Below are 110,919 nucleotides of genomic sequence, written 5' to 3'. Positions count from 1 at the left end.
ATTCAGGTTCTGCTACTGGGTAAAAAGTCGAGAGCGTGATAAAGTGTTAGTTCGGATATAACGCCACTGTAAGCCCCGTTTGAACTGTTTTAGGTTTCACACGATCATGAAAAAGACCAACTCCCTTGCGTGTGCAAGCCAGGCAACCAATCACATGATTTACAAACGTACTATAGTACGGGCCTGCTGGGGCAGGGGCCGGTCAGAACCCGCTGTTACTGAGGACACCCGCGGCGGACGAGAGTTCACCACTGAACTTCACGGTGACGTAGAGGCCAGTAAACAGCGTGGCGTTGTACGCGCCGTGGATGAGTGACGGAACGACGATGTTGTCTGTGTACTCGTAGGTTGCACCGAGGATGAGCGACGGAATGAGGAGGGCACACACCCCGACAAGTTTGCCCGTGACCGACCCGCCACTGAGGGCGGGGTAATGAATGCCGGCGAAGATGACGCTCGCGATGGCGACGCCCGAAATCGGGCCGAAGTAGTCCCGAATGCGGCCCTGAACGACCCCGCGGAACAGCAGTTCCTCGCCCGGACCGATGAGGAGGAACGAGGCGGGAATCAACAGGAGGAGGACATCGGGGTTCTCCATGCCGATCTCCGCGGCCTGATTGGTTGCCGTTTCGATGCCGAACATCGAGACGAGCGTTGTGATGATGACGGCTACTACCACGAGTCCGACCATCGCGCTGGCGTAGCCCAGCACGACGATGACGGCCTCGCGGAAACTCGGTACAGAAACACCGATAGTGAACGTCCCGGTGTCTGGCGGATACGAGATGAGTTCGCGGAGCTTCGACCTGATTACCGGCCTGAGCTTGATGTATGCGTACGCAATAGCCGGGAAGGCGATGCCCTGAATCGTTACCAGTCCAAGGACCAGCCTCTGTACTTGCGTTATCTGAACACCTGTGCCGAGTGACAGCGAAAAAGCGATGGTGAGGAGCAGGACCGAGCCGAACACAAGTCCTGTCCCACCCAGCCAGAGCGCCGACAAAAGCGTAAACCCGTACTGGAAGGCCTTCAGGGCCATTTGAAAGACTGGATCTTCCCGGGAATCCGTTGCCATACACTGCTTTGGTCGTGGCGATGTGTAAACAATTCGTTTGGTGTTGGTGTCGTGACTGCCGGCAGAGCCTCAGTCGATCCGCTCTCCGGCCGTCACCGCGGTGTCGAGCCAGTTCGACTCCGGCGGGAGCGGACAGGAGAAGGTGTCGCTATAGGCACAGAACGGCGAGTACGCGAGGTTGAAATCCAGCGTAATCTCGTCGCCGTCGCTCAGGTCGCGGTCGGGTTCCAGTTCCATGTATCGGCCGCCGTCGTAGCTCTGCTGTCCGGTGGTCTTGTCCCGGAACGGAACAAAGAGCGTCCGGGACTCGTCGGCGGCCTGCCGGAACGCGTGGAGTTCGCGGGACTCGCCGTCGAGGTCGAACGACAGCGTCGCGACGTGGAGATAGCGCACCGTTCGGTCGTCGCTCGTCTCCAGATCGACTGACTCCGGCGTCTCGTGGACCGTAACCGTCGCCTCGACCCGATAGTCGTGGTCCGGGTCGAAGTAGCTGAGTCCGTCGAAGTCGTCGCGGTCTTCCGGCGGAATCGGGGATTGGCGGTGCTCCGCGAAGAACCGGTCTTTCTCGTCCCGATTCGCTTGCAACTGTGTCTCCCAGTCTTTGGTGTCTTCGTCCATACAGAGACGGTGGCGGCCACGCAGTTTCAGTCCGGCGACTCGGCGACAGACGAGCGATATCGCAGCGTGAGGGAGTGGGTACCTTATTATACGCCTGGTCCAACTGGATAAATACACAGGGGTGTGTATGGAAGCGACGTTCTACGGTATTCTGGGGGTGGACCCAGATGCCACCGAGGAGACGATAGTCCGCGCCTACCGGGAACAGACGAAAGCGCATCACCCGGACGTGAGTGACGACCCCGCCGCGGGAGAACGGTTCAAGCGACTCACGCAGGCGAAGAACGTGCTCACGGACGAGGCCGAGCGAGCGCGATACGACCGGCTCGGTCACGACGCATACGTCAACAGGCACGTCGACAGCGGCGCGGACGGCGGAACAGCCACGGGCGGTGTCAGTGACATCGCACAGCAGTACGTCGACCAGCGGGTCGACACAGGGACGACGGGCGGGGCAACGGCGAAAGCGACACAGCGGCCCACCCAGACTCGTGGCGGAAGCACGGGCTACGGGACTGCCACAGAGTACTACAAGCCCGGCCAGCGAGTCCGGCCGACACAGCCGTCGGGAGTCGAGACGCTGCTCGATTCACTGCGACGTATCGGTCCGTGGCTATTCGTCCATCTGGCCCTGCTGGTCTGTACGATCATTGCCGCCGTGCTGCTCGCAGTCGGTGGCCTCACCGGGGACCTCTCGCCGGTTGTCGCCAGCGTCATGGCCGTCTCGATGGTGACGATATCGCTGGTCGTCTCAGCGACCCACATGCTCACACACATTTCAGGCTGACCGACGAGGTGTGGTTCGAGCGAGTGCAGTTGCGGCTAGCTGCGAGGCGAGCGACTTGCAGAACAGCCACACTCACGCTAGCGGTCGGAACCAGACAGCAGTGACGAGGACGGCCAACAGGAGATACGACCCGCGAATCAGCAGCATCGTCGCGGTTTCGGGGTCGCCTCGTTGGGCGATAGCCGCAACCGTCCCGAAGACGAGCGCAGCCGCCGCGGCGCTTGGCGGAACCCCGGGCAATGCCACGGACAGCCCGACAATTCCGAGGAGGCCCGCGCCGAACAGGCCGAACGCGAGCCGCCGAGCGCGTTGGTGGCCCAGGACGACGGCGACGGTCCGTTTCTGTATCGACCGGTCGTAGTCGTAGTCCTGCTCGTCGTCGATAATCTTGATGCCGGTCAACAGCAGGAGGAACACGGCCGCGAGACCGAGTGCTCGCGGTGTCAGCGTCGTCACCTGAGCGTAGTAGCCGCCTAGCAACGCCAGCGCGATGCCCGTCGGGTAGCCCATCGTCGCGCCGACGGGGTTCATGTCCAACTGCGGCGCGTGGGTGTACCCGATGACCCAGGTCGGAAGCGTCAACAGCGCCGCGCCGGGACCGACCAGCAGCCAGATGGCCGCCGTACAGAGCGCGAAGCCGAGGGCTGCGCCGATCAGCGCCATGCGACAGCCCGAACCAGTGAGCGGGTGGTCGTCGTCCTCGCCGCGGACGTGGAAATCGACGTAACCGTCCTTGACGTGAGCCGTGTAGACGGCGAAGAACATCGCACCCGCGTGGAGCGCGGCCACCGGCGGCCAGAACCCACCGGAGAGCAACCCACCGAACAGCGAGGTCGCGAGTGGTGGCAGCATAAACACCGGATGGACCTGCGAAGCAAGGGCACTCACGGCCGCGAACGGACCGGTTTCGTGTCGGGCGACTGCCATACGAACTCAAGGCACGGCTGTGGGAAAAATCCCCATCCGCGTTGTTTCGGTACTACCGCCAGTTCGACCGGTCCAGCACGAACCCCGAGATGTGCGAGGCCAATTCTCTGGCAGCCTGTTCGGTATCCGCGTGGAGTTCGCCGGACACCGGGCCGGCCTCGCCACCGACGCCCTCCGTCTCCGATATCGGGTCCGTGGTCGTCGGGTACGGTCGGCGGGACCGGACACGGTCACGAAGCGCCTGCACGGTGGCGTCCGAGAGCTCATACGACAGGTGCTGGAGGTCGTACCGGACGATGAACCCCCGCGTCGCGTCCCTGACGGCGAGGACCGGCTGCCCCCGGTCCCGACAGCGCTCCCAGATCTCGCGCTGGTGTTCCCGCGTGGCGTACACCGGCACGTTCGACGGGGCGAGGTGTTCCATTGCTCATTTGTAGGGACTGGAGGTGTATTATCTTTCGGCAGTGCCCGGCCAGCCGGTTTACCCGCGGTAGCCCGGTGCCACGCTGGTGAGTCACTGCGTTTCGCGTCCGCAGGCAGAAATGCCACGCAGGAAATGTTTAGGGGGAGGGCTGTGTCCACAGGAGTGCTATGGCAGATATCGAAGTCGAGAGTACGTGCGAGGAAGGATACACAGTAGAAAGCGTCATCAACGGCGAATGGGAGCTTATCGTCGACGCGCTGAGCGAGAACGGTCCGTCGCCGAACGAGGTGCTTGCCGCCGACTACGCCTCCTGTTACATCCCGGCGCTACGCGTCGCGGCTGACAAGTACGGGCACGAGGACATCGGCAGCGTCGACGTCGAGGTCGCCGCAGGTCTCGACGAGGACGACGACCTGGAGTACATCGACTTCCACGTCGAGGTCGAAGAGTCACTTGCCGACGAAGAGCAGGACATCGTGGAACTCGCTGAGGACATCTGCCACGTCCATTCGGCGCTGCAGGACGAACTGCACGCCGAAATCACCATCGAGTCCGGCGTCTGAGCAGGCAGGAACAGGGGCTGGCGTTTATTTTTCGCTGATAGTAGGCTTGTCGTCGTCACTCCGGGAACAGCAGTATGACTGAGGACGTGTTGTGATAGCCAGTGTAATCCTCGTCGGCCGAGCAGACTTCGCCGTAGGTTTCGAAGCCGGCGAAGGGCGCGTCGATAGCGCTGTGAATCGTGTCGACAGCGTCGTCGAAGTCGTCGCCGAGTATCATCGCACGGCAGGCACAGTCGTAGACGAACCCACCCGCGACGCTTCCGCCGCGGAGTTCATTGACAGCGTTGTTGGCGGCGTTCCGGACCGCATACACCTGGTCGGATTTATTGCTATGTGTCACCACCACTTCCGTTCCTTCGGAGACAGTGACAGCGAAGTCCAGCGGCCCCTCGGTGTCGGTTGTATGGCCCGGCCATCGGATGTTGTATCCCGTCGTCGAGATGAGTTTACTCTCGATGAAGGTCTTGATTCGGGAAGCGAGTCCGTCCGCGTCAGATTCTGGCTCCGACTCGATACCGAGCTCGTAGCGACCGAGCAACATGACAAGGTCTTCCGACCCTGCTTCCAACTCGTCGACATCGATATCGTACGTCTCCATCGCATCCTCCCGAATCGCGTCTCGCCAGGCCTCGAACGCAGGCCTGCCGTCGAGTTCGTACACGGTGCTTCCCTCTGCTCGGGTTACCGTCATCGCCTCGGAGATCGGTTCGTGGCCGTGGTTGACTGTCACCGGGAGCGGGTCCTCTGAGGCAATGAGCGCGAGGACGACGGCGTCCGTCTCCACGCGGTCGTTCCGGAAGACGTGGGTCTGCTGTAACTGGAGGTCGTCGCCCGCAGACCCCCCGACGACAGGCGTCTCCTCGTCGTCGAGGTACTGCTCGGTGAGTCGAGTGACTTTGTTTCCGATTCCGGCCATGCCGTCGTGAAGGTTGATGAGCGTTCGATGCGGGTACCCATCGACAGCAGGGTCCTCGCTCGCGGGGAGGTCGTGAACGGCTTCGAACAGACAGCGCTCGGGATCAGCGCTGAGTTCGGTCGAGAGGCTGGAGAAGAACCGCATCGAGTCCGACGAAACGACGCCGACTGTGACAGTTCCGTTCCCCGAACCGGCTTCAGTGAACTCTCCAGAGGACGAACAGCCCACGATTTCGGTATCTGAACCGACAACACTCCGAGCGCCCCACAGCACCGCCTCGTAATCGTATGTCGGGGAGCAGAAAATCTGACAGAAGTCCGGTTCGCTGGCCGAGATGGCGTCCATGGCTTCCCGTATGGCGTCCATAGCTGCGGCATCGCCAGAGTCCCCCGTCGCCTGCCCTGTCCCAAACTCAGTAGTCATTGAGATGCAAGTATATCGTGAGCTAACTTAACATATTGGAACCGTTTTGAAGACAATAAGACGTGGCAGTGGGTCGGCCGGAGACGTAACAGTCTGCCCAGAAACGGTGCTTTTTACCGTAGAACACCGCACGGAGCGGGAAACGCTCATACCGCCGGCCCGCAAACACCAGTCCATGAGCGATTCAAACTGGACCGACCGCATCGCCGGCGAACGGATGGCGGTCGACCAGCGGTTCAACGAACAGGTCAAAGCGTCGTCGTTCTCCAGCCAGCAGTGGGGGCTGGTGATGACTGCCGTCGAATTCGAGATCGAGAACCCGGGTGATCCGGACACCGCTCGAATCGTCGCCGATACCTCGAAGCTCTCCAGCGTCATGCCCGAGATGGAGCGGGTCGCCAACCAGGGTCCGATGGGCGGACCGGGCGGTGACCAGTCCGGGAGCTCGGGCGGCCTCCTCTCGGGCGTCAAGGACGCACTTGGACTGGGTGGGTCCAGTGGCGGTGACAAACAACAGGAAGAAGAAGCGGCACGCCTCGCACAGGCGTACGCCGAGCAGTTACAGGAGAAACTGGAGTCGAACGGGCGCTGGAAGTCCGTCTGCGAGCAGGCCCAGGGTTAGTACTCGTCGCCGCCGTGGAACAGCGTTAGCTCCTCGGCCTCGTAGATGTTGATGAGTTCCGTCACGATGTCGTCGTACGATTCGTCCTCGACGCGGAGGTCGTCGAGGCGGTCCACTGTCTCGGCGTCCAGTTCCACGGATGGCATACCCGAACCTTTCACTGGAACACACTTAATTCCCGCCCTCGCTCAAAAACGAACGCGAACAGTAGTAACAAATCAGAACCGAAAACTGTTAATGGTCGTTCTCGGTAGAAACACGACACATGCGACCACTGGGTGACTCACCGCTCGTACGGAACGACAAGACGCTCGTGCTGGCCCACGACCACGGGCTGGAACACGGTCCCAAGCAGTTCAGCGGCGTCGAGGAGCGCCTCGACCCGCGTGAGGTGTTCGAGATGGCGACCCACGACGCCGTGACGGCGCTGGCCGTCGGCAAGGGCCTCGCCGAGACGTACTACCCGAGCTACGAGGACGATGTGAACCTGCTGGCGAAGCTCAACGGCGGGTCGGACCTCTGGATGGGCGACCCGTACTCGCCACAGAACTGGTCGGTCGACTACGCCGCCGAACTCGGTGCCGACGCCATCGGGTACACTGTCTATCCGGGCGTCAACCGCGAGACCGACATGTTCGAGGACTTCCGCCCGGTGCAGGAGAACGCCCGCGACCACGACCTGCCGATTGCGATGTGGTCGTACCCGCGCGGACAGGCCATCAAGGAGCACCGCAGTCCGTCGACCATCGCCTACGCGGCCCGCATCGGCCTCGAACTCGGCGCGGACTTCACGAAGGTCAAGTATCCGCGTGACAAGGAGGCGATGGCCCACGCCGTCCGCTCGGCGGCCGACAACCGCGTCCTGCTCTCCGGTGGCTCGAAGACCTCCGACCGGGACTTCCTCGAACTCGTCGAGGACTGTATGGACGTCGGCGTCGCCGGCCTCGCCGTCGGCCGCAACGTCTGGCAGCGCGACGACCCCTACGACATCCTGGACAAGCTCGAAGGCGTCATCTTCGAGGACGCGACAGCTGACGACGTCCTGTAGGCCATGGACGAGGAGACGCGCCGAGCCGTCGCCGCGGCAGACGAAGCGTTGCCCGATAGCGACGCGCTTCCCGACGCTATCGACGCCGGTCGGGTCGTCTTCGGCTTCGACGGCTACCTCGACCGCGTCCGGGAGGTCGTCGCGGACCGCATCGACCCAGAGAGCCACGAGCGCCTCGCCACGCTGGAGGGGTTCGGCGACCGCATCGACCGCTCCGTCGCCGCCGACAGCTCGCTCTCCTTCGAGTGGCTCCAGCAGGGGAGCCGGACCGGCGGCCACACCAGCCACCTCGCGCGGGCCTTCGGCGGCTGGTCGTTCGACCCCGTGATGGTCGGGATGTACGGTGACCCGGTCCACGACGCCTTCGAGGCGGAGTTCGGCGAGTACGACCTCCACTCAATCGGCGAGCCCGGCGTCACCGACGCCGTCGAGTTCGACGACGGGAAGCTCATGCTCACCGAGATCGGCGACACGATGTCGCTGGACTGGGCCGAACTCGACGCGGCCTTCGGCCACGACCGACTGGCCGGGAAGCTCGACGGCGCGAGTCTGTTAGGGACTGGCTACTGGTCCGAGACGCCGGACTTGCCGACGGTCTTCGACGGGCTCCGTGACCTGTGGGGCGATATCGACGACCCGCCCGAAACAGTGCTTGTCGACCCCGGCGACGTGCGAAAGCTCGACGCCGACCGGCTGCGCGCCGGCCGGGAGGCCATCGGGCGGCTGGACGAGGTGACTGATGTGGTGATCTCCTCGAACCGTGCCGAAACGGGTGTCCTCGCGGACGCCTACGCCGGCGACGCCGAGCGGTCGTTCGCCGGCGACGCCGAGCGGTCGTTCGCCGACGACGCCGAGGCAGTGTTCGAGGCGCTGGAACCGACCTGGTTCGTCGGCCACGGCGTCGAGCGGTCGGTCGCCGTCTCCGGGGACGGTACCGATAGCGTCGCCGTCCCGGCCGTCCCGGACCCGAAACTGACGACCAGTTCCGGCGACCACTTCAACGCCGGGCTGGGGCTCGCGCTCATCGCCGGCCTCCCGCCGGCGGCCGCCGTCGTCGTCGGCAACGCCGTCGCCGGCTACTTCGTCCGGACCGCGGACCAGCCGTCGCTGGCCGACGTGCGTGCGTTCGTCGACGACTACCTCAAAAAGTTCTGAGTTGCTGTCTCCGCGTTCTACGAATCTTTTGTGCCCGCTACAGCCCTCGGACCGTCACGCCATCCCGGAGCGAGTCGATATCGCCCAGGTCGGGAACGGCCGTGCCGGCCTGCTGGACGACCTGCGAGGAGACGGCCACGCCGGTCCGGAGCGCCGTCTCGTCGTCCGCGCCGGCTTCCCAGGCGCTCAGGACGCCCGAAAGGAGCGCGTCGCCGGCCCCGACGGTGTCGACGACGTCGATGTCCAGCGCTTCGGCGTACAGGTTGCCCGCGTCGCCGACGAGGACAGCGCCGTCCGCGCCGAGAGAGGCCAGCACGCGGTCGAAGCCCCGCTCCCGGAACTTCTCCGCCGCGTCCGCACACCCCTCGACCGTGGAGACATCGGCCCCGGTTGCATCGCCGAGCTCGTCGCGGTTCGGCTTACAGAGTCCGTACTGGGCGTCGAGTTCCCGGAGGACGTCGCCACCGGTGTCGACGATTGTCTCCCAGTCGCCGCCGGTCGCGATGCGGTCGATAGCGTCGGGGGACAGCCCCGGCGGCAGGCTCCCACCGACGAGCACGCGGTCGGGGGACTGCGCTCGCACCCGTTCGAGCAGCGAGTCGACGACCGACTCGCCGACGGTCGGCCCGGCCTGGTTCAGTTTGTACTCCTCCGCGGCCGCGATAGCGGTGGTGTTGAGACGCGTCGTTCCGTCCACGTCGACGAAGGCCGTCTCGACGCCGTCGCCCTGCAGGGTCTCTCTGATGAACGACCCGGTGAACCCGCCCAGCAGTCCCGTCGCGACGCAGGGGCGGTCCATGGCCGTGAGCAACTGCGCGGCGTTGATGCCCTTCCCGCCCGCGTCGAACTGCGCCTCGTCGGCCCGCATCACACGGTCGGGAGCCATCTGCTCGTCGAACTGAATCGTCTGGTCGACGGCGGGGTTGTAGGTGACGGTGACGATCATGTGCTGACCTCCTCGACGGTCACGTCGGCGTCCGCGAGTGCCGTGGCGAGCGCCCCTGACGGGCTGGCGTCAGTGACCAGCAGGTCGACCTGGTCCAGATCGGCGAAGCTGACGAAGCTCCGGTCGCCGAACTTCGACGCGTCGGCGACCAGCACGACCCGGCGGGCGCGCTCGACCATGATCTCCTTGACGGCCGCCTCGTCTTCATTTGGCGTCGACAGCCCGGCGGCGCTGTCGAGGGCGTTCGTCCCCAGAAACAACAGGTCGAAGTTCATTCGCCCGATGGCTCGCTCGGCCATCGGGCCGACGAGCGCCCGGGTCCGCGGTCGGAGACTTCCACCGGTGAGTTTCGCATCGACGTCTCGCTCGGCCACTTCGGTGGCGAGTTCCGGCATATTCGTCGCCGCGACGTAGTCGGTGTCCGGAATCGCACGAGCGACTTCCATCGTCGTCGAGCCCGCATCGAAACAGACCACATGGCCCTCACGGACTTCCTGTGCGGCTCGCTCGCCGATGGCCTGTTTCTCCGCGTAGTGGTCAACCTCGCGCTGGCCGTACGGTCGTTCTGTCCCGGCGGAGGACGCCGGTACTGCGCCGCCGTGGGACCGCTTGATGCGGCCTTGCGACTCCAGGTCCCGGAGGTCACGGCGGATCGTCGCCTTCGAAAACTCGAGTTCCGCGGCCAATTCCGACACTGAACAGCCGTCTCGCTCTGTCACCAACTGGACGATAGTGCGCTTTCGCTCGGCCGGGAGCATTCTCTCTGCTGTGATTGTTTCGCTTCGGTTTTACCTCTTTCTATCGGACCGTGCTTGTTTCTGCCCGGATAGAACGCGAGAAAACTGCCTACAGCTCGTCGATTACCGCGGCGGTCACGTCCTCAGTGGATGCGTCGCCGCCCAGATCCGGCGTTCGGGGACCCGAGTCGAGCACGGACTCGACGGCCGACCGGACAGCATCGCCCTGCTCGTCGTATCCGAGGTGGTCGAGCAGCATCGCGGCGGAGAGAATCATCGCCGAGGGGTTTGCGATACCCTCGCCGGCGATGTCCGGCGCGGAGCCGTGGACCGGCTCGAACAGCGCGTTCTCCTCGCCGATGTTGGCCGACGGCAGCAGACCGAGGCCGCCGACGAGGCCAGCGGCGAGGTCCGACAGCATGTCGCCGGCGAGGTTCGGACAGATGACGACGCCGTAGTCCTGCGGGTTCATCACGAGGTGCATCGCGAGCGCGTCCATCAGCGCGGTGTCGTAGGACGCGTCCCGGTCCTCGCCGACCGCCGAGGCCGTATCGAGGAACAGGCCGTCCGTGGTGCGCATGACGTTGGCTTTGTGGGCAATCGTCACATCGTCGTACCCGTTCCCCTTCGCGTAGCTGAAGCCGTACTCGGCGATTTTCTCGGAAGCGTCCTCGGTGATGACCCGGGTGCAGGTGGTGACGCCCTCGGAGATTTCGCTCTCGATGCCCTTGTAGACGCCCTCGGTGTTCTCCCGGATGAACACGATATCGGTGTCGGGCTGGACGGCGTCGAGCCCCGGATACGAGCGGGCCGGGCGGACGTTGGCAAAGGAGCCGACGACCTGCCGGAGGGGCAAGATGACGTCGGCCGCCGTCTCGCCGGCCGCGCCGAACAGCGTCGCGTCGGCGTCGGCCGCCAGATCGCGCGTTTCTTCGGGCAGCGCCTCGCCGGTTTCTGCCTTCACTGCGTCGCCGGCCGCACCTTCGACGAAGTCGAAGTCGACGGCGTCGATGGCCTCAAGCACTTCGACCGCGGCGGGTGTGACCTCCTGTCCGATCCCGTCGCCGGGAATAACGGCTATCTCGTGTGTCATAGCAGGAGGCACGTAGTCGGCCGGTGAAAGTGGTTCGGTTCGCCGTCTCACACGTAGCGCTCGGGCGGTGGCAGCGTCCGTCGAGCGGGAGTTTCCGGAGCGGATCCGAAGCGGTTGACTCCGGGGTCCGCCATACTCGTGGAACGCGTCAGCGGTGGACCGTCTCGACACGGCGAGCCAGAGGGTGACTCTGGGTCGAGACAGGGATGGCAGCGCGGTGGCACGGCTCCCCAGCGAGCGCATCGAACTGGTGGAGGGCCGAAGCGACGGGAACAGCGCGTCGCCAGGGACCGTGCGCACCCGAGTATTGTGGTGGTTAATATGTATTTACTACCACAATACTATGGAAACTACTGATACCATAGATACTACAGATACAAAAAATACAATCAATACTATCGGTCCAGCAGGGACCACTGCTGTCGAAGCAACGATACCAAGCGCCGGTCACGGCAGAGGGTGGCTTAGCTCAGAGTTTGTGTCGGAAGGCGTGGAGGACGTTCTGCCCGGTTTCGGTCAGTTCGACCTGTTTCGTCCGGCCGACATCGCTGACCGCGATGTACCCGTCTTCGACCAGCGGGTCGACGATGTTGGCGTTCAACAGCGCGAACTTCGCCTTCTCGTTTGCCGGGTCCGCGTCGTCGATGAACGAAAGCCCGGCGTCCTCGGCGAACCCGATGAGGTCTGACTTCTTGGCGGTGTAGGTGTCCGTGTTCGTCCGCTTGAGATAGTCCAGTACTGCGACCTGATCGCGGGAGATGGCTTCGATGGGGTACGACGGGAGGACCTCCGCGCGCTCCATCCCGCGAGTGAGTGGCTCCGCTGAAATCGGCGGGACGTGTTCCTCGGGATGGACGTAGTAGGCCGTCGCCGCCGTCGCCATACACGCGATGGCGCTTCCGATGGCCGCTACTTTCGGCCCGCTGGAGACGTTGACGCGCACGATATCTTCCGGATGGTCGGCGGTCAGCGTCGTCACGACCGCCAGCACGTCGTAGAGGTCATGTAGATCCGCGCAGTGCAGGTCGACACTGACGCCGTTGGCGTCCAGTTCTTCGACGAGCGCCTGCTGGTACGGCGTCAGCCGTGACGGCTCCGTCGTCGCTGTGAGGAGGTACACGTCGTCAGCGTTGTGCTGGTGAATCGGTTCGGCGATCCGGTCGCGTTCGTGCCCCAGCGGCGCGATGTGTATCTCCCGAATCTGGTCCATGCAGGAAGAACGCGCCCCGCACAGCTATTGGTCTTGCCATCTCCGGGACAGACCTCTCCTGTGGCACGACCGTCGGATTACCGACCTGGCCGTGAACGGAAAATGATCGCGCTGCGCTCACGGCACTGCCGTTCGCGCGTTCGAGGTCGCAAGCGACCTCGCTAGTCGTCCGCTTCGATATCCGACCGCGTCTGGTCGAGGTACGGCAACTGCGAGGCCGTCTCCTCGATAGCGTTCCGGTTGGCCTTCATCAGCGCCGTCGTGTCCCAGTTGCCCTCGACGAGGGCCTCACGCTGGGCGCGGTCGACGCTGACGTTGATCTCGTTGTCGCCGTAGGTGACTGTCTCCGCCCGCACGTCGACCTCAATCTCGCCGTCGGGGTTGTCATCAACCCATTGCTGGAGCGCGTTGATCGTCTCGTGGTCGGCAGTGACCGTCGGGATGCCAAGCGCCAGACAGTTCCCGGCGAAAATCTCGGCGAAGCCCTCACCGATGATCGCGTCGATGCCCCATCGCATCAGGGCCTGGGGCGCGTGTTCGCGCGAGGAGCCACAGCCGAAGTTGTTGTTGACGACCATCACGTTCGAGTCCTGAAACCGCTCCTCGTTGAACGGGTGGTCCTTCTCGTTGTCCTCGTCGTCGAACCGCAGGTCGAAGAAGGCGAACTCGCCCAGCCCGTCGAAGGTGACGACCTTCATGAACCGCGCCGGGATGATCTGGTCCGTGTCGATGTCGTTCCCGCGAATCGGGATGCCAGACCCCTCGACGTAATCGACCGACGGGATGTCTTCAGTGGGGTCACTCATGCCAGAGCCACCTCCTCTAGGTCGCGCACGTCAGACACCTCGCCGGTGATGGCCGCAGCGGCCACCATCCGTGGGTTCATCAGGACGGTCCGGCCGTCCTTGCTGCCCTGCCGGCCGACGAAGTTCCGGTTGGAGGAGGAGGCACAGGCCTCGTCGCCCTCCAGTTGGTCCTCGTTCATGCCCAGACACATCGAACAGCCGGCGTTTCGCCACTCGAAGCCGGCTTCCTCGAAGATGTCCTTCAGGCCTTCTTCCTCGGCGGCGCGCTGGACGCGCTGGCTGCCGGGGACGACGAACGCTCGCACGTCGTCGGCGACTTCGCGGCCCTTGACGATGCGGGCCGCCCGTCGCAGGTCAGGCAGCCGAGCGTTGGTACAGGAGCCAAGGAAGGCAACGTCGATGTCGTAGCCCTCCATCGTCTCGCCGGGCTCGACGCGCATGTGTTCCTGAGCGCGACGGGCGGTGTCGACCTTGTCGTCGGCCAAGTCCTCGGGCTCTGGAATCGGATCGTCGATGCCGATGCCCTGACCGGGCGTGGTTCCCCATGTGACGACGGGGTCCAGTTCGCTCGCGTCGATCTCGACGACGTCGTCGTATTCGGCGTCGTCGTCCGAGCGGATGGACTCCCAGTACGGCTTGAGTTCCTCGAACTTCTCGGGGTGCTCCTGGAAGTAGTCCGTGCCTTCGAGCCACTCGTAGGTGGTCTCGTCGGGGTTGACGTAGCCCGCGCGAGCGCCGCCCTCGATGGACATGTTACAGATGGACATCCGGCCTTCCATGTCGAGGTTCTCGATGGTCTCGCCGGCGTACTCGTACACGTAACCGACGCCCCCCTCGGTCCCGAGCCGGCGGATAATTTCGAGGATGATGTCCTTTGCCTCGACGCCCTCGTCGAGTTCGCCGGTGACCTCGATCTTGCGGACCTTCTGTTTCTCCATCGCGATGGTCTGGGTCGCCAGTACGTCGCGGATCTGGCTCGTCCCGATACCGAACGCGAGCGCGCCGAACGCGCCGTGGGTCGAGGTGTGGCTGTCACCACAGACGATGGTCTTGCCGGGCTGGGTGATACCCTGCTCCGGGCCGATGACGTGGACGATACCCTGGTCGCCCGTCGTTGGGTCAGAGAACTGGATACCGGCGTCCCGGACGTTCTCTTCGAGTTCGGCCATCATCGTCTCGGCCGCGTCGTCGCTGTAGGGCCGGTCCTGATTGGCGGTCGGCACGATGTGGTCGACCGTCGCGTGAGTCAGGTCCGGGCGTGCGACCTCAAGCCCGCGCTCTTTGAGCATCCCGAAGGCCTGCGGGCTGGTAACCTCGTGGATGAGGTGCAGCCCGACGAACAGCTGGTCCTGGCCGTTCGGCAGGGTCGTGACCTTGTGCTGGTCCCATACCTTGTCGTACAGCGTTCCCTGGCTCATACTGTCTCGTCCCGTCCTTCCGTTCCGCGCTCGTACGCCCGAGTGACACCCTCGTCGGGTGCTTCGTGGTCGATGTCCTCCATCGTCTCGTCAGTCTCCTCCTCCGCGTCGCGTTCGCCGCCGTCGGCGGCCACGACCGGGCCGCGGCGAAACACCGCGCCGAAGGTCCCGTTCGTCTCGGGGTGGGTGTGCTCGATGCTGCCCATCGTCGTACGCGATTCGCTCTGTTCGCCGTCCATCGTATCCGTGTGTTCCTTAGTCATCTGCTGGGGCTTCTGTCTTCTCTGCGTCGGCGTCCTCTCCCCACGCGAACAGGTCGCGCAGGTTCTCGCCGACGGCTTCGATCTGGTGGTTCTGTTCTGCGTCGCGGTACTGCTTGTAGGCGGGCCGGTTGGCCTGGTTCTCGTTGATCCACTCGCGAGCGAACTCGCCGTTCTGGATCTCTTCGAGGATTTTCTCCATCCCTTCGCGGTCGATGACCTCTTCACCGCGGGTGAGACCGCCGTACTCGGCGGTATCGGAGACGGAGTTCCACATGCCCATGTGGCCGCCCTCGTACATGAGGTCGACAATGAGCTTCAGCTCGTTCAGACACTCGAAGTAGGCCATCTCCGGCGCGTAGCCGGCGTCGACCAGCGTCTCGAAGCCGGCCTTGACCATCTCGGTGACGCCGCCACAGAGGACAGCCTGCTCGCCGAAGAGGTCCGTCTCGACCTCTTCCTGGAAGGAGGTCTCGATGACGCCAGCGCGGGTACAGCCGATGCCCTTCGCGTAGGCCAGCGACTCTTGCTTGGCGTTGCCGGTCGCGTCCTGATAGACCGCGATGAGACCGGGCGTCCCCTCGCCGCGCTCGTAGGTCCGGCGCACGAGGTGGCCGGGCGACTTCGGCGCGACCATCGTCACGTCGACATCCTCCGGCGGTTCGATCTGGCCGTAGTGGATGTTGAAGCCGTGTGCGAACTGGAGCGTGTCTCCGGCGTCCAGTTCGTCCTCGATGGCCTCGTAGACGGCCGGCTGAATCGTGTCCGGGACGAGCATCACGACGCGGTCCGCCTCGGCAGCGGCCACGTCGGGCGTCTCGACGCGGAGACCCGCGTCCTCGGCGTCCGCCCAAGACGACGAGTCCTCGCGGAGGCCGACAATTACGTCGACGCCGGACTCGTGGAGGTTCAGCGCGTGGGCATGGCCCTGTGAGCCGTAGCCCAGCACGGCTACGGTCTCATTGTCGATAGTCGATACGTCAGCGTCCTCGTCGTAGTAGACTGTTGTGGTAAGTTCGTCAGACATCTTTCTCTAGTGTTTTCGGGCCGCGTTCCAGTGCGGCGGCCCCGGTTCGCACGATCTCCTGCACATCGAACTGCTTGAACGCCTCGATGGCGGCGTCGATCTTCTGCTTGCTGCCCGTGATCTCGACGGTGACCGAGTCGGTCGACGCGTCGACGGCCTGGCCGTCGTACATGTCGGCAACGGCGTTGACGTCGTCTGGCTTCTCGCCGCTGACTTTCACCAGTGCGAGCTCCCGACGGACGGCCTCGCCTTCGAGTTCCCTGACCGAGACGACGGGCACGAGCTTCCGCAGTTGCTTTTTCGCCTGATCGATTCCCGGTTCCGGCTCCTCGATGAGAATCGTCATCCGGGCTGTGTCGTCGTCGACTGTTGGCCCGACGGTCAGGCTTTCGATGTTGAACTGCCGTCGGCTGAACAGCGCCGACACCTCCGAAAGCACGCCCGGCCGGTGTTTGACCAGCGCGGACAGCACCGCCTGTCGCGGCTCGTGTGTCACTTCGGCCTCGGGGTCGACGCGGATGCCCTGCGTGTTGCGTCGGCCCTTCGGGCGCATCCGTTCGTCCGGCGCGGGGCCTGGCATTCCTCCAGTCATTGTTAGATCATGTCCAGATGGTCTTCGTTGAGCGCGAACAGGCCGTTGTCACCGCCGCTGGGGACCATCGGGAAGACGTTCTCCCCGGGGTCGATGTGAGCGTCGATGACGCTCGGGCCGTCGTAGTCGCGTGCTTCCTGTATCGTCTCCTCGACGTTCTCGTAGGATTCGAGCGTGAACCCGCGTGCGCCGAAGGCTTCGGCGAGTTTGTCGAACTGCGGGATCCACGGGTACTCGGAGGCCATCCGGCGGCCTTCGTAGAAGCCGTCCTGCCACTGGCGGACCATCCCGACCGCCTCGTTGTTGAGGACGACGTAGGTGATGTCCAGTTGCTCGCGCACCGCAACAGAGAGCCCCTGCACGGTCATCAGGAACGAGCCGTCGCCGTCAAAGCAGACGACTTCCTGATCCGGCGCAGCGAGTTTCGCGCCGATGGCGGCGGGCACGCCGTAGCCCATCGTGCCAAGGCCGTGGGAAGACACCCACGTCCGGGGCTCGGTGTACTCCCAGAACTGGGAGGCCCACATCTGGTGCTGGCCGACGCCGGTACAGACAATAGTGTCGTCCGGCGTCATCTCCGAGAACTGCTCGACGACGTACTGCGGCTTCAGCGGCTCGTCGTCGGGCGTGTCGTAGTCCATCGGGTACTCATCTTTCCAGGTCTGGCACTGGTCGCGCCACTCGTCGGCGTCCGGCGCACGCGGCATCGCGTCGAACAGCTGCCGGAGCACGTTCCGGGCGTCTCCGATGAGTGGGTAGTCAGCGTAGACGTTCTTGCTGATTTCGGCCGGGTCGATGTCGACGTGGATGACCTCCGCGTCGGGGGCGAAGGAGTCGACGCCGCCGGTCAGGCGGTCGTCGAAGCGCGTCCCGATGGCCAGCATGCAGTCGGTGTTGCTAATCGCCATGTTGGCGTAGCCGGTGCCGTGCATCCCGGCCCACTCAAGCGAGAGTTCGTGGTCCTCGGGGAAGCTCCCGATGCCGGGCATCGTCGTGATAACCGGGATCTCGTACTCCTTGGCGAACTCCCGGAGCGCGCTCGACGCGTTCGCCTTGATGACGCCGCCGCCCGAGAGGATGACCGGACGGTCGGCCTCGGCCAGCGCCTCGACGGCCTCCTGGACGTCCTCGTCGTCGGCTTCCTCGGGCACCTCGTAGGTATCCGGCGTCTCCGGCCTGCCGGGTTCGACCTCGGTTTCGCCCTGGGTCACGTCCTTTGGCAGGTCGACCAGCGTCGGTCCCTGCCGGCCGGCGTCAGCGAGCGCGAACGCTTCGCTGACGTCGTCGCCGACGGTGTCGGAGTCGGCGGCGAAGTAGCTCTCCTTCGTGATCGGCTGGGTGATGCCGACCGTGTCCGTCTCCTGGAAGGCGTCGTTGCCGACGAACTCCGTCGGGACCTGGCCGGTTAGTGCGATGACGGGGTCCGAGTCCATGTTGGCGTCGGCGATGCCGGTCACGAGGTTCGTCGCACCGGGGCCGGAGGTGGCGAAACAGACGCCGGGGTCGCCGGTGACGATTCCGTACGCGTCCGCCGCGTGTGAGGCCCCCTGTTCGTGGGCCATCGTGACGTGGTTGATGTCGGAGTCGTACAGCGCGTCGTAGACGGGCATGATCGCGCCGCCCTGGACGCCGAAGACGTAGTCTGTCCCGGCGTTTTCAAGCGCACGGATGACCGATTGCGCGCCCGTCGTGACCGGCTCCTGTTCTGTTTCTGACTCCGTTTCTTCCGCTTCCTTGGGGACGGATGCACGTTCGCTCATCGTGTCATCCCTCCGTCTGTTCGTGTTCGGGGTCGATACCGCGGTGATGTGTATGCTGCGTGCATGACTGGTGACTCTGTGGTGTTCAGGCGAATCGATTCGGCCGGGGGTGAAAATGTGAAATGAGGGGCTATAGTGCCCCTACAATACGCACGCCGAGAATAGCGGTCGCGGTGCTGGCGGGTGGTCGAACCTGACGCCCAGCAGCCGCGGTCATCACATCCAAATGCAGTTCGTCCCGAATAATAAACGTTCTGTGATAGCTGTTGGCGGACAGCCACTCGGAACCGGGTACTCACCGGTAGCTGCTCACTCGTAGTGACGGCCGGAAGCGAGGTCATCGGCCTACGCCCGGACCTCCTCGCTTTCCTCGGTCACGCCGATCTCCTCGGCGAACCGTTCGAGCACCGACATGGTGACCTGTTCCTCCGCGCCGTACTCCTTGACGCGGCGGGTCACTTCTCTGACCTCCGCCTCGGTCGGGTCGTAGCCCGCGTCGACGAGCCGTTCCCGGACCGAGTGGGCCCCGGTGTGCTTGCCGAGCACGAGTTCGCGGGTGGCCCCGACCATCTCGGGGGTCATGACGCCCGGCTCGAACGTGTCGGAGTTCTCGATGACACCGGCGGCGTGGATACCGCTCTCGTGGGAGAAGGCGTTGCGCCCGACGACGGGCTTGTTCGCCGGCACCCCGATGTCGGACTTCTCCTCGACGATCCGCGACAGCTCCGTGATGCGGGTGGTGTCGATTCCGGTGTCGACGTCGTACAGCGACTCCAGCGCCATCACGACCTCTTCGTAGGCCGCGTTGCCGGCGCGTTCGCCGATGCCGTTGACCGACACCTGCGCCTGACTGGCTCCGGCCTCGAAGCCGGAGATGGCGTTGGCTGACGCCAGTCCGAAGTCGTCGTGCGTGTGCACGTCGATGTAGGCGTCGGTGCAGTCGTCGACGATCTCGATAAGGTCGTAGAACCGCCGCGGCGTGGCGACCCCACAAGTGTCCGGAATGTTGATCCAGTCCGCCCCCGCCGCGGACGTGGCCTCGATGACTTCGACGAGGAAGTCCTCGTCAGTCCGAGTCGCGTCCATCGGGGAGAACATGCACTCGACGCCCGCGTCTTTGATCATCTCGACACAGTCGACTGCAGTGTCGAGTGCCTCCTGACGGGTCGCATGCATGGAATCCTGCAACTGTACGTCCGACGTCGAGACGAAGGTGTGGACCATGTCCACACCAGAATCCAGAGCCGCCTCGATGTCTTTCTCGACCACACGCGCCAGTCCGCAGGTCGTCACTCGCGTGGACTCGGCGATGTCGCGCACTGCCTCGAACTCTGCATCGGAGTTGACGGGGAACCCGGCCTCGATGACGTGGGTGCCCATCTCGTCGAGCAGCGCAGCTATCTCGCGTTTGTCCTCGTAGTTGAACGACGTACGTGGTGACTGCTCACCATCGCGCAGCGTGGTGTCGAAAATCCGTGCGTCTGTTATCTCAGACGTGGAATCCAGTGTGCCCTGGAAGAACTCGATCCGCCGGAGATTCCGACGTGCCCTCGTTGTTGGACATAAGCACCCGTAACTGGATGCTTCCACTATTTATACTTGTCCATAGGGCGGTGATATGTGCACACGACACACGGTCACGACCGCCGCCGGTGCGACTGCCGCGCGTCAGACGGTTTGGGGAGGATTTTTGCTCCGTCCGCGCATGGATGTGGCTATGAGCGATTTCGAGGGGCTGGACCTGCAGGCCGTGGAGGACCAGATGGACGAGGACCGTGACGGGGCCGGCAGCAACCGCGTCGTGCTGGGCGTCCTCGACGGGTCGGAACCGCCCGAGCAGTGGATCAACACCATCGAAAACGGGTCGGTCCTGGTTCTCAACGTCGAAGGCGACCTGAACGAACTCGCCGCCGGGTTCGCCCGGCCGGTCCGGGAGGCCGGCGGCGAACTGATGCACTTCCGCGGCTTTCTGATTGTGACGCCGCCGGGCGTCAGTATCGACTCCGAGCGGCTGGATTGAGCCGCAGAACGCGCTGTGGCCTCTGGACAGCCCTATTCTGGGCGATACGGTTCTATGGGAAATAGCGGGAGGAACGGTTTTCCTGACGCCGCAATATCTGGCCAGGCCGCTCACGGAGGGAGAAATCGCTGCAGCAGTCCATGCCACACGCGGATACCCCGGTCCCACGCTTGCCAGTAGGTGTCGAAGAACCGGGGCGAACCCCTGTCAGTGTGGCTCGGTCGGGTCGTGATCTGGGCGTGGCAGTCCGGACAGCGGTAGTGCGTGCCGCCGTGGTGCTCGACCACCATCCAGTCGCCGTCGTACCTGCTCCGGTGCCCACAGTCCGGACAGAACAGCGTCGCCTTCGCAGGGGCTTCCTGTTCGGCCCGGGAGTCAGTCGGGGACATCCTCGGGTGAAACGTGGCCGCCGACACGAAAAGAACCTGCCTATGAGGTGTCTATACAGCTACTAATACGGGGGTAGTCATTATATTCGCTTCCGGCGGATTCACCCCCGGTACCACTGGTCCGCTACGCCGACACCGGCGGTTGTCTACGCCGACACCAGCGTCAGGTAGTGGCCGTCCCGGTCCCTGATTCGGACGCCGTCCTCGACCGAGGTGACCGAAAGCGCGTCGTCAGCGACTTCTCTGGCCGTCGATTTCGGGTCTTCGACGACGACGCCGAAGTCGACGTGAACCCCGCCACGGGCGTCGGCGATACCGAGCCGTGGCGACCACAGTTCCAGGTCGAGCTCGCCCGTCGAGAGCCTGACCCGGCCCTCTTCGCGGCCGTCATCGACCAGTTCGAACCCCAATGTGGTGTAAAATTCTACTGCCGAGGACAGGTCCTCGACTTCGAGGACGAGTTCGAACAGTCCAGTAACGCCAGTCCCATCAACCGCCCGCTCACCAAGTTCCACGCAGTTGCCCTGTGGGTCGTAGAAGTACAGCGAGCGCGCGTCTCCGAAGGTGTGTTCGACCAGATCGAAGCGCTCGTCGAGTCGGTCGTACCAGTCATCGTACTCCCGCTCGGGAATTGTGAGCGCGTAATGTGTGTGGAGCCCGCCGCGCGGAACCGTCCCCGGCGCGCGGAGCCTGAGTTCGGTGTCGCCGGCCGCGAGCACGGCCTCGTCGGGAGCCTCTGAGAGTACGTCGAGTTCCAGAAAGGCCTCGTAGAACGCTGTTGCACGGTCCGGATACTTCACCTCCAGTGTGAGCCAGGCGGGCGAGGAGAGCATATCGGTGCTTCGGCCGCCACCGACAAAGCCGCTGTGGACGACGTTTCGAAGGCGAAACAACCCCAGCACGCGAGTTTCCCGTTCTCGACCATTTATTCACGTCAGGCCCGTACAGAGGCGTATGCCAACCAACACGCAGGACGAAACGGCGGCGTGGCTGGAGACGAACCGCTGGGAGCGCGGCGTGAGCTACATTCCGTATCCCGACGAAATGATGGTCCGGGCGAGTCACGTCCTCAAGACGGATGCCGGCGTGTTCGTCGTCGACCCGATAGACGTCGACGGTATCGACGACCTGTTCGCCGAGTTCGGCGACGTGGCCGGCGTCGTCATCCTGTTAGACCGGCACAAACGCGACAGCGCCGCCGTTGCGAACCGACACGACGTGTCGGTGTACATCCCCGAGTGGATGTCGGGTGTCGAGGAAGACATCGACGCGCCGGTCGAACGCATGCACCGACAACTGCCGGGCACGGACTACGGCGTCCACAAGATTATCAAGAACACGTTCTGGCAAGAGGCCGCGCTGTATGGCGACGAGGACGATACGCTGGTCGTCCCCGAGGCAGTCGGGGCGGCGGACTACTTCCTCGCCGGTGACGAGCGACTCGGTGTCCACCCAATGTTGCGCCTGTTCCCTCCGAAGAAACTCTCCCGGCTGGACCCCGAGCGGGTCCTGGTCGGTCACGGAGAGGGTGTGATGGAAGGTGCCGCCGAGGACATCGCGTACGCGCTCCGCGGGTCGCGAGGCCGGACGCCGGGCCTGTACGCGAAGAACCTCAAGTCGCTCGTGCTCGGCTAAACCGACGGAAGCGACGCTGTTTTACCCGACCCGTGCGAAGGTGTGGCGTGGTCTACGTCACACGCGGACTCGTCGAGACGCTGTTACGGCTCGCCAGCGAGGCCGAACCTGACGACGTGACGATTTCGCTGGCCGTCACGCCGGCCGGAGAACTCCCGGATGCTGACTTACCGGACGAGACACCGGTGTTCACTGACTTCTATCTCCCCTCAGCCGGGGCCTCGGTGAAGGCGGTGTTCGGCGTCGACCTTGGAACGCCGGCCGGCCAGACACAGGGCCGATTCGTTTCCCACCCCGACGGGTACATGGGCGTCAGCAAGACCGACGACCTGCACGAGGTGATCTTCGTCGGCATCCCGCCGTGGGATATCGACGCCTTCGGAGCCTTCGACAGATCCGGGCAGGAACAGGAGGTCACGGTTCTCGACGTCGAGCCTCCGGAAAAGTATCCGCAGTAGCGTTCCGTCTCCGGAGCGGTTACTCCAAGTAGCCCAGGTCCCGCAACTGGTCGGTGATATCCTGGAACTGCGCTTCGGTCAGTTCGCCTTCCCGCTGGTGCTGGACGACGATACTCCGGAGCAGGAACCGAACGAGATCAGAGGTGCTGGAGAAACTCGTCCCCTCGATGGTCTCTTCGACGCGCTCCGCGAGGTCCTTCGGAATCGATACTGTGGTGTAATCGGACATATCGGCACGGAAGCGTGCCGGCGGGATATGCGTTGTGTCCCAGCTTACCGCGGGTCCGTGGCCTCAGTGTCGAACTGGCCCATCGTGGCGTGATTGGTCGGCGAGAACATCTTCGGCGCGCGGCGGGACTTGCTCTCCGCGTCGTCGAAGGGCAGCGTGGTTGTCGGGTACGAGTCGTCGTTTCGGGGGGTCGTGATTCGTGTTGTCATCCTGGGGGTCGTGTCGGCCGGCGTCTGTGGTTTGTGGGCAGTGCAGTGTGAGGGTCGCGTGAGGGGCGTACATCGGATACAAGCATTGAGTATCACCACCTTTTGCCCCATCCATAATAAATGTTCATGATGGAGCCGCGGAATATAATGTGTCATGGTAACGAACATCTTGATAGAAGATAACGCAGTCACCAACGGAGGCCAGGATAAAACTGCTTCCCAGACTGGAGACGCTAACGTGGCCTGTCTGTCCTGTGGCGGCCAGATGGAACGGCGCTGAAACGACCGGCTCAGACGACGAACTGAATCTCGTACTCAGTCAGGTTCTCGTAGCCATCGGCAGTGACGACGGCGATATCTTCGATTCTGACCCCGCCGACATCGGGGTCATAGAGGCCGGGCTCGATAGTGACGATGTGTCCCGGTTCGAGTTCGCCGCCATTCGGTGCCAGCCGTGGAAGCTCGTGGACGTCCAGCCCGACGCCGTGGCCCGTGCTGTGGATGAACCCTGTCTCCGTTCGGTCGTCGTCACGCAACGTCGGCTCGCCGGCGTCCTCGTACACGTCACAGACAGCGTCGTGTACGTCTTTGCCGGTCGCACCGGGTTCCAGCGCATCGAACGCCGCTTCCATCGCCCGCTCGGTGAGGTCGTACCACTCCCGCACCGTCTCGCTTGGCTCGCCTTTGACGAACGTCCGCGTCATGTCGGCGTGGTACTTCGTCGCCTTGTCCTGCGGGAAGATGTCGATGATAACCGGCACGTGGGCGACGAGCGGCCCGCTCCCAGAGTCGTGAGGGTCCGCAGCGTCCGCGCCGCAGGCGACGATAGTCTCGTCCAGTGAACAGCCGTGTCGGAGCAGCGTCACCTCGATCTCCTCCTTCACGCGCTCGCTCGTCAACGTCTCGCCGTCAATTTCGAGCGTGTCGTCCTCGGCAATCTCTGACGCCTCAAGCAGCGATTCGGCCGCCTGCATCGCCGCCTCGTTGGCCCGCTGTGCCGTCCGGATGTGGTCGACTTCGGTCTCGGTCTTCGTCGCGCGGATCTCCGTGACGATGCCGTCGGTGTCGGCCGTCACGTCGACACCACGTTCGCGCAGGCCGTCCGCAGTCCGGAGCGGGAACCGCGGGGGTACGGCCACGCTGTCCACATCGTAGGACGCGAGGAAATCCGCGAGGACGTGTGAAACGGCCTCGTCAGGGCCGTACTCCTCGACTTTGCTCTGATGGTCGAAATCGACGTAGCGTTCGACGGTCTCGGCCCGCGACTCGCGCTTGGCGCGACCGAACTCCAGACTCCGCGGGAAGAGGAGATGTGTGTCGCCGTCGTACAGCGTGATGAACGGGTCCGGCGCGTCGAAGCCAGAGAGGTAGTACTGGTCTGACACCTCGGAATCCGCATCGAGGAGGTAGCCGTCGACGCCGGCGTCATCGAGATATGCGTCCAGTGCTGCGAGGTCAGGTTCCATACGTGTCAGTCTGGCCCCCATCCCCATATACGTCTCCCACTGAGCCGCTCGGCGGCCCGACATATGGCCACGAATGGCATACCGATGCAGTTTGGCCGCTCATTTATTGACGGTCCAGCCCCTCAATACTAGTAATGAGTGACTTGTCCGGTGAAGACGTAACTGTCGTCGGTGGCGGCATCGGTGGCCTCTCCGCCGCGTGCTATCTGGCGGACGCAGGCGCGGACGTCTCGCTACTGGAGAAAAACGAGCAACTCGGGGGCCGCGCCTCCCGGCTGGAGGTGGACGGGTTCCGGTTCGACATGGGTCCGTCGTGGTATCTGATGCCCGACGTGTTCGAGCGGTTCTTCGCGTACTTCGGCAAGGAGCCGCGCGACTACTACGACCTCCAGGGGCTCGACCCGCACTACCGGGTCTTCTTCAAGGACGGCGACCAGATCGACGTGACCGGCGACAACGACCAGATGGCCCAGAAATTCGAGGAGTACGAACCCGGTGCGGGCGAGGCCTTCCGGGACTACCTCGCGACGAGCGAACGTCACTACGAGACGGCGATGAACAAGTTCGTCTACGAGGACCGCTCGGAGCTGCGCGACTGGATTGACCTCGATGTGATGACTGCCGCGCCGGTCGGCCTCCAGCTCATCGGCACGATGCAGAGCCACGTCGAGGACTACTTCGAGCACCCGAAGCTCCAGCAAATAATGCAGTACACGCTCGTCTTCCTCGGCGGTTCGCCCCGGACGACGCCAGCGCTGTACAACATGATGAGCCACGTCGATTTCAACCTCGGCGTCTACTACCCCGACGGCGGCGTCGGCGCGGTCGTCGACGGCCTCGTCGAACTCGGCGAGGAACTCGGCGTCACCTACGAGACCGACGCCGAAGTCGACGAGATCTCCCGGCGGAAGGATGGATTCCTCGTGGAGACAGTCCACGGCGACACGACCCACCCCGACGAAGTGGTCGTCAACGCCGACTACGGCCACGCCGAACGGGAACTCCTGCCCGACCACGAGCGCCAGTACGACGACGATTACTGGGACGACAAAACGTACGCACCGTCCGCCTTCCTCATGTACATGGGTGTCGAGGGCGACGTGGAGCCCCTGAAGCACCACACGCTCGTCCTGCCGACGGACTGGGACCCCCACTTCGACGACATCTTCGACGAGCCCGCGTGGCCCGATGACCCGGCGTACTACCTCTGTGTGCCCTCGAAAACCGACGACACCGTCGCCCCAGACGGGCACTCGAACCTGTTCGTTCTGGTCCCAATCGCGCCGGGCCTGCACGACGGCGACGAGATCCGCGAGGAGTACCGCGAGAAGGTGCTTGCCGACATCGCTGACAACACCGGCGTCGACCTGCGCGACCGCATCGTCTACGAGAAGCAGTTCGCCGTCTCCGACTTCGGCGAGCGGTACAACGCCACGGAGGGCACAGCTCTCGGGCTGGCACACACACTCCGCCAGACCGCCCTGCTGCGACCCAACAACCGCTCGTCGGCCGTCGACGGCCTCTACTTCACGGGGTCGTTCACGACGCCCGGCATCGGCGTGCCGATGTGTCTCATCAGCGGCGAACACACCGCAGAGGCGCTCATCGAGGATATCGCCTGAGTAATGCCCGAACTCCCGACCGACCGCATTACCGCCGTCATTCCGCCGGAGGAGACGCTTGTGGGCTACCTGTTGCGGCTCTCCCGGCCGCGGTTCTGGCTGTACCTCAGCGGCCCGGTTATCGTCGGCGTCAGCTACGCGGCCGACGGCCCGGGCGAACTGTTCTCGCCGCTGGCTATCGCGCTGTTTCTGTACTTCACCATTCCCGGGAACGTGTTTCTCTACGGGGTCAACGACATCTTCGATGCCGACATCGACGAGCACAATCCCAAGAAAGACGAGGGCCGAGAGGTCAGCTACCGCGGGGACAGCGCCGTCACAGCCATCGTCGTCGCCAGCGGCGCGCTCGCGTTACTGTTCGTCCTCGGGCTTCCGATGCTCGGGGTCGTGGCCCTGCTCGCCTGGGTTGCGCTCTCTGTCGAGTACTCGGCCCCGCCGCTGCGGTTCAAGACGACGCCGTTCCTTGATTCCATCTCGAACGGCCTGTACATCCTGCCGGGCGTCATCGGCTACGCCGCCATCGAAGGGGCGGCCCCGCCGGCGACGGCCGTGGCCGGCGCGTGGCTCTGGGCGATGGGGATGCACACCTTCTCGGCGATTCCGGACATCGAACCCGACCGCGAGGCAGGCATCCGGACGACGGCGACGTTCCTGGGCGAGTCAAACACCTACTACTACTGCGTGATGTGCTGGCTCACGGCCGCGTTCGTGTTCACCTACACCCACTGGGTGTTCGGCCTGATACTGCTCGTCTACCCCGGCCTCGTGTTCGGGATTCTCGGCATCGGCGTCGACATCGACGAAGCCTACTGGTGGTACCCCGCCATCAACACCGTCGTCGGCATGGTGTTCACACTCATCGCGCTGTGGGTGATGCTGTATGGGTAGCGGCGAGGACCGGACCATAGCGGGCTGGACGCTCCCCGAGACAAGGACCGACGCGACCGCGCAGTTCGACCAGTTCGTCACCGAGAACCGCTTTACCATCGCCGTCGTTTTCCCGCTCGTCGGCGCTGTCACCCTGCTTGCCAGCGCCGAGGGACTGTTGCCCGACCCGCTCGCGTTCAACCCCTACTTCGTCCTGTTCGGAACGTTCGTGATGCGGTTGCCTCTCGTGGCCGGTGTCTTTCCGCTCGTGGACCGCCGGGCCGGGCTGGCGCTGGTCGCGCTGACGCTCTACTCCTACGGCATCGAACTCGTCGGTGTCCGGACCGGCTGGCCCTACGGCGAGTTCACGTACGGCGTCGACCTTGGCCCGATGCTGCTGGGCGAGGTGCCGTTCGGGCTCCCGGTCTTCTTCTTCCCGCTGGTCCTGAACGCCTACCTGCTCGTCCTGCTGTTGCTCGGCAACAGGGCGGCGTCAACCGCGGTTCGGCTGCTGGCGACGCTGGCGACGGTCATGCTCGTCGACCTCGTGCTCGATCCTGGCGCCGTGGCAATCGGTTTCTGGACCTACGAGATGCCCCAGTTCTACGGCGTCCCGTGGCAGAACTACACCGGCTGGCTCCTCTCTGGATCGGTCGCCGTCCTGCTGTTCGACCTCGGGTTCGACCGTGCGGGGCTCCGACAGCGACTCCGGGATTGCCCGTTCATGCTCGACGACCTGGTGAGCTTCGTCCTGCTGTGGGGCGGTATCAACCTCTTTTATGCGAACTGGGTGCCTGTCGGCCTGGCCGCGCTGCTGGGGGCCGGCCTGCTGTGGACGGACCGCTTCGACTTCGACCTCTCGGAGACGCGGCTCGGTCGGGCCGTCTGGCGGTAACCTCCGGGCTCGCTGTCGCTCTCCCGACCACGACAGTGAGACAGGCCAAGCGTTTAAGCGACCGCGTAGGTAGGTGGACGTATGGAGCGAATCCCGTTCGGAATCCGGCAGCTCGACTCCATCATCAACGGTGGAGCGCCCGCCGGGAGCGTCGTCCTGCTGTCCGGCGAGGCCGGCGCTGGCTCCCGGGAGTTCATGCATACGAGCGCACTCATCAACGGGCTCGAACAGGTGGACGGGGAGTTGCACGACCTCTACTACGGCGACCGCTCGGCCGACGCTGTTGCCCCGGACGAAGTCCACTACATCTCCTTTACAACAAGCGAGTCGCAACTGGTCAGCGAGATGCGGCTGGCGATGGACGACGACGTGGTCGACAAGGGAAGCCAGGCGGTCGAGTTTCACGACCTCTCGGAGCGGTACTTCCACATCAGTCCGGTGCCGCGAGAGTGGTACGCCAGGGAGACCGCGTCAATCACCGACCTCCGGGCGCGCCACGAGCGGGATGACCTGCTCGGCACGCTCGGGATGGTATTGAACGACGTGGCGGCGAGCAATCTCGTCGTCATCGACTCGCTGTCTGACCTCGTTAGCGCGACGGACGAGGAAGTCAGCTGGTCGGACGTCAGCTCGCTCGTCCAGGGAATCCAGAAGGCAGCCCACCAGTGGGGGGGCCTTATCCTCTTGCACGTCAATCCGGAGACGATATCGTCGACCCGACACGGGCAGCTCGTCGACGCATCCCACGGCACGATGGAGTTCGCGTGGGAGTCCGGCGGTTCCACCCGGGCCCGGACCCTCGTCGTCCAGCAGTTCCGCGGCGTTCTCTCGCAGATAGAGGACGAGGACATCGTGCAGTTCGAGACCGAACTGGGCGATGCCGGCTTCGATATCAGCGACGTGCGCAAGATTCGGTAGCGATAGTCGGCAGCAGAGATGCCCGTAACTGTCGGAAAAGGACAACGAGCCGCGTGCTGACGGTTCGCTCCCGCTCTCGGTATCTGAAATCGGCGACAAACCCTTATCAGTCTTGTTCGTCAAGGGTGTCGTAATGTCCTCCGAGTCGACTGATGACGGAGGAGTGTACGTCGAGCTATCTGCAGATCTAGACGAGTGGCTGACCGAGCAGGCCGAGACGCTCGGCGTGCCTCGCGACGCCGTCATGGAGCAACTGCTGGCCGCATATATGACAGCGGCCGACTCGGACGATGGGATAGACGACCTCATTCAGCCATCGGCGGACGAGTTGGATGCCGTCGTCGCCGCGACCGTGGACGAGAAGCTGAACGGCTCAGTCGAAGCAGCGACCGAGAGCGCTGTCAGTTCCCAGCTCCCCGATATCGTCGACACGGTGGAACGCCAACTCGCAGAGCGGTTCGACGCGCTCGAAGCGGACTTTCAGACGAAGATCGAAGACGTCCGCGAGCGCGTCGTGCAGGTCAAACGGGAGGCCGACGCGAAAGCGCCGGCCGACCACGGCCACGAAGAGTTCGACCGCATCGATGCACTCACACAAGAGATCGAAGATATCGAGGCGGAACTCGCCGCGCTTCGGGGCGACGTGACCGAGTCGCTCGAAACAGAGAACGAGCGAGTCGCTGACATCGACAGCCGACTCGACGATGTCGAAGACAAACTCACCCGCGTCGCCTGGGTCGTCAGCGACCTCCGCGACGACCAGGGCGGCCGGGACCAGAATCAGAAAGCGGTCGACCGGCTGAAACGCGCCGCGGCCCAGGAGAACATCTCGACGGCACGCTGTTCGAACTGTGACGAGCAGGTCGAGATCGGACTGTTGACCGAACCCCAGTGTCCACACTGCAACACGACGGTGTCGGACGTCCGGCCCGAGGGCGGCATTATCCGCTCGAAGGCGCGGCTAGTGGCCGCAGCACAGCTTGAACCGGGAGAGACCAATGAGTGACGACGAGCGAGACCCCTTCGAAGAGCTCGACCCGGATGACGACCGCGAGGGCGACCCGTTCGAGCGCCTCGGTGCGGGGCCTGACGACGCGGACGGCTCGGCAGACGCACGCCAGCCACCCGACGACGGTTGGCCGGGCAGCGAATCGAGCGACGAACCGGCCGACGGTGCGTCCGAGGCGGAACCCGATGCAACCGATGCTGACGACCTGCTCTCGGCTGTCGACACGGAAGAGTTCCGTTCAGATTCGGCACCTGAATCGGACAGTCACCTTTCGGGGTCATCACCCGACCCGGACGACCCCTTCTCGGGAATGGACGAGCGCGGCGAGGACCCCTTCGGGAGCGGCGAGAGCGCGTTCGAGCGGGTCGACGTCGATCACATCGACGCGGACAAGGTGTGGGCGGAAATCGCCGGGGACGGCGACGACAAGACTACACCCGAGAGCCGCTACGCGGAGGTATCGAAACACCGCTACTGCGAGCAGTGTGAACACTTCTCCGCACCGCCGAACGCGCACTGCACGAACGAGGGGACCGAGATCATGGAGTTCCTCGACATGGAGACGGTCCGGCTACTGGACTGTCCGGTCGTCGCCGAGCAACACGAGATCGAGGACGAGCAGTAACGGCTTTTTGCCTCGGTGTCCGACGGGCGTGTATGCAGTTCTGCGACGACTGTGGTTCGATGATGCACGCCGACGGTGACGAGATGGTCTGTCAGTCCTGTGGTGCGCGAGTTACCAAAGACGAGGACCGCGCGGCCGAGTTCGTCAGCACGGACGAACAGAGCGGCGACGAACTGATAGAGACCGAGGAGGGCTCGAACTTCGAAGGGAAGCCCACGGCTGACGACGTGACCTGTGAGGAATGCGGACACGGGAAAGCGTGGTACACCATCAAACAGACCGGGTCGGCCGACGAACCGCCGACGCGCTTTTTCAAATGCCAGGAGTGTGGCCACCGGTGGCGGGAGTACAACTAGAGCAGCGAATCCAGAATCCGGAGCTCTTCCTCCTCGGATATCTTGTCGGAGTCCATACACGCGTGGACGACCTTGTGAACGAGTTCGGGCTCCTGAAACGGCTCTGGCGAGCCGCCGCCGTCCGTGACGGTTTCGACCTGTCCTTCGAGTTCAGCCAACTGTGCGGAGAGGTCCTCGACGGTTGACTGGAACGTAGTCAGCGTGGTGTTCACCTCGCCGGCCGCTGTCTCGACTTCCGTTGGCGAGCGGTCGCCGTCGTCGGGCGCAGTATCAGGGCCTGACGCTTGATTGTCGGCTCCGTCGGGGTTGTCTGTTGACTCCGGCGATTGGGTATCGGGTGTCTGGGTTTCTGCCTCGTCCGAGATCGTCGCTGATTCGGCTTCTCCGTCGCTGAACACGGCGTTTGCGAACGCTTCTCGGTTCGCCCAGTCGAACCCGTCGATCCCGTTGACGCGGTTGCTCACCGTCGAGGCAGTGACGCCGAGCTTCTCCGCGAGGTCCCGCTGGGACGCGGTGGGGTGTTTCTGGATTGCTCGGATCGTCTCACGTTCTGTCGACGAGAGGTCCGCAGGGGCTGGATATGACTGTGACTCCGTCGACGGTTCACTCTCTGACTGGGCGGCCGTTTCCGTCTCGTCGGCCTCAGCCGGGTCGCCGTGTTCCTCAAGAACTCGCTCGACCAGTTCCGCTGTCGCACTCGGTACTTCGGCCGCAAGCTCTGCGATGGATGCCTCGGGGTTCTCAGCCGCTACATCGAGTATTTGCTTGTGACGCATCGATTTAGGGGCCGTTCGGCCATTCGTTGATTTGCTCATTGATATCACCACGTAGGGATGGTACCGCCACCCGATCCCCCAACCTGATACACATTTGACTGAAACCAATGGAATTGTCAAAAGCTTTTGGTTAGTCACAAACATTAATTAAGATGTTATTTAATCTGACATCGCCTGCCTCATCAGCGACACAGACTACCCAGATCGAGGAGACAGGTCTATTCCGGGCCGAACTGGAATCAGTCGGTCAAAACTGAACCCGTACCTTCTGAAAGCATTTATCCGGGGCAGGGCAACGCAGAGCCATGTACCGCCGTCGCGTTCTGGCACTCTGCGGACTGGCTATCACCGGTGCAGGATGTCAGGGTGAAACCGAGGACACCGGGACAGTGACGCCGGTGCCGTCACCAGGCGTCAGCGAAACCGACATTGGGTCGCCGCCCAGTGTGACCGTCACGGACGCCGTGGTGGCGCCAGGCGTCGTGATTCCTCGCACTGACTCTATCAGCGTTGAACCGACAGGCGGCCAGTTTCTCGTGCTCACGACGACCATCGAGGGCTCGGGAGTGGACCGGGGCGCGTTCTCGCTCAGATTCGATGGGTCGACGTACAGCCCCGAGACGTTCAGGAACGGTCTGTATCGCGACGGCGAGTGGGGCCGACAGTTCACCGAGGCCGGTGGGCCGCTGGTCTTCGACCTGCCCGAAACCGGCTCAGCTAGCGACGCCCGACTGTCTTGGCCCGGCGGGGAGTGGACGATGCCGAAGACAGTTCAGAACAGACTCGAAGCACCGTTGCCGTCGTTCGACGTTACTCTCGACGGACCGGAGCGTGTCACTGAGCCAGCCATGCCGACGCTTGAGATAACAGTCACGAACACGGGCGACACCGCAGGTCGGTACGTCCTCGCACTCAACCGAACCGGCCCACGCGTCGCCTACGCGCCTGTCGGCCGATTTGATAGGGTACTGGAGCCAGGAGAAACAGCGGGTATCACGCACGACGCTAAGACACCGTACGTCGACGATACGGAGCCGCGTGAAGTCACGTATCATCTGCGGGCCCCGGACGATAACAACGACGCGACACACCGGATCAAGCCGGTCGACGAGGAAACCGCGACCGAGTCGTAGCGACTCATCGGTTCGAAAGCCGTCTTTCCGTCGCAGAAAGTCACCGGACAGCCGTGTGTTGGCGCAGGAGCGCCGCCTCAGACCCCTTCGAGGTCGGACCGGTACTCGTTGATCTGGTCGTCGGCGTCGTCGATGGCTTCGGTCACGTCTTCCGCGTCGCCACTGCTGAGGTCGTTGAGCGCCGACTGGATGCGGGCGAGTCGGCCGTGGTCCGGGCCGCGTTCGTCGGTCGCGAGGGAGTCGAGCTGGGCAGCGAGTTCGGCGAGGCGCTCGCTCGCCTCGTCGCTGTCAGTGTCTTCGGCCGCTGATTCGAGCAGTTCACTCGCGGACGCGAGTTCGTCGCGTGTCATACGTGGGGATTTACAGATGGGGACTAAAACGGTTCGGCTTACGGAAGTGGGCTTATTTAAATAGATCAGTGGGCATCGAGCAACCGGGCATGACTGGCCGGTTCGCTGCCATCGCGATAGCGATGACCTGTGGTCGACAGGACAGGAAACGTTTACCCCGCACCCGCCCGCAGACGCGCCATGGCGAATTTCCTCTTTTGTTCGTTGGACGCGGCGCTCATCGGTGACATCGCCTGGCAGGTCAGCCGGGAGGGACACGACGTCCGGTACTACATCGAAGCCGACAGCGATCAGGAGATCGCCGACGGGTTCGTACCGAAGACCGACGACTGGCGGGGCGACCTCGGCTGGGCCGATGTCGTCGTCTTCGACGACATCTGGGTCGGCGGCGACATCGGCACCGGCGAACTCGCACAGGAACTCCGGGCCGAAGGCCACGCCGTCGTTGGCGGGACACCCAACACAGATGCGCTCGAAGAGGACCGCGGCTACGCGATGGAGGTCCTCGAAGACCACGGTGTCAACACTATCGAGCATCACGTCTTCGAGGACTTCGACGCCGGCATCAAGCACGTCCAGGAGAACCCTGCGCCGTACGTCATCAAACCGCTCGGGGAAGTCCAGAACGTCAAGCGACTGCTCTACGTCGGGAACGAGGACGACGGCAGCGACATCGTCGATGTGCTTCGAGCGTACAAGAAGGCGTGGGGTCACCGGATGAAAGGGTTCCAGCTCCAGCGGAAGGTCGAGGGCGTCGAAATCGCCGTCTGTGGTTTCTTCAACGGCGAGTCGTTCGTCGAACCGATCAACTTCAACTTCGAGCACAAGAAGCTGTTTCCGGGCAACATCGGTCCCTCGACCGGCGAGATGGGTACTTCGATGTTCTGGGCCGGCCGGAACGAACTGTTCGCGGAGACACTCGGCAAGGTGGAAGGCTGGCTCGCCGACGAGGGGTACGTCGGCAGCATCGACATCAACTGCATCGTCAACGAGGACGGTATCTATCCGCTGGAGTTCACGCCGCGGTTCGGGTACCCCACAATCACGCTCCAAGAGGAGTCGTTCGAATCAGAAACAGGCCAGTTCTTCCTCGATCTGGCGAACGGGCGCGACCCCGAACTGGAGGTCCACCGCGGGTATCAGGTCGCGGTTCGGGTCGTCCTCCCGCCGTTCCCGTTCGACGACCAGAAGACGTACGACGAGAACTCCCGCAACGCCGCGGTCGTCTTCGGATCCGACAGCCGCGAGGGCATCCACATCGAGGACGCGAAGCGCGTGCCCGTCGAGGGCACGGACCGCGCGACCGGCGAGAGAAGCGAGTCAGGAGCGGCGGTCGACGGGCAGTGGCGCGTGGCTGGCGAGAGCGGGATGCCGCTGGTCGTCACGGGCAAAGGCGATACGATGCAGGGGGCGCGGGAGCAGGCTTACGGGCGCGTCGACGATATCCTCATTCCGAACTGTTACTACCGCGACGACATCGGCGAGCGGTGGATAGAGGGCGACGGGGACCGCCTGCAGGCATGGGGCTATCTCGGCCCTGCTGTGTAGCGACGTGCAGGATAGCGTTCCTGTCTGACCGAGCTTTGGCACGCGCCGAACGTGGACCTTTATGTGTGTAACACATACCCATGATTGACGAATGGACGCACAAACTGAACGGTCGCCGCTACACGTCTCGCACACCGACCACGACGACGGCTGGACGGTCGCCGTCGACCTCGACTCGCTTCAGGTCAGCGACGACCATGTGACAGTCGATATCATCGGGACGGAAGCCATCGTTGCCGTCGACGCCCCGCACCTCCAGACGGAGTTCGACGTCGACCTGCCGGCCGCCGGCGCGGTCCAGACACTCAGGAACGGCGTGCTCACGCTATCGAAGCGGAGCTAGCGCTGTCGCGGGCCACTTGTTCAGCCGCAGTCTCGCAGTTGTGACAGCAGCACAATACGACGTGACTCCACAAGGAATTTGAGCGTGATGCTGGAAGCGTTCAGTGATGACCACCCCTCCCGACCAGGACCCGCCGACGGTTCTGGGCTCGGTGCCACCGCTTCGTGCGTGGATTCGAACGTTTCTCATCGGCCTCTGTATGGGCAGCGCGGACGGGGTCCCCGGTGTTTCCGGGGGCACAATCGCGCTCATCGCCGGGGTCTACGAGCGACTCATCGCCGCGATTACCGCCGTTACGCCGGGCCGCGTAATACGGTTCGTTCGCGCTCTCACACCGCTAGACGGCGGTGTTGATTTGCGCGGCGCGTTTGCCGAACTCCTCGAACTCGACATCTGGTTCCTCCTCGCGCTGGTCGCCGGCGTCGGCACCGCCGTCGTCATCGTAACACACATCGTCACCGTCGCCAGCCAGGAGACGCCGGCGTTGCTTTTCGGCTTCTTCTTCGGCCTCATCGCCGCCTCCGCGGTGGTGTTGCTGCGCAGTCTCACGGTCGAGTCGCCGTTCCAGATAGGGGCCGGCGTCCTCGGGTTTCTGCTTGCGTTCTACGTGTCCGGCGTCTCGAACACCGCCGCCGACGGCGGTAGTCTCGCACTCGTCTTCATCGCCGGCATGATCGGCGTCAGCGCGATGATTCTGCCCGGCATCTCGGGATCGCTGTTGCTCGTCATCCTCGGGCAGTACGACAGGATGTCAATGGCGCTCGCCGACTTCGTGGACGCGCTCATTGCGCTCGCCACCGGCGGGCCAGCCGAAGACGTGACAACGACCGCCGTGCCGGTCGTGACGTTCATCGTCGGCGGGCTGGTCGGCCTGTTCACCATCGCACGCGTCGTCCGTCGGGCACTGGAGTACAACCGCCGGGCAACGCTGGCCTTCCTCGTCGCGCTCGTCGTCGGCGCACTCCGCGCTCCGGTCGTGAAGGTCCGGAGTGAAGTCGGCTTCTCGACGGACGTTCTCATCGCGTTCGTCGCTGCCGCCGCTATCGGCGCGGCCTTCCTGCTCGCGCTCGACTGGTACGCCGTCGACCTCGACCTGGATAAGATCTAAACAGGTTCAGAAGCCCCAGGCACGGCGGTACTGCGGCGGCCCCTCTATCTCGTCGGTCGCGTCGAGTTCCCTCGCGGCATTCATCGTGAAGTACGGGTCCCGGAGGTGTTCGCGGCCGACGATAGCCATATCGGCCCGGTCGTTGGCGATAACGGCTTCGGCCTGTTCGGGGGTCGTGATGCCGCCGACAGCGCCGACGGCGATGTCCGACTTCGTTTCCTCGCGAATCCGCTCGGCGTACCGGAGCTGGTAGTTCGGGCCGGCGTAGTCGGGGCGGGATTCGGGGTGGATGCCGCCGCCGCTCACGTCGATGAGGTCCACGCCGATGTCGGCGAGTCGGTCCGACAGTCGCATGGAGTCCTCGACGGTCCAGGAATTGCGGTCGGGAAGCCAGTCCGTCGCGGAAATACGGACGAACACCGGCTTGTCGTCGGGCCAGACCTCGCGGACGGCGGTCGTGATTTCACGGACCAGTCGCGTGCGGCCCTCGAAGTCGCCGCCGTAGTCGTCCTCGCGGTGGTTCGTCACCGGCGAGAGGAACTGATGCAAGAGGTAGCCGTGGGCGGCGTGGACCTCTGCGACCTCGAAGCCGGCGTCGAGCGCGTGCTCGGCGGCGGCGCGGAACGAGTCGATGACCGCCTCGATGCCGTCCTGATCGAGCGCTGTTGTCGGCGGAGCCTCACCGTCTTCGTACGGCCAGGGGTCGTCACTCGGTCCGACGACTTCCCAGCCGCCGTCGTCGGGTTGGAGCGGGTCGTGGCCGTCCCACGGTCGTTCGATAGAGGCTTTCCGCCCGGCGTGGGCCAACTGGATGCCCGGCACGCTGTCCTGTTCAGTGATGAACTCTGTAATCGGTTCCAGCGCCGCCGCGTGCTCGTCGCTCCAGATACCCAGGTCCTCCGGCGAGATACGGCCGCGAGCTTCGACGGCGGTCGCTTCAGTCATGACCAGACCTGCACCGCCGACGGCACGAGAGCCGAGGTGGGTGCGGTGCCAGTCGGTGGCGAGGCCGTCGCGGGCCTCACAGGAGTACTGGCACATTGGAGAGACCATGACGCGATTCGGGACTGTCGTCTCGCGGAGTTCCAGCGGTGAGAACAATGCAGTCATCGCCGAGGATTCGCTGGCGAGACTGATAACCGCACTGGCGGCTGCAAGCATCGTCGTTAGTTCTGGCGACTGGTACTGAACGGCCCGCCGCTTGGTCCCTATTCAGTCAGCGACGCACCGGTGTTCCGGGGCGCGACAACGCGAACCGTTCCGTCGACATCGGCCGCATCGAGTGCCAGCACACCCGCGTCACGGGCCTCCGATTCGTAGTCCGCTGTCGTCAGTCCCCAGACGGTCGGCCCCCAGGAGCTCTGGCCGGCTCCGGAGATGACCGGGGCGCTCGACAGCGACTCGACGAGTGCGCCGGCGGGCGGGCGGTAGACGCCGCCCTGTTCGTCGGCGTACCACGCGCCGTTGAGCCGGCCCAGCCGCGCCGCGGCGTGGCCGAAGTCGCCGTGGTCTCTGGTGGCAATCGCGGGGAGCAGCCGCCGGGTCAACAGCGTCGAGATCTCGTCGGCGATGCCGGGGTCGGCGCGCTCGACGGCCTGCCGCATGCTCTGGTCCTCTGCTGCTCCGCTCTGGCCGGGGTCGGTGTCCGGGACGACGATGACAAAGCGCCAGTGTGCGGGGACGTGGTGATGGGCCAGCACCGGCGGCACGTCCCAGTCACCTTCTGCTGGGGGTTCGGCAGTGAAGCGCTCCGTCGGGTGCCCGCCGTCGATGACGAACCCACCCGATTCAAACGCGGCCACGCCGACGCCGCTCCGGCCGCCCCGGCCCAGTTGCGGCGCGTAGGTCCGTGCGTCAGCGGTCCGGGCGTAGGCCCGAACGACGGCGATGAGCGTCGCCAGCGAGAGCTGGGTGCCACTTCCCAGGCCGACGTGTCGCGGGAACCGCTCCTCGACAGAGACGGCCGCGCCAGGTACGTCGAGCGCATCGACGACGCGCCGGACGTACGGTTCGGTCGCCGGGTCGTCACACTGGACTGTGTCGGCTCGTGTCGCCTCGACGGTCAGCCGCGGCTCGTCGAGGGCAAGCCCGACACCGCCATAGAGGCGCTCGTGGGCGAGCGAGAGGTTCTGAAACCCGAAATGAAGTCGCGCAGCGGTCGTGACCGTCGGCATACCGCGGCGGAAGTTCCCGACGGAAAAGAACCTGCTGTCACCGGTGGGTTTCGCCGTGCTCTCATGTGGGACGTTAGCGTGAGTACAAGTTATTTAAGGTTGCCCATGGCCTCGGTGAAATATGAGCAATCAGGAGCGGCAAGAACGTCCGGAAAAAGACCCGGACCTGCGGAGTACCGAGGTGACGGAGGGATACGAGAAAGCCCCCCACCGCGCGATGTTCCGCGCGATGGGCTACGACGACGAGGACCTCTCCTCGCCGATGATCGGCATCGCGAACCCCGCCGCCGACATCACGCCATGTAACGTCCATCTCGACGACGTGGCTGACGCTGCCTACGAGGGTATCGACGACACCGAAGGGATGCCGATCGAGTTCGGGACCATCACAATCTCCGATGCCATCTCGATGGGGACCGAGGGGATGAAGGCGTCGCTCATCTCCCGCGAGATAATCGCAGACTCCGTCGAACTCGTCACCTTCGGCGAGCGCATGGACGGTATCGTTACCATCGGCGGCTGTGACAAGAACATGCCCGGGATGATGATGGCCGCAATCCGGACGGACCTGCCCAGCGTCTTCCTCTACGGCGGCTCTATCATGCCCGGCGAGCACGACGGCCGCGAGGTCACTATCCAGAACGTCTTCGAAGGTGTGGGCGCGGTCGCCGACGGAGAGATGAGCGAGGGCGAACTCGACGAGATGGAACGCCACGCCTGCCCCGGTGCGGGCTCCTGTGGCGGGATGTTCACCGCCAACACGATGGCGTCTATCTCCGAAGCGCTCGGCTTCGCGCCGCTGGGGTCGGCCTCTCCGCCGGCCGAACACGAGTCCCGCTACGAGGAGGCCCGCCGGGCCGGCGAACTCGCCGTCGAGGTGGTGCAGGAACGCCGCAGCCCCTCGGATTTCCTCACCCGCGAATCGTTCGAGAACGCCATCGCCCTGCAGGTCGCGGTCGGCGGGTCGACCAACGCCGTTCTCCACCTGCTCGCGCTCGCGGCGGAGGCCGGCATCGACCTCGATATCGAGACGTTCAACGAGATCAGCGCCCGCACGCCCAAGATCGCCGACCTCCAACCCGGCGGCGAGAAGGTCATGAACGACCTCCACGAGGTCGGCGGCGTCCCGGTCGTGCTGAAGGCGCTGAACGACGCCGGCCTGCTCCACGGCGACGCACTCACCGTCACTGGCAACACAATCGAGGAAGAACTCGAACACATCGACCCGCCGGCAGTCGAAGACCTCGATGTGGACTACCTCCACACGGTCGAGGACCCGATCCACGAGCGCGGCGCGATCCGCATCCTCTCGGGCAACCTCGCGCCCGACGGTTCGGTCATCAAGATCACGGGCGAGGACCACCTCCATCACGAGGGTCCGGTCCGCGTGTTCGAACAGGAGGAGGGGGCTATGGAGTACGTGCAGGAAGGCCGCGTCGAGTCCGGCGACGTGATCTGTATCCGCAACGAGGGGCCACAGGGCGGCCCCGGCATGCGCGAGATGCTGGGCGTGACCTCAGCCGTCGCCGGCCAGGGTCACGCTGAGGACGTGGCGCTGTTCACCGACGGCCGCTTCTCCGGCGCGACTCGGGGCTTCTCTATCGGCCACGTCGCCCCCGAGGCGTTCGTCGGCGGCCCCATCGCCGCGCTGGAGGACGGCGATACCGTCACCATCGACATCGACGACCACGAACTGTCGGTCGACCTCACCGACGAGGAGATCGAGCAGCGCCTCGAAGACTACGACCCTGAACCGACGTACGACAGCGGCGTGCTGGCGAAGTACCACAGCGACTTCGGCTCCGCGGCGAACGGCGCGGTGACGAACCCCGGCGCGAAGTGGGACTGAGACTGTCCCGAATTTCGCCACCACGAACATCGTACAGTAGTCACAGCCAACAGTGTGAGAAACCGACGACAGTGACGTCGGGTAGCGGGTCGACTGACGAACGCCGCCGAAGCAGGTCGCTGGCAGAACTAGGCGCCGTCAGAACCGAACGGAGTCGTCAGCGTGGCGGCACAGACTTACGTCCGTGTGACCGTGATGAGCCCCTCTTTGAGCGCCGCTTCGAACCGCTCGTCCAGTGTCATCTGATCCCAGCCGTCCGGCTGGTCCTCTGTGGCGATCTCGGAAAGTGACTCGACCAGCGACCTGTGGAGGAACCGACCGTTCTCGCCGCACTCGCTGCAGGTCCTGATGATCGACCGAACCTCGAAGTTCCGCTCGACGGCGTCCTGGCATCGGGCGCACACGTACGTTTCGGACACACCTGACTATACGCCGCCCGGATACTCGGATGTTGTGAATCCTTTCAAGTGTGTGTCAGTATTGACTATCGACTGCCCCGTCAACGGCCCGTTGTCTCGAATATCACGCCACTGTTCTCTGGTCGGGAGACAACCATCGTGACATGAGATGGGCCTATAGCGAGCATTTCAGTTCACGTAACGGGGCAATCCGGAAGTCGGCTGGTTGCTTCGGGCAGCGGTGTCCAGTATCGGCCGGAGGGGTCGTTCCGCTGTTGTATCCTGTTTTATTTTCAACATGACTGCTAAACTTATTTACAATCCCGGGACAAATCATGGGCGTGTTGATGTCCCCGCCGACAGTCCTCCTCATCGCTGCCGAGACTACGGCCGGAGAGCAGTTACGGGCGGCACTTGAACAGGCAGCAATCGACGCAACGGTCGAGACGACAGAGCCCGAATGCGTCGATACGACACTGCTACGTACCGCGGTTGACTGCCTCGTCGTCCCGGTGACGTGTGGAGGGATGGCGGGCGGTCATCTGGCGGCGGCAGCCACCGGGCTCTACCCGAACCTCCCGGTGATCATGTACGGCAGTGAGGCGGACCGTGGAGATCACATTCGGACGGTCGACGGCGATCTTGGGTCGCCGGAACTGGCAGCCGCAGTCGGTGCAGCACTCGAAGACAGCGAGACGATGGCCGCCCGACCGGCTTCCCGGCCGGAGACGATTCTCGCCACGATGTTCGAACGGTACTCCGAGCACCTGTACGTGAAAGACGATGACCGGCACTATCTGTTGCTCAACGATTCGTCGTACGCCCCGCCGGAACTGCTCGGCCGGCGGGACGAAGACGGACTCCCCGCCGGGGCGACGTATCTGGATGCAGCACGCGGCGACGACCTGCAAGTCATCAACGACGGGGCCGACGTCCTCGACGTCCACGAGTTCTCGCCGTCGATGGGGAAACACCTCCAAACGTCGAAGATCCCCTGGTACGACGAGACCGACGAGCTAATCGGCCTCATCGGTATCACGCAGGATATCACCGACCAGAAAGAGCGCGAACGTCTCCTCAGACAACAGAACGAACGTCTCCGGAAGGTGGCGCTGCTGGCCGCACACGAACTCCGAAACGAACTCCAGGTGTCGACCGGCCATCTCTCGCAGGTCGAGGCCGACGACGAACACATCGACGCTGTGGAGCGTTCTATCGACCAGCTCTCCGGTATCGTCGACAAGGTCGTCTCGCTGGCGTCGAGCGACTCGCCAGCGTTCGAGCCCGAACAACAGTGGCTCTCGACGGTCGTCTGGGACGTGTGGAGTTCGCTATCGCTCGAAGCCGCATCGCTCGAAGTGACATCGGACAGGAGACTGCTGGCGGACGCGGAGTCGATGCGCCTGTTTCTCGAGATTCTGCTCTCGAACGCCGTCGAACACGGCGGCCCCGACGTCGCGATTCGCGTCGGTGCCACGTCTTCGGGCTTTTTCGTCGCGGACGACGGGCCTGGTGTCGACGTCTCGCCACCGGAGCGGGTGCTCGAAGCGGGGTACGCATCAGAGAAACAAAACAGCGGGTTCGGGCTCTACATCGCCAACCGGATCGCGAAAGAACACGGCTGGTCGCTGTCCGTCGATGACAGCGAGGCGGGCGGCGCGCGGTTTACCGTGACCGACGTGGAACGACCGGACTAGAGTTCGAACGTTTCGTCGCCGTCGAGGACGTGGACCTCGGCGTCGCTACCGGTGCCTTTGACCTCGTTCACGAAGTCTTGCGTTTCGATTTCGATTGGTGGGAACGTGTCGTAGTGCATCGGGAACGCGTGGTCGACGTCCAGCCAGTCGACGGCGACGGCGGCCTGCATCGGCCCCATCGTGAAGTGGTCGCCGACCGGCACCGCCGCAGCGTCCGGTTCGAGGAACGGCCCGATGACGTCGCGCATCTCCGTCATGAGGCCGGTGTCGCCGGCGTGGTAGAACGTCGTCGACTCCGCGTCGCTGACCTGTGTCGGCTTCGTATCGGAGATGATGAACCCGCCCGGCATCCCGCCGCTCGTGCCGTAGCTGGTGTCCATGCCGTTCGTGTGGTCGGCCCGGTGCATCGTGACGAAGGCGTCACCGATTTCGACGGTGCCGCCGAGGTTCATTCCCATGCCACCGACGGCGTCGAAGTCACCGAAGTTGTCTTCGCAGTACTCGACGATTTCCGGCGTGGCCACGAGCCCACAGCCCTCGTAGCGGTCCACGTCGCCGATGTGGTCGGCGTGGCCGTGGGTCAGCAACACGTAGTCCGGGTCCAGTTCCTCGGGGTCCGTGTCCGTCTTGGGGTTATCGAAGAACGGGTCGATGAGCAACTCGGTGTCGTCGACTGTTACGTGCCACGTCGAATGGCCGTACCATGTGAGTTCCATGTCGGATGCACGCTACTCCCGGCGCATACTTAATAGTACACCGGGCCGGGTTAGGATTCGTCGTTTTCGTCCGGGCGGATTCGCGAGAGCCGCATCGCGTTCCCGGTCACGGCCGTCGTCATGCCGGCGTCGCCCGCGAGCACGGCGACCCAGATGGGGACGAGGCCGAACGGTACAGCGAGTGCAAGGCCGGCCTTGACCGCGAGACTGGCCCAGATGTTCTGGCGGATGACGCCGTTGGCGTCGTTGGCCAGTTTGTACAGGTACGGGAGCTTCGAGAGGTCGTCGCTCATGAGGGCGATATCAGCCGTTTCGAGGGCCGTGTCTGTTCCGGCGGCCCCCATCGCGACGCCGACGGTCGCGCTCGCCAGCGCCGGGGCGTCGTTGATACCGTCTCCGATCATCGCTACCCCCTCCTCGTACTCCTCGACGAGGCCGTCGATAGCGGCGACTTTCTCGTCCGGCAGGAGTTCCGCCCGGTAGTCGTCGACACCCACTTCCCGAGCGATAGCCCCAGCAGTGCGCTCGTTGTCGCCGGTGAGCATCACCGTCCGTTCGACGCCCAGGTCGCGGAGCCGGGAGACTGCGGCCTCCGCTTCCGGGCGCACCTCGTCGGCGACCGCGATGATCCCCTCGATCTCGTCGTCCGTGCCAACGATGACGACCGTCTTCCCCTCGGCCTGGAGTTCGGGAACAGTGTCTTCCAGCAAGTCTATGCAGTTGTTGCGCTCACAGAGCTGCTGGGCCGTTTTCGTGACGACACCGCCATCGGTAGTGGCGTGGACGTGTGAGAGATCGAAGCCGAGGTCGTCAAACAGCCCCGGCTTCCCGGCGTAGTGGGGCGTCCCGTCGATGTCCGCCCGGACGCCCTTGCCGGTGATGCTCTCGAAGTCGTCGACATCGGCGCTCTCCACGCCAGCGGTCCCCGCCTCAGCGACAATGGCCTCGCCGATGGGGTGTTCGCTGCGCTGTTCGAGCCCACGGGCGCACTGCAGGACTTCATCCTCGGTGTTCCCGTTCAGCGGGATCACGTCGGTGACGGTCAGTTCGCCTTTCGTCAGCGTGCCCGTCTTGTCGAACGCGACCACGTCGACCGCGCCCATCGCTTCGAGGTGGTTGCCGCCCTTGATGAGCACGCCGTTCTTCGCGGCGCTGGTGATGCCCGAGACGACCGAAACGGGCGTCGAGATGACGAACGCACAGGGACAGGCCAGCACAAGCAGGGTCAGGCCGTACACGACGGCGGTCGACCACGCCACGCCGAGCACGGCGGGGGTCGTCAGCGTCACGAGGACGGCGAAGGCGACGACGACTGGCGTGTAGTACGCCGAGAAGCGCTCGACGAACTGCTCGCGCTCGGTCTTGTTCGACTGGGCGTCCTCGACCATCTGGACGATGCGTGAGAGGGTATTGTCGCTGGCCGCCGCCGTGACCTGTACTTCCAGATACCCCTCCTCGTTGATTGTCCCGGCGTACACCTCGTCGCCCTCGGTCTTGTCGACTGGGACGCTCTCGCCGGTGATCGGAGCCTGGTTGACCGCGCTGGTCCCGTCGATGACCTCGCCGTCCATCGGTATCTTCTCGCCGGGCCTGATGACGACGACATCGCCGACCTGCACGTCGTCGACGGGCATCACCTGCTCCATGCCGTCACGTTTGACCGTCGCTTCGTCGGGCGAGAGGTCCATCAGTTCCGCCAGCGAGTTCCGCGCACGGTCCATCGAGTAGCGCTCCAGCAGTTCCGCGACGCTGAACAGGAACGCCAGCGTCGCGGCCTCGAAGTACAGCGCCTCGCCGAAGGCCAGACTGGCGGTGAGCGCGCCCAGGATGGCGATGGACATCAGCAGGTCGATGTCCAGGTTCCGGTTTTTCAGGGAGTAGTAGCCGCTACGCAGGATTTCCTGGCCGCCCGTCGCGACTGCGATGAGAAACAGAATGTCGGCGGCGTGCAGCGGCGACCCGAAGACGCTCCCGACCTGCGTGTTCGCGCCGGCCAGCAGGAACTCGAAGAGGAGGCCGACGGCGACGAACACGCCGCTGACCCACGTCTTCAGCGCCCGCGAACTGGTCCAGAGCGAGCCGTTTTCGTCCGTCTGCCCGGTCGCCGTGTCGTCCTCGCCTGTCGTCTCCGTGACCTCGTACCCGGCGCTCTCGATTGCCGCCACGAGGTCGCCCTCCGTCGTCGCGTTCCGGTCGTACGTGACGACGGCCGTCCCGGTAGTCGGACGCGTTTCGACGGCTCTGAGACCGTCAACCCTCCCCAGCGCGCTTTCGACCTTGCCGGCACAGGATGCACAGTCCATCTCCGGGACGCCGAACCGGAGCGTCTCGCCGCCGTCGTCTGCGACGCTGTAGCCCGCCGCCTCGACGCGCGCCGCTATCGCGTCCACGTCCGTCTCGGCCTCGTCGTACTCGACGGTGAGCCGACCCGTCGCTACCTGCGGGTCGACGGCCTCGATGCCCGCCAGTTCGCGGACGCTCGACTCTACCTTTCCCGCACAGGAGGGACAGTCCATCTCCGGGACGGACAGCTGTGCGATGTGGCTCCCATCGTGTGAGTCCGTTGCTGTCGGGTGATTATCGGTATTCGAGCAACTACATCCATCGCCATCCGAACAGCCGCCGGACTCCGTCATTACCGGTGCTAGGCTACCCGTTCTTATTAATTCAACTGCTAAAACCTGCGCGCTAAGTGGGATTGGTTAATAAATGAATCCAGTTTTGTTATTAACCTAGCCGGCATCGGCCGCACTGTTGGCCGGCCTGGCTCAGACACTTCCCTCAGTCGAACGGCGTCGTCCGGGTCGGCTTTCCCTGTGCGTAGCGGATCCAGCGTCGCATATGTCGGCCGACCGCCCAGAACAGTACCACAGTCATCGCCAGTAGGGCCGACAGGAAGACGATTCCCAGCCGTATCGGCTCCTCGGTCGGGAGGCCGATGAGCAGTACGATTGTCCCGACGAGTGCCATCTCGACACCACATCGCAGGCCGGGCAACACGAACCCCGGCGTCGGCGTTTTCGTTCCCGATGAATCCTCTGCCATGCCCCCCCGTATGCTATCGGGACGATTGTAGTTTGTGCCCGTCTTCGGGGCCGAACTGAAAGTCACGACACACCGCAATCGAGCACCCGGGTGCGGTAGAGAGACCCGACCGTGCCTTTTTCGCAGCCCAGGCCTACGCCCCAGTATGAAACAGTCTTTCACGCGCCGGGCGATGTTAGGGGCCCTCGGGACGGCCGTCGCGGCCACGGCTGGCTGTCAGAGCCCCGGGACCAGCAGCAATTCGGACGGTACCGCCCCCGACCAGTCGGGGGCGGCCGACGCGGTCGTGCAGTCCGACAGCGTCTACACCGACGTCTATCAAGAGGTCGCTGATGCCGTCGTCTCGATCAGGGTGTACGCCGAAGACTCGCGTGGTGGGCAGGGGAGCGGCTTCCTCATCGACGACGAACACATCGTCACAAACGAACACGTCGTCGCGGGCGGGGACGAGTACTACGTCCGCTTTGCCGACACCGGCTGGCGTTCCGCTTCCGTCGTCGGCGCGGACGTGTACAGCGACCTGGCCGTCCTCCGCATCGGCGCGACACCGGACGTGACGCCCCTCTCGTTTGTGAAGACCGAGCCGACAGTCGGGACCGAAGTCGTCGCTATCGGGAACCCGTTTGGCCTCTCCGGCTCGGTGTCCGCGGGCATCGTCAGCGGCGTCGACCGCACGCTCCAGAGCGCGAACAACTTCTCCATCGCGGACGCGGTCCAGACCGACGCACCGGTCAACCCGGGGAACAGCGGCGGGCCGCTGGTCACGCTTGAGGGCGACGTGGTCGGTGTCATCAACTCCGGCGGCGGCGACAACGTCGCCTTTGCCATCTCGGCCCCGCTCGCCCAGCGTGTCGTGCCGTCGCTCATCCAGACCGGCGACTACGACCATCCGTACATGGGTGTTGGACTCCAGAGCGTGTCGCCGCGGATCGCCGAGGCGAACAACTTAGACCCCGGGTCCGGGGTGTACATCACCCGTGTCGTCAGTGGTGGGCCAGCGGCGGGCGTCCTACAGGGAAGCGACGGGGAGACGACGATTTCGGGGACGGAGATTCCCACTGGCGGTGACGTGGTCAGACAGATGAACGACACGCCGACGCCGACGCGGCAGGCGCTGGGGAGCTTCTTGGCGCTGGAGACCAGTCCCGACGAGACCGTCGACGTGCTGGTCGAGCGCGACGGGACACAGGAAACGGTCGAACTCACGCTCGGCTCGCGCCCGGAGCCGTAACGAGCGTCGGCGGCCGAATCTGCTGCTCCGACCGTGGTTACCGCGTCCGGAGCCCGCCCTGTTCGTTACGGCTGCCACCGGCCAGGACGTAGCTGACGGCGGCAGCGAGGGGCAGTGTCACCGGGAGCCCCGCGACGAGCAGGCTGATACCGAGGCCCCTATTGCCGAACACGTAGAGCGCAACGCCGGCCGCAGTGACCACGACGAAGTCCGCGATGGTCGCCAACGCGGCCAGTCGGAGGCGGGCCGCGCGGTCGGAGAGTTCGCCCGCCGCCGCTCGGTCGCGGTGCCACAGCAGGACATAGCCGGCGAACAGTCCGGTCAGACCGGCCGACACGCCTACCGGGAGGCCGATGAGCAGTGAGAACTCTATCTGCGGTTCGAAGCCGGCGGTCACCGAGACGGTCGTGACGGCAAACGCAAGGACGCCGAGGAGCAGCGCGACGACGATGCGGACGTGCGTGTTCATACGTATCAACTGTACGACTGTCCACAAATAGTCCATCGCTGTCACAGAACAGAGTGTCGGGCGGTACTTCGCACAGCGGCCTGTTCCAGCCCATCGCGTCGGCTTATTCTAACGGTTCGGCGGCGTCCTGTTCGACCAGCGGGTCGGCGTTGTCGGCCGGCAGCGTCACCACGTCGTCCGTCGAGAGGTCGTACTCACGCTGGTCGACGCCGAATATCTCGCCCACGTCGTCCGTGATGCGGACCGTCCGTCGGTCCACGTCGGCGGTCCCAGCGGTGTCTGAACCGGCTGGTGACTGCGGTCCGCTGTCGGCGTGCGCCGGGTCCGCCGCCGGGCCGGGGTCGGACTCAACGCCGGGCTCGGCCGGAGGAACTGGCACGTCGTCACCGGCGGCCGGCACGTCTGCTTGGTCGGGCTGACTGTCGGCAGTGGGATTGCTGCCCGTATCCAGGTCGGGCGGCGGCGTCGGTGTGTCGGGTTCCTCCGCGGGCTCCGACTGGTCCCCGCCGCTGCCCATCATGTCAGCCGCGTTGACACCCGTGTTCGGCGTCGATGGCGGCTCGGGCGGGTCGGCCGTGTCGGCTGCCGGTTCGTTCGCCGTTTGGCGTGGCTCCGGGTCGGGGGCCTGTCGCTCGTCGGATTTCGGCTCGTCGCCGACCGCGCCGGTCGGGGCTTCCCCCGCGATGACGTCAAGGACGTGGCCCCGGTTGGACTCGATAGCCTCGACCATCGTCTCGAACAGGTCCCGCTCCTCGCGTGTGAGGCCGTCGTCCTCGGTCGGCATGTCCGCCGCGGCCAGCGACGCCATCTTCACGATCTTGCCGACGCGCCGTTCGTAGACGGCTTCGACGGTCTGTTCGGCAGTCTTAATATCGTCAGTCAGGCGGTTGACCTCGGGCGAGTCGAACGGGTCCTCGGCGCGCTCGGCCGCGCGGTCGCGCTCCGACCGAAGCTGTTGAATGAACTGCCCGGCGTCCTCGTAGAACGTCTCGCGCAGCTGCTGGAGCTGGTCGGTCTGGCGTTCCCGCGATTGGACGGACTGGAGTTCGTCTACGTTCATTCTTTCCCCTTCTCGGCGCGGCCACGGGCCATGAGAAACACGCCCACGTGCTCTGGTACAGTCTGATTACCCGCCTCCAGTGTAAAGCTATCGCCATCCAGTTCGACGAGGCCGCCGTCGGTCACCTCGACGGTGATGTCGTGGCCCCGGAACGTCTCCGGAACGGGGTCGACCAGCGGGTCGAACGCGTCGATATCCCCGCGGTCGATGCGCTGGACTTCCAGCCCGCTGCCGCCGTGCAGCGAGCCGGGCAGGCGAATGAGCCGGTTCGTGTCCGTCGTCACCGGTTCGTCTATCGGCGCGTTGTCCGCCGCGACAACTTCGTGCAGGAGAATCTTCGCCAGCTGGTAGAACGCGGGGTGGACGTCGATGTTGCCGGCTTCCAGCTGTTCGTAGTTCGACCGGGCCGCGTTCAGCGCCGCGGTCGCCTTCCCCTCGCCGATGCCGTCGTACTCCTGCAGTTGTTCGAGCGCGTCCGCCTCCTCCATCGCGAGGAGGTCGTCGACGACAGCGAGCATGTGGCGGTGCGCGCGGGCGCTCCAGCCGCCCTCCGTCGAGAGCGTCCGCTTCTGTGCCGGACTGGACCGGCCGGCCGTGCCGGCGACGGACTCCTCGTCGACCAGTTCGTCGAACTCCAGGCCGATACCGCGGACGTAGTCGACGATCTCCCGGCGCGCGTCCCGTTCGAGGTGACGGATGCGCTCGTCGCGGACGTGGACGTGGTAGCCACGACCGCCGGAGAAGACAATCGTCAGGTCTTCAAACCCGAAATCGTCCTCCAGAAAGTCGAGCAGCCTGAGTAGTGCGTCCTTGCACTTAGCGAGCATCTCGGCGTAGCTGTCCTCGCCAAGCACCACGGAGGGCAGGTGGTCGGCGTCGAGGTCGAACACGAGGTCCGAGGAGCGCCAGCCCTTGTCCGACATCGTCGAGGCGCTCGGTTCGTCGTAGCGGCCCGCGGAGAAGTAGACGTGGCGGGGCTTCCGGCGGCCGAGGAAGTCCTCGATCTCGCCGAGGTCCAGCAGCGAGCGATGGCGGACCATCGTCTCGCCGGGGCCGTCGGTCCAGGGAATGAACCCCCATTCACGTTCGTTCGCGGCCGGCGGCGGCGTTACGGACGCCTGTCGGTAGTGATCGCCGAACCGGCCACGGAGGTACGCGCGGGTCCGCTCTTCCATCGGCTACCTCGTTGGGGAGGTCCCTTGAAAAGCGTTCGCTTAGCTACGCAGGAACTTCGACAGTTTGTCCGTAATCGAGTCCTCGCCGAGCTTGAGGTAGTAGGCGTCGCCGCCGTCCTCGTAGTAGTTGTCGATGCGCCGCCGGATCTCGAAGCCGATGTGTTTGTAGAAGCCGATAGCCTCCCGATTCGTCGCCCGGGCGTGGCAGGTCACGCTGCCGTAGTCCTCGGCGACGCGAGCGACGAGTCGCTTGCCGAAGCCGTGGCCCCTGTACTCGTCGTCGACTGCGAGAAAGAGAATGTAGCCGTCGCGTCGAACCGCGGCGAAGCCGATGAGGCGGTCCTTGGACCGGTCGATGTAGAGATAGGTGGTCGACCGTCGGTAGGCGTCGCGAAAGAACCCCCGCCGCTGTCGCAGGACCCCGTCGGATTCGCGGATGTTTTCCTTGAGCCGCCACGCCGCGTCGACGTGTTCGTCGTCCCCGCGTTCGACGATCTGTGTCTCGATGTTGACGCTCACTGCCGTATAAGTAGTGGAGGCGTAGATATAATTCCACCGCCTACAGAGGTGGGCTGTCGAACCGGCAGGGAACGAACGAAGGATTAGGTAGCTAGCCCACGAATTGTCAGGCATGAAGACGCGTATCCCGAGTCTCGCCGGAACTGTCGCGCTCGTTCTCACTCTCTTTTCGCGACCCGCGGCGGCGCACGTCGACTACGTGACCGGGGGGCCGGGGGAGGCCCTCGACGCGGTGGCGTTTGCGATATCCGTGCTGTCGAACCCGGTGAACGCGGCCGTTTTCGTCATCTCGGGCGTGGCCGTGACCGTCGGACTCGCGACGTACCTCTGGGTTCGGCCGACGATTGCGGACATCGTCATCCTCCGGGACGTACTCGTCGGCTACGCGGACCTCGTCCCGTGGATGCTCCGACTCAGCGTGGGGCTGCCGCTCGTCGGCGCTGGCTTCCAGGGATACCTGTTCGCTCCCACAGTAACGTTTGACCCGACCACGAACCCGCTCGTCCGTGCCCTGTTTATCGGGCTGGGGTTCACACTCCTGTTCGGGCTCGCGACCCGTATCGTCACGACTATCGGGCTATTGACTTACGGGTGGGCACTGACCGTCGACCCGGGCGTCGTTCTCGCTATGGAGTACGTCCCGGCCTTTCTGGCACTGTTGATTCTGGGCGGTGGTCGCCCGAGCGCCGACCACATGCTCCAGCAGGTCGCCAGCACCGACGGGACCTACTACGGCCGTGTCGACCCGGTCCACTATCTCAAGGGCTTTCTCGACTCGGCGACGGCACCGTACCGCGAGTACGTCCCGGTCATCGTCCGGGTCGGCATGGGTGTGACGTTCATCTACCTCGGACTGTTCCAGAAACTCGCCGACCCCGGCCAGGCGCTCTTGGTCGTCGAAAAGTACGACCTCACCGCCGTCGTCCCCGTCGACCCCGGGATGTGGGTGCTCGGGGCCGGCCTGACCGAGATGCTGGTCGGCCTAGTGCTGATATTCGGCTTCATGACCCGCGGAGCCGCGGCTGTCTCCTTTGTCCTGTTCACCACGACGCTGTTCGGCCTGCCTGACGACCCGGTACTCGCACACATCACGCTGTTCGGAATGGCCTCGGCGGTGTTTACGATGGGTGCCGGGCCGCTCTCCTTCGACGACTGGTTCGGTCGGCCAGCACAGAGCGACCGTGAGACCGTCGCTTCGGCGGACTGACTGGTCTACAGCAGTACCGCCGTCAGTTCGCGCCGTCCCACTGGTCTAGCTGGGTCCGGTTCCCGCTCGCGTTGTGGTATATCGTAATCGTGTCCCGGGCACCCACCCGCCGCTCGTAGGCGTTCCCGCTGCTTAACTGTGCGATATCGCCCCGGCCAATCATCGCGTCGGGCTCCCGGTTCGCCACCTGCGCCCAGGTGACCGTTCTGCTCGGCCCTTCGAATTCGACGTTCCCCGCCTCGAACTCGTCGCCGCGAGCGTGTGTGACGATGAGCAGTTCGTTGTCCTCGACGTAGTCGTAGCTGAAATTCGCCTGCGGGCCACCGCTGTCGTCGTCCTCGATGACGAGGACGTTCAGCCCGACGATAGCCGTCACGAGTAGTGTCAGTCCGATGAGTACGGCGACGCCGATGCCCTCTGTCATTCCGGCTGTGTCAGTGCTGAACCGTCCCATGACCGTCTATCACCCCTAATGTGAGACGGCGTTAAATGCTGTTCGACGGCGAGGGGAAGACACATATCGGTTCAACTCACAGCCACCGGTATGATAGACGAGACTGTCGAGGAGATCTCGGAGATGCAGACCCACAGTTCCTCCGTGGTCGCAGTCAAAGCCGCCCAGGCGCTCCGGGACCTGACTGACAGGGAGTACCCGACGGTCGAGGACTACCTCCGCTCGCTCGACCGGAACAGCAGCGCCCTCCGGCGGGCGAACCCCTCCCATGCCTCCCTCCATACCACTCAGCACAAAATCGTGACCACTGTCTCGGATGCGGACCCCGACGATGTGGCGACTGCCAAGGAACTGACTACCGAGGCTATCGACGACGTTGTCGAGTCGGTGGAGTCGTCGAAAGACCGCGCCGCTGCACGCGCCGTGTCGGAGATCGCTGACGACGACGTGCTGTTGACCCACGACTTCTCCTCGACGGTCCTTGCGGCCATCGACGACGCCATCGAGGCCGGCCACAGCTTCGAGGTGTACGTGACGGAGTCGCGACCACGCTTCCTCGGTCGAAAGATGACCCGCCACCTCTCTGACCGAGACGGCGTCGACGTCACGCTCATCGTCGACAGCGCCGCCGGGCACTTCATGCCAGAGGTCGACCGCGTGCTCGTCGGCATGGACTGCATCGTCGACGACACGCTGTACAACCGCATCGGCACCTATCCGATTGCGACGGCGGCGGCGGACAACGACGTGCCGGTGACGGTCGTCGGGGCCGCCGCGAAGTACGTCGACGGGGCCTTCGCCTTCGAAAACGAGATCCGGTCACCATCTGAGGTACTCCGGGAACCCGCGGAGGGGTTCGAGGTCGCAAACCCGGCCTACGACGCCACGCCGACGCACCTGCTTGATACGGTCGTCACTGACGACGGAATCCACGAGTACTGATACTGTCGGCTGTAAGTCTGTGAAGAATTTCGCCACCCGGGGTGGCGAATATCTTAAAATAGTCACAGCCAACAGTATGAGGCGGACTACTGTTTTCCGCATCCGGCAAGACGAGTCCCCGGCAACGGAAATCGGGGTCGAAGGTTCTTGTTGCTGGCAGTGAAGAAGCCACGTATGGACGACACTGCCCTCCTCCGCCAGACGATCCGTCGGTGTACCGCCGTACTCGTTGCAACGCTCGCCACCCTTGGAGTGAGTCTGCAGAGTTCTTCAGAAGCGGGTTTCTTGCTCATACTGGCCGTCGTCTCAGTGGTGTATCTCGTCGTTGAGTTCATCAAAGTGAATCCGCCCGCTGAGAGTCTTGACGGCTCCTCGTCTACAGAGGATGAGGAGTAATTACGTAGTGGTCCTACCGCTGTTGGACGACGGTGTCACAGTCCGGACACCGGAGCTGTAGACTGTGTTCCGTTGCTTCGGCTGTCCAGTCGCCCGTTACTGCGCTCTCGTGGCCGCAGTTGGGGCAAAACAGCGATGTCTTGGACCGCGTCTGTGGCGGTGGGTCTGAGTCGACCGCGCTAGTGGTATAGATTTCGGTGGAGGTCATCAAGGAAAGGAACGCGCTGTACGCTGAAAAAGGTGTCGGCGAAATGTTTTATTGTTCACGCACAGTGTGGAATTGATATAGTTTTAATCCATAGGAATATGGACGAACGTTCCAAATTTTAGCAATTACATATACATTCGGTCATCCGGCAGTAGGTCGGTATCGGCAGCGTCCAGCCGTTCTGCGAGCGCCTGGTAGTGGGCCTCGATGTTTGCGGCGAAGGCCTCCAGCGGACCGGTGTCGATCTGGATTGCATGGGTCTCTTTCAGCGCGGTGAGCAGTCTGATCGCGGCCGCGGCGTCGGGCGCTTGCGGATGCGTCGGCGTCGTGAACACGCCTGTCGGAAACGACTCATCGATACCTCGGGTGACAAGCTCCGCACTCAATCCGTCGAGGAACCCGTTCCCCATCGGTCTGATGGCGGTGTCGTCGAGATACGTTTCCTGGTACGCCGGCGTTGCGATGTAGAATGGGGCGTGGTCGTCCGGGCCGTGTGCGATGGGGACACCGGTGAGCATCGTCATGTTCGAAGCGTCCAGTTTTTGCCCAGCCGTCACGATTGCCTCAGCGAGCGACCCAGCCTGGGCCGGCGGCACGAACCGCTCACCGACTAAGACGGCAAACGATGCTGCTTCGTCGACATACAGCCGCGTGTGATGTCTCGGCGTTCCGTTCTCGAATGGGGTGATGAACGGCGGTCCCGGCGTCCGCAGATGGCCGACTTCGCGCATCGAATGCTGGTCGGCGAGATAATCGACGGCTGTGAGGCCGGCCAGACCGTACTCCGAGACGCCGACTGCCAGCGTATCGACCGGTGGTCGGTCGTCCGAGAGGACCACCGAGATGTCATCGGAAGACATGTTTTTTCAGACGGGCCGCGCGGGGTAATACTGTCGGCTGTACGTCTGTGAAGAATTTCGCCACCTCGGGGTAGCGGATGTCTTGAAATAGTTACAGCTGACAGTATACGTAGTTCGGGAGGGGAACCCTTTTCTCGGGGCGGTGTCGATTCCATGGCATGCGTTTTGGCCCTGTCTGGCCCTTGCAGACACCCACTCCGACACCGACCGAAACCGCGACCGAAGTGGCTACCGACATCGGTGGGCTGTTGCCCTTCGATATTCCGATGTGGGTGGTGAACATCGGGGAGTCCCTGATCGTCGTCGGGCTGGCAATCGTCGTTTCAAGGCTTCTCGTCCGCCTACTCGGGCGACGTGTCGCCCAGCAGTTCCGGCGGCCAAGTCTCACCCGAACGGCACTGCGCGGCATCCGTGCCAGTGTGTATATCTTCGCGTTGTTGACCATTCTGAACATCTACGGCTTGCGGCTAACGGATATCGGTCTGTCCGTCGCTATCTTCTCGGCCGTGGTTGGTGTCGTGCTCGCCCCGATCCTCGGCAGTTACATCTCCGGCATGTTCCTGCTGGCCGACCAGCCCTACGAGATCGGTGATATGATCGAACTCGCCGACACTGGCCAGCGAGGCTTCGTCGAGGACATCACGCTCAGACACACGAAGATGTTCACGCTCGACAATACGTTTCTCGTCATCCCCAACGGGGAGATCCGCCAGCGGGACGTTATCAATTACTCGGCGGAGGACTCACGGACACGGCTGTCACTCGACGTCCTAGTCACGTACGAGAGTGACATCGCCGCCGCGCGGACCCTCATCGAAGCGGCGGCTCGGGAAGTTGACAACGTTATCTCCGGCGGGCCGGACATCCGCGTCGGCGCGGCTCGATACCCCGCCTCGCCGACTGTGTACATCAACAACTTCGCAGACCACGGCGTGTTGCTGACGCTCCGGTACTGGGTGACTGAACCGTACAAACTGCTCGCCGCACGTTCGATGGTCCAGACGAACGTCTGGCGACGGCTCGAAGACGCAAACGTCGAAATCGCCTACCCGCACTCGCACCTGTACTTCGACGACACCAGCGGGGAGATGAACGTCTCACTCAACGACGGACTGAGCGGACTGAACAACGGTGGCCGGAGCCACACGGCCACCGGTGACTCTCCCGTCCCGCCGCGTCAGGACCCCGACGACCTCGCCGACGAGTGACGGCTAGACGGGGCATCCGGCTCGACGGTGACGATTTCGCAGTCGAGTTCCTCGCGAAGGAACTGTTCGACATCGGGGTCGTCAACCAACCGCCGGATCATCTGTCGCCAGCGACTCGCCTGTTTGCTCCCGATGACGACAATGTCGGCGTCCTGTGCGGCGACCTCATCGAGAATCGTCTCTTCGACGAGCATCCCCGACCGGACGACGTACCGCGTCCGCGGGACGTGGCCGAACGACTGCTCGACGGCACGTTTGAGTTCCGTCCGGTCGACCCGGTGGCTGTTCTGGTAGAGATTAACGTGTAAGACGGTGAGGTCCGCGTCCTCCTCGTCGGCGATCTGAATGGCCTCCGCAAGCGTGGCTCGGGAGTTCTCCGAGAGCGGGTATCTGACTGGGACGACGACCTGTGGCATCGGCGAGATGTACCGTGCCGAGGTTTAAATCGCTAGCGACGAGTGAGTCGCCCGTCGACGGTCGGGGCGATATCCGTCTGGCGGACGTAATCGGCCAGCGCCTCGTACTGCACGTCGGCGACGCTGACACGGTGGGACTCGGTCAGGACCGGGAACTCAAGCTCCGTGTAGTAGAGGTAGTTGCTCGTCGCGAGCGTGTACGTTTCGGTGTCGCGGACCGGTCGCCCATCGACCCACAGGCGCTCGATAGTCTGTGCGTCGTCGTTCCAGACCAGTTCGACGCCGCTGAGGTGGGCGTGCCACCAGTCCGGTTCCCCGAACGCGACCTGTCGCCCGCTGCCCTGTCGACACAGCGTCCGAAGCTCCGCCCCGGTCAGTTCGGCGACGGTCAGTGGTTCCTCGAAGGGGACGATGGAAACCATATCGGCGACCGTCAGCGCCCCGTCCAGCGGAACGGTGTCGCTCCGGAGTCCACCGCTGTTCTGGAGGCCCACGTCCGCGCCTGTCGCCCACCGGTACGCGTCCGCGACGAGGTTGCCGAGTCGGCACTCGCCGCCGTAGGTCGTCGCCTGGCTCCGGACCAGCGGTTCTTCGATGTACCCGACGACCTCGTCGAGTCCCGCCGCGGTGAGTCGGTCTTCGATAGCCTCCGCAACGCGGTCGTCGAGAGGGCCGTCGGCTGTTTCGCGGAACTGCGCAGTCGGTTCCGGTCCGTCGAGGTCCACCTCGACGACGGCCTTGCCGTTAGCTCCCGGTCTAGTGAGTAGCGTGCCGGCAACGCGGTCGATGCGGCGCTCGTGGACGTGCCCGCCGAGAATCACGTCCACGTCGCAGGTGCGAGCCAGTTCTTCGTCGGTACGGCCCAGATGTGACAGCACGACGATGCTCTCGGCCCCATCTTCCCGAAGTGCTGTGGCAGCTTCGGCGACGGCCTCGATAGGGTCCGTGAACGTCAGCGTCGTCGCCTGTGGGTTGGCCGACGCTGTGTCGGGGCTCGTTACACCGACGAAACCAATCTGGTGCCCGTCGACGGTTTGACTCGCCGACGGCCGAGTCAATCGCCGGGCGAACCGCGCACCGTCCTGTGCAACGTTTGCCGTCAGCCACGTCTGCGGAGACCTGGCGATGATGTCCCGCGTCGCGTCGAGTCCGTGGTCGAAATCGTGGTTTCCCAGAGTCTCGAACGCGGGCGTCAGCGCGGTAAAGAGGTCGAGCGACTGTTCGCCGTCGGTAACCAGCGACAGCACTCCCGGACCGGTGTTGTCCCCCGTGCCGACCACCAGCGCATCCGGACCGTCAGCAGCGGCGACTGTCCCCGCAAACCGTCCGATTCGCTCGGGTGTATCGTACGCTTTCTCCACGTCGGAGTACTGAATGATTCGGGGACTCACACCCACAGTGCAGGGGAACCAGCCACTAATGGTTTCCGCAGTGATTTAGCCACTGGCCCGTCATGAGTACGTATGGACGCATTCGAAGGTCCCGACGGCGAGACGCTGTACGTCGACAGGAGCGACGGCGACATCGGCACGAAAGGCGCGTTTCACGTCGTCTACCGCGACGCCGACCGCGAGCGGCGCTGGGGCTACTTCTGTAGCAACTGTGAGACGTTCAACAACGCGATGGACTCGATGGGCCGCATCCGCTGTAACGACTGCTCGAACCTCCGCAAGGCTGAGGAGTGGGACGCGGCCCACGAGTAACAGTCGGGTCCGGGTGACAGACCCGTGCTGTTCCGCGTTTTTCGACGGCTGTGTCGCCGGCCGAACTGTCAGCCACATAGCTAGTGGGAACGTTTATCAGATAGCCGGTGGTACTGACTCTCAGATGGGGGCCGTTACCACATCACTCGACGAGCAGGCCCGGTCGATATTCGACGACCTCGGATACACCGTGTCGCGCACTGGCACCGAACTGCGAGCGGAACGCGACTGGCGCGTCGTCACTGTCTCAGTGCTCGACTCGCAGGACCCGATACCCGAGAGCGGCGACTTGCGCTGTTTCGTCACACGAACGGGCGAGGCAACGCACCTCAGCCGCCGTCTCACTCGACGAGACGTATCCTATGACTGGGCTGTCATCGGTATTACCGAGGACGGTGACTACGAGGTGGTCCGTCACCCCGGCGACACAACAATGTCGGCTGACGCCAACACTTAGGGGGCTCTCCGTCCACCATCCGGCGTGCAAGTCGGTGTCATCAATCGAGCGCTCGAACAGCTAGTCACGAATGTCGTCGACGCGCTCCCGCGTCTCATAACTGGGTTCGTCTTTCTCGTAATCGCCGCAGTGGGCATCAAAGCCATCATGGTCGTCGTCCGGGCGGTTCTGAAGCGGTCGCTGCCCGGCGAGTCACCCGTCTATCGACAGTTTCTCGGGGTCATCGTGCTCGTGTTCCTGTGGTTCGGCGTGGCGCTATCCTTCCTCTCTATCGTCGGCCTGACCGCCATCGCCGCGTCGCTGGGCACGGCGACCGGCTTCCTCGCGCTCGGCGTCTCCTACGCGCTCTCGGAGATGATCAAGGACGCCGTCGCTGGCGTCTACCTCCTCCGCGACCCCGACTTCAACCCAGGCGACACGATCACAGCCGGCGACACCACCGGTGAGGTGGCCGCCATCGAACTCCGGAAGACGCGGTTCCGGGTCGACGGCGATACTGTCGTCAGGGCTAACGCGGCCATCGAAGAACGCTGGACGAAAGTCGATTCCGAGGCCTGAGCGGGCCGAGGCCCGCGCTATCCCGTCACACATGGAGTTTAAGCGTATTGCCGTCGTACTCGGCGTATGTTCGTCGGGCACGCGCTGTTCGCGTTCGCCCTCGGAGGCCTCGCCGCGTGGTGGCTTGGACTCTCCCGCGAGCGTGCGGTCCAGTTGGGCGTCATCGCTGGCCTGTTCGCCGCGGTTCCCGACGTCGACATCGTCTACGCCCCCTTCGGGCTGCTCGTCGGAGCCGCCGAGAATCTGACGGCGGACGGCTTCTGGGAGACCGCGAACGTCGTCCACCGCGGGCCGACGCACTCGCTCCTGCTGGGGGCGGCACTCGCTGTCGCGGCCGGTCTCTGGGCGACCGAATCACGGCCCGCCCGAATTGCATCGCTGGCAATCGGCGTCGCAGCGACTGTTCTCACAGGCGTACTCAGCGGCCCCATCGCAGGACTCGTGATGCTCGTGTTCGTCCTGGCCGTGCTCGGTGTCGCCACGGTCGCACAGTCCCGCGATATCAGCCCCCGAACGGTGGCCGGGCTGGCCCTACTTGGACTGCTCACCCACCCGTTCGGTGACCTCTTCACTGGCGGCCCGCCCCCGTTCTTCTACCCCTTCGACGTGACACTCGTCGCCGAGCGGGTGATACTCCACCCCGACCCGACCACGCACCTCCTGGCGGCGTTCGCTATCGAACTGGCGACGGTCTGGCTCGCCGTGTGGACCTACGTCCACCTCCGTGGATACACGCTGACCGAACTCGTCCGCCCCCGGGCAGCGCTGGGAATCGGCTACGGGGCGGCCGTCCTGTTCTTGCCCGCACCGACGCTCGAACGGTCGGCGCACTTCGTGTTCAGCGTCCTCGCACTGGGCGTCGTCGGAGCGCCGACCCGGCCGTTCAGTGACGGCGTCGACTGGCTGGAGACCGTCGTGACGGGGCTGGCGGCGGTGACCATCGCTGCGCTCGCGTATGCCATGGCGTATGGCGCTATCTGAACAGCCCACGCCGCCGGCATCGGTCGATAGGGTTTTTCGAGTCGCGGCTCACCTGACACTATGAGCCGAGACGTAGCGCGGTTGCTCCGGGACAGGCGCGTCAACGCCCTCGCGGCGTGGTGCATCGTCGCCATGCTCGCCGCCGTTTCTGTGACGAGTGCTGTTCAGGCCGACGTGCTGTGGGCCGGGTTCGCGGCTGCCGTCGCGGCACTGGCGCTGTTTCCGCCGGTTCTATTGCGTAACCGGGACGCCATGCTCCCCTGGGAAATCCTCCTGCTGGCGGCACTGCCCGTCGTCGGTCGCCTGTTTGCGACGCTCTCGATGACCGGTAATCTCGCGACCTACCTCTCGGTCGCCGCCATCGCGCTCATCCTCGCCGTCGAACTCCAGCTCTTTACCCCCGTCCGGATGACGCCCCGGTTCGCCGTCGTCTTCGTCGCCATCACCACGATGGCCACCGCCGGCGTCTGGGCGGTCGTCCGCTGGGTGGCCGACCAGTTCTTCGGGACCACCTTCATCCTCGATCCGACGGTGTCAGAACACGTCATCGAGGAAGCGGTGATGTGGGAGTTCGTCGCGTCGACCATCGCCGGTATCGGCGCTGGCGTGGTTTTCGCGTACTACGTCCGACAGCAGGCCGGGACCAGTCGCGTCCCCGAGGAGGTCCAGCCGGACGTATGAAGGTCCGTGACCGCCTCCGAATCAGTCCGGCGACACAACAACTGCTCTCGCGAGCCCTGTCACTCGCACTCATCGGGCTCCTGGCGGTCGGTATCGAGCGGGGCAACGTCGGCATCATCGTCAATTCGGGCGTCGCAATCCTCGTCACACAACTCCCGGCGCTGCTGGAACGGGACTACGGCATCACGCTCGACCCCGCGCTGACGCTGTGGATTACGTCGGCGGCGTTCTTTCACGCACTCGGAACTGTCGGATTGCCTGGGTCCGAAGAGAACTTCTACGTCACCATCTGGTGGTGGGACCACTTCACCCACGCCCTCTCGTCGTCGGTCGTCGCCGCGGTCGGATACACGACGGTCCGTGCGCTCGACGAGCACACCGACGAGATATCGATTCCCTCGCGGTTCATGTTCGTGTTCCTCCTCCTGTTCGTGATGGCCTTCGGCGTGCTCTGGGAGGTCATCGAGTTCTCGATTACGCTCGCCGCGTCGGCGACCGGGAACGACACGATTCTGACACAGTTCGGTCTCAGCGACACGATGCTCGACCTCGTGTTCGACGCTATCGGTGCCATCATCGTGGCAATCTGGGGGACCGCACACCTCACCGGCGTGGTCGGTCACGTCGAGACGTTGCTCGACCGGCAGTCTCAGTGACCTGTCCGTACTTTTATGACATGGACGTGTGAATCAATCTCACGCATATGGTTTTCAAGAAAATCACGCTGATCGGGACCAGTTCGGAAAGCTTCGACAAAGCCGCTGACGACGCCATCGAACGCGCGGAGGCGACACTTGACAATCTCAAGTGGGTCGAGGTGGAGGAACTCGGCGTCGAGATCGCCGGCGTCGAGGGCCGCGAGTACCAGGCCGAAGTCGTCGTGGCGTTCGAACTCGAAGAGTAGCTACGTCCGGAAGGACTCGCCACAACCGCATTCGCTGACCACGTTCGGGTTCTGGACGTGGAACCCGGCCCCCTGCAGGCCGCCCTCGTAGTCCAGTACCGACCCCTCGATGTAGTCGATGCTGGCGTCGTCGACGAACACGCGGAGCCCGTTTCGCTCGAACACTTCGTCGTCTTCCTCAGGTGCGTGTTCGAATCGCATCCCGTAGGAGAGTCCGGCACAGCCGCCCTGCTGGACGTACAGGCGAAGCCCGGATTCTTCGACGTCCATTCCCTCGCTTTCGAGGAGGTCCAGTGCCTCGCCCGCTGCCTGCTCGGTGACGGCTACGTCCTCGCCTCCGAGGTTCGGATCGCCGTCGTCCGCTGTGCTGCTCATACACTTACGTGGACGCCCGAACGTGTTAACAGTGACGCCGATAGGACCGCTCGGAGGGATACGTCCTGAGTTGACCTGCGAGAAAGTCCCAGGAACCGCTTTACTCCTCGAACCGTTTGCGGACGCTCTCGGCGTGGGCTTCCAGCCCTTCGGCTTCGGCGAGAGTCGTGATCGTGTCCGAAATATCGCTCAGCGAGTCCTCCGAGAGGCGCTGGACAGTCGTCGACCGGACGAACGTGTCTACGGAGAGACCGCCGGTGACCCGCGCGTTGCCGCCGGTCGGCAAGACGTGGTTCGTCCCGGTCGCGTAGTCGCCGGCTGCAACGGGGCTGTACGGGCCGAGGAACACGGACCCGGCGGAGGGAATCCGTTCGAGGAGCGATTCGTCGTCAGCGGCCTGAATCGAGAGGTGTTCGGCGGCGTACTCCTCGGCGAAGAGGACGGCTTCGCTCATCGAACGAGCGAGGAGGACGCCAGATGTGTCGTTGTCCAGTGCGGCGCGGATGACTGCCTCGCGCTCCCGGCCGTCAGCCTGCTCGTCAACGGCATCGACGACCTGCTCGGCGAGGTCCGCGTCGTCGGTGACGGCGACGACAGAGGCGTTCTCGTCGTGTTCGGCCTGTGCAACGAGGTCTGCCGCGACCAGTTTCGGGTCCGCGTCGCCGTCGGCGACGACCATAACTTCGGAGGGGCCGGCCAAGAAGTCGATTGCCACGTCGCCACGGACCTCGGCCTTCGCCGCTGTGACCCAGCGGTTGCCGGGGCCGACGACGATGTCCGTCGCGCTGACCGTCTCGGTCCCGTAGGCCAGCGCCGCGATGGCCTGTGCGCCGCCGACCTGGTAGACGGCGTCAGCGCCAGCGACGTGGATGGCGGCCAGCGTGACGGGGTTGACCTCCTCGGCTGGCGGGGTGGCGACGGCGACGTGCTCGACGCCGGCGACCTTCGCCGGGATGACGCCCATCAGCGCGCTGGAGGGGTACGCCGCCGTGCCGCCGGGCGCGTACACGCCGGCGCTGTCAAGCGGGCGGTACCGACGACCGAGTTCCCGCCCCTCGAAATCGTCGCGCCAGTCCTCGGGAACCTGCCGCTCGTGGAACGCGCGGATGTTCGCCGCGGCGTCCTCGATAGCGTCGCACACGTCGTCGTCGATTTCCTCGTAGGCTCGCTCGGCGGCGTCCGTGATGTCGATGTTGCCCACCGACACGTCGTCGAACTCCTCGGCGAAGCGCCGGAGCGCCACGTCGCCCTCCTCGTGGACTGCCGAGACGATATCGCGCACGTCGTCTCTGACGGCGTCGACGCCGGCGTCGCGGTCGAAGAAAGCGGCCCGCTCGTCGGGCCCCAGGTCGGCTATCGTCCGTACGTTCATACCCCTGGTTCGGGACGGGGCAAAAAACGGGTTTCCCTTCTCGTCAGCGTTTTCCGGCACTCGGACATACACCGCCTATGGCCTCACTCGACGACCACCGTCGCCGGACGACCGACCTCCCTCCGGCGACGACCGAGTATTTCGCGCCCGAACTGGCGACTATTGATAGCTATCTGGAGACCGTCCCACCAACTATCGACACGGCGGCCGGCGACGCCGCAGTCGGCCCAATACACACCATCCCGTGGTTCTACGTGGCCGACCTGACTGGCTGGCGCGGCGGCACGCTCGCCCGGCTGCTGGCTGCAGAGCGAGACGCCGTCTGCTACGAACTCTCGGCTGGCGCTGCGGACGCGCTTCCGGCCCTGTGGTCTCTCATCGACGAGAGCGGCGACGGTCCCGTCGTGCTCCATCTGGAACTCCAGGGCGAGGGCGGGCGGATTGTGCGCACGCTTCGGGAGGCGCTCCGGCGCGGCTACGAGCACGTTCCAGACGGCTGGGACGAGCCGGTGCGCGGCGAACCGGCGAACTTCCACGTCGTCTTCACCGACACGAACCCCTCGAAGCGCCTGTCTGTACCACTGCCCGCTGCAACCACGCCCACCACTGGTGCTGTCCTCTCGTATGCGCCGCGCCGGAGTATGCTCCCGGAACGGCCCGACGGGACGACCGTCCTCTCGGACCCGCCAGCGCTGCACGACCGCGAGGCCGAACTGGAGGGGTTCCTGCTGGCTGCGCTGGCTGGCTACGGTGACGACGACGCCAGACAGCAGTACGTCGACAACGCCGTCGAAATTCTGTCGATAACCCATTCGCTCATCGGGAAGCGTGACCTGCTGTTCGACGTGTCGCCGCGACTGGCGCTAAAATACGGGTCGCTCTTGGACAGGCTTTCAGTCGGTGCGACGACAGAGCGACTCGGTCAGGACGTGCTCGGGCAAGTGCCACAGAGTCCCGGGAGCGAGGATATTCGGGCAACGCTTCGGGACCTGCTGCCGAAATAGGTGGCCGAGATGGCGGTTGTAGCGCCGTCCGCGCGCTCAGTTCGCGTCGCTGACGATTTTGATGACCGCTCCCTCCTCAAGTTCCGTCTCATCGCTGATGCGCCGGTTCTCGCGGGCGTCGACGGCGTGGATGTACCCGTCGCCGATGTCCGAGTGGACGGCGTAGGCGAGGTCTTTGGGCGTTGCGCCCTGGCGCAGCAGGAACGCGTCGGGGAGGACGTTCTCCTGGCCGTCGGTCCAGTGCGTTTCGTTCTGGACGGGGTAGGCCGTCAGATGGTTGAGCAGGTCGTAGACGGCGGTGTCAAGGGAGCCCTGGACGCCGGTGCCGCCGTACTCCTCCATGACGCCGCGGATGCGGTTCAGCCCCTCGCGTTGCTGGTCGCTCACGTCGCCGACAATGTCGAAGTCCGGGTCGCCCGGGTCGTAGTCGATGACCCCGGCCTGCGCGGCGTTGCGTAGCGCGAGTTCGCCGTCGGCCGTCACGGGCACGACCACGTCGGCGGCCTCCTGCAGGGCCTCGATGTTCCCCTCGGGGGCGATGTCGGCCTTGTTCGCGACGACGACGAGCGGCTTCGTCCGCTGGCGGATCTCTGTCGCCAGCGCCTCGCGGTGCTCGTCGGTCCAGGCGATGGGGTCCTCTGGGTACTCCAGGTCCCGCAGCGTCCGCGCCACGTCGAGTTCGGAGGCCCCGACACCGGCCAGCATATCCACGAGCGACTCGTCGAGTTTGAAATCCGGCGAGCGGGACTGCCGTTCGATGGACTCCCAGTTGCGCTCGACGATGCTGGCGAGCCACAGATCCATCTCCTCCTCGACGAAGTGGACGTCCTCAACGGGGTCGTGTTCACCGACCTCGACCGGTTCGCCCTCGGCGTCAGTCCCGCCGGAGGCGTCGACGACGTTGAGAATCACGTCGGCGGTCGACAGCTCGTCGAGGAACTGGTTCCCGAGGCCGCGACCCTCGTGTGCGCCGGGGACGAGGCCGGCCACGTCGATGAGCTCCACCGGGACGTAGCGCTTGCCGTCTCGGCAGTTGTCGTCGCCACAGCGCTCCTCTCGGTCGAGACAGGGGCACTCCGTTCGGACGTGGCTGACGCCGCGGTTGGCGTCGATGGTCGTGAACGGGTAGTTTCCGACGTCGACGTCGGCCATCGTGGCCGCCTTGTAGAAAGTAGACTTGCCGGCGTTCGGCTTCCCGGCCAGCGCGATAGAGAGCATGCCAGGACCTACCAGTGGCCGCCGAAAGGGGGTTTCGGTTCGCGGCCCTACAGGCTGACCCGCTCGCCGCGGTCGTCACTTTGTTCGATGGCGTCGAGGACTCGCTGTGCGGCGAGGCCGTCGGCGAAGGACGGCTCCTGTTGCCTGCCATCGGCCACGGCCGAGAGGAACTCGTAATTCTCGTGGACGAACGTGTGCTCCCAGCCGATGACGTGGCCGGGGGGCCACCAGTGGTCGACGTAGGGGTCGTCTTCGTCGGTGATAAGCACCTGCTGGAAGCCGCGGTCACCCTCGGTGAGCACCTGCAGTTCGTTCAGCCGTTCGAGGTCGAACTTGATTGCGCCCTTCGACCCCTCGATTTCGATGGTGTGAGCGTTTTTGTGGCCGTTGGCGACCCGCGATGCTTCGAGCGTTCCCATCGCGCCGCTGTCGAAAGCAATCTGTGCGCTGTAGGCGTCATCGACGGTCACCGGGCGCGTCTCGTCGCTCCCCTCTACGGGGCGTTCTTCGGTAAACGTCCGGAGGTGACCGCTCACGTCCGTTATCTCGCCGGCGGCGTCGCCGAGCAGGAACCGGGCTAGATCGACCGTGTGCGACCCGAGGTCGCCGAGCGCCCCGCTGCCAGCCATCTCCTCGTCGTTGCGCCAGGACCACGGCGCGTCGGGATCGACCAGCCAGTCCTGGAGGTACTGCCCGCGGAAGTGGTGAATCTCGCCGAGTTCGCCGTCGGCGATGAGCCCCTTCGCGTACTGGATGGCCGGGACGAAGCGGTAGTTGAACGCCGCGCCCGCGGGCACGCTGGCGTCCGCGGCGGTCTCGGCCATTTCTTCGGCCATATCGAGCGTGGGCGCGAGCGGTTTCTCACAGAACGTCGGCGTCCCGGCCTCCAGCGCTGCGATAGACGGTTCGGCGTGGACGTGGTTCGGGCCGAGGTTGTAGAACACGTCCACCTCGTCGACGACGTCCTGCCAGTCGGTCGCGGTCCGGTCGAAGCCGAACTGGTCGGCCGCGTCGGCCAGCGCGTCCTCGTCGCGGCCGACGAGCACGTCCTTGTTGACGGCGGGCGCTTCGGGGAAGAACATGGGCAGGCGGTCCAGCGCGTTTGCGTGGGCCTTGCCCATGAAGCGGTAGCCGAGCATACCGATATCGAGGGTCATAGCCGGCTGTTCACTCGGAGCCGAAATAACGCTCATGGTGACGGCAGGGCAGCGGGCCGCCCCGAGGGAAAAGCCAAAACCGGATGCCCGTGTTGATACTCCATGGCCACTGAAACGACCGTTCGTATCGAGGATATCATGTCGACGCCGTTAGAGACGATTTCTGCCGACGAAACCGTCAAAGCGGCCGCGACGCAGATGCAAGCGCAGAACATCAACGGCATCTTCGTGCCGGGGGCAGAGGCGGGTATCATCACCACCACCGACATCGTTGATGCCGTCGCAAGCGGGAAGGACCTCTCGTCGGCGACCGTCGGCGACGTGATGACGTCGCCGGTCGAGCGGGTGACGACCTCTCTCGAACTCGGCGAGGCCGCCGCGATGATGACGACCTACGACATCAAGCACCTCCCCGTCATCGACGAGCATCAGGACTACGTCGGCATGGTGTCGTCGACGGATATCACGCAAGCACTCTCCTGAACGCGGCTGTTCTCCAGCGGACTTCCGACAGTCAGATGAAGTCGTCAAGACCGGACGCATCACCGTCGTTGTCACCCGTTCCGGGCAGCGCGTCAGCGATAGCCGAGGTAAACGAGCCGAGGCCGCGCGTCTGATACCAGACCGTTCCGGGGCCGGTGAAATCCATCACGAGGCCCTCGCCGCTGAGCAGCGTCGACTTCAGCCCGCCGACGCGGTGGGCGTCAAAGTTGACTGACTCCTCCCAGGCGACGACGTGGTCGTTGTCGATTGTGTAGGACTCGCCGGCGTCGAGTTCGACGGTTTCCAGCCCGCCGAAGGCCTCGATGAGGACGTTTCCGGTCCTTTCAGCGCCAGCGGCGTGATGCTCGCGCCGGCCAGCATCGACTTGATGCCGCCGAACTCCGAATCGATGTCGATATCCGGGTCGGCTGCGAGGAACGCCCCGTCGACGGCGTACAGCGTCTCGCCAGTGAGTTCGTGATGGTGTACGTCACCGGGCGTGGGCGGCGCGAGGGTCAGGGTGCCCGAACCGCCCTGCGCGGTGAACTCGTTCGCTAGGAGCGACTCACCGCCGAGCATCGACTTCGCGGAGCTGAGGAGGCCGTCCCGGCTGGTCGTCGTCTCGATCTCGATGGTCGGCGAGTGGCTGACCATCGCGCCGGGTTCCGCGAGTATCGATTCGCCGCTGTCGAGCGCAACGCGGACGTGCGTGTACGAGGGCTTGTGTGTGAGTTCGATGTCCATAAGTGTCACTGGATACGGTAGTCCAGTCGTAGTATCACACAGACACTATATAAGCGTAAGTGCCAGAAACGGTCGTGCTGGTGGCCGTATCGGCTACTCCGCCCAGTAGGCGTCGCCGGGCTGGGTCTCGAAGACGGTGCGGTCGAGCACGTCGACGGCCTTCTCCAGTCCCTCGCGTGCGCTAGTGAGTGAGTCCTCGTGTTCGATGGAGAGCGCACCGTCGTAGCCGACCATCCGCAGCGTCGACACCACGTCTTTCCAGTGGGACTCGTCGTGGCCGTAGCCGATAGAGCGGAACAGCCACGACCGGTCCGCTTCGTCTGTGTACGGCGCTGTGTCTAGCACACCCTTCTCCCGGGCGTTTGACTCGTACACCTTCGTGTCCTTGGCGTGGAAGTGGTGGATGGCGTCGTGCTCGCCGAGCAGGCGGATGGCCTCGGTCACATCGATGCCCTGCCAGTATAGATGCGACGGGTCGAAGTTCGCGCCGATTCGGTCGTTCGTCCGCCTGCGGAGTTCGAGCAGCCCGCGGGGTTCGTACACCAGCATATTGGGATGCATCTCGATGGCGATGTCCACGTCGTGTGCGCCGGCGTGGGCCGCGAGGTCCGACCAGTACTCGTCGGCGACGCGCCACTGGTACTCGTGGGCGTCGGCGTGTTCGGTCGGCCACGGCGCGGTGATCCAGTTCGGCACCTCGTCGTTCGGGCCGCCGGCAGGCAGGCCAGAGAACCCCGTAACGGTGTTCACGTCGAGCTGGTCGGCCAGCCGGATCGCTTCCCGGAGTTCCCGGTCGGCCTCGGCGGCCTGGTCGTCGTCGGGATGGAGCGGATTGTTGTGGGTCGCCAGCGCGCTCACCCGGAGGTCGTGTTCGTCTAAAAGCGCCTCGAGTTCGGCCTGTTTCTCCTCGTTGTCGAGATACGCCTGCCGGTCGAGGTGGTCGTCGCCGGGGAAGCCGCCACACCCCAGTTCGACCGCGTCGACGCCTAAGTCGCTGAGATACGCCAGCGTGTCGTCGAGTGACTGTCCGCCCAGCGGGACCGTCAGTACACCAATGTCCATGCGCGGCGATACAGCCGGTGTCGAAAAAAGCGTACTGCCGTCGCTCCGGCCTCGCTATCCAGCCCACAAGCAGTACAGACCAGAGGCGGACCGCGACAGACCGCGGCGTAAAGGATTAACGCCGGGAGTGCGGTGGTACTGTCATGATTGTGGCCGTACTCGGAACCGGACAGCGGGGGCGGGATGTCGCACAGCGATGTGTCCGTGCGGGCCACGAAGTGCGTCTTCGGGGAACGGATGCGTCGGACGTGATGGACCGGGTCGACGAGATCCGGCGCGCATTCAACAGGGACCTCTCGGCCGGTATCGACGGAACCACCGGACTCGAAAGCGCCGTCAGCGGCAGCGGTATCGTCATCGACGCGACCGACGGTGGGACGGACAGCCACCGAGAAGTGGTCGCCGAAACTGAGACGATGGTCGAGGATGAGACGCTCATCGCCGTCAGCGACACGTCGCTGTCGGTGACCGCAGTCGCGACCGGCCTGCGGAGCCCGGACCGGGCCGTCGGCCTCAACCTCGTTGACCCGCCGGACGGCGCTATTGTCGAGGTGGTCATCGCCGAACAGACGACGGCGGCGACCCGCGACCGAGTCACCGACTTCGTCGAGAGCCTGGACGCGTCGCCGGTCGTCGTCCGCGACACGCCGGGATTTGCCGCGCTACGCCTCGAACTCGCTACCATTGCCGAAGCCGTTCGGATGGTCGAGGACGGCGTCGCGGGGATTCGAGATATCGACCGCACGTTCGAGCGTGGCGATTCAGACCGCGACGGGCCACTCGTCCGGGCCGACCGCCACGGGCTGGAAACAGTGCTAACCGCGCTCGAAGACCTCGCCGACCGGCTCGACGAGCGGTTCGAACCACCAGCGTTGCTCCGCCGGAAGGTCGAGGACGGACAGCGAGGCGCTGTCACCGGCGAGGGGTTCTACGTCTGGGAGGAGGGTACCCCGACGGCCGGTGCCGACCCGGACCCGGACGTCCCAACGCGAGATAGCGAGCCCGAGTTCAGATGAGCCAGTCGAACCGCCCTCCGGTCGAACCGGATGGAGATGACGACGAATTTGCGGCCCTGTTCGACGAACTTCAGGAGCTGGAACAGCTCGTCGACTCCGAAGACGAGCGACGGCAGGTCCGGGACGCGATGCGCGCGGCCGCGGATTCCCAGGACCACGAGCCAGCGACCTTCGGCCGGGTCGTCTGGGGCTTCGGCCGGTCCGACCTCGCGGAGGCGCTGCTCGGCTCGCTGCTGTTCGGGATTCCCATGGCTGTCGAGGGCGGGACAGTCGACGCCGGGCTACACATCGCCCAGCACCCGCTGTATCTCGCCGCGACAGTCGCTATCGCTGTCGGGCTAGTCATCTCCATTCTGTACGTGGCCGAGTTTCAGGACGTTCGGGTGGCGAACCCGATTTTCGGATTCATCCCGCGGCGACTCGTCGGCGTCACCGGGACGGCACTCGTCGTCTCCGTCGCGCTGCTTACTGGCTGGGGGCTGGTCGAGTGGTCGACCGAGCCTGCGGTCGTCTACGAGTCGGCCTGCATCTGTGCCGTGGCGTTCGTCCCCATGGCAATCGGCGCTGCGCTCGGGGACATCCTGCCCGGGAACTAGGGCCATGGCAGTCACTCGCGGTGGCGGTCGCGTTTGGCAATCGTTAAAAGCCGCGGTCGGATACGGAGTGGTATGAGCGAGAGCCAACAGAAACAGGCGCGCAAGTGCGTCTCGTGTGGCATCAACATCGCCGGCACGAACGCCGCCGCGTTCAAGTGCCCGGACTGTGGACAGCAGATCTACCGCTGTGCCACCTGCCGGAAGCAGAGCAACCTCTACAAATGCCCGGACTGCGGCTTCATGGGGCCATAACAATGGGGAAAGTAGCAGCCAAGATCAAGGTCATGCCGGAAAGCCCCGAAGTCGACCTCGACGACCTGCAGGAGCGTCTCGAGGGCGTGCTTCCGGAAGGAACGAAGATCAACGGGTTCGAGCGCGAGGACGTCGCGTTCGGCCTCGTCGCGCTGACGCCGACAGTCATCGTCCCTGACGACACCGGCGGGACGGAAGCCGTCGAAGAGGCCTTTGCGAACGTCGATGACGTCGAGTCGGTCTCCGTCGAGAGCACCGGCCGCCTGTAATCGACTCACCGCTGTAGTTTTCCACTCGGGTCTGTAGCGACTGCAAGAGCGTGACCAGCGACGGTCGCGGAACGCACGTTTTATTAGGGCGACCGGATTAGCGAGGAGCAAGAATGCCTAGTTCAAACGGACCCCTCGAAGGAACACGAGACAAGCTCAAGAACAAGCCCCGCGACCGCGGCACCTCGCCGCCACAGCGCGCCGTCGAAGAGTTCGACGACGGCGAGAAAGTCCACCTCAAGATCGACCCGTCAGTGCCGAACGGCCGCTTCCACCCGCGGTTCGACGGCCAGACCGGAACCGTCGAAGGGAAGCAGGGTGACGCGTACAAGGTCGACATCGTCGACGGTGGCAAGGCGAAGACCATCATCGTCACCGCTGCGCACCTGCGCCGGCAAGAATGACGATATTCAAAGAGAAGGTCAGTGAGGAGTTCCTGACGGTCGCGGAGACCAAGGAGATACTCGAAGACCTCGAGATGGAGCGGGCGGCCGAGGAGGACCGCGAGATGCGCTACGAGCTCAAGCGGGCTATCGAGCACGTCAACCGCTTTGCCGTCCTCGACCCCGAGGAGTCGCTGCAGCTGGTCGAAGACCTCGAAGAACTCGAAAAGGTCGACACGCCGACGGCCTACAAGATCGCGAACCTGCGGCCGCTGGACCGCGACGAGCTCCGCGCCGTGTTCGCCAAGGAGCGGTACACGCTCGATGGCGACGAACTCGACGAGATTCTCAACATCGTCAAGCAGTACGCGTAGCGAGGACAATCGTCAGTTCGGCTCTTCGCCGCTCTATCCCTACTTTCACGGACGACCAGCTACGCGGTCGAGATCTAGTTTCCGCTGCCGCTGGACCGAAGCGAAAATAGCGACGGCGCTCCGTGTCGCGGTTCGGGGCATCCACCGGCATTAAGTGTGCTGTGGTCGTACTGCCTGGCATGACTGAATCGGAGAGCGGCGGCGACTCTATGATGGCGGCTGTCCTCGATGTCCTCCCACACGGGCGGCCCGGAGACGACCGGCCACAGCACCAGAAGGAGCCGCTCGCGTACGCGCTCGACGTCGAGGAGTTCTACATTTACGAGCTCCAGCTCGACGACAAGGACGTTGATATTGCATTCGGTGACCGCGTCGACCTGACGGAGTTCGGCCGCGTGACGGAAGTCGAGTTCGAGGATATCCCGAGCGGTGCCCGCTCGGAGCTTGACTACGCCGTCGAGGAAATCGTCGAAGCGAACGAACAGCGGTTCGTCGACTTCTACAACGACGCCCAGCCGATCACGCTGCGGCTCCACCAGCTGAACCTCCTGCCGGGTATCGGGAAGAAGCTCCGGAACACGCTTCTCGACGAGCGGAAGCGAAAGCCTTTCGAGAGCTTTGAAGACCTCGAAGAGCGCGTCAGCGGCCTCCACAGCCCCAAAGAGACACTTGTCGAGCGGATACTCGAAGAGCTACAGGACGACGACCTGAAGTACCGGCTGTTCGTCCGGCGCGAGGAGCAGTCCTCGTAACACTGTCGGCTGCAAGCAGCGAAGCTGACAGCCACCAGTATAAGGCGACCCTTTTCTACCGCGACCCGCTACGGCTCGCTAATGACTACGACCGAGACTGGGACTCGGGACCCCGACGCACTCGTCCGGCGGGCGGGCAAACGGGCCGATACCCGAAAGGACCAGCACTTCCTCGTCGACGACCGGGTACTGGACCGCATTCCGGCGTACGCAACGGACGCGGATGTTGACCTTTCGCACGTGCTAGAGATCGGCGCGGGACCGGGTGCACTGACGGATCGCTTGCTCGCAACCGCTGAGACGGTGACCGCAATCGAACGCGACCCGGACTTCGCGGCCCACCTCCGCGAGGAGTTCGCCGAAGAGATCGCAGCGGACCGCCTCACCGTTGTCGAGGGCGACGCGCTCGACGTTGACCTGCCGGATTTCACCGCCAGTATCTCGAATCTGCCTTATGGCGCGTCATCGGAGGTAGCCTTCCGACTGCTGCCCGAGCAGCGTCCGCTCCTGTTGATGTTCCAGCAGGAGTTCGCCGAGCGGATGGCCGCCGACCCGGCGACGGACGACTACGGGCGGCTCTCGGTCACGGCGGGCCACTACGCCGACGTGGAAGTCGTCGAGACGGTCCCGCCGGAAGCGTTCGACCCGCAACCCCGCGTCACGAGCGCGCTCGTCCGAACCACGCCGCGAAAGCCTGACTACACCGTCCCCAGCGACGACTTCTTCATGGACTTCCTGAAGGCGGTGTTCACCCAGCGCCGGAAGACGATGCGCAACGCCGTCCGAAACACGGCCCACATCTCCGGGCTGGGCGACCCCGACGCGGTAGTCGAGGCCGCCGACGAGGATCTGATGAGCGCCCGTGCCGGGAAGCTCACGCCGGGCGACTTCGCCACGCTGGCGACACTCGCCTACGATGTCGGCGAGCCGGAGGCCTGAGATGGGTGAGGACACGGACGGCCGGGATGCGGCCGACGGAGACAACGGCGCCGGTAACCGCCCCTCGCTGGCTGACCAGCGGGGCGTAGAGTCGGTGTACCAGCCGGCTGAGGACTCGGACCTGCTGGCCCGAACGGCCCGCGAGCGAGTCGATGCGGGCGATACCGTCCTCGACGTGGGAACGGGCTCCGGCTACGTCGCCGCGACACTCGCCGACGCCGGGGCGCGGGCGGTCGGCGTCGACGTAAGCCCGCTGGCCTGCCGAGAGGCGGCCGATAACGGCGTCCCGGTCGTTCGCGGCGACCTCGTCGAGCCGTTCGATGCAGACACGTTCGACCTCGTGGCGTTCAATCCACCTTATTTGCCGACGCCGTCCGAACAGGAGTGGGACGACTGGATGGAACACGCGCTGTCGGGCGGCGACGACGGTCGCCGACTCGTCGACCCGTTTCTCGAAACCGTCGAGCGCGTGCTAGCTCCGGCCGGCGAAGCGCTCATGCTCGTCAGCAGTCTCACGGACCCCGAGGCGGTGCGAGAATACGCGGGCGAATACGGCCTGGCGAGCGAACAGCTTGCGAGTGAGAAACACCCATACGAAGCGCTCGTCGTCCTGCGATTCTATCGCGATTGATTACTGTTGTGCATTTTATCGAATAGGAAATATTAAAGCCCGTCATTTCCTACTCCACGGCAATGACACAGGTAATCGCCACGACCCCTGGGCTCTTTCCGCTCCCGGACTGGGCCAAGGACGAACTGGCAGATCTGAAAGGCCATCAGAAGACCGACCTCATCTCGGGCGACGAGTCCGGCGAGGTCGTCGCGGCCTACGACCAAGCGCGCGAGGAAGTCATCTCCATCCAGCAGGACGCCGGGCTCGACCGCGTCGTCGAGGGCCAGTTCCGCTGGGATGATATGCTCGCGCACCCGCTCGCGGTCCACGACAATGTGGAGACCAAAGGTATCGTCCGCTACTACGACAACAACAACTTCTACCGAGAGCCGGTCGTGCAGGGCGACCTCGGTGCTGACGGCGGCGACGTCGCCGCAGACCTCGGTGCCGCAGCCGACCACGTCGACGACGGCCTGCAGGCTGTGCTCCCTGGCCCGTACTCGCTTGCGGACCTGGCGACCGACGAGCACTACGGCGACGACGCCGAGTTCCTCGACGCCATCGCCGACTTCCTCGCCGAGGAAGTGACCGCGTTCTCCGATATTGAGACGCTGTTCCTGCTTGAGCCGTCGCTCGTCGAGAACACGCCCGCCGACGGCGAGGACGAACGTGCTGCCGAGGCAATCGACGCCGTCGCCTCGGCCGCCGACGCCGATGTCGTCGCCCACACCTACTGGGGCGCAATCGAGGAGAAGGCCTACGCGCACCTGATGGACGCTGACGTGGATGCCATCGGCTTCGACCTCGTTGCGAACCACGACCAGACCGTCTACAACGTGCAGGAGTACGGCACCAAGGACGACGTGGCGCTTGGCGTCGTCGACGGCCAGAACACGCTGGTCGAGGCCCCCGAGACGATTCGGGACCGCATCGACTGGTTCGAACAGCAGACCAACACCGCCTACGACACCGTCTACGCGACGGCGAACACGGAAACGTTCTATCTCCCGGTGAACAAGTTCGAAGACAAGCTCGAAGCGCTCGCAAACGCCGCGGGTCTGGAGGCGGCGGAGGCATAACGATGACAGGACCACGAGACCAGTTCAAACCGGCGGACCACCCGAACGACCACTTCCTGCTGACGACCGTCGTCGGCTCCTACCCCAAGCCCAAGTGGCACGACCGTGCCCGCGAGCTGTTCGAGGATGAGGACGCCGACTTCGGCGAGGACGAGTGGGAGGAATCGAAAGACGACGCCTCGCGGCTCATCACCCACGAGCACGAACGTGCAGGCCTCGATGTCATCTGTGACGGCGAGATGCGCCGCAACGAGATGGTGGAGTACTTCGCCCACCGCATCGACGGCTACGAGTTCAACGGCCGTGTGAAGGTGTGGGGCCACAACTACTTCGACAAGCCCAGCGTCGCCGACGAGGTCGAGTACGGCGAGCAGTGGCTCGTCGAGGAGTTCGAGTTCACCGACGAGGTCGCCGAGCGGCCGGTCAAGGTCCCGATTACGGGACCGTACACGCTGGCGAACTGGTCGTTCAACGAAGTGTACGACAGCGAGGAGCAACTGGCCTACGAGCTGGCCGACCTCGTCAACGAGGAGATCGAGGCGCTGGTCGAGGCCGGCGCTCGCTACATCCAGATCGACGAGCCAGCGCTGGCGACGACGCCGGACGACCACGCCATCGTCGGTGAGTGTCTGGAACGCATCGTCGACGAGATCCCCGACGACGTGCGGCTCGGCCTGCACGTCTGTTACGGCGACTACTCGCGCATCTACCCCGAGATTCTGGACTACCCGGTCCACGAGTACGACCTGGAACTCGCCAACGGCGACTACGACCAGCTCGACGTGTTCAAAGAGCACGAGTTCACGAAGGACTTCGCGATGGGCGTCCTAGACGCACACACCGCCGAAGTAGAGTCCGTCGAGGAGATCAAGGAGAACATCAAGAAGGGGCTGGAGGTCGTCCCGCCGGAGCGACTCACCGTTTCGCCGGACTGCGGCGTGAAGCTCCTGCCCCGCGAGGTCGCCCGCGGCAAGATGGAGAACATGGTGCAGGCGGCTCGCGAAATCGAAGAAGAGCTGGACGCCGGCGAGATTGACGTTGTTGCGAGTGGTGCGGAAGCGCACGCAGACGATTGAATCGGTGAGCGGTCTCAGCCGCGAACCGTCAATCATCCGGGCAGCGGACGACTCGCGCGGTTTGAGCGACCAGCGGAAGCGAAAACTGCGAGACGTGAGCGGCGAACGGGGTGAGCCGCGAACAGCGAGAGGCCGAACGTAGTGAGGGCTCTCGAATAGCGAGCGGGGAGAGCGAGGCGCACTGCGCCTCGAAAATGAACGGCGGAGCCGTGAACGTAGCGACCCGCGAGCAGCGCGGTTGGAGCGGTCAACAGGAGTCCAAATGCGGCGTGGACGCGACTACCCGTATTTTCGACGAAGGTGGGCTGCGATTTCGGCAGCTATCGAATATTCTCAGGCGCACCGGTCACGGAACCGGCAAATGTAGCGGACACGTATGCGACCATCCCCGGTGCGGGATCGAGCAAGACATGTGGAACTTCTGGCCAGCGAGCCCTCGAACAGGTCATCACGGGAATGCTTGAACACCAAAGTCCCGAATAGACAAGTATACGATTCCTTATAAATTTGTGAATTGATCGTCACAACTGAAAGGAACAGGCCACTAATTTGTTCGACAGATATCGAAACTAACATCGACCTAAGAGGAAAATAATTGTTGACGTACTAATAATATAAGGGGCTTCCGTATTCAGGTAGATACCCCATATTATGTATATAGAGACACTCATACCACTGATTCTCTATTCCAAGATTATGTTATATGCTAGCATGTAAGTCTGGGAAAGAGTTTTGAGGGTCTCTGGAGAAGCTAGCGATGTGAAAGCTATGACAGGGGACACACATCTTCGGGCGGAACTGTATCTTCGTGGAGATACCTACGGCACGTTCGACGCTCAACAGCAGGTGCTCAATCGGGTCAAGCGACTGGAGGCCAATGGCGTGTTCAGCGAGTCGATGGTCGCCGGTGAGTGGCAGCGGATCAGGACGATGGCGGAGGACAAGCGGTCGGAAGCCATCCAGACTTACGAGGAGTTCACAGACTGGGCAGGCCAGAACGGCCACTCGCTCGAACCGGCCTTCGAACGACGGAATCGGAGCTACGTCGGGATGGACCGCGTCGACGACGTCGTCGTGTTCCCAGTCGTCTCGCTGGCGATCTACGACGGCGACGACCTGGAGGGCGTGTTCCCGTGTTCGGACGACGAACGGACCTACACCGTCGGTGACGCGCTGGAGGCCTTCGAGCGCGGCGACGAGCACTGGCTTGCACAGTTCGACTCGCTGTCGGTCGACCGAACCGACCCGTTGCTAGAACCGGGTGTCGACGCGACGATTTAACCGCGTAGCGCGTCGACCGGTTCTTCGCTCGCTGCTTTCCAGGCCGGATACAGGCCGCTGACGATGCTCGTCAGCACCCCAAAGGTGAACGCCGCGCCGACGTACCAGGCGTTTGGCAGCCTGAAGACCGCCATCGCATCGCCGACGGCGTAGTGGTTTATCGCCAGCCCGGCTCCGACACTCAGAATGACACCAGCGATGCCGCCGAGGAACCCGAGCAGCGTCGCTTCCATCAACATCACTTTGAGGACGTCCCGCTTCTGGTAGCCGACCGCTCTGAGGACGCCGATTTCCTCCCGGCGTTCGACGGTGGACATCAGCATGACGTTGAGAATCGAGATACCGGCGACGAGCAGCGAGATCGATGCGATGCCGGCGAGGACGGTGTTGATTATCTGGAACTGCTCCTCGATGGTATCGACGAGAGAGCCCAGTTCCTGAACGAAGACCCGCTCCTCGCGGTCGTTGAGAGAGTTACGTATCCCCATGGCTGTTTCGTTGGCCTGCGTCCCAGTGGACTCGATAACGTACACTTCCGAGTAGCCACGCTGGCTGAACGACGTAGCCGGCATGATGATTCGGTTGTCGGGGTTCGTCGAGGAGAACGGGTCGCCTTCTTCGAGCACGGCCCGGATGCGGACGCTGGTCCCGTTGACAGTGATCTGGCTCCCGGGATGCAGGTCGTGCTCCTCCGCGACGTCTGACCCGACGAGGGCACCGGACCGGAACGGCGAGACCCGTCCCTCCTTGGCCTCGTACAACGCCGCCGGGTCCTCGACGCCGTATATTTGTTCCCTGACTGCGTCCTCGCGGTTGTACGACACCGGCTCAATGCGAGTCTTTACCGGCGAGACAGTCGCTGTCGGGCTTGCCTCTCTGCGGATCGTACGGATATCGCGTTCGGTGAGTTCAGTGATGTTTTCGCCAGAGTTCGGGTACACCGTGAGCTGGTTGCCGACGTTGCCGAGGTTCTGGGTGAACGAGTACTGGAGCGCGACGCCGAACATCCCCAACGAAGCGATGGCGACGACGCCGATGACGATACCCAGCGACGCCAGCAACGACCGCATCTTCGTCCGCGTGAGGTTGCGACGCGCCATCAGTGCGGCCGGGAAGAACCTACCCGCCATTCTTCCGTTCCCTCCCGATGGTGCCGTCGACCAGATGGACGGTCCGGTCGACGTATTCGTTGACCAGGTCGTCGTGGGTGACTGCGACGATTGCCACGTCGTCCTCGTCGGCGATGCGGCGGAACTCGTCGAGTATCTGCCGTCCGGTTTCGCTGTCGAGGTTACCCGTCGGCTCGTCGGCGAGTACGACCTTCGGGCTGTTGATGAGCGAGCGCGCGATGGCGACGCGCTGCTTCTGGCCACCGGAGAGTTCGTCGGGCTTGTGGTCGAGTCGGTCACCGAGTCCAAGCCGTTCCAGAAGCGTTCTGGCCCGTTTTGTGACTTTCGGGTCACTGTCCAACAGCAGGGGCACCTCGACGTTCTCGACGGCAGTCAGCGTCGGCAGGAGATAGAAGTGCTGGAACACGAACCCGATCGTTCGCTTGCGGAGCGCGGTCCGCTTGCTGTCGCCGAGTCCGGTCACGTCCTGCCCCTCCAGCAAGACGGTCCCTTCCGTCGGCGTATCAAGTAGTCCGAGGATGTTCAGTAGGGTCGTTTTGCCACTGCCGCTGGGCCCCATAATCGAGACGAACTCGCCGGCTTCGAGGGCGAAGTCGATACCCGCCAGTGCGTAGAGGGTCTGGCCGCCGGTACGGTAGCGCTTGACCAGTCCCTGTGCGTCGATGACCGTCATACCTCGATATCGTCGTCACTGCGGCGGTAGCGGCGCACGAGGACACCGACGACGACCAGTAGCGCCAGACCACCGGCGACGAACACCGGCAGCATGCTGTTCTGGTCACCACCTTCGCTGTCACCGTCCTGCTCCGGCTGTGGTGCCATACCGCCCAACCGGTCGAGATCGACGTCGAACGTCTGTCGCTTCCGCGTGTCGTCGACGAGGTACGTCACTTCCAGTGGCACCGACGTGACGTTCCCCTCCGTTCGGGCGTACACGTCGAAGGAGACGAAGTCGCTGGCCGGGACCGTGCCGACGAAGTAGTCGCGGTTCGGCGTCGCCGGAGTGACGGTTTCAGTATTGACGACACTCACGAGGACGCTGTCCGCATCCGTCGACCCGACGTTGCTTGCACTTCCGGAAATCTGCAGTCGACCGCCCTGTCTGACCACGTCCAGACCGGTAAGATCTATCGTTCCCGGGACGGACCGGAGCGTCGTTTCGGTGGTCGTCTGCTCCGTTTCGGTTCCGAGTTCGTAGTTGGCCGTGACGGTGACGTCCGCCCGGGGCTCGTCCATCGTGGCGTTCAGCCGCACCTGCCGGGTCGTACTGGCCGAGATGTTCTCGAGCAGTACGCGCTGGAACGACGCGTTCTCGGACGTTGCACTGATCATGACATCAGAGAGCGGAGCGTTGCCCCCGTTGGAGACGGCGACCCGTAGCGCGCGGTCGGTGCCGCTACCGACTGCAGTCGTATCGAGTTCCACGCTGTTCCGGAGCGGGTCCGACTCGATGACTGTCGTCCGAGTCGTGTTGCGAGTGGTATCCCCGTCAACGGTGTAGCTGATCGTTGCAGTCAGCGAGTGTTCGCCGGCGGATTCAGGACGGAACCGGAACGGGGCTGTAATCGAGCCGTTCTCTGCGACGCTTGACCGGACTGTCCGACTGTTTGTCATCTTGACGCCATCGCCTTCGACGACAATCTCAACGTTCGTTATCTGGGTGTCGAGCCCGTTTGCGACGGTGACCTCGCCGGTCGACTCAACGCCGGCGACAGAGTCGTTGGCCGTGATATCTACCTGCGGGTGACGCTCTTTGACGTTTAGCTTCACCGGGTATCTGAGTTCGACGTTCTCGCCCGTCCCGCGGTCACGGCCGTACACGATGACGCGGAGGTCTTTGCTGCCGGACGAATCAAACGATGCAGTCAGGGGTACTTCCAGCGTACTGCCCGGCGCAATCGAGCCCAGATTCGAGACGCGCTCGTATTCTGTGATTCCTCTGCCGCCCGACTTCCGGATCGCGATGTCGTTGATTTCGAGGGGCGCGTCGCTACTCTCTAGGTTTCGGACAGTCGTGTCGAACGTGACGGTTTCACCCGGTGCTGGTGACGACGGCGACACCTCGACGTTCGATATCGACGCGTTGACGCTCGCGCCGGCGACTGAAAGCGGAAGCGAGCCGACGACGACTAAGCAGGCGAGTACAGCCACACCGTGGCGCATCACGCAGTCACCTCTACCTGCAGTAGTCGTATGCCGGTCCAACCACTCCTCGGGAGGATGCTATCGGGGACCATTACCATGTGCGCCGGTCTGTTCCGGTCGATGTTAAATATGCTGCATATCTCTCGTACGGGCTGGTGTCGCTATGTCCCTCCCGGGAGTGGGAAGGGGCGACACCAGCCCGTATCAGTGGGAAACTGCTATCACAACGCCACCCCCAGCGGTGGACATGCGCGTCATCTGTGCCGGCCACGTCAACTGGGACGTGACGCTCCACGTCGACCACTTCCCGAAGCCCGACGGCGAGGGGCGCATCACCGACCGGTCACAGTCCAGCGGAGGGAGCGCGTCGAATGCGGCCGTCGCACTCGCCGGGCTTGATGCGGACCCGCTGGTCCTCGGGAGCGTCGGCCGGGATGACCACGGTACCATGGCTCGGCGCGAACTGGCGGCGGCCGGCGTCGAGACGCTACTGGTCGAGTCGGACGAACCGACGGCGGTGAAATACCTCATCGTGGACGAGAACGGCGGCGTCGCGGTGCTTGGAAACGACGGGGCCAACGAGGCGTTCTGTGCGTCGGATCTCCCGGCCGAGACCCTGGCCGAGGCAGACCACCTCCATCTGACCGGCCAGGACCCCGCGACGGCTGCGACGCTCGCCCGCGACGCCGCGGCCGCGGACGTCCCGGTGAGCTTCGACCCCGGCCGTCGGCTCCCATACCGCGATTACTCGGCGGTGCTCTCACACGCGGATCTCCTGTTTTGCAACGACCGGGAGGCCGACCACGCCGAGGACAGCGGCCTTTTCGACACAGTGCCGACGGTCGTCGTCAAACACGGGGACTGCGGCGCGACAGCCTATATCGACGACCGGACAGTCACGAACGCCGGGTATCCCATAGAATCTGTGGACACCGCAGGCGCGGGGGACGCGTTCGCCGCCGGGTACCTTCTCGCCAGTGCAGAGGAGACCAATCCGGAACGGGCGCTCGCAGTCGCCAACGCCTGTGGCGCGCTCGCAGCGCAGTCACCCGGCGCACAGACGACACTCGACTGGGAGTCTGTGTGGGAGCTTGTCGACAGCGGGCAATCGCCCGAGACGGCCTAATCCGCCTGTATCTCCTCGACGAGCCGCTCGAACTGCTGGCGGTACTGGGCTTCGGCACGAGCGGCGGCGAGGCCGGACTCGTCGGCGAAGACCGCCTCGAAGCCGGCCATCCGCCACAGGAGCGTCGAGAGCTGGTAGAGGGGCCGTCGCCGCTCGTAGCCCTCGTCGAACTCCATCGGGCGCATCTCCTGATACCCCTCGTGGAACACCGTCCGAAGCGAATCGCGCAGCTCCGGGTCCTGAAACGACGAGTCGATGAAGAGGAATTCGGTCTGTGCGAGGTTGTACTCCGGCAGCGCCGCGAGCACGTCCTGCCAGTCGAGGACGGCCGTAATCGGCGCATCCGCCGTCTGCTCGAACATCAGGTTCGCCGGCCTGAAATCGTCGTGTACCAGCCGCGGAACGCCGTCCTCGGGCACCATACTCAGGGCCGGTTCGATACAGTCCCACGCCCGGTCTGTCATGTCCTCGAAGGGCGTCCCGTCGAGATGAGAGAGGTGGGATCTGGTGAGACTCTCGAAGTACTCCCGCCAGTTACCCATCCAGTCACTCACGATGATCCGGTCGTCGTGGAGCGTGAGTCGGCCGAACGCCTCGAATCCGATCTCAGAGTGCATATCGCCGAGAATCCGACCGGACTGGGCTAGCACCCGCCGTCGGTCCTCGGTCGAAAGCCCGGCGAACTCTTCGGCCAGGTTCTCGCCGTGGATGCGTTCGGTGACAAAATACGGCGGCACGTCGGCGTCGGGGTCGTCCTCGTAGACGAGGATGCGTGGAACAGGGACGTCGGTCCGGGCGGCGACGAAGTCGTGGAGACAGGGTTCGACGGCGAACGGGACATCGCCCTGTGGCTTGAATTTCACGACCACCTCGTACGCCTCGCCCTTGTGGCGTAGCGTTACCATGTAGACATCGCTCTGGTGGCCCCCACCCGGTGTCTCGAACTGAAACCCCTCGTAATCCGGGCCCGACTCTGTCAGCACGGCTTCGATGTCCTGTTCCGGAGTCTGCACTGGCGTACCATATAGCGGGCGAGCAAATAAATCTGTCAATCCCGTCGTGGACAGCACTGATACCCGATTCGGGCGTTGTCGGTCGACCCGGTTCGGACGCTGTCAGTCGCCGTCTCCGCGCTACCAGGAGTGGAACGGTGAGACTTGTTTCGTCCCGTCAGTCACTTCGAATCGTGCGCCGCCGGCCCTGCTCTCAGTCACCGAGATGTCCCAGCCGTGGGCGTCGATTATCTGCGTTACGATAGACAGGCCAAGGCCGGTGTCACTCCCTGAAAAGCTGTCTACCGAGAGAAGGGAGTCTAGTTCATCGGAGGGGATGCCGGGACCGTCATCAGCGACGTAGAAGCCGGTCACGCGGCCCTCGGTTCGCTCGTCTGCAGTGTCTATCTCGGCTGTCCCGTCGTCGAGAATCGGACCGACCCAGACGGTCACGTCGTCGCCCGCGTGGTCCGCCGCGTTCCGAAAGAGGTTCTCGAACACCTGTTTGAGGCGGTTCTGGTCACCGAACACCGGGGCGGACCCTTCGACCCGCAGCGTTGCGTCAGCCGTTCTGGCCATCTCCCAGGTCTGTTCGACAATGGTATCGAGCGAAATGGCGGTTCGGTCTTCGACCGCATACCCCTTCTTTGCGAGGGTCAGCAGGTCGTCGATGAGCGCTTCCATGCGAGCCACACCTTCCTCCGCATCTTCGAGATGGGACAGGTCGCCGGTCTCTCGCACGAGTTCGAGTCGCCCCTCGACGACGTGGAGGGGATTTCTGAGGTCGTGGGAGACGACGCCGATGAACTGTTCCATCCGGTCGCGCTGGACGCGGAGGTCGTGCTCGCGCTCGGCTTTCTGCAGTGCCGCCTGGACGTGCGTCGCGTACATCCGGGCGAGTCGAAGCGTTTCGCCGTCAAACGTAACGGGGGCGAGGGACCCGATGTTGATAACGCCGTACTCGGCAAGCGGCAGGATGATCTCGCTGCTGACGGGCGAGTTCTCGTTGTACTGGCGCTGCTCGTCGTCGAGTTCCGAGTACGTCCGAACTTCGTCCTGCTCGAACGCCTCCCACGAGAGACTGTTGCCGGGCCGGTAGGTGACCGGCCAGTCGAATACCTCGTCCGCCCGCTCCGTCGACGCCGCCAACTGCAGTTCCGACGCGTCGCTGTCATACAGCCACAGCGCTCCGAGTGGCACGTCGAACACAGACGAAATCCCCGACATTGCGATCTCGCATATCTCACGCTCGGACTCCGCAGCCATCAACTGCTGTGTTACGGCCTCGAACGAATCGAGATCGAATGCGACCATTAACTCCCCACCCATCCCGTATAATTCATGCAACCGTATATATAAAACGCGGTGATCTCGTGTCAGTGATACGTAGCATAGCGTCGTCGGTCCGCCGATGTCGCGGGACCTTTGTATCCACAGTCCTCAGGGAGCGGTATGCGAACGGTCGAAATCGACGGCCTCCCGGTGGGTGATGGGCACCCGACACGCGTCATGAGCGTGTTGAACATGAGTTCGAACTCCGGGTACAAGCCGAGCGTGTATCTGGACCCCGCGGAAGCCGCCGACGCAATCGAGGAGAACCTCGTCCCCGCCGGCGCAGACATCATCGACGTCGGCCTCCAGTCGGCCAACCCCAAGTACGAGTCCAAGCCGGTCGAGATGGAGAAAGACCGGCTCGAAGAGGTCGCGCCGCTCGTCGACGAACTCGACGCTGACGTGCCGCTGTCGCTCGAAACTCGGTACGCCGAGGTCGCCGAGGAGGCCATCGGCCACGGGTTTGACCTTATCAACGACGTGTGTGGCTTCGCCGACCCGGAGATGAAAGGTGTCGTCGAAGACCACGACATGCCGGTCGTCAAGATGGCCAGTCCGCCGGACCTGGCCCGGCCCGGCGCGCTGAAGAGCATCGACGACATCTTCGAGGCGCTCCAGCGGGACGGGTTCACGGACAAGACAATCATCGACCCCGCTTTCGGTGGCTGGTACGACGGCAAGGAGTTCGAGGACAACTGGGAGATGTTCCGCCGCCTCCGGGAGTTCCGCGCCTTCGACAGACCGATGCTCACGGCGACCAACCGCGAGGACTTCCTCGGTGACCTGGCCGACCAGCCCGAGACGGAGAACCAACTCGCCGTGTCACTGGCTGCGGCGACGATGGAAGTCGAACGCGGGGCCCACATCATCCGAACGCACGACACACGCGAGACCCACGACGTGGTCAAGGTGGCCGACGCGCTCGGCGACGAGCGGACGACGCGTGCCGAAACTGAGCCCGGCCCCACCGTGGCGGAACTGACCGACGTGACGCTGCGGGAGGTGGCCCGGCATCAGGCCCTCGGCGAGACGGTCGCCGGCGGCACCGACGACGGCGCGACGCTGACGTTCCTGCTCGGTGACCTGACCGACGACGCACGGGCAAGTCTCCGGGCCGTCGCCGAGGTGACCGACGTGGTAGTCGTCGAGAAAGACAGCGGCAGCCTCTACGTCGGCGGCGCCGCGGTAGCACTGAAAGTGGTCGCCGACAGCCTCGCCGAAGACGGCCACCGCGAACTCGCCGGCGAGTTGCGAGCGTCGCTATCGCGGCGTGTGTAGGTGGCGCGACTGGGCCGACTGCAGCGATGCCCACACAGTCCGGTGCAACAATACTGGCCGTCGGTGGCTGTTCATCGGAACGAGGAAATCACGCGGCTCTCTCCATCAGGGAATAGGACCGACCACGGGTCACTAGCCACGCATCAAATGCATGACCTCATCGACCACAGCAGGTTCGACAGCGACGACGTAGCTGCTCCCCGGTGTCAGGGTCGTGTCAGCACGAGCGATTCGCTCACCGTTCGCGTCGGACACGACGAGGGTTCCCTCGGGAAAGCGGACATCTGAGAGGGGTTTTCCGGCGGCCGGGGCGTCGTCAGCAACGCGGATGAGCATGATATCGAGGTTGCCCGTCACGTCGGCGAGCGTCTGGACATCACTCCCTATGATTTCGTTGGCTGCCACCCTCGAGCCGGCCCGTTCGGGAAAGACCACCGCGTCGACAAATCGGGTGTATGACTCCCCGCCAGTGCGGTCGATACGGGCGACCGTTCGGATGTCGGGTGTCAACTCTGCAGCAGCTAAACAGACCGCGAGATTTAGCCCTGTTTCACCCGTAAGCGCGGCAATTACGTCCGCTCGCTCAAGGCCTGCCTGTTCGATGATATCCGGATTTGTCGCGTCACCCTGGATAACAGTCGCTATCCATTGATCGGCGATATCCGAGACAATCCGGTCATCGCGTTCGATTATCGTCACGTCGTGACCGCGGTCAGCGAGTATCTCGGCTGTTTGGAAACCGACGCGTCCACCGCCAGCGATGATAATGTCGAGGTCACTAGTCATGGTTAGTCTTCAGCTTCAGGTGTTATTTCAGTGGCGGCAGCCGCCTGTTCGCGGTCCGATTGCTCTCTCACACGTTTAAGCGCGAAATACACGAGGGCTCCGAGCAGAATCCACGCCATGCTGAGTGCCAACGCCAATGGATCTGTTCGGAGCAGGTACTCCACGAGCACCCCTGTTAGAAGCAGATTGAGCGCGATACCAATCAGTGGCGGCGCCGGGTAGAACGGCATCTCGTACGGCCGGTTCATGTTCGGGCGCTCCCTGCGGAGTCTGATGACGGCGACGTTGACGATGACGAACGACAACAGGAAAAACAGGCTCGACATGTTGCCAGCACTTTGTGTCGGCAGTGCCACTGACCCGAGCATCACGACTGCGCTGGCGAGGATTGCGACGAACGGCGTCCCGTAGCGGTGGTGAATCTGGCCGATCGACGGGAGCAACTGTCCCTCACGTCCCATCGAGAACGCCACGCGTGACGACGCGATGACGACTGCGTTGAGGGCGGTGAGTGTCGAGAACACGGCCCCGAAAACAATGAGTGCACCACCGTTCTGGATAATCGGTAATCCGGTCGGCATGAACGATGTGGCTGCCGTGGCGATGCCCGCCTCGCCGGCGTCGGCGAGTCCTTGAGCCCCGAGCGTGCCGACGGCGACGGTCACAACTGCCAGATAGACGACAACCGTAACAGCGAGACTGATGAATATCGCCTTGGGGATGTTTTCACGCGGGTTCTGTACCTCCTCGGTGACGGTGGTGATGAGGTCGTACCCCTCGAAGGCGATGAAGGTTAGCCCCATCGCCGGCAGAACCGCGGCCGCCCCGCTGCTCTGTGGAAACAGCGGCTGGAATTCGGCCCCGGAGAACATCGGAGACGCGAGTCCGAACGCGACGAACACCACCAGAATGGAGACTTTGATGATGGTGAAAATCGTCTCGACACTGCCGCTGGCGGCCGTCGAGACGGCGTTGAGCGCCACCAAACCGAGTACCGCCACGAACGCCAGCAGGAAGGCCAGCGGGAGCGCCGCGTCGATGACTGGAACCGCGACAGCCCCCACTTGATCCGGTGGCGGGACCACACCATAGACGTGCAGCAATTCGAGAAAGTTCGGTGCAAAACCCAGCGCATACAGCGCCCCCGCAATCATGTAGGCAAACCAGAGCATCCAGCCCATGATGAACGAGGCGAAGTCGTCGAATATCTCTCGCACGAAGGCGTATCCACCGCCGCTTTTCGGAATCGAGGCGGCAAGTTCCGCATACGAGAGTCCTGTGAACGCTGTGACGACGCCATTCAACGCAAAGACAAGAATCGCTGCCGGACCAGCGATTTCGGCAGCCAGTCCTGTCAGCACAAAGATACCGGCCCCGATCATCGCTCCCATCCCAATCATCGTCGCGTCAAGTAACCCGAGTTCAGCCTCGGGCGACCGCGTCTGGCTCTTGCTCATTGCGTTCTGGTTGTAACTGGCGCGCTGTCCATCGTACGCTGTATGTGCTTCGCTCGGTCCATTTGAGTACCGGGGTGAGTTCTCCTATTGTAAGAACTGTGAGGGGATTTCATTAAGCCTTCTGTCGGGTGACCTCGGATATAACCAGCTGTGTTCCCGCTCGGTTAGAACTGGCGGGGCATTGAAGATGGCACGTTGTCAACAGTACGCTAATGGCCCGGACAAAGCGATTCATCATCGCCGGCGGTGGACGTGTCGGGAAACAGACCGCCGAGAACCTCGTCGATCAGGGTCACGACGTACTGTTGATCGAGTCCGACGAGGAGCGCGTGGAGGCGCTGTCAGATGCGTATATCGGGCCGGTCATCCACGGTGACGCCACGCGACCGTCGATTCTGCAACAGGCTAACTTAGCTGAGGCCGACGCTATCGCCGCGCTCACCGACGAACCGGGCACGAACCTCGCTATCTGCATGGAGGCCCAGCAGTATGCGCCCTCGATTCGGACCATCGCAAGAGCGGAGACGGAGGCGGACCATGAGTACGACGAAGTCGTTGACGCGACGCTGCTACCCGAGTATCTCGGTGGGGACCACGCGGCTGATATCCTGACCGGTGAAGACATCCGGACGCTCGTCTATCCGACTGCTGACCTCGATATCATCAAGGTGACGGTCGCCCCGTCGGCTCCTGTGGCGGGGCGTCGTCTCGACGAAATTGCGCTTCCGTCCGGCAGCCTGCTGATCTCGACGGCGGACCGAACGGAACTCGCGGGAGCTGATACGGTTCTGGAGGCTGAGGAGCAGTATATTCTCGCTGTCGAAACCGATGTCGTCGACGAAGTGTTGAAGCTCATGCGCGGGTAGCAGTCCGAATTGTCGGCGCACCGTCTATCGTCCCTTGATATTTATTCATATTCGAAACAGTGGATACACACGCTTAACAGCGAGTGGATTCTCCAACCACTATGAGCAGTGAGTCCACAGACGAGGGTCTCCTCGCCCACGTAATTCTCCCTGTCGCTACTGCAGACGATGCGCTGGCGACAGCGAAAGCGCTTAAACCGTACAAGCCGAGTAATGTGACCACGCTTCATGTCGTAGAAAAGGGCGGTGGCGTCCCTGACAAGACGCCGGTCGAACAATCCGAAGACTTAGCCGAGGAATCGTACGCGGCCGTCCGATCCGTATTCCCTGACGCCGACGACCACACAGCCTACGGTCGAGATGTCGTGGAAAAAATATTCGAGGCCGCTGACGAAGTGGACGCCAGCGCCATTGCCTATCGGTCCCGTGGTGGGAACCGGCTCATGCAGTTTCTCGCCGGTGATCACTCTCTGAAACTGGTGACCAAGGCGGACCGTCCCGTCATCGCCCTCCCCCGAGTGGATGAGACATGAGTGAGGAAGACCTCGCGAAAGACCTCGGGCCACTGGCGGCCCTGACCATCGGTGTCGGGACGATGATCGGCGCGGGCATCTTCGTCCTGCCGGGAGAGGCCATCCTCAAGGCCGGGTCATTCGCATCGGTAGCGTTCGTTCTGGGCGGTATCATCGCCATGTTCACAGCACTGTCGGCCAGCGAACTCGGCACTGCGATGCCCCGGTCGGGTGGGGCCTACTACTACGTCAATCACGCGCTGGGACCGATGTTCGGGTCGGTCGCTGGCTGGGCCAACTGGCTCGGACTAGCCTTTGCCAGCGCCTTCTACATGGTCGGGTTCGGCCGATATATTGCCCGCATCTTCGGCCTCTCCGGCAGTGTCGGTGTCGGCCCGGTATCGATTACCGTGGTAAAACTAGTGGCACTCGCCGGCGGCGCCTTCTTCGTCCTCATCAACTACGTCGGTGCGAAGGAGACCGGCCGGCTTCAGAACATCATCGTCGTCCTGCTAATTGGTATCCTCACGGTATTTACCTTCCTCGGGACGCTCCGAGCGGAACCGTCGAACCTCCCGGCCGCGACGGACGTGGTCACCACCTTAGAGACGACGGGCCTCATCTTCGTTTCCTATCTCGGATTCGTCCAGATTACGAGCGTGGCCGAGGAGATCAAAGACCCCGGAAAGAACCTTCCGCGGGCAGTCATCGGCAGCGTCGTTATCGTGACCGTCATCTACGCGCTCGTGCTGGTGATCATGAGTGCGGCCGTCCCGCAAGGATTTATCGCAGATATCATCAGTTCCGATGCCGAGAACCCAATCGCTGTCGTCGAGGTCGGGAGCTACATCCAGGGGGCCGCAATGGGAGGTGCGCTCCTGTTCGGCGGCTTGCTGGCTACCGCCTCCAGTGCGAACGCCTCTATCCTCGCGTCCTCGCGTATCAACTTCGCAATGGGACGTGACCGGATCGTTACACCGGCCCTCAACGAGATACACCCCCGCTACGGGACGCCGTACAGAGCCATCGGCATCACTGGCGGTCTGATTCTCCTGTTTATTGTCATCGGAGACTTGACGCTGCTTTCGGGTGCTGCATCGGGACTTCATCTCATCATCTACGGGTTGCTGAACCTCGCACTCATCGTCATGCGCTACGTGAACCCCGAGGAATACACGCCCGACTTCGTCGTTCCACTGTATCCGCTCTTGCCGATTCTCGGCGTCGTGCTCTCCTTTGCGTTGCTGGTGTTCGTTGCCGGAGACGCACTGTTGCTTTCGTTTGGTATCGCCGCCGCGGCGGTACTATGGTACGGACTCTATGCCCGCTCACGCACCGAAAAACAGGGTATTCTCTCGAAACACATCATTTCACGGTCCGACGAGATGCCCGACGCGGCCGTCAGCGCGGCCGCCGGCGTCCAGCCTGATGGCGGTCAGTATCGCGTGATGGTGCCACTGGCCAATCCCGCACACGAACAGGAACTCATCACGCTCGCCAGCGCAATCGCTAAACAGCGAGGCGGGAGAGTAATTGCCACCCACATCGTCACGGTCCCGGACCAGACGGCGCTCTCAGCCGCGGCCGGCCGAAGCGACGAAATAGACAAGAGCTCACAGCAACTGCTAGACAACGCTCGAGCGGACGCTGAAACGTTCGGCGTCGACGTTGAGACACACACTATCCTATCACACAAATCATACGAGGCCATCTTCGATGCCGCCCGCACACACACCGCCGACCTCGTCGTGATGGGGTGGGGGCCGGACTCACACGGTTCACCAGGGCGTGCGGAATCGGCCATAGACGAGCTCACGGAAGCAGTCCCCTGTGACTTCCTCGTCCTCCGTGACCGCGGATTCGACCCCTCGCACATCCTGCTCCCGACGGCTGGTGGGCCGGACTCTGAGCTGTCAGCTGCCACTGCAAAGTTGCTGCAGTCCGAATACGACTCCAAAGTGACACTGCTCAACGTTAACGACAACCGTGAGGCAGGCAAGCAGTTCCTCGAAGAGTGGGCGGTCGAACAAGGGCTAGAAGACGCCGAATTCCTCGTCAAATCTGGTGACGTCGAGACGGCTATTGTGAATGCCGCTGATGACGCCACGCTCTTGCTCCTTGGCGCGACTGAGGAAGGGTTACTTCGCCGACTCGTCTCCAAATCGCTCGTACTGGATATTGTCGACGACGTGGAGTGTACGGTCTTGCTGGCAGAGAAACACCGCGACCGTGGTCTGATCGAGCGACTCTTCTGAGTCCGGATTTCACATCTTCATCGAGACGCTTGCTACGCTGTCGCTCTTGATCGATTGTGTCGGCACTCTCACTCCGAAAACGACGGTTCAGTCGGGACTACAACGCCAAACGACTCCAGCGGTTCGCTGGTATCCAGTCTCGGGCGGGTACAGAGAGACTTGCTGCTGGACAGGGCTTTGTAACTCTCTGTCAGCGAAGCCATGGGCCAGGCACATCAGCCGTTTTGTTTCCGCTTTTCAGACCAGTTCGTCGTGGAGGTCGTGGAACGACCTGATGGTCAGGTCCGGCTCGCCGGCGAAGGCGTCCCACGGGCCGTCATCGCGGTTGACCCAGACGCCTTGCATCCCGGCGTGCATCGCACCGTACACGTCGAAATAGCCCGCGGTGACGTGGGCGATTTCCTCGATTTCGGTCTCCGTTCTCTCTGCCGCATGACGGTACAGTTCGGCCGCCGGCTTGAACGTCTGGATCTCGTCGGCGCTGACGGTGTCTTCGAGCAGACCGCCGATGCCGGCGAAGTCGACCATCGATTCGAGCATCTCGGGGTTGCCGTTCGAGACGACATAGAGGTCGTAGCCGGCGTCGTAGAGCCTGTTCATGCCGTCCCGTACGTCGTCGAACACGTCGAGTTCGTGGTAGACCGCGAGAATCTCGTCGCGCTCCTCCGTCGTGATGTCGACGCCGTGGGCGTCCAGCGCGTACTGGAGCGCATCGCGATTCATCTCGTAGAACGGCTTGTAGGCGTCGATCTGGTTGGCGAGGAAGGTGTACGCCAGCGAACGGGAGCGCCAGAGCCGGGACACCGGCCGGGGGTCGTCCACCCGGTCGGCGAGGGCCTTTTGCGCCGCTTCGACATCAACGATGGTGCTGTACGAGTCAAAGGTAATCGTCGTCACGCGGTCCGGGTCGAACGGCATAGGCACCCGTAGAAGCGGCGGCCTCATATAGCCGGTCGCCGAGTCGAGCGTCCAGCCGTCCGGTACGGGCCCACTCACAGCTTCACATGTGACGTGACCGGTCCCCGCTCAGTGCACGGACATCTCGGACAGGACGCTGCCACAGTACACGGCGATGATGATGAGCAGGATGCCGACGGCACCGGGAGGTCTTCGAGCGTCAGCGACACCAAGTAGAAAGCCAGGCCGTAGCCGACGACGACACCGGGTAGCCCCTCCTGAGGCGTGGCGACCCGGTCACCGTCCCGTGAATAAACCGCGGACAACGGGCGACACTCCCCCTCTCATGTGGCTTTATCTCCCGTGCGGCCGCACTGCGAGCCATGTCTCAGGTACGTACGTTCCAGTCGCTGACAGGCGTCCAGCTAGTCATCGCTCGACGCGTGGAGGGCGACAGATGACAGCGCGAGACGTGTATCTCCCGGTCGCGGCACAGCCGTCGGTCGACACGCTGGTCGAGATGAGTCAGCAGGCCGAGGACAGTGGCTACGACCGGGTCTGGCTCCCGGAGACGTGGGGGCGGGACGCGGTGACGACGCTGACTAGCATCGCCGAGCACACGTCGACGGTCGGTCTCGGGTCCTCGATTCTGAACGTGTACTCGCGGTCGCCGGCGCTGCTCGGCCAGACTGCGGCGACGCTGCAGGAGGTTTCGGACGGCCGCTTCCGCGCCGGTGTTGGCCCGTCGGGCCCTATCGTCATCGAAGGCTGGCACGGCCGTGAGTTCGAGAATCCGCTCAAGTACACGCGGGAGACCGTCGACATCATGAAACTGGTGCTCTCCGGGGAGACCGTCGACTACGACGGGGACATCTTTTCGCTGTCCGGGTTCCGACTGCGCTGTGAGCCGCCCGAACCCGCGCCGCCCGTAGACGCCGGCGGCCTCGGCCCGAAATCGGTCGAACTCGCCGGTCGCTTCGCCGACGGCTGGCACGCGCTGATGCTGACCGCCGACGGCCTCCGAGACCGACTGGAAGACTTCGAGCGCGGAGCGGATCTCGGCGACCGCGACCGGTCAGACCAGCGGGTGACGCTGTCGCTGACGTGCTGTGCGATGGACGACCGGGAGCAGGCCCGCGAACTGGCCCGTCAGCACGTCGCGTTCTACATCGGCGGTATGGGGACGTTCTACCGCGACGCGCTGGCCCGCCAGGGGTACGAGGACACCGCTTACGAGATCGCCGAGCAGTGGGGATCGGGCGACAAAGCGGCTGCCGTCGACGCGATCAGCGACGAGCTACTGGACAGCATCGCCGTCGCCGGTACGCCCGAGGATTGTCGCGACCACATCACACAGTTCGAAGACATCGATGGCGTGGACGCGATCAACATCTCGTTCCCCCGCGCTGCCGAACCGGACACTATCGACACGACCATCGACGTGTTAGCGCCCTGAGTCGGGGCGTCGTTTTCAGTCGGTAGCGACTGGCTCGATGTCGTCACGTCGGCCGTCGAGCACGTCGAAGCGCTCGCCGCGGCGCTGTTCTAGCCAGTGGAGCAGGCGCTCGGCCCAGCGGAGTTTCTGTCGCTTTTCCGCAGTCACGGACGGGTCGTCGAAGTCCCAGCCGGGGAACACCAGCGCGGCAGCGCCGAAGTGGTCCGCGAGGAACGCGGCGCGGTCGCCGTCGGTGAAACCGCCGTAGTTGCGGACCGGCGGGGCGGGGGCCGCCTGTGTCGTCGGCACGACGAACTCGCTGTCGTAAGTCGGAATGTGTGTCTCCAGTGCGGGGATGTTGTCGCCGTGGGCGTGGGCGACGACCGGCGTCCCGTCGGCGGTCAGTTCTCGGCCGGTACCGGCGTTCTTATCCAGGTCCGTGACCATGCAGTCGATGGCCACACCTTCCGTCTGGAGGCGGTCGGCGGCCGTGGAGGCCGCGAAGACCACGTCAGCATCGACTGCCCGGTCGGCCTCGGCTTCGAGTGATGGGCCGGCCCCGGCGACGGCAACCATTGCGCCGTCGAGTTCGAGTCGCGCCGGGTCGTACGTGCTGTCGTCGCCGAGCAGGTCTCCGAACCGGTCGCGGGCACGCTCGTCGCCATCACGAGGATAGCCGAAATCGTCGAGGATATCCTCGTACACTGGTTCCCAGGTGTGAAATTCCATCTGTTGTCAGACACCACGGAGTGGACGTGCTTCTGTCTTGTTCACCGAGCCAGTCATACCGCTTTCACACTACCAACGTCCCACAGCGTAGCTGTCGCTATCGAATTCGTGTCCAGATAAACCGAGTTGAGCCGAAATGGCACGTCCGTGTACCCCTACCCGGGTGCCCTTTCGGCTTTCACCCCTTTCTTTCGAGGCCTCCGGTATAAGTTTTCTCTTACCGTCAGACATGGAGGACAGGCGTCACAAGCCCGAGGACTTGTTACGTTGGAAACACGAGTCAGTAGTCCACGACAGTCTCAAGGCAGGGAAGCACTTACCGCAGGCAAATGGCCCCGGAACTGTCAGTAAACGCGCAAGACGGTGCAGTTCCGGACTCGCTGGTGGTCGTCTCGAACCGCGAACCGTATAGCCACGAGCGGGACGACGACGGTGAGATACGGGTCCAGTCCGCGGCGGGTGGGCTGACGAGCGCACTCGACCCGGTGATGCAGTCACGGGGCGGCACCTGGGTCGCCTGGGGCAGCGGCGACGCCGATATGGCCGTTGCCGAGGAGGGCATCGTCGAAGTCCCGCCGTCTGCCCCCACATACGACCTGAAACGCGTTCCCCTCTCCGACGCGGCAGTTCAGGGTTACTACTACGGCTACGCCAATCAGGTTCTCTGGCCCCTCTGTCACGAAGACACGGGCCGAATGTGGGCCGAGCCCGCCTACTGGGAGCAGTACCGCGCCGTCAACGAGCAGTTCGCCGAGGCCGTCGATGCGGTCGCCGACGCGGACCAGTCGGTCTGGTTCCAGGACTACCACCTGGCGCTCGCGCCCAGATTGGTCCGACAGCGGCGACCGGATGCGACGCTATTGCAGTTCTGGCACATCCCCTGGCCCGCGCCGTCGGTGTTCCGGCACTGCCCCCACAGCGACGCGCTCCTCGACGGATTGCTGGCCTGTGACGTCATCGGCTTTCACACGACAGCGTACGTCGAGCAGTTCCTGCACTGCGTCGACAGCGCGTTCCCCGCGGCGACCGTCGACACGGACGGCGGAATAGTCACCCGCAGCGGTGACAAGACACGAGCCGTCGCGAACCCGCTGGGAATCGACGTCGAGGGGGTTCGGGACCGAGCACGGGCTGCTGACGTGACCAGTATCCGGGATACTGTGCTGGGCGGCAGCCGCTCGGACACGTCGATTCGCCTCGCGCTCGGCGTCGAACGGCTCGACTATTCGAAGGGCATCCCCGAACGGATCGAGGCGCTGGCACACCTCTGGGACCGGCGGCCGGACCTGCGAAGAGAATTCACGTACGTCCAGAAGGCGAGCCGAACCCGGGAGGGGATCGCCGCCTACCGCCGCTACAGAGCGGACGTCGTCGATGCCGTCGAGCGCGTCAACGACCGCTTCGGGACCGACGACTGGCAGCCCATCGTCTACACCGAGGCCAAACTCGACAACGAGACGCTCGCCGGGCTGTACCGGGCCGCAGAAGTCGCGGTCGTGACGCCCCATCGCGACGGCATGAACCTCGTCGCCCACGAGTACCCAGCGGCCTGTGTCGACGGCGACGGCTCGCTCGTGCTGAGCGAACTGGCCGGCGCGGCGACCCATCTCGACGGCGCGCTGACGGTCAATCCGCACGACATCGAGGCGATTGCGGACGCCATCGAGCGGGCGTTTGAACTGGACGAAGCGGAAACAAGGGACCGGCTGTCGCGTCTTCAGGACGGCGTCGAGGCGCTCGACAGTTCACAGTGGGTCGCCAGGCAGTTCAGCGCCGGCCAGTCCCTGTAGTTTTTCCGTCGTTCGTCAGTTCGCTGCCTTTGACAGCCAGTCCGGTTCCGCGACGATGGTGTCGTCGACCTGCGAGACGGAGAGCGACAGCGTCACCGTCACCGGCTGGCCGTCCCGCTCAGTTGTCACGCTGTACTCGAACATTCGGACGACGCCGTCATCGTCGACGAGCACGGTTGCACTGGCCGAGTCCGTCGTCCCGTTGGCCGAGACGTTCGTCGAGACGGCGTCGTCGGCAGCGAAGCCGGTGACGTCGCTCCCGGTTGCTTCGAACCGCGAGACGCTGTCACCGTCGACCGTCTCGGTACCGGCGTAGGTCCAGTTGATGTCCGACCCTAGTGATTGCAGCAGCGAGCGGTCGATGACGCTGCTCTCGTTGACGGGCTGGACCTGGCCATCGTACGGCGGTGATGCCGAGCGGTAGTCCGTCCTCGTGTCGTCACCGCGGATGAGGACTCGACGCTCGGCGGTGGTCCCGTCAGCCGTGTAGGTCGTCGTCGCCAGCGTGTCGCCGCTGGCCTGGACCAGTTCGCCCGTCGCCAGCGACCGGTCGCTGTCGCGGTCGATAGCGATGGTCCGGTTGATGAACACCGACCGGTTCTCGCCGTCGCGGACCGTCGAGAGCTGGAACGACAGCGAGGTGGTGAACGACGAGTTCGACAGCGTCTCGAAGTGCCCGCGTTCGACGGCCGCCGCGTCGAACCCGGACGACCCGGGTGCGGGGCCGTTGGCATCAATCTGCGTCGCCGTTACTTCGGCGTCCGTACCGTCTGTGCCCGAATCAGTACCCAGCAGCCCGCTACAGCCGGCGGACGCTGTCAGTAGCATTACGAGTGCAAGCGAGAGGTGGCGGCGTTCGAGTAACATACCGGAGCCACTGTATCAGCGAACTAGTTCGTTATGGCCGTTCAGCTGTCACGTTCTCGCTGTTATCGACGTTCGAACAGACCGTTACTGACTGCGCCGTCACCAGCGCACTACGGAGGGGAATGCCGTTCCCGTCGGACCAGCGTCAGACGCCCGTCATGCACGTCATGAGGGTTTAATACGAACGGAACCGCTATAGCAACCGTGCCTCTCGGCTCCGACCCGCTGTCCGAACTCGACATTCCCGACGGGACGACCGTCGAGGAACACGACCTGGTGACCGACGGCGACGTCATCGTCGGCGGCCAGTCGACCGTGGAGTTCGGCGTACGCGGGCGGACAGTCATCGCCGACGAGCGGGTCCGCTTTGGCGGCCACATCGAAGCCGAAGGTGACTGTCGGCTAGATATGTGGTGTGACGTCGCGGACAACGTCCTCGTCGGCGAAGACGCCTACATCGGCGAACGGGTACACATCGGCGGCGAACTCCGTGTCGCGGGCGACCTTGATATCGGCGACGACGTGGACATCGAGAACGGGTTCGAGGCGAACGGCTGGATCGTCATCCGCAATCCGATGCCGACCATCGTCTTCCTGTTCGTCTACCTCTCGCAACTCCTCCGCATCGGCGAGGAAGACGCGGCCGAGGAAGTAATCGACGAGATGCTAGACGACGGCAGTGACGAGCACGACCCGGTTCTGATTCCACGCGGTGCGAGCGTCTCGGACGACGCCTGGCGCGTCTCGACGCCGGCAACGGTCGGCGACGACTGCCGGCTCCACGGCAACATCCGCGCGAAGTCCCTCGAAGTCGGCCGTGACACGGTCGTCTTCGGGAGCCTCCGCGCGAAAGACGATATCGTGGTCGGCCGGGGCACGGAGATCAAAGGGGACGTAACGACTCGCAGCGGCACCGTCCGTGTCGGCCCGGGAGCGAAGATCTGGGGCGACATCTCGGGGACGACCGTCGAACTCCACGAGAACGCGACGGTCGACGGGACGATCCGGACCAGCGAGGAGATGCGGATGCACACCGAGGCGGTGCTGGACCGGCCGGACGAATCCGCTGCAGCGATGGCTGAGATGGCCGAATCGCTCGAAGCTGACACTGACACTACGGAGCCAGCTGACGAACGAAGCGATTCAGACAACAGCGAGTCGGCGGCCGATGCAGCAGCCGACGACCCCGCCACTGCGGACAGTGCGGCAACCGACGGCGGGGATGCAGACGGAGCGACAACCGGTAGCGATGCTTCCGAGGACGGTCCCGATGTCGAAGAGGCGGCGGAGTCGGCAGAGTAACCGCTCGGACGCTATTTTGCGTAGAGAAACGCCACACAGCGTCAGCGTTCAGTCGCGTCACACACAGCCGCCGGCGGTGAAACCCCGTGTCCCGGCCCGTCGATATCGATACGCGGGCCGAACGACATTGACGGCGGACACTCGTCAAACAGCAGGTGGCCGTCCAGGTCGACGTAATCGAAGGCACCGAGCCCAGCGGCGAGGTGGGCGCTCGTCGCGATCCCGGTTGCGCCTTCGAGCATACAGCCGAGCATACAGTCGAGGGAGGCGGCCTCGGCGATGTTCACAATCGCCGCTGCCCCGAGGAGCCCCAATTTCCCGAGTTTGACGTTGATCACGTCGGCAGCCCCTTCGCGAACTACGGCAGTCGCATCAGCCGGCGTGAACACGGCCTCGTCCGCGGCGACGGGAACCGGGAGTCTGTCGCGCGCTCTCGCGAGACCGCGGATGTCGTCTTTCGGCGTCGGCTGTTCGACCAGGGCGAGGTCGCCCCCGGCCGCGGTCACCTCGTCGACAAACGTCGCTGCGGCCTTCGGCGTCCAGCCCTGATTCGCGTCCACGGTAATCGTTGCGTCGGGCGCGGCGTCCGCGACTGCGACAGTCCGGGCCACGTCAGCGTCGACCTCTCCGCCGGCTTTGACCTTGATGTGGTCGAAGCCCGCAGTTGCGGCCCGCGTGGCTCGCTCGGCTGCCGCATCGGGCGTGACTATCGGAACGGTGATATCCGTCGTAACTGTGGTCGGCGCTCCGCCGAACAGCTCCGAGAGCGGGATGCCCCGGTCGCGACAGTAGGCGTCGAGCAGTGCCGTCTCGACGGCGAACAGTGCTGAAACCCCTCCGGGCACGGCTGCCCGCAGGTCACTGACGAGTTCGCGGTAATCAGCGAGAGACGCTCCCTCAAGCAGCGATGTAACCGACCGGGCGGTCGCCACGGCGGCCGCCTGCGTCTCGCCGGTCACCGGCGGCAGCGGGGACCCCTCACCGTGGCCGACCACGCCAGAATCTGTCTCCACTGTAACGACCAGATTCCGCGCTTTCTCCCGAGTGCCAAGCGAGATTTCGAACGGTTCGCGGAGTTCGTGATCGAGCGGTTCGACGGAGATGCGGTCGATACGGGTCATAGCGCCTCCAGGACGGCCGTGAGGAGTGTCTCCGGGCCGTCATCGTCGTAGGTGTTCGCCGCTGGCAGGCCTGTCCGAGCGGCTTCTTCCTCCGGATCGCCCCAGGTGGAGAGCGCGGCGACTGTCGTATCCGCGAGGTCGGTAATCGCGCGACGTTCGGCTTCGACACCGGCCACGGTGAGGTCGTCGAAATGGGACCGGGCCTCCCGAGAAGGGTCGTCGGCTAGCACGACTGCATCGGGGGCCGCCCCGTGAAGCAACCCGAGCGTCACCCCGCCGTATGCGGTGTGCGTGAGCGCGGCCTGCCCCTCGACGAACACGATATCGTGGTCCGCTGCGACGTCGAGCACCATGTCCTCGACGATGCCCGAAACGAAGTCGGCCGGAACCCGGTCGATGACGACACCGCGGTCCGCGCCGACGAGGATGCCGGTCTGTCCAGTCGCGACCCAGCCGGCGTCGAGTCCGGCGTCGGCCGCTGCCCGGTACAGTTCGAAGGTCGTCGTTCGCTTCCCGACCGCACAGTCGGTCCCCATCGTCAGGACCACGTCCGCGTCGGCTTCGCTCCCGCGGCCGTCACCGAGCGTCAGGTCGGAGACGGACGGCGGTTTCCGGACGTCGACGAGGTCGACACCGTGTTGCTGTGCGCGCTCGGTCCAGGCTGGGCGCTCGCTCAAGAAGACGTGCAGGCCGGAGACGACGTCACAGCCCCGTTCCATCGCACGCTGGATAGCCTCGACCCAGGCCGCCGGAAGGTCACCGCCAGCGGGCGCAACGCCGATGACGAGGACGGCTGCGTCCGGGGCTCGGTTCAGCGCTTCGGTGACGGTTTCGACGACCGGCACGTCGTCGGCAGCCGGCCAATCGAGGGCCGCTCCGGCGTTGGGGCTCGGACACGTCGAGTCCACGACGGCCTGCGCGTCGAACAGCTCTCCGTGCATGACGATTCCGTTGGCCGTCTTGCCTTCCGGTTGTCCGAACTCGCCCTCTGCGAGCACAACGGCGGGCGTGCCTTCGTCGTATTTTCGCCGCAAGTCCATACTGATGTACATCGCCGACGTGACTGACAAACCAGAGCCTTACATGTGTGGCACTCAGTGAGACCACTGGAGGACGATTCCCCGTGGTGAAAGCAAACGCAACCAAGCACAGTCACGTCTCAGGACCCGGAGAGAACGATGGGCGCTGACGGCTCCGATGCGACCGCTAACTCGGCCAGTGGCGGTCTCCAGCTGACACTCGAACTGGAGCATCCCGACTGCTGGATGCGGGAGGTGACGGCGGCCACCTCGGCCAGACTGCTGGTCAACGCCGCGTATCTGGTCGACGAGAAGGTCAAGGCCCACGTCGTCGCATACGCGGAGTCGGCGGACGCGGTCGACGCACTCGTCGCGGCGACTCGGGCGTCCGACCACACCGAGACAGTCACAGAGATGGATACCCGTCGCAGCTTCGGCGGCATATCCGCACCAGTAAACAAAGCGACGAGCACGCTGCTCGTCGAGTACGGCCCCGAGGAGAGCATCCACGACGCGCTGGTCTCACACGGGTTCATGAACCAGGAGCCGATTCGAATCCGCAACGGGACCGAGTACTGGACGGTCGCCATCGACGAATCGCGGGCGACGATACAGGAGAAACTCGACGCCGTGTGTGCACAGAAAGACGCAACAATCACCATCACACAGATCACGTCGGCGACCACCGGAAGCAGAGAACGCGATGGATTGGCTGTCCGGCAGCTTTCCGACAAGCAGCGCGAAGTGTTCGAACTGGCCCGCAAACGCGGCTATTACGACTACCCGAGGGCGGTAAGCGGGAGCGAGTTGGCCGACGAACTCGATATCGCGAAGACGACGTTCCACGAACACCTCCGGAAAGTCGAGGCCACGCTTCTCGGCCCGAGAGACGCTGGCCGGTACTGACGACGGTACGGCGTCGATCCATGCTTCGCCTTGCCGGGTCCGTACTGTCAGAGCCAGCGTCCCGGTCCCTGTTCAGCATTTGTGACCCCAAGCGCGGCTGAACGCCTCCTGGACCGCGAGCGCAACCGAATGCCTATTCGACTCCGAGTTCTGACTCCAACTCCTCGACGACGTCTTGCAGCATCGACGCGAGTTCTTCGTTCGGCGGCAGCCGATACAGCGGGCCGGAGATGTCCAGTGCGCCGAGGACGCCGCCGTGTGGGGCGGTGACCGGTACGCCGACCGAGCGAAGCCCCTCGACCGCTTCCTGATCGTTCACCGAATAGCCGCGCTCGTTCGTGCGTTCGATGTCTTCCATGAGGGTTTCGCGGTCGGTGATTGTATACTCTGTCTCGGCGGGCAGCCCCCACCGGTCGAGAATCTCGTTGACTCGCGTCTCCGGCAACGCGGCGAGAATCGCCTTCCCGACTGCCGAGTTGTGCAGGTAGTAGTACCGGCCCACCTGGAACCCTTTCGACGGGACGTTAGCGACGACGTTGAACAGCGTTATCGCACGCCCGTACTCTTCGACGGCGAACGTGACCTCCTCGCCACAGCTATCGGCGAGTTCGTGTGTTTTGCGACGGGCGACCTCGTACCACTCGTTTCGGGTCCGAGCGCCCTCTCCGAGGTGGAACAGCTTCATACCGAGTCGGTACTGCTCGCCTCGTTTGACCAGATACTCCTGATCCAAGAGTGTCTTGAGGTGAACGTGAATGGTACTCGTCGAGAGGTCCAGCCGGTCCGCAAGCTCACTCATTCGAGCCTCCCCCAGCTCGTTTACCGCATCGATGATCGCAAGGGAGGTTTCGGTCGTCTGGAGACGACGACCGCTAGAGCTGTCCATACCACTGTGGACTTGATAGTGATATAAAAAGGTCCGGACATAGTGGAACTGGTTCGGTGGATATTATGTGTAGATGTGATAGCTACTGAGAGTGTGATTACCCATAGGTATATTTTACAATCTCACGCCCGAAATTAGTCCGTCTTCCGGGATTTGTGCGATATATAAGGTCAGGACGCTGTCCCGGATCCAATAGAAGTGGACTTTTATATAGCTACAGCGGCCGGAACGAGACAAGACTTCACCAGAGGCGGCTCCCGTGATTTGTTACCGGAGAGATAGTTATTATCATGATCTTTTGCGTGTGTATCTGACGAGGCACAGAATGCATGTCAGACACGGATAGTGGCGATGGGACAGAGATCGAGGAGATCTCTGGTCCGGACGTCGAAGCAATCGAGTTCTACGGCGGACGGTGGATGAGCGTCATTCCCATAGGGTTGTTTATCCTGTGGGCAATTGTCCAGAGTGGCCTGTTCGGTATCGGGGACACGACTGGACTCGTCGCAGGGATGCTCGTGGCGCTCATCGTCGGGATGTTCTTCGCCAAGGGAGACTGGAAGAACTACGCGAACACCATCTTCGATGGGATGACAAAGCGGGTCGCCGCGACGGCAGTCGTCGCGTGGCTCTGGGCAGGGATGTTCTCGAACACGCTGCAGGCAGGTGGCTTCGTCGGCGGACTCGTCTGGGCAGCGAACGCGGCCGAAGTCGGGGGCGCGCTGTTCCCCGCCGCCACCTTCATCCTCGCTGCGCTTTTCACGACCGGTATCGGCACCGGGTACGGCGCGGCAGTCGCCTTCTCGGCGCTGTTCTTCCCGGCCGGCATCCTGCTCGGTGCGAATCCGGTGTTGTTGTTCGGAGCAATTCTCTCAGGGGCTGTCTTCGGCGACAACCTGGCACCGGTCAGTGATACGACAATCGTGAGTGCGGTGACACAGGACGCCGACATCGGCGGCGTCGTCGCCTCGCGGTTCAAGTACGCCATCATCGCTGCGGTGTTGGCGCTCGCGGCGTACGTTTTCGCCGGGAACGCGATGCCCGGGCTGGACATCTCCCAGCAGGCACAGGACCTGTTCGTCCAGAACAGCGAGCCGGCGGGACTGTTGCATCTCATTTCCATGCTCGTCGTCATTGTGACGGCAGTCATGGGCCGACACATCGTCGAGGCGATCTCGTGGGGCCTCGTCGTCGCCGTTGCCTTCAACATCGTCTTCGGTCTCGCACCGCTGAGTGCCGTGTTGCTGTTCAAGGTCCCGGAAACGTCTTCGGCCGCAAGCTGGGCTGGCTCACTTCCCATCGCGGAAGTGGTCGCGCCGCAAAACGCTGGCGTCACCGGGTCGATCTACAACGGTGCAGCCGGGTTCTTCCCGCTAATCGTTCTCGTGTTGCTCATCGTCGCCGGGTCAGAGATCATGATCCGTGGCGGTGGCTTCGAGGCGATCCAGGAGTGGCTCCTCGAAAACGTCGCAACGGGCGTTCGCAAGGCCGAAACGACGATGGTGGGCGGCACTGCCCTCGTCAACTCGATGATCACGATCAACACGGCCGCAGAGATCGCGATCGCGCCGTACATCGCCCGCATCGGCCAGCGGTACAACATCAACAGCTACCGTCGAGCGAATATCCTCGACGCGAACACCTCGGCGCTCGGGTACATCTTCCCGTGGGGCGGCGGCGTGCTCATCGGCTTCGCGACGCTGCAAGGCCTCCCGAACCAGTACGAGTGGTTCACCAGTGCGATGGTCGTCAACCCCGTGCAGGTGTGGCCGTACGTCTTCCACGGCTGGTTCCTGTTCGGTGTGTTCCTGCTCTCCGCACTGACCGGCTTCGGGCTCGAATACACCACTGACCGCAAATCCAAGGATGTGACCCGTCTATGAGCATATTCAGTAAATTCCTCACTGGGATGTCCTTCAGGACGACCACGCCGACGTTCGCGGCGGGCGAGGAGATCGAGGTGTACGTCACGGAACTCGACGAGGAATCCGGCGAGCTGGTCGCACAGGTCGGCGAAACCCGTCTCCACTTCGAGAACGGCGAGACAGACATCGTCGGCTGTCGCGTCCTCGCGAAGGTCGAGTCGTTCGACGACGCGGAGCACCGCGGCCGTCTCACCCACCTCAAAACGCTGTCTCAGGGGTCGTTCTAGGATTGCCAACGAGCGCCGAGACGGACATTGAATCAGTATAGCGCGATCGAATAAACCGATATCAGAGATTCGAACCACTATGAGCAACTCACTATATTCGACAGCACGACAGGACAACCAGACGACTATCGTCCCCAGTACGGACATCGAGGCGGCCGTCGAGATGGCGGACCTCGTGCCGGCCATCGAGGCCGCGTTCGCCGCATACGAAAACGACACGGCGCAGATGCCGCCGAAGTCCTACATCGACCTGCCACAGCACAACGGTGACTTCCGGTCGATGCCGGCCTACCTCGAAACGGACGACTGGGAAGCGTCGGGCATCAAGTGGGTGAATGTTCACCCGGACAACCCCGACGAGTTCGACCTGCCGACCGTGATGGGGACGCTCGTGTACACGGACCCAGAGAGCGGCTTCCCGCTTGCCGTGATGGACGCCACGACGCTGACGATGAAGCGAACCGGCGCGGCCGCCGCCGTGGCGACGGACCACCTCGCCGTCGAGGACGCGTCCTCGCTGGGCATCATCGGTGCCGGCGTCCAGTCCTACACGCAACTGGAGGCCATCTCGCAGGTACGACCGATTGAATCCGTCGTCGTCAGCGACCTCGACGACGACCGCGTCCAGCGGTTCATCGACACCTTCGGCGACGAGTTCGACGTGCGAGCCGGCACGATTTCCGAGGCGGCCCAGTGTGATGTTCTCTCGACCGTGACGCCGGTCGAAGACCCCATCGTCACGCTTGAGGACCTCGGGGAACACACCCACGTCAACGCCATGGGTGCCGACGCCGAAGGGAAGCAGGAACTCCACACGGAGGTCATCCGCGAGGCGACCCTCGTCATCGACGACTTCGAGCAGACGACCCACTCCGGCGAGATAAACGTCCCCTGGAGCACGGGTGAAATCGACGAGTCGGATATCGACGCCGAACTCGGCGAGATCGTCGTCGGGAACGCGCCGGGCCGCGAGGACCTGTCCGGGATTACCGTCTTCGACTCGACCGGGCTCGCGATTCAGGACATCGCTGCCGCACGCATCGTGTACGAATCGCTCGGTGACGACAGCGGCCACCGCCTCGAAATGGTGTAACCCCGGCGGTCTGCAGTATCGTAGCAGCTGGCCGTTCACCCACCGCTATCGAGTGTCGCACAGACAACTGTGGCACGCAGTTGTGGCCCGGAACGATTTATATGTGCCATACGACGAGGGCGTATGCGACGCGTCATCATCGACACGGACACCGCGGGCGACGACACACAGGCAATTTTGCTGTCCTGTCTCAGTGATCGAGTTACCGTCGAGGCAGTCACAATCGTCGCCGGCAACGTGCCCTTCGACAGAGAGGTCGAGAACGCGAAATACACGCTCGATCTCGCCGATTCTCTCGACGTACCCGTCTACGAAGGGGCGAGACAGCCGCTTCTCAAGGAATTCGAACACGCGACGTACATTCACGGTGAGGACGGCCTCGGCGGGGACGTGTTCCCCGACACCGGTATCGAGTCGGCGGCAGGGTTTGGCCCCGACGAGATCGTCGACCGCTGTCGAGCGGCCCCGGGTGAAATCACACTGCTCTGTATCGGACCGCTGACCAATCTGGCGCTGGCGTACGCCCGCGAGCCTGAACTTCCGGAGCTTGTCGATGAGGTGTGGGTGATGGGCGGGAACGTCAACTGTGAGGGGAACGTCACTCCTGCCGCGGAATTCAATCTGTGGGTCGACCCCGACGCTGCCAAACGCGTGTTCGACGCCTTCGAGGTGACGCTCGTCGACTGGGGCGTGTGTCTTCGAGACGCAGTGTTTGGCTCCTCCGAGTTCGAGGCGGTGTCGGCGTTCGACACTGAACTGGCGTCGTTCTTCGAGTCGGTAACCGAGCAGGCCCGGGCGTTCAACAGCGAAGGCCCCGACGATTCCGGATGGACGGCACTCCCGGACAGCGTCACCGCCGCGTTGCTGGCGTACCCGGAACTCCGCGAGGAGGTGTCGACGTATCACGTCGCGGTGGACGACCGCGACGGACTCACCCGCGGGTACACCAGCGTCGACGTCAACGGCGTGACTGACGGCGAACCGAACACCCACGTCGTGGAGTCCGTCGACAGCGACGCCTTCCAGTCGGTCATGTACTCGCTGCTCCAGTCCCGGGACCCTGACAGCGGCATCGCCGAGTGAGTCATACTGCCGGCTGTACGTCTGTGACGAATATCGCCACTTCGGGGTGGCGAATCTCTTGAAATAGTTACAGCCGGCAGTATCAGGAGCGGTGTCGGGCGCGATAGTAGCGAACGGTGTGTGTCGTAGTTGCCGCTGTGCGAGACCTGTGGCGCCGGTCCTGTCGCCGCGTGTTGTCCCTGGTTTTTACTGGGGGCCGGAGGGATGTCAGGGTATGACGCTTACAGACCGTCTCGACCAGTACCGCCGGGCAGCGGGACTCGAAGCCGTCTGGTTCGCCCGACCGAACTCCTTCGCGTGGCTTACGGGAGGCGGCGACAACGTCGTCGACCGGGAGGGCGACATCGGCGTCGCCGCCGCGGGCTACGACGGCGACGAGGTACGGGTCGTTGCCGACAACATCGAAGCGCCGCGGCTACGTGACGAGGAACTCGAAAGCGATGTGGCCGTCGAAACGTTCGACTGGCACGCACAGTCGCTGGCCGAGGCTGTCGCCGAAGCGAGCCCGACCCCGGCGGCGGCGGACTTCGACGTCCCCGGCTTCGAATCAGTCGACGCCACACAGCTCCGACAGCCACTGACCGAGGCCCAGATAGAGCAGTGTCGTGACCTCGCGCGAGACACGGCTGAAGCAGTCGAAGCAGTCGCGCGGAACGTCGAGCCGTCCCACACCGAACTCGATGTGACCGCCGTGCTCCGACAGAAGCTCGAAGGCCGAGGCATCGCTACGCCCGTCGTACTCGTCGGTAGCGCCGAGCGGGCACAATCCTACCGCCATTACACCTCGACCGAAACTGAACTCGGCGACTATGCGCTCATGTCGGTGACCGTCCAGCGGAACGGGCTCCACGTCAGCACCACCCGAGCGGTCGCGTTCGACCCGCCGGAGTGGCTCATGGAGCGAACCCACAAGGCCGCCCGCGTCGAGACCACTGCGCTGGCCGCGACACAGGCGGCCGGTCAGGGTGGCGGCACAGCGGGCGACGTGTTCGACGCGATTCAGGACGCCTACGCCGCGGTCGGCTGGGAAGGTGAGTGGCAGAACCATCACCAGGGTGGTGCGACGGGCTTCGCCGGCCGGGAATGGATCGCCACGCCCGGACACGAGGGCGAGGTCGCGTTGCCACATGGGTACGCGTGGAACCCGACTATCGACGGCGCGAAGAGCGAGGATACCTATCTCGTCTCGGCCGACGACATCGAACTGCTGTCAGCGACCGGCGACTGGCCAACCGAGACGGTCTCGGCAGTCGGCTACGACCTCGAACTGCCGCGACATACAGTGCTGGAACTGTAGCGGTACTGCAGCCATCTCTAGCCGGCGAGTTAAGAGTTTACAACGGGTGTTGTATGAACCCGTAGATTTAAGCAACACGTCAGGCTACCCCTCTGTATGACCGCAGAGCGCGCCTGGTGGAAGGAGGCAGTCGTCTACCAGATCTATCCCCGGAGCTTCAACGACAGCGACGGTGATGGCGTCGGCGACTTACAGGGCATCATCGAGCGCCTGGACTACGTCGCCGACCTCGGCGTCGACGTCATCTGGCTCAATCCGGTGTACGACTCCCCGCAGAAGGACAACGGTTACGACATCAGCGATTATCAGGCCATCTACGACGAGTTCGGGACGATGGCCGACTGGGAAGCGCTACTTGAGGAGGTCCACGACCGGGACATGCGGCTCGTCATGGACCTCGTCGTCAATCACACGTCGGACCAGCACGAGTGGTTCCGGAAGTCCCGCCAGCGCGACCCGGAGTACGACGACTACTACATCTGGCGCGAGGGCGGAACAGACGAGGACGGCGAGCCCGCGCCACCGAACAACTGGGAGTCCTTCTTCGGGGGCTCCGCCTGGGAGTACGACGAGGAGCGCGGCGAGTACTTCCTCCACCTGTACGACACCTCACAGCCGGACCTGAACTGGCGCAACGACGCCGTTCGACAGGATATCTTCGACACTATCGAGTGGTGGCTGGAGAAGGGCATCGACGGCTTCCGGATGGACGTCATCAATCTCCTGTCGAAAGTCGAGGGGCTGCCCGACGGCGATCCGGACAGCGAGTGGGTCGGGTCCGAACAGTTCATCGACGGGCCGGAGATGCTGTCGTATCTCGACGCAATGGACGACGAGGTGCTGTCGAACTACGACGTGATGACCGTCGGGGAGATGCCACAGCTCACCGTCGAGTCGGCCCGCGAGTACGCCGGCGCGGACGGCCCGCTGGACATGGCGTTTCACTTCCAGCACACGAAACTCGACTACGCTGACGGCGGGCGGTGGTCGGTCGGCGACTGGAGCCTGCCGGAGCTGAAGCGTATCGTCGACCGCTGGCAGGACGGGCTGGCGGCGGACGGCTGGAACACGCTGTACTGGGAGAACCACGACCAGCCGCGGAGCGTCTCACGCTACGGCGACACCGAGAACTACCGCCGGGAATCCGCGAAGCTGCTCGGAACGTTCATCCTCACGCTCCGTGGCACGCCCTACATCTACCAGGGCCAGGAACTCGGGATGACTAACGCCGACTGGGACACGATGGACGACCTCCGCGACGTGGACGCCATCAACCACGCGCGGGAGCTACTCGACCGGGAGGGCGTCGAGGGCTACGAGGACGTGAAAGACGTCGTCGGCTACCGGACCCGCGACAACGCCCGAACGCCGATGCAGTGGGACGACTCGCAAAACGCCGGGTTCACCGACGGCGACCCCTGGATTCAGGTCAATTCGAACTACAGGGAGATCAACGCCGCCGACCAGCAAGCCGATGCGGATTCCGTTTACAGCTACTACCAGCGGCTCATCCAGTTACGCTCCGACAGAGACGTGCTCGTGTACGGGGACTACACCGACCTGCTCCCCGACCACGAAACCGTCTTCGCCTTCACGCGGTCGTTGTCGACGGACTCGGGAACCGAGAAAGTCCTCGTCGTCCTGCACTTCGACGACGCGACGGAAACCTTCGACCTGCCGGTCGAGTACGCCGATGCGACGCTGCGAGAGTGCAATTACGACCACGACGACCAGAACCCGGAAACGGTGACGCTCGCGCCGTACGAGGCTCGCGTCTACGAGCTGTTCGACTGAGTCCTTCGTGCTACCTGAATCCCGCCGCGGGGCCGTGGCGAAGCACAGATTCAAGACGCGTCCGTCACCAGCAGTGGTATGTACCTTGCCGACGAGACCTGGCCGGACCTCGGCGACTATTTCGAGACGGAGTCGCTCGCGCTCGTCCCGCTCGGGTCGACAGAGCAACACGGGCCGCATCTCCCACTGGCGACGGACCATCTCATCGGGGAAGCCTTCGCCCGAGAAGCCGCCGACAGGACTGGCTACCTCTGCACCCCGACCATCAACGTCGGCGTGAGCCCCCATCACAGACAGTTCAACGGGACGATGTGGGTCGACGCGCCGGTGTTTCGCGACTACGTCGAGTCGTTCACCCGGAACCTGGCGTACCACGGCATCGACCGGGTCATCTACGTGAACGCCCACGGCGGGAACGTCGAGCACCTCCGGGAGGTCGGCCGGCGGCTCCGGGACGACGAAGTGCTGTACGCCATCGAGTGGATGTGGGACGAGAGCATTCCGGACCTCGTGGACGACCTGTTCGAGCAGAACGGGCCACACGGCGGGCCGAAGGAGACGGCCATGATCCAACACTTGCGCGCCGAACTGGTTCACGACGACCGCCTCGAAGACGCACGGGACGGCGGGATTCCGAGCGTCGAGGCGGCGGAGACAAAGAAGTACGGTTCGCGGACCTTCTACGATGCCGCTGATAACACTGGCAATGGTGTTCTCGGCGACCAGACCGACGCCACGGCCGAGAAGGGGGCGGAGATGTTCGAGGCCGCGACCGAACAGCTCGTCAGGCTCTGCGAATGGCTGGACGGACAGGCATTCGACGACCTGCTCCCGGAGCCACACGTCTAACGCGGGGCTGCCGGTGGTAGAACGCGATTCCCGGTCTGCGTGCCCGACGCTAAACAGTGGACCCTGAGTTGGACTTTTGAGACAGGCGGATGTACGGGGCGTAT

The 110,919-nt window shown here is 64.0% G+C and carries 120 protein-coding genes and 2 pseudogenes; 63 read left to right on the top strand and 59 right to left on the bottom strand.

Annotated elements, in window-relative coordinates; translation table 11 throughout:
* Window positions 1–202: 202 nt before the first annotated feature.
* Complete coding sequence (locus AV929_RS13025) at window positions 203–1,039, bottom strand: lysostaphin resistance A-like protein (RefSeq protein ID WP_369802670.1); 837 nt, start codon at window positions 1,037–1,039, stop codon at window positions 203–205.
* 105 nt (window positions 1,040–1,144) lie between these two features.
* Window positions 1,145–1,693 carry a DUF1684 domain-containing protein gene (locus AV929_RS13020; protein WP_008309944.1) on the bottom strand — a complete coding sequence of 183 codons (549 nt, stop codon included), beginning with the start codon at window positions 1,691–1,693 and terminating at the stop codon, window positions 1,145–1,147.
* Window positions 1,694–1,820: 127 nt separating this feature from the next.
* Between AV929_RS13020 and AV929_RS13015 the strand changes: the two genes are divergently transcribed.
* Window positions 1,821–2,480 (top strand): DnaJ domain-containing protein, encoded by a 660-nt coding sequence (locus AV929_RS13015; protein WP_014039985.1) that lies wholly within the window; start codon window positions 1,821–1,823, stop codon window positions 2,478–2,480.
* Window positions 2,481–2,552: 72 nt separating this feature from the next.
* On the opposite strand, the gene AV929_RS13010 is transcribed toward AV929_RS13015, so the two are convergent.
* Window positions 2,553–3,407, bottom strand: coding sequence for a UbiA family prenyltransferase (locus tag AV929_RS13010; RefSeq protein WP_023843193.1), 855 nt, complete (start codon window positions 3,405–3,407; stop codon window positions 2,553–2,555).
* Between the two features lie 52 nt (window positions 3,408–3,459).
* On the bottom strand, window positions 3,460–3,831 hold the full coding sequence (locus AV929_RS13005) for a hypothetical protein (protein WP_050037796.1): 372 nt from the start codon (window positions 3,829–3,831) through the stop codon (window positions 3,460–3,462).
* A gap of 167 nt (window positions 3,832–3,998) precedes the next feature.
* Between AV929_RS13005 and AV929_RS13000 the strand changes: the two genes are divergently transcribed.
* Window positions 3,999–4,394 carry an OsmC family protein gene (locus tag AV929_RS13000; protein ID WP_050007744.1) on the top strand — a complete coding sequence of 132 codons (396 nt, stop codon included), beginning with the start codon at window positions 3,999–4,001 and terminating at the stop codon, window positions 4,392–4,394.
* 55 nt (window positions 4,395–4,449) lie between these two features.
* On the opposite strand, the gene AV929_RS12995 is transcribed toward AV929_RS13000, so the two are convergent.
* Complete coding sequence (locus AV929_RS12995) at window positions 4,450–5,733, bottom strand: FIST signal transduction protein (RefSeq protein ID WP_064288459.1); 1,284 nt, start codon at window positions 5,731–5,733, stop codon at window positions 4,450–4,452.
* A gap of 175 nt (window positions 5,734–5,908) precedes the next feature.
* On the opposite strand from AV929_RS12995, the gene AV929_RS12990 reads away from it, so the two are divergent.
* Entirely contained in the window at window positions 5,909–6,355 is a 447-nt protein-coding gene (locus AV929_RS12990) for a DUF5799 family protein (protein ID WP_064288458.1), read from the top strand.
* Here AV929_RS12990 and AV929_RS22395 read toward each other — a convergent pair.
* The gene (locus AV929_RS22395) at window positions 6,352–6,501 is read right to left on the bottom strand and encodes a hypothetical protein (RefSeq protein ID WP_008309953.1); all 150 of its coding nucleotides are present in this window, start codon (window positions 6,499–6,501) and stop codon (window positions 6,352–6,354) included. The two genes, AV929_RS12990 and AV929_RS22395, sit on opposite strands and share 4 nt — an antisense overlap.
* Before the next feature lie 119 nt (window positions 6,502–6,620).
* Here AV929_RS22395 and AV929_RS12985 point away from each other — a divergent pair, with 119 nt between their 5' ends.
* Both AV929_RS12985 and AV929_RS12980 read left to right on the top strand, forming a co-directional pair.
* Entirely contained in the window at window positions 6,621–7,403 is a 783-nt protein-coding gene (locus AV929_RS12985) for a class I fructose-bisphosphate aldolase (RefSeq protein ID WP_004962592.1), read from the top strand.
* Window positions 7,404–7,406: 3 nt separating this feature from the next.
* Window positions 7,407–8,558 carry a hypothetical protein gene (locus AV929_RS12980; protein ID WP_064288457.1) on the top strand — a complete coding sequence of 384 codons (1,152 nt, stop codon included), beginning with the start codon at window positions 7,407–7,409 and terminating at the stop codon, window positions 8,556–8,558.
* Window positions 8,559–8,595: 37 nt separating this feature from the next.
* On the opposite strand, the gene pfkB is transcribed toward AV929_RS12980, so the two are convergent.
* The 11 genes from pfkB to AV929_RS12925 form a co-directional block, all read right to left on the bottom strand.
* Window positions 8,596–9,504: a 1-phosphofructokinase gene (pfkB, locus tag AV929_RS12975; protein ID WP_064288456.1), complete on the bottom strand. Its 909-nt coding sequence runs from the start codon at window positions 9,502–9,504 to the stop codon at window positions 8,596–8,598.
* Window positions 9,501–10,262 (bottom strand): HTH-type transcriptional regulator GlpR, encoded by a 762-nt coding sequence (glpR, locus tag AV929_RS12970; protein ID WP_014039978.1) that lies wholly within the window; start codon window positions 10,260–10,262, stop codon window positions 9,501–9,503. The genes pfkB and glpR overlap by 4 nt, the downstream gene beginning before the upstream one ends.
* Window positions 10,263–10,350: 88 nt before the next feature.
* Window positions 10,351–11,334: an isocitrate/isopropylmalate dehydrogenase family protein gene (locus AV929_RS12965; protein ID WP_014039977.1), complete on the bottom strand. Its 984-nt coding sequence runs from the start codon at window positions 11,332–11,334 to the stop codon at window positions 10,351–10,353.
* A 469-nt stretch (window positions 11,335–11,803) separates the two neighbouring features.
* On the bottom strand, window positions 11,804–12,544 hold the full coding sequence (locus AV929_RS12960) for a DUF6293 family protein (protein WP_008309964.1): 741 nt from the start codon (window positions 12,542–12,544) through the stop codon (window positions 11,804–11,806).
* A 161-nt stretch (window positions 12,545–12,705) separates the two neighbouring features.
* Window positions 12,706–13,350, bottom strand: coding sequence for a 3-isopropylmalate dehydratase small subunit (gene leuD / locus AV929_RS12955; RefSeq protein ID WP_014039975.1), 645 nt, complete (start codon window positions 13,348–13,350; stop codon window positions 12,706–12,708).
* Entirely contained in the window at window positions 13,347–14,768 is a 1,422-nt protein-coding gene (gene leuC, locus AV929_RS12950; RefSeq protein ID WP_064288455.1) for a 3-isopropylmalate dehydratase large subunit, read from the bottom strand. Before leuC ends, leuD begins: the two co-directional genes overlap by 4 nt.
* Entirely contained in the window at window positions 14,765–15,031 is a 267-nt protein-coding gene (locus AV929_RS12945; protein ID WP_023843192.1) for a hypothetical protein, read from the bottom strand. The genes leuC and AV929_RS12945 overlap by 4 nt, the downstream gene beginning before the upstream one ends.
* Window positions 15,024–16,055, bottom strand: a complete 1,032-nt coding sequence (ilvC, locus tag AV929_RS12940) for a ketol-acid reductoisomerase (protein WP_014039972.1) — start codon at window positions 16,053–16,055, stop codon at window positions 15,024–15,026. Before ilvC ends, AV929_RS12945 begins: the two co-directional genes overlap by 8 nt.
* Entirely contained in the window at window positions 16,048–16,635 is a 588-nt protein-coding gene (gene ilvN, locus AV929_RS12935; RefSeq protein ID WP_005535182.1) for an acetolactate synthase small subunit, read from the bottom strand. The genes ilvC and ilvN overlap by 8 nt, the downstream gene beginning before the upstream one ends.
* Before the next feature lie 14 nt (window positions 16,636–16,649).
* Complete coding sequence (gene ilvB, locus AV929_RS12930) at window positions 16,650–18,407, bottom strand: biosynthetic-type acetolactate synthase large subunit (RefSeq protein ID WP_064288454.1); 1,758 nt, start codon at window positions 18,405–18,407, stop codon at window positions 16,650–16,652.
* Between the two features lie 345 nt (window positions 18,408–18,752).
* Complete coding sequence (locus AV929_RS12925; RefSeq protein WP_014039970.1) at window positions 18,753–19,997, bottom strand: LeuA family protein; 1,245 nt, start codon at window positions 19,995–19,997, stop codon at window positions 18,753–18,755.
* Window positions 19,998–20,124: 127 nt separating this feature from the next.
* On the opposite strand from AV929_RS12925, the gene AV929_RS12920 reads away from it, so the two are divergent.
* Window positions 20,125–20,427: a DUF5779 family protein gene (locus AV929_RS12920; RefSeq protein WP_064288453.1), complete on the top strand. Its 303-nt coding sequence runs from the start codon at window positions 20,125–20,127 to the stop codon at window positions 20,425–20,427.
* Between the two features lie 110 nt (window positions 20,428–20,537).
* On the opposite strand, the gene AV929_RS12915 is transcribed toward AV929_RS12920, so the two are convergent.
* A complete protein-coding gene (locus AV929_RS12915) occupies window positions 20,538–20,816 on the bottom strand; it encodes a hypothetical protein (protein ID WP_014039968.1) in 279 nt (92 codons plus the stop codon).
* A 146-nt stretch (window positions 20,817–20,962) separates the two neighbouring features.
* A complete protein-coding gene (locus AV929_RS12910; RefSeq protein WP_064288452.1) occupies window positions 20,963–21,649 on the bottom strand; it encodes a VOC family protein in 687 nt (228 codons plus the stop codon).
* Between the two features lie 121 nt (window positions 21,650–21,770).
* On the opposite strand from AV929_RS12910, the gene AV929_RS12905 reads away from it, so the two are divergent.
* Complete coding sequence (locus tag AV929_RS12905; RefSeq protein ID WP_014039966.1) at window positions 21,771–22,451, top strand: hypothetical protein; 681 nt, start codon at window positions 21,771–21,773, stop codon at window positions 22,449–22,451.
* Between the two features lie 47 nt (window positions 22,452–22,498).
* On the top strand, window positions 22,499–22,909 hold the full coding sequence (locus tag AV929_RS12900) for a hypothetical protein (RefSeq protein WP_014039965.1): 411 nt from the start codon (window positions 22,499–22,501) through the stop codon (window positions 22,907–22,909).
* A 19-nt stretch (window positions 22,910–22,928) separates the two neighbouring features.
* Here AV929_RS12900 and AV929_RS12895 read toward each other — a convergent pair whose 3' ends face one another.
* From AV929_RS12895 to AV929_RS12890, 3 genes are all read right to left on the bottom strand, one after another.
* Entirely contained in the window at window positions 22,929–23,138 is a 210-nt protein-coding gene (locus AV929_RS12895) for a ribbon-helix-helix domain-containing protein (RefSeq protein WP_008309988.1), read from the bottom strand.
* A gap of 44 nt (window positions 23,139–23,182) precedes the next feature.
* Complete coding sequence (locus AV929_RS22390; protein ID WP_008309989.1) at window positions 23,183–23,347, bottom strand: hypothetical protein; 165 nt, start codon at window positions 23,345–23,347, stop codon at window positions 23,183–23,185.
* Between the two features lie 290 nt (window positions 23,348–23,637).
* Entirely contained in the window at window positions 23,638–24,813 is a 1,176-nt protein-coding gene (locus tag AV929_RS12890; RefSeq protein ID WP_064288451.1) for a Xaa-Pro peptidase family protein, read from the bottom strand.
* 134 nt (window positions 24,814–24,947) lie between these two features.
* Here AV929_RS12890 and crtD point away from each other — a divergent pair, with 134 nt between their 5' ends.
* The 7 genes from crtD (at window position 24,948) to AV929_RS12855 (ending at window position 31,105) form a co-directional block, all read left to right on the top strand.
* Window positions 24,948–26,435 carry a carotenoid 3,4-desaturase gene (gene crtD / locus AV929_RS12885; RefSeq protein WP_064288450.1) on the top strand — a complete coding sequence of 496 codons (1,488 nt, stop codon included), beginning with the start codon at window positions 24,948–24,950 and terminating at the stop codon, window positions 26,433–26,435.
* Between the two features lie 3 nt (window positions 26,436–26,438).
* Entirely contained in the window at window positions 26,439–27,323 is an 885-nt protein-coding gene (locus AV929_RS12880; protein ID WP_064288449.1) for a prenyltransferase, read from the top strand.
* A complete protein-coding gene (gene cruF, locus AV929_RS12875) occupies window positions 27,316–28,197 on the top strand; it encodes a bisanhydrobacterioruberin hydratase (protein ID WP_014039961.1) in 882 nt (293 codons plus the stop codon). Before AV929_RS12880 ends, cruF begins: the two co-directional genes overlap by 8 nt.
* A gap of 81 nt (window positions 28,198–28,278) precedes the next feature.
* The gene (locus AV929_RS12870; protein ID WP_064288448.1) at window positions 28,279–29,115 is read left to right on the top strand and encodes a hypothetical protein; all 837 of its coding nucleotides are present in this window, start codon (window positions 28,279–28,281) and stop codon (window positions 29,113–29,115) included.
* Between the two features lie 133 nt (window positions 29,116–29,248).
* Window positions 29,249–30,121, top strand: coding sequence for a hypothetical protein (locus AV929_RS12865; RefSeq protein WP_064288447.1), 873 nt, complete (start codon window positions 29,249–29,251; stop codon window positions 30,119–30,121).
* Window positions 30,114–30,749, top strand: coding sequence for a hypothetical protein (locus AV929_RS12860; protein ID WP_064288446.1), 636 nt, complete (start codon window positions 30,114–30,116; stop codon window positions 30,747–30,749). Before AV929_RS12865 ends, AV929_RS12860 begins: the two co-directional genes overlap by 8 nt.
* A gap of 32 nt (window positions 30,750–30,781) precedes the next feature.
* Window positions 30,782–31,105, top strand: coding sequence for a transcription factor S (locus tag AV929_RS12855; protein WP_014039957.1), 324 nt, complete (start codon window positions 30,782–30,784; stop codon window positions 31,103–31,105).
* Here the strand turns inward: AV929_RS12855 and AV929_RS12850 are convergent.
* Entirely contained in the window at window positions 31,102–31,881 is a 780-nt protein-coding gene (locus tag AV929_RS12850; protein WP_064288445.1) for a winged helix-turn-helix domain-containing protein, read from the bottom strand. The genes AV929_RS12855 and AV929_RS12850 overlap by 4 nt on opposite strands.
* A gap of 305 nt (window positions 31,882–32,186) precedes the next feature.
* Between AV929_RS12850 and AV929_RS12845 the strand changes: the two genes are divergently transcribed.
* Window positions 32,187–33,014 (top strand): hypothetical protein, encoded by an 828-nt coding sequence (locus AV929_RS12845; protein WP_050006859.1) that lies wholly within the window; start codon window positions 32,187–32,189, stop codon window positions 33,012–33,014.
* Between the two features lie 77 nt (window positions 33,015–33,091).
* On the opposite strand, the gene AV929_RS12840 is transcribed toward AV929_RS12845, so the two are convergent.
* Window positions 33,092–33,364, bottom strand: a complete 273-nt coding sequence (locus tag AV929_RS12840) for a hypothetical protein (protein WP_008310011.1) — start codon at window positions 33,362–33,364, stop codon at window positions 33,092–33,094.
* A gap of 180 nt (window positions 33,365–33,544) precedes the next feature.
* On the opposite strand from AV929_RS12840, the gene AV929_RS12835 reads away from it, so the two are divergent.
* The 3 genes from AV929_RS12835 (at window position 33,545) to AV929_RS12825 (ending at window position 36,363) form a co-directional block, all read left to right on the top strand.
* Window positions 33,545–34,912 (top strand): phosphoribosylamine--glycine ligase, encoded by a 1,368-nt coding sequence (locus tag AV929_RS12835; RefSeq protein ID WP_014039954.1) that lies wholly within the window; start codon window positions 33,545–33,547, stop codon window positions 34,910–34,912.
* Window positions 34,913–35,003: 91 nt separating this feature from the next.
* Window positions 35,004–35,255, top strand: coding sequence for a hypothetical protein (locus AV929_RS12830; protein ID WP_008310015.1), 252 nt, complete (start codon window positions 35,004–35,006; stop codon window positions 35,253–35,255).
* Between the two features lie 106 nt (window positions 35,256–35,361).
* Entirely contained in the window at window positions 35,362–36,363 is a 1,002-nt protein-coding gene (locus AV929_RS12825; protein WP_014039952.1) for a DUF368 domain-containing protein, read from the top strand.
* Between the two features lie 6 nt (window positions 36,364–36,369).
* Here the strand turns inward: AV929_RS12825 and AV929_RS12820 are convergent, their stop codons facing one another.
* On the bottom strand, window positions 36,370–37,473 hold the full coding sequence (locus AV929_RS12820) for an NADH:flavin oxidoreductase/NADH oxidase (RefSeq protein ID WP_064288508.1): 1,104 nt from the start codon (window positions 37,471–37,473) through the stop codon (window positions 36,370–36,372).
* Window positions 37,474–37,571: 98 nt separating this feature from the next.
* Window positions 37,572–38,537, bottom strand: a complete 966-nt coding sequence (locus AV929_RS12815) for a beta-ribofuranosylaminobenzene 5'-phosphate synthase family protein (protein ID WP_064288444.1) — start codon at window positions 38,535–38,537, stop codon at window positions 37,572–37,574.
* A gap of 121 nt (window positions 38,538–38,658) precedes the next feature.
* Between AV929_RS12815 and ilvD the strand changes: the two genes are divergently transcribed.
* Window positions 38,659–40,386 (top strand): dihydroxy-acid dehydratase, encoded by a 1,728-nt coding sequence (gene ilvD / locus AV929_RS12810; protein ID WP_064288443.1) that lies wholly within the window; start codon window positions 38,659–38,661, stop codon window positions 40,384–40,386.
* A gap of 176 nt (window positions 40,387–40,562) precedes the next feature.
* On the opposite strand, the gene AV929_RS12805 is transcribed toward ilvD, so the two are convergent.
* Window positions 40,563–40,805 carry a hypothetical protein gene (locus AV929_RS12805; protein WP_023843189.1) on the bottom strand — a complete coding sequence of 81 codons (243 nt, stop codon included), beginning with the start codon at window positions 40,803–40,805 and terminating at the stop codon, window positions 40,563–40,565.
* A 326-nt stretch (window positions 40,806–41,131) separates the two neighbouring features.
* Between AV929_RS12805 and AV929_RS12800 the strand changes: the two genes are divergently transcribed.
* Window positions 41,132–42,481, top strand: a complete 1,350-nt coding sequence (locus AV929_RS12800; protein ID WP_044952180.1) for a PAS domain-containing sensor histidine kinase — start codon at window positions 41,132–41,134, stop codon at window positions 42,479–42,481.
* Here AV929_RS12800 and AV929_RS12795 read toward each other — a convergent pair.
* The 3 genes from AV929_RS12795 to AV929_RS12785 all read right to left on the bottom strand — a co-directional run bounded on the left by AV929_RS12795 (window position 42,478) and on the right by AV929_RS12785 (window position 46,242).
* A complete protein-coding gene (locus tag AV929_RS12795; RefSeq protein WP_064288442.1) occupies window positions 42,478–43,197 on the bottom strand; it encodes a metal-dependent hydrolase in 720 nt (239 codons plus the stop codon). The genes AV929_RS12800 and AV929_RS12795 overlap by 4 nt on opposite strands.
* A gap of 50 nt (window positions 43,198–43,247) precedes the next feature.
* The gene (locus AV929_RS12790; RefSeq protein ID WP_064288441.1) at window positions 43,248–45,833 is read right to left on the bottom strand and encodes a heavy metal translocating P-type ATPase; all 2,586 of its coding nucleotides are present in this window, start codon (window positions 45,831–45,833) and stop codon (window positions 43,248–43,250) included.
* 145 nt (window positions 45,834–45,978) lie between these two features.
* Complete coding sequence (locus AV929_RS12785; protein ID WP_014039944.1) at window positions 45,979–46,242, bottom strand: hypothetical protein; 264 nt, start codon at window positions 46,240–46,242, stop codon at window positions 45,979–45,981.
* Between the two features lie 145 nt (window positions 46,243–46,387).
* Between AV929_RS12785 and AV929_RS12780 the strand changes: the two genes are divergently transcribed.
* Window positions 46,388–47,473, top strand: coding sequence for a S1C family serine protease (locus AV929_RS12780; protein ID WP_064288440.1), 1,086 nt, complete (start codon window positions 46,388–46,390; stop codon window positions 47,471–47,473).
* A gap of 37 nt (window positions 47,474–47,510) precedes the next feature.
* Here AV929_RS12780 and AV929_RS12775 read toward each other — a convergent pair whose 3' ends face one another.
* From AV929_RS12775 to AV929_RS12760, 4 genes are all read right to left on the bottom strand, one after another.
* Window positions 47,511–47,942: a hypothetical protein gene (locus AV929_RS12775; protein ID WP_044951753.1), complete on the bottom strand. Its 432-nt coding sequence runs from the start codon at window positions 47,940–47,942 to the stop codon at window positions 47,511–47,513.
* Between the two features lie 103 nt (window positions 47,943–48,045).
* Window positions 48,046–49,002 (bottom strand): hypothetical protein, encoded by a 957-nt coding sequence (locus tag AV929_RS12770; protein WP_064288439.1) that lies wholly within the window; start codon window positions 49,000–49,002, stop codon window positions 48,046–48,048.
* A complete protein-coding gene (priS, locus tag AV929_RS12765; protein WP_064288438.1) occupies window positions 48,999–50,177 on the bottom strand; it encodes a DNA primase small subunit PriS in 1,179 nt (392 codons plus the stop codon). Before priS ends, AV929_RS12770 begins: the two co-directional genes overlap by 4 nt.
* 39 nt (window positions 50,178–50,216) lie before the next feature.
* On the bottom strand, window positions 50,217–50,696 hold the full coding sequence (locus AV929_RS12760; RefSeq protein WP_008310038.1) for an N-acetyltransferase: 480 nt from the start codon (window positions 50,694–50,696) through the stop codon (window positions 50,217–50,219).
* Between the two features lie 112 nt (window positions 50,697–50,808).
* On the opposite strand from AV929_RS12760, the gene AV929_RS12755 reads away from it, so the two are divergent.
* Window positions 50,809–51,903, top strand: coding sequence for a DoxX family protein (locus AV929_RS12755; protein ID WP_050037777.1), 1,095 nt, complete (start codon window positions 50,809–50,811; stop codon window positions 51,901–51,903).
* Between the two features lie 22 nt (window positions 51,904–51,925).
* Here the strand turns inward: AV929_RS12755 and AV929_RS12750 are convergent, their stop codons facing one another.
* A complete protein-coding gene (locus tag AV929_RS12750; protein ID WP_023843188.1) occupies window positions 51,926–52,357 on the bottom strand; it encodes a type IV pilin in 432 nt (143 codons plus the stop codon).
* A gap of 90 nt (window positions 52,358–52,447) precedes the next feature.
* Here AV929_RS12750 and AV929_RS12745 point away from each other — a divergent pair, with 90 nt between their 5' ends.
* Together AV929_RS12745 and AV929_RS12740 are read left to right on the top strand one after the other, a co-directional pair.
* Window positions 52,448–53,299, top strand: a complete 852-nt coding sequence (locus tag AV929_RS12745) for a translation initiation factor eIF-2B (RefSeq protein ID WP_064288437.1) — start codon at window positions 52,448–52,450, stop codon at window positions 53,297–53,299.
* 174 nt (window positions 53,300–53,473) lie between these two features.
* On the top strand, window positions 53,474–53,695 hold the full coding sequence (locus AV929_RS12740) for a hypothetical protein (protein WP_014039935.1): 222 nt from the start codon (window positions 53,474–53,476) through the stop codon (window positions 53,693–53,695).
* Window positions 53,696–53,708: 13 nt separating this feature from the next.
* On the opposite strand, the gene AV929_RS12735 is transcribed toward AV929_RS12740, so the two are convergent.
* Both AV929_RS12735 and AV929_RS12730 read right to left on the bottom strand, forming a co-directional pair.
* Complete coding sequence (locus tag AV929_RS12735; protein ID WP_014039934.1) at window positions 53,709–53,903, bottom strand: hypothetical protein; 195 nt, start codon at window positions 53,901–53,903, stop codon at window positions 53,709–53,711.
* Between the two features lie 125 nt (window positions 53,904–54,028).
* A complete protein-coding gene (locus tag AV929_RS12730; protein ID WP_064288436.1) occupies window positions 54,029–54,763 on the bottom strand; it encodes a proteasome assembly chaperone family protein in 735 nt (244 codons plus the stop codon).
* Between the two features lie 158 nt (window positions 54,764–54,921).
* On the opposite strand from AV929_RS12730, the gene AV929_RS12725 reads away from it, so the two are divergent.
* Window positions 54,922–55,971 (top strand): mechanosensitive ion channel family protein, encoded by a 1,050-nt coding sequence (locus tag AV929_RS12725; RefSeq protein ID WP_064288435.1) that lies wholly within the window; start codon window positions 54,922–54,924, stop codon window positions 55,969–55,971.
* Here AV929_RS12725 and AV929_RS12720 read toward each other — a convergent pair.
* Together AV929_RS12720 and AV929_RS12715 are read right to left on the bottom strand one after the other, a co-directional pair.
* Window positions 55,941–56,387 carry a universal stress protein gene (locus AV929_RS12720; protein WP_050006865.1) on the bottom strand — a complete coding sequence of 149 codons (447 nt, stop codon included), beginning with the start codon at window positions 56,385–56,387 and terminating at the stop codon, window positions 55,941–55,943. The genes AV929_RS12725 and AV929_RS12720 overlap by 31 nt on opposite strands.
* Before the next feature lie 32 nt (window positions 56,388–56,419).
* A complete protein-coding gene (locus tag AV929_RS12715) occupies window positions 56,420–57,778 on the bottom strand; it encodes a bifunctional UDP-sugar hydrolase/5'-nucleotidase (RefSeq protein ID WP_064288434.1) in 1,359 nt (452 codons plus the stop codon).
* A gap of 72 nt (window positions 57,779–57,850) precedes the next feature.
* Here AV929_RS12715 and AV929_RS12710 point away from each other — a divergent pair, with 72 nt between their 5' ends.
* The 7 genes from AV929_RS12710 to AV929_RS12680 all read left to right on the top strand — a co-directional run bounded on the left by AV929_RS12710 (window position 57,851) and on the right by AV929_RS12680 (window position 61,671).
* Entirely contained in the window at window positions 57,851–58,090 is a 240-nt protein-coding gene (locus AV929_RS12710) for a DUF5816 domain-containing protein (protein ID WP_064288433.1), read from the top strand.
* Window positions 58,091–58,214: 124 nt separating this feature from the next.
* Window positions 58,215–58,547 (top strand): hypothetical protein, encoded by a 333-nt coding sequence (locus AV929_RS12705; RefSeq protein ID WP_050006866.1) that lies wholly within the window; start codon window positions 58,215–58,217, stop codon window positions 58,545–58,547.
* Between the two features lie 24 nt (window positions 58,548–58,571).
* Complete coding sequence (locus AV929_RS12700) at window positions 58,572–59,105, top strand: mechanosensitive ion channel domain-containing protein (protein ID WP_014039927.1); 534 nt, start codon at window positions 58,572–58,574, stop codon at window positions 59,103–59,105.
* Between the two features lie 66 nt (window positions 59,106–59,171).
* Complete coding sequence (locus AV929_RS12695) at window positions 59,172–60,086, top strand: metal-dependent hydrolase (protein WP_050037771.1); 915 nt, start codon at window positions 59,172–59,174, stop codon at window positions 60,084–60,086.
* Window positions 60,087–60,146: 60 nt separating this feature from the next.
* Complete coding sequence (locus AV929_RS12690; protein ID WP_064288432.1) at window positions 60,147–60,767, top strand: hypothetical protein; 621 nt, start codon at window positions 60,147–60,149, stop codon at window positions 60,765–60,767.
* The gene (locus tag AV929_RS12685; RefSeq protein WP_014039924.1) at window positions 60,764–61,423 is read left to right on the top strand and encodes a hypothetical protein; all 660 of its coding nucleotides are present in this window, start codon (window positions 60,764–60,766) and stop codon (window positions 61,421–61,423) included. Before AV929_RS12690 ends, AV929_RS12685 begins: the two co-directional genes overlap by 4 nt.
* A 47-nt stretch (window positions 61,424–61,470) precedes the next feature.
* Complete coding sequence (locus AV929_RS12680; protein ID WP_004593332.1) at window positions 61,471–61,671, top strand: dodecin; 201 nt, start codon at window positions 61,471–61,473, stop codon at window positions 61,669–61,671.
* Here the strand turns inward: AV929_RS12680 and AV929_RS12675 are convergent, their stop codons facing one another.
* Entirely contained in the window at window positions 61,672–62,046 is a 375-nt protein-coding gene (locus AV929_RS12675; RefSeq protein WP_004516609.1) for an iron-sulfur cluster assembly accessory protein, read from the bottom strand.
* 100 nt (window positions 62,047–62,146) lie between these two features.
* The gene (gene hisD / locus AV929_RS12670) at window positions 62,147–63,418 is read right to left on the bottom strand and encodes a histidinol dehydrogenase (RefSeq protein ID WP_064288431.1); all 1,272 of its coding nucleotides are present in this window, start codon (window positions 63,416–63,418) and stop codon (window positions 62,147–62,149) included.
* 77 nt (window positions 63,419–63,495) lie between these two features.
* On the opposite strand from hisD, the gene AV929_RS12665 reads away from it, so the two are divergent.
* Window positions 63,496–64,422: a hypothetical protein gene (locus AV929_RS12665; protein WP_050006868.1), complete on the top strand. Its 927-nt coding sequence runs from the start codon at window positions 63,496–63,498 to the stop codon at window positions 64,420–64,422.
* A 36-nt stretch (window positions 64,423–64,458) separates the two neighbouring features.
* Here AV929_RS12665 and AV929_RS12660 read toward each other — a convergent pair whose 3' ends face one another.
* Window positions 64,459–65,640, bottom strand: a complete 1,182-nt coding sequence (locus AV929_RS12660) for a redox-regulated ATPase YchF (protein ID WP_064288430.1) — start codon at window positions 65,638–65,640, stop codon at window positions 64,459–64,461.
* A 47-nt stretch (window positions 65,641–65,687) separates the two neighbouring features.
* On the bottom strand, window positions 65,688–66,797 hold the full coding sequence (locus AV929_RS12655; RefSeq protein WP_064288507.1) for a Gfo/Idh/MocA family protein: 1,110 nt from the start codon (window positions 66,795–66,797) through the stop codon (window positions 65,688–65,690).
* Window positions 66,798–66,899: 102 nt separating this feature from the next.
* Between AV929_RS12655 and AV929_RS12650 the strand changes: the two genes are divergently transcribed.
* Window positions 66,900–67,280, top strand: coding sequence for a cyclic nucleotide-binding/CBS domain-containing protein (locus tag AV929_RS12650; protein WP_004962786.1), 381 nt, complete (start codon window positions 66,900–66,902; stop codon window positions 67,278–67,280).
* A 31-nt stretch (window positions 67,281–67,311) separates the two neighbouring features.
* Here AV929_RS12650 and AV929_RS12645 read toward each other — a convergent pair.
* Together AV929_RS12645 and AV929_RS12640 are read right to left on the bottom strand one after the other, a co-directional pair.
* Window positions 67,312–68,024, bottom strand: a pseudogene (locus AV929_RS12645) (TIGR00266 family protein).
* A 93-nt stretch (window positions 68,025–68,117) separates the two neighbouring features.
* The gene (locus AV929_RS12640) at window positions 68,118–69,086 is read right to left on the bottom strand and encodes a sugar phosphate isomerase/epimerase (RefSeq protein ID WP_064288429.1); all 969 of its coding nucleotides are present in this window, start codon (window positions 69,084–69,086) and stop codon (window positions 68,118–68,120) included.
* 143 nt (window positions 69,087–69,229) lie between these two features.
* Between AV929_RS12640 and AV929_RS12635 the strand changes: the two genes are divergently transcribed.
* The 12 genes from AV929_RS12635 (at window position 69,230) to AV929_RS12580 (ending at window position 77,716) form a co-directional block, all read left to right on the top strand.
* Window positions 69,230–70,102 (top strand): 3-hydroxyacyl-CoA dehydrogenase family protein, encoded by an 873-nt coding sequence (locus tag AV929_RS12635; protein WP_064288428.1) that lies wholly within the window; start codon window positions 69,230–69,232, stop codon window positions 70,100–70,102.
* Window positions 70,099–70,698, top strand: a complete 600-nt coding sequence (locus AV929_RS12630) for a hypothetical protein (RefSeq protein ID WP_014039916.1) — start codon at window positions 70,099–70,101, stop codon at window positions 70,696–70,698. The genes AV929_RS12635 and AV929_RS12630 overlap by 4 nt, the downstream gene beginning before the upstream one ends.
* A 72-nt stretch (window positions 70,699–70,770) precedes the next feature.
* The gene (locus tag AV929_RS12625; protein ID WP_004516620.1) at window positions 70,771–70,950 is read left to right on the top strand and encodes an HVO_2753 family zinc finger protein; all 180 of its coding nucleotides are present in this window, start codon (window positions 70,771–70,773) and stop codon (window positions 70,948–70,950) included.
* Between the two features lie 2 nt (window positions 70,951–70,952).
* The gene (locus AV929_RS12620; RefSeq protein WP_004593354.1) at window positions 70,953–71,219 is read left to right on the top strand and encodes an elongation factor 1-beta; all 267 of its coding nucleotides are present in this window, start codon (window positions 70,953–70,955) and stop codon (window positions 71,217–71,219) included.
* Window positions 71,220–71,332: 113 nt separating this feature from the next.
* Window positions 71,333–71,623 carry a 50S ribosomal protein L21e gene (locus tag AV929_RS12615; protein ID WP_004593356.1) on the top strand — a complete coding sequence of 97 codons (291 nt, stop codon included), beginning with the start codon at window positions 71,333–71,335 and terminating at the stop codon, window positions 71,621–71,623.
* A complete protein-coding gene (locus tag AV929_RS12610; RefSeq protein ID WP_008310086.1) occupies window positions 71,620–71,976 on the top strand; it encodes an RNA polymerase Rpb4 family protein in 357 nt (118 codons plus the stop codon). Before AV929_RS12615 ends, AV929_RS12610 begins: the two co-directional genes overlap by 4 nt.
* Window positions 71,977–72,155: 179 nt before the next feature.
* Window positions 72,156–72,728, top strand: a complete 573-nt coding sequence (locus AV929_RS12605) for a DUF655 domain-containing protein (protein WP_008310088.1) — start codon at window positions 72,156–72,158, stop codon at window positions 72,726–72,728.
* Window positions 72,729–72,809: 81 nt separating this feature from the next.
* Window positions 72,810–73,667 (top strand): 16S ribosomal RNA methyltransferase A, encoded by an 858-nt coding sequence (locus AV929_RS12600; protein ID WP_064288427.1) that lies wholly within the window; start codon window positions 72,810–72,812, stop codon window positions 73,665–73,667.
* Window position 73,668: 1 nt separating this feature from the next.
* Window positions 73,669–74,298, top strand: a complete 630-nt coding sequence (locus tag AV929_RS12595) for a HemK2/MTQ2 family protein methyltransferase (RefSeq protein ID WP_064288426.1) — start codon at window positions 73,669–73,671, stop codon at window positions 74,296–74,298.
* A 62-nt stretch (window positions 74,299–74,360) separates the two neighbouring features.
* Complete coding sequence (locus tag AV929_RS12590) at window positions 74,361–75,359, top strand: methionine synthase vitamin-B12 independent (protein ID WP_014039912.1); 999 nt, start codon at window positions 74,361–74,363, stop codon at window positions 75,357–75,359.
* A gap of 2 nt (window positions 75,360–75,361) precedes the next feature.
* Window positions 75,362–76,435, top strand: coding sequence for a methionine synthase (locus AV929_RS12585; RefSeq protein ID WP_064288425.1), 1,074 nt, complete (start codon window positions 75,362–75,364; stop codon window positions 76,433–76,435).
* Window positions 76,436–77,203: 768 nt separating this feature from the next.
* Window positions 77,204–77,716, top strand: a complete 513-nt coding sequence (locus AV929_RS12580; RefSeq protein WP_050037760.1) for an HTH domain-containing protein — start codon at window positions 77,204–77,206, stop codon at window positions 77,714–77,716.
* On the opposite strand, the gene AV929_RS12575 is transcribed toward AV929_RS12580, so the two are convergent.
* Genes AV929_RS12575 through AV929_RS12565 form a run of 3 tightly spaced genes read right to left on the bottom strand, consistent with a single transcriptional unit; the run spans window position 77,713 to window position 81,009 of the window.
* Window positions 77,713–78,846 (bottom strand): ABC transporter permease, encoded by a 1,134-nt coding sequence (locus AV929_RS12575; RefSeq protein ID WP_014039909.1) that lies wholly within the window; start codon window positions 78,844–78,846, stop codon window positions 77,713–77,715. The two genes, AV929_RS12580 and AV929_RS12575, sit on opposite strands and share 4 nt — an antisense overlap.
* On the bottom strand, window positions 78,836–79,519 hold the full coding sequence (locus AV929_RS12570; RefSeq protein ID WP_014039908.1) for an ABC transporter ATP-binding protein: 684 nt from the start codon (window positions 79,517–79,519) through the stop codon (window positions 78,836–78,838). Before AV929_RS12570 ends, AV929_RS12575 begins: the two co-directional genes overlap by 11 nt.
* Entirely contained in the window at window positions 79,516–81,009 is a 1,494-nt protein-coding gene (locus tag AV929_RS12565) for a hypothetical protein (RefSeq protein ID WP_064288424.1), read from the bottom strand. Before AV929_RS12565 ends, AV929_RS12570 begins: the two co-directional genes overlap by 4 nt.
* 229 nt (window positions 81,010–81,238) lie before the next feature.
* Between AV929_RS12565 and AV929_RS12560 the strand changes: the two genes are divergently transcribed.
* On the top strand, window positions 81,239–82,117 hold the full coding sequence (locus AV929_RS12560) for a carbohydrate kinase family protein (RefSeq protein WP_044951743.1): 879 nt from the start codon (window positions 81,239–81,241) through the stop codon (window positions 82,115–82,117).
* Here the strand turns inward: AV929_RS12560 and AV929_RS12555 are convergent.
* Window positions 82,114–83,130, bottom strand: a complete 1,017-nt coding sequence (locus AV929_RS12555) for a phosphotransferase family protein (RefSeq protein ID WP_064288423.1) — start codon at window positions 83,128–83,130, stop codon at window positions 82,114–82,116. The genes AV929_RS12560 and AV929_RS12555 overlap by 4 nt on opposite strands.
* Window positions 83,131–83,250: 120 nt before the next feature.
* Window positions 83,251–84,423 (bottom strand): HAMP domain-containing sensor histidine kinase, encoded by a 1,173-nt coding sequence (locus AV929_RS12550; protein ID WP_230458893.1) that lies wholly within the window; start codon window positions 84,421–84,423, stop codon window positions 83,251–83,253.
* Window positions 84,424–84,561: 138 nt separating this feature from the next.
* Between AV929_RS12550 and AV929_RS12545 the strand changes: the two genes are divergently transcribed.
* Window positions 84,562–85,719 (top strand): dihydropteroate synthase, encoded by a 1,158-nt coding sequence (locus AV929_RS12545; protein ID WP_014039903.1) that lies wholly within the window; start codon window positions 84,562–84,564, stop codon window positions 85,717–85,719.
* A 132-nt stretch (window positions 85,720–85,851) separates the two neighbouring features.
* Here AV929_RS12545 and AV929_RS12540 read toward each other — a convergent pair whose 3' ends face one another.
* Window positions 85,852–86,505: a TrkA family potassium uptake protein gene (locus AV929_RS12540; RefSeq protein WP_050037758.1), complete on the bottom strand. Its 654-nt coding sequence runs from the start codon at window positions 86,503–86,505 to the stop codon at window positions 85,852–85,854.
* Between the two features lie 2 nt (window positions 86,506–86,507).
* The gene (locus AV929_RS12535) at window positions 86,508–87,962 is read right to left on the bottom strand and encodes an APC family permease (RefSeq protein ID WP_023843179.1); all 1,455 of its coding nucleotides are present in this window, start codon (window positions 87,960–87,962) and stop codon (window positions 86,508–86,510) included.
* Between the two features lie 212 nt (window positions 87,963–88,174).
* Between AV929_RS12535 and AV929_RS12530 the strand changes: the two genes are divergently transcribed.
* From AV929_RS12530 to AV929_RS12520, 3 genes are all read left to right on the top strand, one after another.
* Window positions 88,175–88,828 (top strand): TrkA family potassium uptake protein, encoded by a 654-nt coding sequence (locus AV929_RS12530; RefSeq protein ID WP_050006874.1) that lies wholly within the window; start codon window positions 88,175–88,177, stop codon window positions 88,826–88,828.
* 101 nt (window positions 88,829–88,929) lie between these two features.
* Window positions 88,930–89,361 (top strand): universal stress protein, encoded by a 432-nt coding sequence (locus AV929_RS12525; RefSeq protein WP_050006875.1) that lies wholly within the window; start codon window positions 88,930–88,932, stop codon window positions 89,359–89,361.
* Window positions 89,358–91,595: an amino acid permease gene (locus AV929_RS12520; protein ID WP_064288421.1), complete on the top strand. Its 2,238-nt coding sequence runs from the start codon at window positions 89,358–89,360 to the stop codon at window positions 91,593–91,595. Before AV929_RS12525 ends, AV929_RS12520 begins: the two co-directional genes overlap by 4 nt.
* A 237-nt stretch (window positions 91,596–91,832) precedes the next feature.
* Here the strand turns inward: AV929_RS12520 and AV929_RS12515 are convergent, their stop codons facing one another.
* Both AV929_RS12515 and AV929_RS22965 read right to left on the bottom strand, forming a co-directional pair.
* Window positions 91,833–92,513: a haloacid dehalogenase type II gene (locus AV929_RS12515; protein ID WP_050006876.1), complete on the bottom strand. Its 681-nt coding sequence runs from the start codon at window positions 92,511–92,513 to the stop codon at window positions 91,833–91,835.
* 108 nt (window positions 92,514–92,621) lie between these two features.
* Window positions 92,622–92,758: pseudogene (locus tag AV929_RS22965) on the bottom strand (QacE family quaternary ammonium compound efflux SMR transporter); the annotation flags it as partial.
* Between the two features lie 191 nt (window positions 92,759–92,949).
* Here AV929_RS22965 and AV929_RS12510 point away from each other — a divergent pair.
* Window positions 92,950–93,948, top strand: coding sequence for a TIGR04024 family LLM class F420-dependent oxidoreductase (locus AV929_RS12510; protein ID WP_008310112.1), 999 nt, complete (start codon window positions 92,950–92,952; stop codon window positions 93,946–93,948).
* A 15-nt stretch (window positions 93,949–93,963) separates the two neighbouring features.
* Here AV929_RS12510 and AV929_RS12505 read toward each other — a convergent pair whose 3' ends face one another.
* Window positions 93,964–94,656 carry a 6-hydroxymethylpterin diphosphokinase MptE-like protein gene (locus AV929_RS12505; RefSeq protein WP_064288420.1) on the bottom strand — a complete coding sequence of 231 codons (693 nt, stop codon included), beginning with the start codon at window positions 94,654–94,656 and terminating at the stop codon, window positions 93,964–93,966.
* 329 nt (window positions 94,657–94,985) lie between these two features.
* On the opposite strand from AV929_RS12505, the gene AV929_RS12500 reads away from it, so the two are divergent.
* On the top strand, window positions 94,986–96,446 hold the full coding sequence (locus tag AV929_RS12500) for a trehalose-6-phosphate synthase (protein ID WP_064288419.1): 1,461 nt from the start codon (window positions 94,986–94,988) through the stop codon (window positions 96,444–96,446).
* 15 nt (window positions 96,447–96,461) lie between these two features.
* Here the strand turns inward: AV929_RS12500 and AV929_RS12495 are convergent, their stop codons facing one another.
* Complete coding sequence (locus AV929_RS12495; protein WP_064288418.1) at window positions 96,462–97,313, bottom strand: hypothetical protein; 852 nt, start codon at window positions 97,311–97,313, stop codon at window positions 96,462–96,464.
* Window positions 97,314–97,517: 204 nt separating this feature from the next.
* Between AV929_RS12495 and AV929_RS12490 the strand changes: the two genes are divergently transcribed.
* The gene (locus tag AV929_RS12490) at window positions 97,518–98,615 is read left to right on the top strand and encodes a polymer-forming cytoskeletal protein (protein ID WP_014039895.1); all 1,098 of its coding nucleotides are present in this window, start codon (window positions 97,518–97,520) and stop codon (window positions 98,613–98,615) included.
* Between the two features lie 41 nt (window positions 98,616–98,656).
* Here AV929_RS12490 and AV929_RS12485 read toward each other — a convergent pair whose 3' ends face one another.
* Both AV929_RS12485 and AV929_RS12480 read right to left on the bottom strand, forming a co-directional pair.
* On the bottom strand, window positions 98,657–99,736 hold the full coding sequence (locus AV929_RS12485) for a dipeptide epimerase (RefSeq protein ID WP_064288417.1): 1,080 nt from the start codon (window positions 99,734–99,736) through the stop codon (window positions 98,657–98,659).
* A complete protein-coding gene (locus AV929_RS12480; RefSeq protein ID WP_064288506.1) occupies window positions 99,733–100,776 on the bottom strand; it encodes a DUF1611 domain-containing protein in 1,044 nt (347 codons plus the stop codon). The genes AV929_RS12485 and AV929_RS12480 overlap by 4 nt, the downstream gene beginning before the upstream one ends.
* 138 nt (window positions 100,777–100,914) lie before the next feature.
* Here AV929_RS12480 and AV929_RS12475 point away from each other — a divergent pair, with 138 nt between their 5' ends.
* Window positions 100,915–101,661, top strand: coding sequence for a helix-turn-helix domain-containing protein (locus AV929_RS12475; protein WP_050037751.1), 747 nt, complete (start codon window positions 100,915–100,917; stop codon window positions 101,659–101,661).
* Between the two features lie 133 nt (window positions 101,662–101,794).
* On the opposite strand, the gene AV929_RS12470 is transcribed toward AV929_RS12475, so the two are convergent.
* Window positions 101,795–102,547: an IclR family transcriptional regulator gene (locus tag AV929_RS12470; protein WP_050037750.1), complete on the bottom strand. Its 753-nt coding sequence runs from the start codon at window positions 102,545–102,547 to the stop codon at window positions 101,795–101,797.
* Window positions 102,548–102,876: 329 nt separating this feature from the next.
* On the opposite strand from AV929_RS12470, the gene AV929_RS12465 reads away from it, so the two are divergent.
* From AV929_RS12465 to AV929_RS12435, 7 genes are all read left to right on the top strand, one after another.
* Entirely contained in the window at window positions 102,877–104,430 is a 1,554-nt protein-coding gene (locus tag AV929_RS12465; protein WP_064288416.1) for a Na+/H+ antiporter NhaC family protein, read from the top strand.
* Window positions 104,427–104,699, top strand: coding sequence for a hypothetical protein (locus tag AV929_RS12460; protein ID WP_050037749.1), 273 nt, complete (start codon window positions 104,427–104,429; stop codon window positions 104,697–104,699). The genes AV929_RS12465 and AV929_RS12460 overlap by 4 nt, the downstream gene beginning before the upstream one ends.
* Before the next feature lie 79 nt (window positions 104,700–104,778).
* The gene (locus AV929_RS12455) at window positions 104,779–105,792 is read left to right on the top strand and encodes an ornithine cyclodeaminase family protein (RefSeq protein WP_064288415.1); all 1,014 of its coding nucleotides are present in this window, start codon (window positions 104,779–104,781) and stop codon (window positions 105,790–105,792) included.
* Between the two features lie 123 nt (window positions 105,793–105,915).
* Window positions 105,916–106,875 carry a nucleoside hydrolase gene (locus AV929_RS12450; RefSeq protein ID WP_064288414.1) on the top strand — a complete coding sequence of 320 codons (960 nt, stop codon included), beginning with the start codon at window positions 105,916–105,918 and terminating at the stop codon, window positions 106,873–106,875.
* A gap of 214 nt (window positions 106,876–107,089) precedes the next feature.
* Complete coding sequence (locus tag AV929_RS12445) at window positions 107,090–108,172, top strand: Xaa-Pro peptidase family protein (protein ID WP_064288413.1); 1,083 nt, start codon at window positions 107,090–107,092, stop codon at window positions 108,170–108,172.
* A 96-nt stretch (window positions 108,173–108,268) separates the two neighbouring features.
* Window positions 108,269–109,966 (top strand): alpha-glucosidase, encoded by a 1,698-nt coding sequence (locus AV929_RS12440; RefSeq protein WP_064288412.1) that lies wholly within the window; start codon window positions 108,269–108,271, stop codon window positions 109,964–109,966.
* A 78-nt stretch (window positions 109,967–110,044) separates the two neighbouring features.
* Window positions 110,045–110,815 carry a creatininase family protein gene (locus AV929_RS12435; RefSeq protein ID WP_014039884.1) on the top strand — a complete coding sequence of 257 codons (771 nt, stop codon included), beginning with the start codon at window positions 110,045–110,047 and terminating at the stop codon, window positions 110,813–110,815.
* Window positions 110,816–110,919: the final 104 nt, after the last annotated feature.

This window comes from Haloarcula sp. K1 (assembly GCF_001647155.1).
In the GTDB taxonomy this organism is placed as follows: domain Archaea; phylum Halobacteriota; class Halobacteria; order Halobacteriales; family Haloarculaceae; genus Haloarcula; species Haloarcula hispanica.
This window is presented reverse-complemented; position numbering and strand designations above follow the sequence as displayed.

Coding starts and splice junctions, on each gene's coding strand:
- AV929_RS13025 (WP_369802670.1), bottom strand. CDS start 1,039: ATGGCCCTGAAGGCCTTCCAGTACGGGTTTACGCTTTTGTCGGCGCTC.
- AV929_RS13020 (WP_008309944.1), bottom strand. CDS start 1,693: ATGGACGAAGACACCAAAGACTGGGAGACACAGTTGCAAGCGAATCGG.
- AV929_RS13015 (WP_014039985.1), top strand. CDS start 1,821: ATGGAAGCGACGTTCTACGGTATTCTGGGGGTGGACCCAGATGCCACC.
- AV929_RS13010 (WP_023843193.1), bottom strand. CDS start 3,407: ATGGCAGTCGCCCGACACGAAACCGGTCCGTTCGCGGCCGTGAGTGCC.
- AV929_RS13005 (WP_050037796.1), bottom strand. CDS start 3,831: ATGGAACACCTCGCCCCGTCGAACGTGCCGGTGTACGCCACGCGGGAA.
- AV929_RS13000 (WP_050007744.1), top strand. CDS start 3,999: ATGGCAGATATCGAAGTCGAGAGTACGTGCGAGGAAGGATACACAGTA.
- AV929_RS12995 (WP_064288459.1), bottom strand. CDS start 5,733: ATGACTACTGAGTTTGGGACAGGGCAGGCGACGGGGGACTCTGGCGAT.
- AV929_RS12990 (WP_064288458.1), top strand. CDS start 5,909: ATGAGCGATTCAAACTGGACCGACCGCATCGCCGGCGAACGGATGGCG.
- AV929_RS22395 (WP_008309953.1), bottom strand. CDS start 6,501: ATGCCATCCGTGGAACTGGACGCCGAGACAGTGGACCGCCTCGACGAC.
- AV929_RS12985 (WP_004962592.1), top strand. CDS start 6,621: ATGCGACCACTGGGTGACTCACCGCTCGTACGGAACGACAAGACGCTC.
- AV929_RS12980 (WP_064288457.1), top strand. CDS start 7,407: ATGGACGAGGAGACGCGCCGAGCCGTCGCCGCGGCAGACGAAGCGTTG.
- pfkB (WP_064288456.1), bottom strand. CDS start 9,504: ATGATCGTCACCGTCACCTACAACCCCGCCGTCGACCAGACGATTCAG.
- glpR (WP_014039978.1), bottom strand. CDS start 10,262: ATGCTCCCGGCCGAGCGAAAGCGCACTATCGTCCAGTTGGTGACAGAG.
- AV929_RS12965 (WP_014039977.1), bottom strand. CDS start 11,334: ATGACACACGAGATAGCCGTTATTCCCGGCGACGGGATCGGACAGGAG.
- AV929_RS12960 (WP_008309964.1), bottom strand. CDS start 12,544: ATGGACCAGATTCGGGAGATACACATCGCGCCGCTGGGGCACGAACGC.
- leuD (WP_014039975.1), bottom strand. CDS start 13,350: ATGAGTGACCCCACTGAAGACATCCCGTCGGTCGATTACGTCGAGGGG.
- leuC (WP_064288455.1), bottom strand. CDS start 14,768: ATGAGCCAGGGAACGCTGTACGACAAGGTATGGGACCAGCACAAGGTC.
- AV929_RS12945 (WP_023843192.1), bottom strand. CDS start 15,031: ATGACTAAGGAACACACGGATACGATGGACGGCGAACAGAGCGAATCG.
- ilvC (WP_014039972.1), bottom strand. CDS start 16,055: ATGTCTGACGAACTTACCACAACAGTCTACTACGACGAGGACGCTGAC.
- ilvN (WP_005535182.1), bottom strand. CDS start 16,635: ATGCCAGGCCCCGCGCCGGACGAACGGATGCGCCCGAAGGGCCGACGC.
- ilvB (WP_064288454.1), bottom strand. CDS start 18,407: ATGAGCGAACGTGCATCCGTCCCCAAGGAAGCGGAAGAAACGGAGTCA.
- AV929_RS12920 (WP_064288453.1), top strand. CDS start 20,125: ATGAGCGATTTCGAGGGGCTGGACCTGCAGGCCGTGGAGGACCAGATG.
- AV929_RS12915 (WP_014039968.1), bottom strand. CDS start 20,816: ATGTCCCCGACTGACTCCCGGGCCGAACAGGAAGCCCCTGCGAAGGCG.
- AV929_RS12910 (WP_064288452.1), bottom strand. CDS start 21,649: ATGCTCTCCTCGCCCGCCTGGCTCACACTGGAGGTGAAGTATCCGGAC.
- AV929_RS12905 (WP_014039966.1), top strand. CDS start 21,771: ATGCCAACCAACACGCAGGACGAAACGGCGGCGTGGCTGGAGACGAAC.
- AV929_RS12895 (WP_008309988.1), bottom strand. CDS start 23,138: ATGTCCGATTACACCACAGTATCGATTCCGAAGGACCTCGCGGAGCGC.
- AV929_RS22390 (WP_008309989.1), bottom strand. CDS start 23,347: ATGACAACACGAATCACGACCCCCCGAAACGACGACTCGTACCCGACA.
- AV929_RS12890 (WP_064288451.1), bottom strand. CDS start 24,813: ATGGAACCTGACCTCGCAGCACTGGACGCATATCTCGATGACGCCGGC.
- crtD (WP_064288450.1), top strand. CDS start 24,948: ATGAGTGACTTGTCCGGTGAAGACGTAACTGTCGTCGGTGGCGGCATC.
- AV929_RS12880 (WP_064288449.1), top strand. CDS start 26,439: ATGCCCGAACTCCCGACCGACCGCATTACCGCCGTCATTCCGCCGGAG.
- cruF (WP_014039961.1), top strand. CDS start 27,316: ATGGGTAGCGGCGAGGACCGGACCATAGCGGGCTGGACGCTCCCCGAG.
- AV929_RS12870 (WP_064288448.1), top strand. CDS start 28,279: ATGGAGCGAATCCCGTTCGGAATCCGGCAGCTCGACTCCATCATCAAC.
- AV929_RS12865 (WP_064288447.1), top strand. CDS start 29,249: ATGTCCTCCGAGTCGACTGATGACGGAGGAGTGTACGTCGAGCTATCT.
- AV929_RS12860 (WP_064288446.1), top strand. CDS start 30,114: ATGAGTGACGACGAGCGAGACCCCTTCGAAGAGCTCGACCCGGATGAC.
- AV929_RS12855 (WP_014039957.1), top strand. CDS start 30,782: ATGCAGTTCTGCGACGACTGTGGTTCGATGATGCACGCCGACGGTGAC.
- AV929_RS12850 (WP_064288445.1), bottom strand. CDS start 31,881: ATGCGTCACAAGCAAATACTCGATGTAGCGGCTGAGAACCCCGAGGCA.
- AV929_RS12845 (WP_050006859.1), top strand. CDS start 32,187: ATGTACCGCCGTCGCGTTCTGGCACTCTGCGGACTGGCTATCACCGGT.
- AV929_RS12840 (WP_008310011.1), bottom strand. CDS start 33,364: ATGACACGCGACGAACTCGCGTCCGCGAGTGAACTGCTCGAATCAGCG.
- AV929_RS12835 (WP_014039954.1), top strand. CDS start 33,545: ATGGCGAATTTCCTCTTTTGTTCGTTGGACGCGGCGCTCATCGGTGAC.
- AV929_RS12830 (WP_008310015.1), top strand. CDS start 35,004: ATGGACGCACAAACTGAACGGTCGCCGCTACACGTCTCGCACACCGAC.
- AV929_RS12825 (WP_014039952.1), top strand. CDS start 35,362: ATGACCACCCCTCCCGACCAGGACCCGCCGACGGTTCTGGGCTCGGTG.
- AV929_RS12820 (WP_064288508.1), bottom strand. CDS start 37,473: ATGACTGCATTGTTCTCACCGCTGGAACTCCGCGAGACGACAGTCCCG.
- AV929_RS12815 (WP_064288444.1), bottom strand. CDS start 38,537: ATGCCGACGGTCACGACCGCTGCGCGACTTCATTTCGGGTTTCAGAAC.
- ilvD (WP_064288443.1), top strand. CDS start 38,659: ATGAGCAATCAGGAGCGGCAAGAACGTCCGGAAAAAGACCCGGACCTG.
- AV929_RS12800 (WP_044952180.1), top strand. CDS start 41,132: ATGTCCCCGCCGACAGTCCTCCTCATCGCTGCCGAGACTACGGCCGGA.
- AV929_RS12795 (WP_064288442.1), bottom strand. CDS start 43,197: ATGGAACTCACATGGTACGGCCATTCGACGTGGCACGTAACAGTCGAC.
- AV929_RS12790 (WP_064288441.1), bottom strand. CDS start 45,833: ATGACGGAGTCCGGCGGCTGTTCGGATGGCGATGGATGTAGTTGCTCG.
- AV929_RS12785 (WP_014039944.1), bottom strand. CDS start 46,242: ATGGCAGAGGATTCATCGGGAACGAAAACGCCGACGCCGGGGTTCGTG.
- AV929_RS12780 (WP_064288440.1), top strand. CDS start 46,388: ATGAAACAGTCTTTCACGCGCCGGGCGATGTTAGGGGCCCTCGGGACG.
- AV929_RS12775 (WP_044951753.1), bottom strand. CDS start 47,942: ATGAACACGCACGTCCGCATCGTCGTCGCGCTGCTCCTCGGCGTCCTT.
- AV929_RS12770 (WP_064288439.1), bottom strand. CDS start 49,002: ATGAACGTAGACGAACTCCAGTCCGTCCAATCGCGGGAACGCCAGACC.
- priS (WP_064288438.1), bottom strand. CDS start 50,177: ATGGAAGAGCGGACCCGCGCGTACCTCCGTGGCCGGTTCGGCGATCAC.
- AV929_RS12755 (WP_050037777.1), top strand. CDS start 50,809: ATGAAGACGCGTATCCCGAGTCTCGCCGGAACTGTCGCGCTCGTTCTC.
- AV929_RS12750 (WP_023843188.1), bottom strand. CDS start 52,357: ATGGGACGGTTCAGCACTGACACAGCCGGAATGACAGAGGGCATCGGC.
- AV929_RS12745 (WP_064288437.1), top strand. CDS start 52,448: ATGATAGACGAGACTGTCGAGGAGATCTCGGAGATGCAGACCCACAGT.
- AV929_RS12740 (WP_014039935.1), top strand. CDS start 53,474: ATGGACGACACTGCCCTCCTCCGCCAGACGATCCGTCGGTGTACCGCC.
- AV929_RS12735 (WP_014039934.1), bottom strand. CDS start 53,903: ATGACCTCCACCGAAATCTATACCACTAGCGCGGTCGACTCAGACCCA.
- AV929_RS12730 (WP_064288436.1), bottom strand. CDS start 54,763: ATGTCTTCCGATGACATCTCGGTGGTCCTCTCGGACGACCGACCACCG.
- AV929_RS12725 (WP_064288435.1), top strand. CDS start 54,922: ATGCGTTTTGGCCCTGTCTGGCCCTTGCAGACACCCACTCCGACACCG.
- AV929_RS12720 (WP_050006865.1), bottom strand. CDS start 56,387: ATGCCACAGGTCGTCGTCCCAGTCAGATACCCGCTCTCGGAGAACTCC.
- AV929_RS12710 (WP_064288433.1), top strand. CDS start 57,851: ATGGACGCATTCGAAGGTCCCGACGGCGAGACGCTGTACGTCGACAGG.
- AV929_RS12705 (WP_050006866.1), top strand. CDS start 58,215: ATGGGGGCCGTTACCACATCACTCGACGAGCAGGCCCGGTCGATATTC.
- AV929_RS12695 (WP_050037771.1), top strand. CDS start 59,172: ATGTTCGTCGGGCACGCGCTGTTCGCGTTCGCCCTCGGAGGCCTCGCC.
- AV929_RS12690 (WP_064288432.1), top strand. CDS start 60,147: ATGAGCCGAGACGTAGCGCGGTTGCTCCGGGACAGGCGCGTCAACGCC.
- AV929_RS12685 (WP_014039924.1), top strand. CDS start 60,764: ATGAAGGTCCGTGACCGCCTCCGAATCAGTCCGGCGACACAACAACTG.
- AV929_RS12680 (WP_004593332.1), top strand. CDS start 61,471: ATGGTTTTCAAGAAAATCACGCTGATCGGGACCAGTTCGGAAAGCTTC.
- AV929_RS12675 (WP_004516609.1), bottom strand. CDS start 62,046: ATGAGCAGCACAGCGGACGACGGCGATCCGAACCTCGGAGGCGAGGAC.
- hisD (WP_064288431.1), bottom strand. CDS start 63,418: ATGAACGTACGGACGATAGCCGACCTGGGGCCCGACGAGCGGGCCGCT.
- AV929_RS12665 (WP_050006868.1), top strand. CDS start 63,496: ATGGCCTCACTCGACGACCACCGTCGCCGGACGACCGACCTCCCTCCG.
- AV929_RS12660 (WP_064288430.1), bottom strand. CDS start 65,640: ATGCTCTCTATCGCGCTGGCCGGGAAGCCGAACGCCGGCAAGTCTACT.
- AV929_RS12655 (WP_064288507.1), bottom strand. CDS start 66,797: ATGACCCTCGATATCGGTATGCTCGGCTACCGCTTCATGGGCAAGGCC.
- AV929_RS12650 (WP_004962786.1), top strand. CDS start 66,900: ATGGCCACTGAAACGACCGTTCGTATCGAGGATATCATGTCGACGCCG.
- AV929_RS12640 (WP_064288429.1), bottom strand. CDS start 69,086: ATGGACATTGGTGTACTGACGGTCCCGCTGGGCGGACAGTCACTCGAC.
- AV929_RS12635 (WP_064288428.1), top strand. CDS start 69,230: ATGATTGTGGCCGTACTCGGAACCGGACAGCGGGGGCGGGATGTCGCA.
- AV929_RS12630 (WP_014039916.1), top strand. CDS start 70,099: ATGAGCCAGTCGAACCGCCCTCCGGTCGAACCGGATGGAGATGACGAC.
- AV929_RS12625 (WP_004516620.1), top strand. CDS start 70,771: ATGAGCGAGAGCCAACAGAAACAGGCGCGCAAGTGCGTCTCGTGTGGC.
- AV929_RS12620 (WP_004593354.1), top strand. CDS start 70,953: ATGGGGAAAGTAGCAGCCAAGATCAAGGTCATGCCGGAAAGCCCCGAA.
- AV929_RS12615 (WP_004593356.1), top strand. CDS start 71,333: ATGCCTAGTTCAAACGGACCCCTCGAAGGAACACGAGACAAGCTCAAG.
- AV929_RS12610 (WP_008310086.1), top strand. CDS start 71,620: ATGACGATATTCAAAGAGAAGGTCAGTGAGGAGTTCCTGACGGTCGCG.
- AV929_RS12605 (WP_008310088.1), top strand. CDS start 72,156: ATGACTGAATCGGAGAGCGGCGGCGACTCTATGATGGCGGCTGTCCTC.
- AV929_RS12600 (WP_064288427.1), top strand. CDS start 72,810: ATGACTACGACCGAGACTGGGACTCGGGACCCCGACGCACTCGTCCGG.
- AV929_RS12595 (WP_064288426.1), top strand. CDS start 73,669: ATGGGTGAGGACACGGACGGCCGGGATGCGGCCGACGGAGACAACGGC.
- AV929_RS12590 (WP_014039912.1), top strand. CDS start 74,361: ATGACACAGGTAATCGCCACGACCCCTGGGCTCTTTCCGCTCCCGGAC.
- AV929_RS12585 (WP_064288425.1), top strand. CDS start 75,362: ATGACAGGACCACGAGACCAGTTCAAACCGGCGGACCACCCGAACGAC.
- AV929_RS12580 (WP_050037760.1), top strand. CDS start 77,204: ATGACAGGGGACACACATCTTCGGGCGGAACTGTATCTTCGTGGAGAT.
- AV929_RS12575 (WP_014039909.1), bottom strand. CDS start 78,846: ATGGCGGGTAGGTTCTTCCCGGCCGCACTGATGGCGCGTCGCAACCTC.
- AV929_RS12570 (WP_014039908.1), bottom strand. CDS start 79,519: ATGACGGTCATCGACGCACAGGGACTGGTCAAGCGCTACCGTACCGGC.
- AV929_RS12565 (WP_064288424.1), bottom strand. CDS start 81,009: ATGCGCCACGGTGTGGCTGTACTCGCCTGCTTAGTCGTCGTCGGCTCG.
- AV929_RS12560 (WP_044951743.1), top strand. CDS start 81,239: ATGCGCGTCATCTGTGCCGGCCACGTCAACTGGGACGTGACGCTCCAC.
- AV929_RS12550 (WP_230458893.1), bottom strand. CDS start 84,423: ATGGTCGCATTCGATCTCGATTCGTTCGAGGCCGTAACACAGCAGTTG.
- AV929_RS12545 (WP_014039903.1), top strand. CDS start 84,562: ATGCGAACGGTCGAAATCGACGGCCTCCCGGTGGGTGATGGGCACCCG.
- AV929_RS12540 (WP_050037758.1), bottom strand. CDS start 86,505: ATGACTAGTGACCTCGACATTATCATCGCTGGCGGTGGACGCGTCGGT.
- AV929_RS12535 (WP_023843179.1), bottom strand. CDS start 87,962: ATGAGCAAGAGCCAGACGCGGTCGCCCGAGGCTGAACTCGGGTTACTT.
- AV929_RS12530 (WP_050006874.1), top strand. CDS start 88,175: ATGGCCCGGACAAAGCGATTCATCATCGCCGGCGGTGGACGTGTCGGG.
- AV929_RS12525 (WP_050006875.1), top strand. CDS start 88,930: ATGAGCAGTGAGTCCACAGACGAGGGTCTCCTCGCCCACGTAATTCTC.
- AV929_RS12520 (WP_064288421.1), top strand. CDS start 89,358: ATGAGTGAGGAAGACCTCGCGAAAGACCTCGGGCCACTGGCGGCCCTG.
- AV929_RS12515 (WP_050006876.1), bottom strand. CDS start 92,513: ATGCCGTTCGACCCGGACCGCGTGACGACGATTACCTTTGACTCGTAC.
- AV929_RS12510 (WP_008310112.1), top strand. CDS start 92,950: ATGACAGCGCGAGACGTGTATCTCCCGGTCGCGGCACAGCCGTCGGTC.
- AV929_RS12505 (WP_064288420.1), bottom strand. CDS start 94,656: ATGGAATTTCACACCTGGGAACCAGTGTACGAGGATATCCTCGACGAT.
- AV929_RS12500 (WP_064288419.1), top strand. CDS start 94,986: ATGGCCCCGGAACTGTCAGTAAACGCGCAAGACGGTGCAGTTCCGGAC.
- AV929_RS12495 (WP_064288418.1), bottom strand. CDS start 97,313: ATGTTACTCGAACGCCGCCACCTCTCGCTTGCACTCGTAATGCTACTG.
- AV929_RS12485 (WP_064288417.1), bottom strand. CDS start 99,736: ATGACCCGTATCGACCGCATCTCCGTCGAACCGCTCGATCACGAACTC.
- AV929_RS12480 (WP_064288506.1), bottom strand. CDS start 100,776: ATGGACTTGCGGCGAAAATACGACGAAGGCACGCCCGCCGTTGTGCTC.
- AV929_RS12475 (WP_050037751.1), top strand. CDS start 100,915: ATGGGCGCTGACGGCTCCGATGCGACCGCTAACTCGGCCAGTGGCGGT.
- AV929_RS12470 (WP_050037750.1), bottom strand. CDS start 102,547: ATGGACAGCTCTAGCGGTCGTCGTCTCCAGACGACCGAAACCTCCCTT.
- AV929_RS12465 (WP_064288416.1), top strand. CDS start 102,877: ATGTCAGACACGGATAGTGGCGATGGGACAGAGATCGAGGAGATCTCT.
- AV929_RS12460 (WP_050037749.1), top strand. CDS start 104,427: ATGAGCATATTCAGTAAATTCCTCACTGGGATGTCCTTCAGGACGACC.
- AV929_RS12455 (WP_064288415.1), top strand. CDS start 104,779: ATGAGCAACTCACTATATTCGACAGCACGACAGGACAACCAGACGACT.
- AV929_RS12450 (WP_064288414.1), top strand. CDS start 105,916: ATGCGACGCGTCATCATCGACACGGACACCGCGGGCGACGACACACAG.
- AV929_RS12445 (WP_064288413.1), top strand. CDS start 107,090: ATGACGCTTACAGACCGTCTCGACCAGTACCGCCGGGCAGCGGGACTC.
- AV929_RS12440 (WP_064288412.1), top strand. CDS start 108,269: ATGACCGCAGAGCGCGCCTGGTGGAAGGAGGCAGTCGTCTACCAGATC.
- AV929_RS12435 (WP_014039884.1), top strand. CDS start 110,045: ATGTACCTTGCCGACGAGACCTGGCCGGACCTCGGCGACTATTTCGAG.